This is a genomic window from Streptomyces sp. A18, from assembly GCF_059026065.1.
In genome coordinates this window covers 1-104,225 of sequence record NZ_JBWLKL010000028.1, presented here as the reverse complement: position 1 = coordinate 104,225, position 104,225 = coordinate 1, and the positions used below count along the sequence as shown (strand labels likewise).

Here is a 104,225-nt window from a genome sequence, read left to right as displayed (position 1 = left end):
GGTCGTCTTCCCTCGCGCGGTGGAGGGACGGGTGTCAAGGGTGGAGCGCAGCGGAATCGGCGCAGCCGACGCGACCGCAGGGAGCGCCCTTGACTCCCGGCCCGCAACCGCCAACCTCGGGACACCGGGCGGCCCCGGTACGGATCGCAAGCCACCGGAACAGTGGGGACCAGGCGGCACCCCGAGGCCGACACCCTGGGCCGGACGCCCAGCTAGGAGGGGGCGGGTGGGTGGGGACGAGGCGGTGACACGCGGCCGCAGGGCGCTGACACCCCGGCCCGCAGGGAGCCAGCACCCCAGCCACAGGTCAGCAGCACCCACCAGCCCCGCCCTCACGCACCCCGCGAGCCCCCCTCACCCCTCCCCCAACCCCTCAGCCAACACCTCCGCCAAATGCCTCCCCCGAACCCGAGCTCCCTCCCCCTCCCGCTCCCCCAACTGCTCCAACTGCGTCCGACAAGAGAAGCCGTCCGCCAGGACAACCGCCCCGGACGACGCCCCCCGCACCGCCGGCAGCAACCGCTCCTCCGCGCACGCCACCGACACCTCGTAATGCCCCGCCTCGAAGCCGAAGTTCCCCGCGAGCCCGCAGCAGCCCCCGCTCAACTCCCCCTCCAGGCCCGCCTTCTCCCGCAGTCGGCGCTCAGCCTCATCGCCGAGGACCGCGTGCTGATGGCAGTGCGTCTGGCCCACCACCGGCCGCCCGATCCTCGGCGGCGACCACTGCGGGGCCAGTTCCTCCAGCGCCTGCGCGAACGTCCGTACGCGGCCCGCCAGTTCGGCGGCCCGAGCGTCCTCCCCGAGCAGCTCCACCAGATCCGTCTTCAGCGCCGCCGCACAGCTCGGTTCGAGCACCACAAGCAGCGCCCCCGAGTCCAGCAGCGGCCCCATCCGCTCCAGCGTGCGCCGCATCACCGCGCGAGCCCGGTCCAACTGCCCCGTGGACACGTACGTAAGACCGCAGCACACATCCCCCGGCGGCACCACGGGCCGCAGCCCCGCGTCCTCGAGGACCCGCACCGCGGCCCGCCCCACCCCCGGCGACAAATGATCCGTGAACGTATCGGGCCACACCACCACCGCCGGCCCCTCCGAAGCCCTCGAGACCGCCCGGCTCCGGAACCACCTCCGGAACGTCTCCCCCGCCACCCGCGGAATCTCCCTCTCCGGCGCAATCCCACCCAGCCTCTTCGCCAGCGACGCCAACACCCCCACCCTCACGAGCGCATTGGCCGCCCCCGCCATCCGCGTACGCGACGCGAGCCGCAGCCACACCGGCAGCCAGCCCATCGCGTAGTGCGCCGCGGGGCGCCTGCGGCCCTCGTAGTGGTGGTGCAGGAACTCCGCCTTGTACGTGGCCATGTCCACACCCACGGGACAGTCCGAACGGCAGCCCTTGCAGGACAGGCACAGGTCGAGCGCGTCCCGCACCTCCTCCGAGCGCCACCCGTCCGTGACCACCTCCCCCGCGAGCATCTCGTGCAGGAGCCGGGCTCTGCCCCGCGTCGAGTGCGCCTCCTCGCCCGTCGCCCGGAAGGACGGGCACATGACCCCGCCGCCCGAACCAGCGGACGTAGTACGGCACTTCGCGACCCCCACACACCTCCGCACCGCCGCCGAGAAGTCCCCGCCGTCATGCGGGTAGCCGAAGGCCACGTCCACCGGCTTCCGCGGCAGCGGCGCGAACCGCAGGTTCGCGTCCAGCGGCGCGGGCCGCACCAGCATCCCCGGATTCAGCAGATCCGCCGGGTCCCACACCCCCTTCACCCGCTCGAACAGCCGGACCAGATCATCCCCGTACATCTTCGGCAGCAGTTCCGCCCGCGCCTGCCCGTCCCCGTGCTCGCCCGAGAGCGAACCCCCATGTGCGACCACGACCTCGGCCAGGTCCTCCGAGAAGCGACGGAAGCGACGTACGCCCGCCTCGCTCATCAGGTCGAAGTCGATGCGTACGTGAATGCAGCCGTCCCCGAAGTGCCCGTACGGCGTCCCGCGCAGGCCGTGCTCGGCGAGCAGCCCCCTGAAGTCCCGCAGATACGCCCCGAGCCGGGCCGGCGGCACCGCGCAGTCCTCCCAACCCGGCCACGCCTCGCTGCCGTCCGGCATCCGCGTGGCCGTCCCGCTCGCGTCCTCGCGGACCCGCCACAGGGCGCGCTGCCCCGCCGGGTCGATCACGACCAGCGAGTCCATGGCACCGTCACCCGCCGCCGCCCGCGCGATCGCTTCCGCACGCGCACGTGCCTCGGCCTCGCTCGCGCCGCCCGTCTCCACGAACAGCCAGGCGCCGCCCTTGGGCAGCCCCTCGGATCCCCGTACGAGGTCGGCCGCCATCCCCTCCACCGTCAGCGGCCCGTGCGGCAGCAGTCCGGCCGCGGCCTCCGCCGCCGCGCTCTCGTCGGCGTACCCGAGGACCGCGAGCGCACGGGCGCGCGGCGCCTCGACCAGGCGTACGACCGCCTCCGTCACCACGCCTAGCGTGCCTTCCGAGCCGCAGAAGGCGCGGGCCAGATCCACGCCGCGCTCGGGGAGCAGGGCGTCCAGGGCGTAACCGGAGATGCGGCGCGGAAGCTCCGGGAAGCCGGTCCGCAGGAGCTCCAACTCACCGTCCACCACCGGGCGCAGTCCCTCCGGCGCGCCGGACCAGCCCTGCCCGAGCGCCAGCCGCGCGCCCGCGCCGCTCACGACCGACAGCGAGGAGACGTTGTCCGCCGTCGTTCCCCAGGCCACCGAGTGGGATCCGCAGGAGTTGTTGCCGATCATGCCGCCCAGGGTGCAGCGGTTGTGGGTGGACGGGTCGGGGCCGAAGGTCAGGCCGTGGGCGGAGGCCGCGCCCCGCAGGTCGTCGCAGATCACCCCCGGCTGGACGACCGCGGTCCGCGACCCCGCGTCGAGGGACACGATCCGGTTCATGTGCCGGGTGAAGTCGAGGACAAGCCCCGTGCCGGTGGCCTGCCCGGCGATGGACGTACCGGCGCCACGGGCGACGACGGGCACCCCGCGCTCCCGGCACACGGCGAGCGCCGCCGCCACGTCGTCCGCGTCGCGCGGGGCGAGGACGCCGAGCGGCACGCGACGGTAGTTGGACGCGTCCATGGTGTTCAGGGCCCGCGCAGTGACGGAGAAGTCCACCTCCCCCCGCACGGCTGCCCGCAGTTCCGCTTCCACGCCTCCGAGATCACTCATGCCCATATCCATGCCCTCAGGATGCATCCGCGATGGCCTGGTTCTTTTCAGCCCGTCCGGCGATTGAGGACGAGCGCGGAGCGCGACAAGGGGGCTCCGGGGGCGGAGCCCCCGCGGCGTCCACCCCAGGTGGCGGGGCGATCTCACCCGACGGACACCCAGAGGCCACCGCGCCAGAAGCCGCTAGGCTCACCCCGTGGCTGAGATCCAGATTCCCGCTGACATCAAGCCCGCCGACGGACGTTTCGGCGCGGGCCCCTCCAAGGTGCGCACGGAGGCGCTGGACGCGCTCGCCGCCACCGGTACCTCTCTGCTCGGCACCTCCCATCGCCAGGCCCCGGTCAAGAACCTGGTCGGCAAGGTGCGCGAGGGTGTGCGCGACCTCTTCTCCCTCCCCGAGGGGTACGAGGTGATCCTGGGCAACGGCGGCTCCACCGCCTTCTGGGACGTCGCGACGCACGGCCTCATCGAGAACAAGTCGCAGCACCTCAGCTTCGGCGAGTTCTCCTCCAAGTTCGCCAAGGCCTCGAAGCTCGCCCCGTGGCTGGCCGAGCCCACCGTGATCACGAGTGAGCCGGGCACGCACCCGGAGCCGCAGGCCGAGGCCGGCGTGGACGTCTACGGCTTCACGCACAACGAGACCTCGACCGGTGTCGCGGCCCCCATCAAGCGGGTGGCCGGCGCGGACGACAACGCACTCGTCCTCGTGGACGCCACCTCCGGCGCGGGCGGCCTCCCGGTCGACATCGCCGAGACGGACGTCTACTACTTCGCCCCGCAGAAGTCCTTCGCGTCGGACGGCGGGCTGTGGATCGCCGCGTTCTCCCCGGCGGCGATCGAGCGCGCCGAGCGGATCCACGGCAGCGGCCGTCACGTCCCGGAGTTCTTCAGCCTTCCCACGGCGATCGACAACTCCCGCAAGAACCAGACGTACAACACCCCGGCGCTCGCCACGCTCTTCCTGCTCGCCGAGCAGCTCGAGTGGATGAACGGCCAGGGCGGCCTGGAATTCACGACCGGCCGCACGGCCGCCTCCTCGCGCACGCTGTACGGGTGGGCCGAGCAGTCCAAGTACGCGACGCCGTTCGTCACGGACCCGGCCAAGCGCTCGCAGGTCATCGGCACGATCGACTTCGCGGACGAGATCGACGCCGCCGCTGTTGCCAAGGCTCTTCGCGCCAACGGCATCGTCGACACCGAGCCGTACCGCAAGCTGGGCCGCAATCAGCTGCGCGTGGCGATGTTCCCGGCGATTGATCCCTCGGACGTCGAGGCGCTGACGAAGTGCATTGACTACGTCATCGAGAAGCTCTGACGTTTCACTGTCACCTGCGGCTGCCTTGTGGCTGGTCGCGCCCACGCGGCGGAGCCGCAGATGTCACGGCCCCGCGCCCCTTCGGGCGCGGGGCACTCTGCTTTCACCGGCTCAGCTGCTTGAACTTCCGCACCGCCAGCGGCAGGAACAGGAGCGAGATCGCCACCGGCCAGACCACGGCCATCAGCACCGCGTTCTGCTCCACCCAGCTCGCCCCGCCCGCCCCGGGATTGCCGAACAGCTCACGGGCCGCCGTGCCCGTGGACGACACCGGGTTCCACGCGGCGATCGGTGCCAGCCAGTCCGGCATCAGGGACGGCGCGACGAAGACGCTGGAGATCATGGTGAGCGGGAAGGCGACCGCGTAGAGCCCGCCCGCCGCCTCCGGCGTGGGCACCACGAGGCCCAGGAACACGCCCACCCAGATCAGGCTGAACCGCAGGAGCAGCAGCAGCCCGAAGGCGGCCAGGGTCTCCGGCAGGCCCGCGCTGGAGCGCCAGCCGATGGCGAGCGCGGTGAGCGCGAGGATGGTCAGCTCGGCGCAGGCCACGATCAGGTCGGCGAGTCCGCGCCCGGCGGCCACCGCCGAAGGCGCCATCGGCATCGAACGGAAGCGGTCGATGACGCCCTTGGTGGAGTCCGTGACGACCGCCATCGCGGTGTTCATGAAGCCGAAGGCCATGGTCATCACGAACATGCCGGGCATCAGGAACTGCTTGTAGTCGCCGTCCTCACCCCCGCCGGGCACCTTCATCGCCTCGCCGAAGACGAACCCGTACAGGAGCACGGAGATGATCGGGAAGCCCAGCTGCCAGGCGATGTTGACGGGCTGACGCTGGAATTGGGTGAGGTAGCGGCGGGTGACGTTCCAGGTGTCGGCGAGCGCCCAGTAGGCGCGGCCGTGCGCGGTGTCGGGCGTCAGCGGGTCGGAGTTCGACTTGCCGGAGGTCAGTACGGCGCTCATGCCGCGGCTCCCGTCTTCTCGTCGATACGGGCGGCGGCATCCACAGGAGCAGCGGCGTCGGAGTCCGTCCCGCACTCGGTCCGATGCCCCGTCAACCGCAGGAACACGTCGTCCAGGCTCGGACGCCGCAGCCCGATGTCCTCCACCGCGACCCCCTGGTCCTGAAGCGTCCGTGCCACGTCCGTCAGCGCGGCGACCCGGTCGGTCACGGCCGCCTGGACGCGCCGCTCCAGGTCGATGGCCTCGGGCACGCCGTCCGCCACGCGGGCGACGGCCTTCATGGCCGCGGGCAGATCGGCGCCCTCGCGCACGACGACCTCCAGATGGCTGCCGCCCACCGTGTTCTTCAGGCCGTCCGGGGTGTCGTCGGCGATGGCGCGGCCCTGGTCGATGACCGTGATCCGGGACGCCAGTTTGTCGGCCTCTTCCAGGTACTGGGTGGTGAGCAGGACGGTGGTGCCGTCCGCGACCAACTTCCTTACGGTGGCCCAGACTTCGAGGCGTCCGCGCGGGTCGAGCCCGGTGGTCGGCTCGTCCAGGAAGAGGACGGCGGGCGCGAGGATCATCGACGCGGCGAGGTCGAGCCTGCGCCGCATGCCGCCGCTGTACTGGCCCGCGCCCTTGCCGGCGGCGTCCACCAGGTCGAACTGCTCGAGCAGCTCCTGGGCGCGCCGCGCGGCCCGCTCGCCGCCCAGGTGGAACAGGCGGCCGAACATCTCCAGGTTCTGCCGCCCGGTGAGCACCTCGTCGACCGCCGCGTACTGGCCGGTGAGGCCGATGCGGCTGCGTACGACACGGGGCTGACGGACGACGTCGGCGCCCGCGACCTCGGCCCGGCCGCCGTCGAGGCGCACCAGCGTCGCGAGGATGCGGACGGCGGTGGTCTTGCCCGCGCCGTTCGGGCCGAGCAGTCCGTGCACCGTGCCGCGATCCACGTGCAGATCGAAGGCGTCCAGGGCCCGCTTCTCCCCGTAGCGCTTGTCGAGCCCCTCGGCCCGCACCGCGTATTCGTTCTCGCTCACTGCCCCTCCAGACATCGCACTCTGGGTACGCCGTACCCAATAGAGAGTACACCGTACCCAATTTCGTGGGTACACCGTACCCAATTCCGGATCCGACGATTAGGCTGAGCGCCATGACGAGCACGAACGGCGGCACGGGCAGCGGCGCAAACGGCGGCACGGGCAGCGGCACGACCGGCGCCGACATCCAGCGCACCGGCAGCGACATCACCCGCAGCCTCGAACTGCTCTGGGGCGAGGGCGAGCGCCCCACGCGGGGCCCCAAGCCGGGACTCACCCTGGAGCGAATCATCACCGAGGCGGTGCGCCTCGCGGACACAGAAGGGCTCTCGGCGGTCTCGATGCGCCGCCTGTCCACGGAGCTCGGCACCGGCACGATGTCCCTGTACCGATACGTCCCCGGCAAGGGCGAGCTGCTCGACCTGATGCTGGACCGCGTGCACATGCCGGGCGGCGAGGCCGAGCCCCCGAGCGGCGACTGGCGCGCGGCCGTGGAGGCGTACGCCCGCGAGACGCTCGTCCTCTACCGCGAACACCCCTGGCTGCTCCAGGTCAACCAGGCCCGCCCGGTGCTCGGCCCCGGCTCCGTCAGCGGCCTGGAGCGGACCCTGTCCGGGATCAAGTCCATGGGCCTGACCGACCCCGAGCTGATCGGCGTGGTCGTCATGGTCGAGGGGTACGTCACCGGGGTCGCCCGCACCCAGGTGCACGAGATCGAGGCGGTGAAGAAGAGCGGCCTGACGGACGAGGCGTTCTGGGAGGCGCAGTACCCGACCCTCGAACGGATCATGGGCAGCGGCCGTTACCCCTACCTCGCCGGTCTCTCCGATGACGCCTTCGGCTCACAGTTCGACCACTTCGAGTTCGGCCTGCAGCGCCTGCTCGACGGCCTGGACGTGCTGGTGACCGCCCGCGAGTCACAGGGAAGCGCTCAGAGAAGCGCTGAGGGAAACGCTCAGGAAAGCGGCGCCCTGGGGGCATGACAAAACGGGTGATCAGTGCCTTGATGGAGGGATGACGCCGACATCTGCGAGCAGCGCGCTCGCTCCGTTCGTGAAGCAGTACACCGTCCTCCTCACCAGCCACAAGAAGGACGGCACGGGCGTGGGCACGCCCGTCAACATCGCCGTCGAGGGCGACCACGCGTACGTCCGCACCTACGCCACGGCCTGGAAGGCCAAGCGCATGCGTCGCAACCCGGAGATCGAGCTCGCCCCGTCGACGCTGCGCGGCGCGCCGACCGGTCCCGCGATCAAGGCGCGGGTGCGGCTGCTCGACCAGGGCGGCGAGGAGAACGAGCACGCGGCGAAGCTGATGCGGCGCAAACACCCGTTCCTGCACGGGGTGTTCGTCCCGCTCGCGCACAAGGTGAAGCGGGACAAGACGCTCCACTACGAGGTGCGGGTGCTCGGCGAATAGCGCACTAGCGCACTAGCGCACTAGCGCAGTAAGTCAGTGCCGCCCCACTGGACGCGCCGCGCCCTCTACCTCCGCCGCCGGAACATCCGCTTCAGCCCGAAGAAGGCCGCGAGCACGACGGCGGCCGTCAGCGCGCCCACCTTGAGCTCACCCTCGACCCCGGAGCCCGCACCGTCCCCCGAGTCACCTGAACCGCCGCTTCCCGAAGGCGAGTTGGGCCCGCCTCCAGCACCCTCGACCTCGACGGGCTCGACGTCGCCCTGATCACCCTCGGTGCCGTACATGAGGGTCGTACCGTCCAGCGTGTACGTCACGGACTCGCCCTGCCGCTGCAACGGCACGCTCAGCCGTCCCTCGCGCTCGGGCTTCTTGCCCTCCCCCTTCCACGCGTACGAGACACCGCCGAGGTAGCCGCGCAAGGCGAGCTGCTTGCCGTCGGGCGAGAAGGCGCCGTCCGTGGTCCACAGGCCGGTGTCGCCGAGCCGCTTGAAGACATTGACCCCGGAGGCGGACATCTGCGCGGGCCCTTCGTACAGGCCGCCGCCCTCCTCCTTCTTGTCGGCGATGTAGATCCGCCCGGTCTTGGGGTGCACCATCAGGGCCTCGGCGTCGCGCGCCCCGTCCTCGTACTTCACCGTGTACTGGGTGGCGCGGACGGTCTGGTCGGCCAGCTTCTTCGGCTCGGGCAGCTTGTAGATCCATACGTGGGACCAGGTGCCGCCGAGGTTGTCGCCGATGTCGCCGACGTAGATGTTGCCGTCGCTGCCGACGGAGACGGCCTCCACGTCCCGCGGCTCCCCGACGCCGGTCATGGTCACCGTGGCGACGGTCCTGCCGGTCTTGCCGTCCACCGCGTAGAGCAGCGCGCCGTTCTTGTCCTGGTCGTTGTGCGTCCAGTAGACGCCCGGGTGGGCGCGGGACGCGGCCAGGCCGCTGGACTCGATGATGCGGGGGTCCTTGATGGTGAACCCGTCGTGGCTGTCGTCGGCGGCGGCGGGGCCGGCTCCGCCCAGCAGGCCGAGGACCAGGACCAGGCACCCGGCACCGACGGCACCCAGGGCACCAGGGGCACCCGTCGAAGAACGCAGTGAACGCATGGGCCCAGCCTGCCACCCCGGCGCAGGGGGACGGACGTGCGGCGGGTGTTCAGCCTCACATCGCAGGCCGGGGCCTTGATCCGCGATGATGAGCGGATGCTCAGGTTCATGTTCGTCGGTGACTCGATGACGATCGGCAGCGCGGGGGAACACACCTGGCGCCACCGGATGTGGCAGCACCTGCGGGCCTCGCTCGGCGAGGAGTTCGCCGTGGTGGGCCCGCGCCGCGCGCTGCACGACAAGGTCTCCGGCGAGCCGGTCTCGTACGACTACGCCTGCGCGGACCCGGACTTCCCGCGCCACCACTTCGCGGGCTGGGGCGAGGGCTGGCTGCACATGGCGCCGCGGATGGCGGACGCGGTGCGGCAGGACCGCCCCGACGTCCTGCTGGTCTCGCTCGGCCTGATCGACCTGGGCTTCTACACGGACGCGGACCAGACGGCGGAGAACGTCCGCCACTTCATCGCGCAGGCCCGCTCGGCGAACCCCCGCATACGCCTGGTCCTGCTCCCCGTGATCCCGAACATCCGGGCCCGGACGGACGCCCCGTTCGCGGCGGAGGTGGCACGCTTCAACGTGCTCCTGGCGAAGGCGGTGGCGGACCTGGACACGGGCACCTCGCCGCTGCTCCTCGCCTCACCGCCGCCGTCGTACGACATCGACACCGACACGTACGACGGGACGCATCCGGGCGAGAGCGGCGAGCACAAGCTGGCGGCGGCTTTCGCGGACGCGATGCACCAGGCGTGGGGCCTGGGCGCACCGTACGGGACGACGCACCTTCCCCCGACCCCCACGCCCCTCCCCGAGCTGTCGCCCACCGCCTGAAGTCGGCCTGCAGGGCCTTGAGCCCGGCGATGTCCTTCATGTGCCGGAGGTGAGGGCGTCACACGGCGCGCGTCAGCCGGTTCGCCAGCGTCGACATCGTGTACGTACCGATGCCCATGACGACCTCCAAGGCGTTGCGCTCCGTGTGGCCCGCCGCCAGGAACCGCTTCAGGTCCTCGTCCCCGACACCTCCCGCGGTCGCGAGCACCGTCAGCGTGAACCGCCGTACCGCCTCGAGCCGTTCATCAGCCGGTGCACGCCCCTCGCGCAACGCGGCGATCAGCTCCGCGTCCGCGCCCAGCTTCCGCAGCTTGGCGGTGTGCAGGGTCACGCAGATGTGGCAGTCGTTGCGTACGGCCACGGTCATGACGACAACTTCCCTGGCCACAGGGTCCAGCGTCGTCCGCTCGAAGGACGCACTCAACTCCAGGAATCCGTTGAGCAGTTCGGGCGATTCGGCAAGGCGCGCCACCGCGCTCGGCGTTCTTCCGAAGGCGGCGGCCGTACGTTCCATCGCGGCGCGGGACTCGGTCGGCGCGGTCTCCACGGTGTGCTCGGCGAACAAGAGGTACCCCCTACGATGGACAACGTGGTTGACGAAAAAAAGGTAAACCAGGTTGTCGATTCCCGCAAGAGCGAGCCGCCCGAGGAGCCGCCCGAGGAGAGCGACGGCCGCGGCTTCGAGCTGCCGCTGCTCCTCTTCGCCGGGTTCCGCACGCTGATCGACCGCCTCCACGCCGAGCTGGCCCGCCAAGGGCACCCGGACGTACGCCCGGCCCACGGCTTCGCGATGCAGGCGATCGGCCCGCGGGGCGCGAGCGCCAGCGACGTGGGCCGCCGCCTCGGCGTCTCCAAGCAGGCCGCGGGCAAGACCGTCGACCGCCTCATCGCCCTCGGCTACGCGGAACGCACCGACGACCCGGCCGACGCCCGCCGCAAGCTGGTCCGCCTCACCCCGCACGGCATCGACGCGCTGCGCCGCTCGGCGGCGATCTTCGAGGAACTGCACGCGGAGTGGGCCACTTCCCTCGGCACCCGCCGCCTCCGGGCCCTGGAGTCCGACCTGCGCGCGGTCGTTCCGCCGGACGCGTTCCGCCTGGACGCGGCGGGCTGGCTCGGCGGTACGTGACCGCCATGGCCGACGACGCACGACACCACGCCGACGACACACGACACCACCAAGCGCTCCGCAGGCCCGCCCCCTTGCATAGAGCGCGCTCGAAGTCGTTGGCTAAGGCCCCATGAAGTACACGCAGCTGGGACGCACAGGACTCAAGGTCAGCCGACTCGCGCTCGGGACCATGAACTTCGGGCCACTGACGAACGAACCCGACAGCCACACGATCATGGACGCCGCGCTCGACGCGGGCATCAACTACTTCGACACCGCCAATGTCTACGGGTGGGACGAGAACAAGGGCCGCACCGAGGAGATCGTCGGCACCTGGTTCGCGCAGGGCGGCGAGCGGCGCGACAAGGTCGTGCTCGCCACCAAGGTGTACGGGAACATGGCCCTCGACGGAGGGCCCGCGTGGCCCAACCACGACCTGCTCTCGGCGGTCAACATCCGCCGCTCCGTGGAAGCCTCGCTCAAGCGGCTGCAGACCGACTACATCGACATCTACCAGTTCCACCACATCGACCGCCGCACCCCCTTCGAGGAGATCTGGCAGGCGATCGACACCCTCATCACCCAGGGCAAGATCCTCTACGCGGGTTCATCGAACTTCCCGGGATACAAGATCGCCCAGGCCAACGAGACCGCCAAGCAGCGCGGCAGCTACGGCCTCGTCAGCGAGCAGTGCCTCTACAACCTCGCCGAGCGCAGCGCCGAGATGGAGGTCATCCCGGCCGCCCAGGACTACGGCCTCGGCGTCATCCCGTGGTCGCCGCTGCACAGCGGGCTGCTCGGCGGCGTGCTGAAGAAGGAGGGCGAGGGCTCGCGGCGCACCGGCGGCCGTGCCGCGTCCGAGCTCGCGAAGCCGGAGGTGCGCGCGCAGGTCCAGGCGTACGAGGACCTGCTCGACAAGCACGGCATCGCGCCGGGCGAGGCGGCGCTGGCCTGGCTGCTCACCCGGCCCGGCATCACCGGGCCGATCGTCGGGCCGCGCACCGCCGAGCAGCTGGACAGCGCCCTGCGTGCGGTCGAGCTCGAACTCTCGGGTGAGCTGCTCGACGCCCTGGACGAGATCTTCCCGGGGCCGGGGCCCTCGCCGGAGTCCTTCGCCTGGTAGTCGCAACAGCCGTCGGGCCTGCGCGGCCCGTCGGGACTGCGCGTCGGCCCTACGCGGCCGTGGTCGGCCTCACTGGCCGGCCGCGGCCGCCACCGCGACGACGACGAACATCAGCACGAGCACACCGGCCATGATCCGGTTCCTGGTTTTCGTCTTCACGTAGTCGAGGTTAACCGGCTCCGCCCAGCGGCCATCGCCCGACCACCTCATAGCGGGGCCGCTCCCCCGGCACCCCGCCCCTGGGCAGATTGCTTCGTACGAGGGTCAGCTCGGCCACGGTCCACTCGGCGCCCTCGAACTCCGCGAGGCCCTCGACGTACGGCCGCAGGGACGGCTCCCCGTGGCCGCGGGCCAGCGTCAGGTGGGGGCGGTAGTGGTGGTGCTCCTCCATGGTGATGCCGGACTTGCGGGCGGCGGCGTCAGCCCGCTGGGCGAGGAGGCGCAGGGTCTCCACGTCGCCCTTGGCCCCGGCCCAGAGGGCTCGGTCGCCGAAGTGGCCTCCGGCGTGGAGGGCGAGGGGGAAGGGGGCTGTCCGGTGCGCCGCTCGGGACAGCCGCTCGGACAGCTCCGGGACGGTGGCGTCCTCGACCTCGGACATGAAGGCGAGCGTGAAGTGCCAGCTTTGGCGCAGCGTCCAGCGGAGGTCTTCGGCGCCCGGGAGGGTCTTCAACTTGTCTGCTGCCTGGGCCAGTTCGTCCGCCGCTGCGGGGGGCGGCAGCACCGCCGCGAAGAGTCTCATGAGGTGAGTCTCGCCTCCGGCGGTTCTTTTCCCCAACGCCGCTCCTTCCCGAAAACCCGCTCTGGCGCGGGGGCCTCGGTGGGCGTCATCACCGGCTCCGCCGAGTTCGTCCTCAAACGCCGGACGGGCTGAAAGATCCAGCCCCTGTTTCGGGAAGGGGCGGGGTGGGGGAGAAAATGCCGCATGGACAGCCACATAACCATCCGCCCCGCCGGCACCGCCGACGTCCCCACGGTTCTCGCCCTCTTCGACGAAGCCGTCGCCTGGCTCGTCTCGCAGGGCCGTACCGGACAGTGGGGCGACAAGCCCTGGTCGACCAACCCGAAGACCATCGCCCTGGTCGAGAAGTACCTCACCACCGGCTCCGCCTGGATCGCGGAGATCGGTGGGGAGCCGGTCGGCACGGTCACGCTGACCGATGGACCGGGGTCGTACATCGCTCCGGTGGACGAGCCGGAGCGGTTCATCCACCTGCTGGCCTCCCGGCACGGCACAGGCGCCGGTTCCGCCCTCCTCGCGCACGCGGCGGAAGAGACCCGGAGGGAAGGGATCTCCCTCCTCCGGGTCGACTGTTACGCGGGCGACGACGGCAAGCTCGTCGCGTACTACGAGCGCAACGGCTTCAAGCGGGCCGAAGCCTTCCTCGCCCAGGAAGGCACCTGGCCGGGCCAGGTCCTGGCCCGGCGGGTGTAGCGGCCCGCAGGCTCACGCCGCCGTCGCCAGCTGCTCACGCGGCACGAACTGCACGTGCTGCTGCCCGCGCCGCAGATCCACCTTCAGCCGCAGGTTCGCGGCGCGGGCCAGCATCAGGCCGACGCCGACCGCTGCGACGGCGCAGATGAGGCCGCCGGCGGCCATGCTGAGGCGTACTCCGTACGCGTCGGCCAGCCAGCCGAAGAGCGGGCCGCCCAGAGGCGTGCCGCCCGTGAAGACCATCATGAACAGAGACATGACGCGGCCCCGCATCTCGGGGTCCGTCGCCATCTGGACCGAGGAGTTGGCGGTGACGTTCACCGTCAGGCCGAGGATGCCGATCGGCACGATCAGCGCGACGAACATCCAGAGATCAGGCGCGAAGGCCGCCACCATCTGCAGCACTCCGAAGGCGATCGCCGCCCCGGCGAGCAGCCGCAGGCGTGAGGTCCCGCGGCGGGCCGCGAGCAGCGCTCCGGCGAGCGAGCCGATGGCCATCAGGGTGTTGAACAGGCCGTACATCCCCACGCCGCCGTGGAAGATGTCGTCGGCGAAGGCGCTCAGCCAGATCGGGAAGTTGAATCCGAAGGTGCCGATGAAGCCCACGAGGACGATCGGCCAGATCAGCTCGGGGTGCTTGGAGACGTAGTTCAGGCCTTCCTTCAGCTGTCCCTTGCCGCGCGGCTTGCGCGGGGTGGGGTGCAGCTCGCGGGTGCGCATCAGCATCAGGCCGGTGAGCGGCGCGAGGAAGGACAGGCCGTTGGCGAGGAACGCCCAGCCGGGGCCGACGGCGGCGGTCAGACCACTCGCCACGGCCGGACCGATGAGGCGCGCGGACTGGAAGTTCGCCGAGTTCAGCGAGACGGCGTTGCGGACCTGGTCAGGTCCCACCATCTCGGACACGAAGGACTGCCGGGTCGGGTTGTCGACGACCGTGACGAGGCCCGTGAAGAAGGCCGCGAGGTAGACGTGCCAGACCTGGACGTTGCCGCTCAGGGTGAGCGCGGCGAGGAACAGGCCGCTGATGCTCATCGCGCCCTGGGTGCAGAAGAGCAGCTTCCGCTTGGCGAAGCGGTCGGCGATGACGCCGCCGTACAGGCCGAACAGGAGCATGGGCAGGAACTGCATCGCGGTGGTGATGCCGACCGCGGCCGAGGAGCCCGTGAGGCTCAGGACCAGCCAGTCCTGGGTGATGCGCGCCATCCATGTGCCGGTGTTGGAGACAACGGCGCCGGAGGCGAAGAGCCGGTAGTTGCGGATCTTCAGTGAGCTGAACATCGACGACTTGGCGGCGGGGGACTTGTCGAGGGCGGTTGGTGCGGGGGCGGAGTCTGCTCCGGATCCCGTACTCAAAGTGGGTTCGCCTCCTTGGCGTCGTACGGCTCACGGCGGGTGGCCCGCGGTGAGTGCTGCTTGCTGATGTGGGGCTTTGGCTGATGTGGGGGCTATAGCTGATGTGGCGGCTATAGATGCGCGAGCTTCTCCAGGACCGGGGCGGCGGCACGCAGTCGCGCCCACTCGTCCTCGTCGAGGTGCTCGGCCAGACCGGCCAGCCAGGCGTTCCGCTTGCGGCGGCTCTCCTCGAGCATGGCCTCGGCCGTCTCCGTCTGGGTCACCACCTTCTGGCGGCGGTCCTCGGGATGCGGCTCGAGCCGGACGAGACCCTTGGCTTCGAGCAGCGCGACGATGCGGGTCATCGACGGCGGCTGCACGTGTTCCTTGCGGGCCAGCTCACCGGGGGTGGCGTGGCCGCAGCGGGCGAGGGTGCCGAGCACCGACATTTCGGTGGGGCTCAGCGACTCGTCGACCCGCTGGTGCTTGAGTCGACGGGACAGGCGCATCACGGCGGAGCGCAGGGAGTTCACGGCGGCGGCGTCGTCACCATGGGAGAGGTCCGGCATGTTCGTTAGAGTAACTCATTACTCTCGCTAAAGACCACTCGGTTCCCGCATCACCGGCCACAGAACCCTTTCGTCACCCATATGAGTGAGGTGGCTTCGGAAAGTGAGACGCGGGCCGCGGGACGGCAGAGACCCTGTCACGCATGGGATCGACAGTGCTCAGCCTGCGAATAGACGGTGAGCTGCTCGACCGGCTCAAACAGCACGCCGCCAAGAGGGGAATGAGCGTCCAGGACTACGTGGTCGGGACGCTCATCCGTGACGACTTCGACGAACGTTTCAAGACGTCCATCGAGGAGACGGAGAAGTTCTACGGGGCCGCCTGACGCGCCCGCAGGGGCGCGGGGAGCTGCGCGCTCGCCCCCCCCCACGGGCCCGCGGAGAAGAGCGAGCCTACGTAAGCCCCAGCGCCGGCATCAGGTAGTAGAACGCGAACACCGCCGACACCGCGTACATGGCGACCGGCACCTCCCGGCCACGGCCCGCGGCCAGCCTCAGCACGGTGAAGCTGATGAAGCCGATGCCGATGCCGTTCGTGATCGAGTACGTGAACGGCATCATCATCATCGTCAGGAACGCCGGGATCGCGATGGTGAAGTCGCTCCAGTCGATCTGACCGATCGAACCGGACAGGATCAGGAAGCCCACCGCGAGCAGCGCGGGCGTGGCCGCCTGGGACGGGACCATCGTCGCGATGGGCGTGAGGAACAGCGCCACGGCGAAGAGAGCGCCGGTGACGATGTTGGCGAAGCCCGTACGGGCGCCTTCGCCGACGCCCGCGGTGGACTCCACGAAGCAGGTGGTGGCCGAGGAGGACGAGGCGCCGCCGGCGGCGACCGCGATGCCGTCGACGAACAGGACCTTGTTCATGCCCGGCATGTTGCCGTTGGCGTCGGTCAGCTTGGCCTCGTCGCCGATGCCCATGATCGTGCCCATGGCGTCGAAGAAGCAGGACAGCAGGACGGTGAAGACGAAGAGGATGCCGGTGAGCAGCCCGACCTTCCCGAAGCCGCCGAACAGGCTGATCTGACCGACGAGCCCGAAGTCCGGTGTGGCGACCGGGTTGCCGGGCCACTCGGGCGTCGTCAGGCCCCAGGAGGGGATCGTCGCGACCGAGTTGATGATCATCGCCACGATCGTCATGACGACGATGCTGATGAGGATCGCGCCGGGCACCTTGCGCACCAGCAGGCAGAGCGTGAGCAGCGTGCCGAGCACGAAGATCAGTACGGGCCAGCCGGTGAGGTGCCCGTCACCGCCCAGCTGCAGCGGGACCGTGGTGTGCGCGGCGTCCGGGATGCGCGAGACGAAGCCGGAGTCGACGAGGCCGATCAGCATGATGAAGAGGCCGATGCCGATCGCGATGCCCTTGCGCAGCCCCAGTGGCACGGCGCTCATCACGCGTTCCCGCAGGCCGGTCGCCACGAGGAGCATCACGACGAAGCCCGCGAGGACGACCATGCCCATCGCGTCGGGCCACGACATGCGCGGCGCGAGCTGGAGGGCGACCACGGTGTTCACGCCCAGGCCCGCGGCGAGCGCGATCGGGACGTTGCCGATGACGCCCATCAGGAGCGTGGTGAAGGCGGCGGTCAGCACGGTCGCCGTGACCAGCTGCTTGTTGTCGAGCTGGTGCCCGTACATGTCCTTCGCGCTGCCCAGGATGATCGGGTTGAGCACGATGATGTAGGCCATCGCGAAGAAGGTGGCGAAGCCGCCGCGGACTTCCCTGACCAGGGTCGAGCCCCGTTCGGTGATCTTGAAGAAACCGTCGATGCCACCCTGCGGGGGCATCGGCGGCTTGGCGTCGACCGGGGCTGTGGCCGAGGAAGGCATGCGGGACCTCATGGACTCAGAGAAGGTGGCTCAGAGAAAGGAAAGATCGCTAAGCGGGGGATTCCGGTCGCCTTGTTTGTTCTTACGAAAACAACCAGCCATTAACGAGCCGTTTCAGTATGAATACATAAGGGGGAAATCGCTATCTCCGCGCGTAGACCCATGGGGCGACGGGGCACACCGGCCCCCTCGGGGCCCGGTCACAAGAACTCGTAAGCTGTGGCCATGGAGAAGTGGACCCCCAAGCACGACGCGCCGGAGCCCCTGGAGGGCCCCGTCGTCGCCACCATCACGGGCGGCACGATCCTCTGGTTCGTCCTCTTCCTGGTGCAGCTGCCGTTCTACGGCTGGTTCGACGACCGCGACGCGACCTGGTGGGTGTGGACCTGTCTGGCCGGTGCGGGCCTCGGCCTGATCGGCATCTGGTACGTGCGGGGCCGCGACGCGGCGCTCAAGCGGGACGCCGAGCGCAAGGCGGCCGGCACGGCCGCGGAGTAGCCGCCCTTCGGCGGATCGGCCGTACAACCACGGGAGTGTCCGTGTCCTACCGTGGTCGGATCTTTCGGCCACTCAAGGGGTGAAGCCCCCGCCCCGCCCGTACCGTCGATGTCATGACGCATATCGACGCGGGCGCCGAGCTCGACCCGGTCCACCCGGTGGCACCGCCCACCGGACGCGCGACGGGTCTGACCGCCGCCGAGGTCGCCGAGCGGGTCGCACGCGGCGAGGTCAACGACGTACCCATCCGCAGTTCCCGGTCCGCCACCGAGATCGTCCGGGCGAACGTCTTCACCCGCTTCAACGCGATCATCGGCGTGCTCTGGGTGATCATGCTCTTCGTCGCGCCGATCCAGGACTCCCTCTTCGGCTTCGTCATCGTCGCCAACACCGGCATCGGCATCATCCAGGAACTGCGCGCCAAGAAGACCCTGGACGGACTCGCGGTCATCGGCGAGGCCAAACCGACCGTGCGGCGCGACGGCACGGCGGCCGAGATCTCCACCTCCGAGATCGTCCTCGGCGACCTGGTGGAACTGGGCCCGGGGGACAAGATCGTCGTGGACGGCGAGGCGGTCGAGACCGACAGCCTGGAGGTCGACGAGTCGCTCCTGACCGGTGAGGCCGACCCGGTCATCAAGAAGCCCGGCGACAAGATGATGTCGGGCTCGTTCGTGGTCGCGGGCGGGGGCGCCTTCACCGCCACGAAGGTCGGCCGCGAGGCGTACGCGGCGCAACTCGCCGAGGAGGCGAGCCGCTTCACGCTCGTCCACTCCGAGCTGCGCTCCGGCATCTCCACGATCCTCAAGTACGTGACGTGGCTGATGGTCCCGACCTCGATCGGCCTCATCATCAGCCAGCTCGTCGTCAAGGACGACAACTTCAAGGAGTCCATCGCCTACACCGTGGGCGGGATCGTCCCCATGATCCCCGAGGGTCTTGTGCTCCTCACCTCGGTCGCCTTCGCGATCGGCGTCATCCGCCTCGGCCGCCAGCAGTGCCTCGTCCAGGAACTCCCCGCGATCGAGGGCCTGGCCCGCGTCGACACGGTCTGCCTGGACAAGACCGGCACCCTCACCGAGGGCGGCATGGACGTCACCGAGCTGCGTCCGCTGAACGGCTCGGACGAGGCGTACGTACGCAAAGTGCTCGGCGCCCTGGGCGAGTCCGACCCGCGGCCGAACGCGTCGCTCCAGGCGATCATCGACTCCTACCCCGACAGCGAGGAATGGCGCTGCACCGAATCGCTGCCCTTCTCCTCGGCCCGCAAGTACAGCGGCGCCTCCTTCAGCGAGGGCGACGGCAACGACTCGACGTGGCTGCTCGGCGCCCCGGACGTGCTGCTGCCCGACGGTGACCCGTCCCTCGCCGAGATCGAGGACCTCAACCAGCAGGGCCTGCGCGTCCTGCTCCTGGCCCGCGCCGCCGGTGAACTGGACGACCCGGAGGTGGCCGCGGGGGCCCGCGCCACCGCCCTGGTCGTCCTGGAGCAGCGGCTGCGCCCGGACGCATCCGACACCCTGCGGTACTTCGAGGAGCAGGACGTCAGCGCCAAGGTCATCTCCGGCGACAACGCGGTCTCGGTGAGCGCGGTCGCCGGAAAGCTGGGCCTGCCGGGCGCTCAGAACACCGTGGACGCCCGCCGCCTGCCCACGGAACAGGGCGAGATGGCCGAGGCCCTGGACACCAACTCCGTCTTCGGGCGCGTCACCCCGCAGCAGAAGCGCGACATGGTGGGCGCCCTGCAGTCACGCGGCCACACGGTGGCGATGACGGGCGACGGCGTGAACGACGTCCTCGCCCTGAAGGACGCCGACATCGGCGTCTCCATGGGCTCGGGCTCGGAGGCGACGCGGGCCGTGGCCCAGATCGTGCTCCTGAACAACAGCTTCGCGACGCTGCCCTCGGTGGTCGCGGAGGGCCGCCGGGTCATCGGCAACATCACGCGGGTCGCGACGCTGTTCCTCGTGAAGACCGTCTACTCGGTGGTCATCGCGCTCCTGGTGGTCTGCTCGCAGGTGGAGTACTTGTTCCTGCCGCGCCACCTGACGCTGCTCTCGACCCTGACGATCGGCGTCCCGGCCTTCTTCCTGGCCCTCGCGCCCAACAAGGAGCGGGCCAAGCCCCACTTCGTACGAAGGGTCATGCGGTACGCGATCCCGGGCGGGGTCGTCGCGGGCGTGGCGACGTTCTGCACGTATCTGCTCGCCCGGAGCCACTACGCGGGCGCGGGCGCGCGGGAAGCCGAGACCAGCGCGGCCACGCTGGCGCTGTTCCTGATCGCCATGTGGGTGCTCGCCATCATCGCCCGCCCCTACACGTGGTGGCGGCTCGGCCTGATCTCCGTGATGGGTCTCGGCTTCCTGCTGGTGCTCACCGTGCCGTGGCTCCAGGACTTCTTCCAGCTGAAGCTGGTCGGCACGACGATGCCGTGGGCGGCGGTCGCGATCGCGGCGACGGCCTCACTGATCATCGAGGTCGTCTTCCGCTGGGTCGGCCGCCGCTTTCCGGCCTAGCGTCCGGTGACTAGCGGACGTCGACGAAGTCGCTCGTCGACGTGACGGCCGGGGTCGTGGACGTACCGGCGAAGACGTAGCGGAAGTAGCCGTCCGCGGAGGCCTTCACGGTCGTCTTCAGGTTGCCCTTGGTGTCGGACGTGATCGTCTTCAGGGTGGAGTAGGAGGCCGCGCCCTTCTTCTTGTACTGGAGCTTCACGGACTGCTTGGTGTAGCCCGCGTACTTGGAGGTGTCCCAGTTGGCGCGGGTGAGGGCGCCGGTGACCGTGAGGGTCTTGCCCTTCGTGATGGGCTCCGGGGAGGCGTTGGTGGTGAGGCGGGCGTTGCGCTGGATCTTGGCGTTGGACGCGTACGCCTCGTCCTCGGCCGAGTCGCCGTCGTTCGCGCCAATGGCGGCGTAGACCTTCCAGCCGGACCCGGCAAGGCCGTTGTAGAGGTCCGTCTTCGGGTCGGCGATGACCGTGACGGAGCAGGTCGAGGTGGTGGCGTTGACGACCTTGCAGGTGCCGTCGAAGTCGTCCGGGGCCAGGACGCCGTCGGCGGTGTCGACGCTGCCGCCGTGGTAGAGGAAGGCGCTGCCGGCCGCGATGCCCTCCGGGTCGGTGGCGGTGACGGAGACGGTGAACTGCACCTTGTTGGTGGTGCCGACGACGACGTTCTTGCCGCCGTTGACGGTGACCTTCGTGATCTCGGTGTCGCCGACGTTCGCACCCAGCGCGGCTATGCGAGGTGCGGTCGACGGACCGTCGACCGCCTGGGCGGCCGGGACGGCGAGTGCGGAAAGGGCCAGGGTGCCGGTCAATGCGGCCACGGTGGCACGGATGCGCATGTGTTTCCCCAGTTGGGAAGGGGCTCCGCGGTGCGTGGGGGCTGTCACGCGGGGCCCGGTGATCTAGGAGTCTGTTGACTCGGAAGATCAGACCCGCGACCCACCCCTGCGGTTGTACGAGAAGTGAAGATTTCGTGACCGGGAAATGGACTCCGAGCTCCCGGCCCTGCGACCCGGGCCCGAAGGGGCGCGGGGACCTGCGCGCCCAACCACGACTCACCCGCACCCGACGACGAACAGGCGACCCCATGGGGCGCGGCGCGGGGAACTGCGCGATCAGCCACAACCCACCCGCACCCGCGGGGACGCCTCAGTCGAACCAGCGGTCCCGCTCAAGCTCATCCGTCCGCGATGGATCTTCAAGCAACGCGGCCACCTCGAAGCGCCGCGGCCACTGCCCCGCCGCCCAGGCGAGCCCGGCGGCGACGCCCTCCAGCGTGGCCGCGTGGACGACACCATCAGGCGTCCGGCGCCAGTCCAGCTCGACGCCGCCCGCGTTCAGCTCCTCGTACTCGACGTACGTCTCCGGCGTCCCGGGGCCGAGAAGGACCCGCACAGCGTCCTGCACGGGATGCTCCACCCCCTCCCCCGAGGGGGCAACCGCCACCGTCTCGCCCAGCCTCCGTACCTGGAACAGCTCGGCCAGGTCACGCGCCTTGCGGGGCTCCACGGGCAGCAGCGCCACGCCTCCGGCCAGCGGCAACAAATCAGGCGCGTCGGCGACGACCGCGTCCGCCACGTCGACCACCACGACCTCGCCGTCCACGACGGCCCGCACCTCGTCCGGCAGCGTCACCTGCTCCGGGTCCAGATCGGCCAGTGCGCCGTACAGCGCGTGCAGTTGGGCCGCCGAAACGGTCCTCTCCGGGTCCGCGAGCCGGTCGAGCAGCTCGGCCGCGCCGCCGGGCTCCTCCAGAAGGGCGGCGACAGACGTGCGTACGCCGAGGGCACGCAACACCTGCTCGTCGTCGAACCCGGAGGCGTCGGCGGCGTCGTAGAGCCCTTCGAGCAGCGGGTCACCGTCCGCGGCCCGCAGCCCGGCGGGCCGCCGGCCGCCGAGGACCGGATTCCCGCGCAGCCACCACGCCGTGTACGAACGGACCGTCTCCGTCGTGCCGTCCGGGAGCAGGATCCGCAGCGGCTGCGTCAGCGCGTCCCGCAGCGGCGGGCGCGAAAGCATCGCGAGGGCCTGCGGCCAGCGGTCCTCGTCGACCAGATCCAGGTCCCGTACGGCGATGATCTCGGTGGCGACCGGCGGGACGGGAGTCTCCGGCAACCGGTCGAGGGTGTCCTCGCACCACACGTCGACCGCGTCGAGAAGGCCCGCGTCGTCGGGCTCCGCGAAGTCGCCCTCGCGCGGCTCCAGTTCATCGGGGTCGAGTACGACGTCGGTGGCGCGGACAAGCGCGAAGGTCGCGAGGACACCGCACGCGGCGAGGGGCTGTTCGCCCCAGCGCTCGGCGAGTTCGGCGTCCACCGTGGCGAGTTCGTCCTCTCGCATGACCTGGGCGAAAGGGCTGCCGGGAAGGACGAGTTCACCTGCGGGAGCGAGCTCACCCTCCTCATCGGGGAGGGCGAGCGCGCCGAGCCAGGGCTCGTCGCCGGGCGCCAGGTTCGCCTCGCGGACGAGCGAGAGCACGATGTCCGCGAGCTCCTCGGCGTCCACGGCGTCCTCGTCCCACGTGTCGTCGTCCAGGGACGCGGCGACGGCGGCACGGACCTGCGGGGTCGTCAGGACGGCGCGGGGCGTGGCGGGCAGGGCGCCGAGCTTCTCCAGGAGGGGATGCACGGCGGCGGGGTGCGCGACCTTCAGGCCGAGGCGGACGAGGGCGGCGGGGTCGCTGTCGTCGCCGATGGCGGGGAGCAGGACCTGGCGGGGCCCGATGGTGGTACGCCCGTCGGCCAGCGGTACGGGCAGCCCGGTGAGGCGGTCGGGATCGACACCGGCGAGGGCGTCGTACAGCCGGTGCCACCAGTCCGGCTCCCGCTCCAGACCCGCGAGACGGTCGATGGCCTCCGTCAGCGGGACCCGGGCGACACCGAGGGTGCGCAGCTCGGCCCGCCGCTCAAGTCCCGCGGGCAGCAGGCTGGGCAGGACGTCGGCGAGTACGCGTACGGTGTCGGCGCCCGCGCCCTCCACGACCTCGGCGTCACGCGGCCGCAGCGCGACGGGGACCTGCCACTCGGGTACGTCGGGGTCGTCCTGGGGGACGGCCTCCACCGCGGGCGGCAGGAAGGCGGTGCGGGGCAGCCGGTCGAGGATGGCCTGGCGCAGGGCGCCGTCGAGCTCGCTCTTGCCGAGCGGGCCGGGGACGAGGCCGATGATGCCTTCGCCGACGGGCCGCCAGTCGGCGAGGAGTTCGGCGTACGCGTCGGCCGCGCGCTGCACGAGGAAGTCGGTGAGGGGTCCGGGCGCCGCGTGCCGCCGGGTGGTGTCGAGCGGGAACGAGGCGATGAGCAGGGCGGGCACGCCGAGCGGCTCGTCGCTCGGGGTGGGCGCGTGCAGGACGGGGGCGCTGCGGGGTGCTCGCGGGGCGCCTTCGCGGTCGGTGGGCACGGCCCAGGTCACGGACCAGTGGGGACGCAACCGCTCTTCGACGGGCCGGTCGGCGAGGAGCCCCGGCTCCAGGGGCCCTTGCCGGGCGACGGTGCGCCATCGGGTGTCGCCGTCACGGGTGTCGGATACGTCCACGTAGCCGGGTTCGGCGGTGCGGCGGAGGGTGCGGGTGGCTTGGTCGCCGACTTGGACCGTCACTTCCTCGAGGCCGGGGAGGGCGAGGAGAAGAGCGTCATCGATCCCGTCGAGGAGCCGTACGACGAGATCCTCGGCGGCGGCGTCGCGCAGGGGCAGGATGACGACGGTGTCGTACCCGCCCGGGGCGGTTCCCTCGGCGGCGAAGGGCAGCCGCAGCAACGGCACATGGCCGTCGCGCCTACGGATTTCATCCCCGAGGCCGGGGCTGAACCGGGCGGTGTCGGCGGCGAGTTCACGGGCCTCGCTCAGGGACCAGCGGACGCCGCCGGTACGCCCGACGAGGGCGGGCTCGTCCGAGACGGCGAGCACGGCGGCGAAGCCGACGCCGAACCGCCCGACGGCCCCGTTGTTCTGCTCCTCGCGCTTGGCGGAGGCGCGGAGGGTGGAGAGGGACTCGACACCGGTGGCGTCGAGAGGGGCACCCTTGTTGGCTGCGGCGAGGACACCGTCCCGGAGGGTGAGGGCGAGCCGTCCCGGGGCGCCGGCACGGGCCGCGGCGTCGGCGGCGTTCTGGGCGAGCTCGACGATCAGCCGGTCGCGGTAGCCGCCGAGTGCGAGGTCCTCCTCCGCGTTGGCGTCCTCCCGGAACCGGGCCGGACTCGCCGCCCAGGCGTCGAGAACCCCCCGGCGGAGCCGTGCCGTGCCGAACGGGTCAGTGCCCTCGGCCGCCGGCCGCACGGTCTTGCTCACGGTGTCGTCTCCCTCGCTTGGTTCGCGGGGCGAACGGTATCGCGTCCGGAGGCACCCACGGCGGGCGGTCCACTCCCACGTGGCCGCTTCGCGCTGGGCGTACGCAGGCCATCTGCGGGCCGGTGGTCACCTACCCGCGCAAGGAACCCGGCGGCCCGGAGGCGGAGCCGGAGAAGGACCGTCAGCCCCACCCGCAGGGGACGCAGCCCCGCCCCGCGGGGCAACCCCCGGTCCGCCACCCCCAGCGGCAGCTCAGGAGTGGCCGAGTTCCTCCGCCGCCCCCTCCAGCGGTACCGAGCCCGAGTCGGGCGCGGGGCGCAGGGGGAGGACATCCACCCGGGTCTCGTCGAGGACGGGCGCGGCGGGCCGCGACGGTTTAGGCATCACGGCAGCCTCCGAGTGGCCCCCACAGCCGTACGCCAGGGACACCACATGACCGTCCGCAGGGCCGAACTCGTTCGCGCACACCCCGAACGCCTGGCCGAGGGATCCGCCGATCGGGGCGAGGAAGCCACAGCTGACGCAGGACGCGGGCGCCGCCTGCGCCATCGCCGTCTTCGCGCCGTGCGTCTCCTCCCAGCGGTCGGCCGCCGTGTGCAGGCCGTACCGGGAGAGGACACGGGCCCTGCGCATGCCCAACTCGTCCGCGATCGCGGCGATCGACCCGCGCGCGGGCACGGCAGGCAGCTCGGCGGGCGAACCAGCCGTGACTTCCGCGTCCTCCGCATCGACCAGCTCCGCCATCTCCTCCGAGAAGACGGAGTTCGGCGGCGGCTCCTCCTCGCCCGAGTAGCCGGGCTCCAGGCGCAAGTCCTCGGCATCGGTCGGCAGCAGGTCCCCCGGACCCATGTCACCGGGACGGAGCCGCTCGCTCCACGGCACCCACTCGGGGGCCAGCAAGGCATCAGGGCCGGGCAACAGCACCGTCTCGTCGAGCGTGACGACCTTGGCACGCGAGGCGCGGGCCACCGTCACGGCCCAGCGCCAGCCCCGGTAGCCGAAGTCCTTGCACTCGAACAGGTGAGTGACAACCCGGTCGCCCTCGACCACAGCCTCGACGTGCTCGCCGACCACTCCGGGCGCGGCGGCCTCCTCGGCCGCGTCCCGGGCCAGTCCCACCGCCTCGGCGCACAGGCGGTCGGGAGTACGCGGGGTACGCGGGGTACGGCTTCGCGTTGTCGCTGCGCTCACAGGTATCGCTTCTCTCCTACGCCGTCTCACGAGTGCGCCACCCATACGCGGGAGTGCGGACGGAGCGGACCTGAGGGCCGCGTCGACGTCCGCGCCCGAACGTCCTCGGGCGCACCTACATCATCCATTCTGCGGGATGACCGAGAGGCGCGCGGCCAAGAACAACCGCCGCAGGCGCGCTACGCACGCTACCTTCTCCTGGCCCCTGGGCCTACACCGGCGTGCCCGCCCCCTGCCGCGGGCCCGGTCTGATGCCGCTTCGCGGCGGTTTTCCCGACCGCCCACCCGATTGCCCCGCAGCACCCCGCACCGTATGCGCACTACTACGCGCCTTACGGGGCACTATGGCGAGGTGGCCTCCGCAAGGTCGTCCTCCCACGGAGTCAGCGGACGGGGCCCGGTGCTGAACCGGGCCGCCCGCTGGGTCGGCCGTGCCCTGCACCTGCCCTTCACGGGCACGGCACGCGGCATCCGCAAGGCCACGCACGCGCACGGCGCGGGCGAGTCCGGGCTCGGCAAGCTCATCGAACTGCACGCCGTGAACGGCGCCGGCGACGTCATGATCACCATCGCGCTCGCGTCGACCGTCTTCTTCTCCGTGCCGACGGACGAGGCCCGTGGCCGTGTCGCCCTCTATCTCGCCATCACGATGGCGCCCTTCACTCTCCTCGCCCCCGTCATCGGCCCCCTCCTGGACCGCCTCCCGCACGGCCGCCGCTACGCCATGGCCGCCGCGATGCTCGCCCGCGCCCTGCTTGCCCTGCTCCTGTCCGAGGCGGTGATCACGGGAAGCCTGGAGCTCTATCCCGCCGCGCTCGGCGTCCTGGTCGCGTCCAAGGCGTACGGAGTCGTCCGCAGCGCCGTGGTGCCCAGACTCCTGCCCAAGGGGTTCTCCCTGGTCAAAGCCAACTCCAGGGTCACGCTCGGCGGGCTGCTCGCGACCGGTGTCGCCGCTCCCGTCGGCGCGGGGCTGCAGGCGCTCGGGCCGCGCTGGCCGCTCTACGGCGCCTTCGTGATCTTCATCGTCGGGATGTTCCTCTCCCTCTCGCTGCCGCCGAAGGTCGACTCCGCGAAGGGCGAGCACAAGGCGCTGCTCGCGGCCGACGAGGAACATCTGCACCTGCACGCCCGCGCCGAGGCCGCTGCGGACACGTCCAAGAAGCGGCGCCTGGGGCTGCGTACGGTCGGGCCCGCCGTCACGCACGCCCTCACCGCGAACGCGACGCTGCGCTGTCTCTCCGGATTCCTCATCTTCTTCCTCGCCTTCCTGCTGCGCGAGGAGCCGCTCGGCGGCCAGAGCGCCGCGGTGTCCCTGGGGATAGTGGGTGTCGCGGCCGGTGTGGGGAACGCGCTCGGCACCGCCGTCGGTGCCGGGCTCAAATCACGGGCGCCCGAAATCATCATCGTGACCGTCGTCGCCGTCGTCCTCGGAGTGGCGATCACCGCGGCGGTGTTCTTTGGGGCGATCGGCGTCGCCTGCCTGGGCGCGGTGGCGGGCTTCGCGCAGGCCATGTCGAAGTTGTCCCTGGACGCGCTGATCCAGCGGGACGTCCCCGAAGAGGTGCGGACCTCCGCCTTCGCCCGCTCGGAGACCCTGCTCCAGGTGTCCTGGGTGGTGGGCGGCGGAATCGGCATGGCCCTGCCGCTGGTCGGGTCCCTGGGTCTTTCGGTGGCCGCGGGGATCATCGCCATCGGCTGGCTCTCGACCGCGCGGGGCCTGCTCTCGGCCGCCCGGCACGGCGGCAAGCGCCGCCCGCGGGTGGCGTGACCCAAGGCCCTGGCCGCCGCCCCCGCACCCGCGCCCATGGCCGAAAAGAGCCCGCGCCCGGCGGCTTCAGTCCGCCCCATGGCCGAACGGCCCGCACCCCATGGCGCGACGGACCGAGCCGCGCTTCCAGGACCGGGCACGCCGAGAGTTCCGGGCCCGCACGCCGCACGGCGCGTGCGGCACGCCGCGACCCCCACGTGGCGAGACGGCACGGGGTGCCCGATAGCCTTCGCCCATGACCTCCCTGCTCCGCGGCGGAGCCGCACTCGTTCACAGCTCGGCGCGCCGTCGCCGCTCCGTGGCCGCTCTTGGCGCTGTCTCCGCCGGACTCCTCGTCCTGTCGGCCTGCGACAAGCCGACGCCGCTCGCCACCGTCACGGTCGGCACCGACTCGGTGAACTCCGAGGCCTCCTGCTACAACGACGGCGAGGAGCTCAAGCAGTCCCAGCTCCAGGGCTGCCTCAAGGACACGGACGTCAAGTCCATCAAGGTCGACCCCGACGAGAAGGTCCGCTTCGGCGTCGACCCCGAGGTGGCCGAGAAGGGCTGGACGCTCCTGATGAACGGTCAGCCGCTCACCGAGGCCAGCAAGAAGACGTACGTCGTCATCCCCGGCAGCGTCTTCTTCAACCAGCAGTACGGCGGCGGCACGAACTCCACCACCGTCAGCCTGCTCGAAGGCGGCAAGGGCTCCACCGCCAAGGCGACCGGCCTGTGGTCGTTCAAGCTCAAGAAGGACGCCTGACCCCCCTGCGTGTCCTGGTGGCCACCGCCGTCCCCGCCGAACGGGACGCGGTGGCCGCATCGCTGCCTCCGTACGCCGACGCCGTCGCGGTCGGCGTCGGGCCCGCGGCGGCCGGGGCGCACACCGCGGCCGCCCTCGCGCGCGGCCCGTACGACCTGGTGATCTCCGCGGGCATCGGCGGCGGCTTCCGGCCCGACGCGCCCATCGGCTCCCTCATCCTGGCCGACGAGATCACCGCGGCCGACCTGGGCGCCGAGACGCCCGACGGCTTCCTGCCCGTCACCGAACTCGGGTTCGGCGCCGTCACCCACCGCCCGCCCCCGTCACTCGTACGGGACCTGGCAGCCGCCTGCGGCGCTCTGACCGGCACCGTCCTGACCGTCTCCACCGTGACCGGCTCCGCCGAGCGCGCCGCCGAGCTGCGGCGACGCCATCCGCGGGCCCTCGCGGAGGCGATGGAGGGATTCGGCGTGGCCGAGGCCGCCGCCGCGTACGCGCTGCCCGTCCTGGAGATACGCGCGGTCTCCAACGCCGTCGGGCCCCGCGACCGCGGAGCCTGGCGGATCGGCGAGGCGCTCGGCGCGCTGGGGGACGCGTTCGGGAAATTCGCGCCCGTACTGGAGAGTTGGAACAGGCATGACTGAATCGCCCGCGCAGGACGCCAACGCCCTGCAGATCGCTTACTCCCCCTGCCCGAACGACACGTTCGTCTTCGACGCCTGGGCCCACGGCCGGGTGCCCGGCGCGCCCGCGCTCGACGTCACGTTCGCGGACATCGACATCACCAACGGCATGGCCGAGCGCGGCGAGTTCGACGTACTGAAGGTGTCGTACGCCGTCCTGCCCTACGTCCTCGACGAGTACGCGCTGCTGCCGTGCGGCGGCGCCCTCGGGCGTGGCTGCGGGCCGCTCGTCCTCACCCGGGAGGCAGGGGTCGACCTCACGGGGAAGACGGTGGCGGTGCCGAGCGAGAAGTCGACGGCCTACCTGCTGTTCCGGCTCTGGGCCGCCGACACCCTGGCCGACGGCGTGGGCGAGATCGTGGTGCTGCCCTTCGACCAGATCATGCCCGCGGTGCGGGACGGCAAGGTCGACGCGGGGCTCGTCATCCACGAGGCGCGCTTCACCTATCAGAACTACGGGCTCCACTGCCTCGCCGACATGGGCGAGCACTGGGAGCGGACCACCGGTCTGCCCATCCCGCTGGGCGCGATCATCGCCAAGCGGTCACTGGGCGAAGAGCGTCTGCTGCAGCTCGCGGACGCGGTCCGCACCTCGGTGCGGATGGCCTGGGACGACCCGGAGGCCTCGCGCCCCTACGTCCAGGAGCACGCGCAGGAGATGGATCCGGCCGTCGCCGACCAGCACATCGGCCTGTACGTCAACGAGTTCACGGCCGATCTGGGCGAGAACGGCTACGCGGCGATCCGCGGACTCCTGACGCGCGCCGCGGCGGAGGGGCTCGTACCGCCCCTCGCGCCCACAGCGCTCACCTACGCCTGAGAACTACACGTCCAGTTGGTCGGCGACGGCCCGCAGCAGGCCCGCGATCTTGGCGCCCGACGCCCGGTCGGGGTAGCGGCCCTTCTCCAGCATCGGCGTGATGTTCTCCAGGAGCGTCGTCAAGTCCTGGACGATGGACGCCAGTTCATCGGGCTTGCGCCGCTGGGCCGCCGCGACGGACGGCGTCGGGTCGAGGATCGTCACCGAAAGGGCCTGGTCACCGCGCTGGCCCGCGACGACGCCGAACTCGACGCGCTGGCCGGGCTTGAGTGTGTCGACACCTGCGGGCAGTACGGAGGAGTGCACGAAGACGTCGCCGCCGTCATCGCGGGAGAGGAAGCCGAAGCCCTTCTCGCTGTTGAACCACTTGACCTTGCCGGTAGGCACCTGAAGTCCTCGTCCTCGTACTCGTCGTCGTACGCGTCTATGCCGCGGAAAACGGCTCTGGATAGCACTACAGCGGGTCGCCCGACCCGCCGGAACCAAGACTATTGGTCCGGGGGCCGGTGACAAGACGTCCCCGGATTCTTCCTTCGCGCTGGGAACTACCCTGGTCGGGTGCGTGACAAAACCCAAGCGAATTCCGCCGGACCGGGCGATGGCCTGGTCCGGACCGGAGCAATCGTCTTCTTCGTCGGAGCCGTGGCCACTCTGGTCACGGTGGCCCCACTGTTCCTCGGCACCGACCCCTTCCCGTCCATCGCCTACGCGGTGTGCATGCTGATGGGCGTCGGGTTCCTCATCGCCGTGGCGGGAGTGCTGCGCGGTATCGCCGTGCAGCGCCGGGAGGCCAAATCCGCGGCTACTTAGCGGCGGCGCCCGCGACGTGGGCGTCGAGCCAGGCGGGGAACTCCGTCAGGTCGGTGAGCACGACATCCGCGCCCGCCGCGCGCAGTTCCGCTGCGTCGCACGGCCCGGTCGCCACCGCCACGGAGAGCGCGTCCGCCGTACGCGCGCCGCGTACATCACCGGTGTGGTCACCGACGTACACCGCCGCGTCGTGTTCGATCAGCGCCTCGGCCTTCGCCTCGGCCCACAGCCAGCCGATCACCGCGTCCGCCTCGATGCCGAGGTGCGCCAGGTGGAGCTTCGCGTTCGGCTCGTGCTTGGCGGTCACCACGATCGCCCGGCCGCCGTGGGAGCGCACGGCGGCGACCGCCTCGGGGGCGCCGGGCATCGCGAGGGAGGGGGCGATGGCGTATGTGGGATAGATCTCACGGTAGCGGTCACCCATCTCCTGGATCCGCTCTTCGGGGAACCAGTGGCGCAGCTCCTGCTCCAGCGGCGGGCCGAGGCGGGAGATCGCGAGGTCGGCGTCTATGTACGTGCCGGTCTCGGCGGACAGGGCCAGAAAGGCCTGCTTGATGCCGGGCCGGGAGTCGATCAGGGTCATGTCGAGGTCGAAGCCGACCGTCAGAGCGCGTGAGGTCATGGGGCCATTGTGCAGAGGCCGACGCCCAGGAACGATGGCCGGATCACACCCGTAGACTTAGCCAAGCCTTACCTCTGACGTACTTCTGTCTTGCCGACTCCTCCGAAACGAGCTCAGCCGATGCGTGTGCCAGCCAGACGCGCTGTCGCGATGACGGCGGCCGTCCTGGCCCTGTTGCTCGCGGTCCTGCTCAGCCTCTCCGTCGGCGCCCGTGCGATCGCGCCGTCCGCCGTCATCGACGCCCTGCTGCACGGCGGGCACAGCAACGCCGCCGAGGTCATCCGCGAGATGCGGGTGCCGCGCACGCTCATCGGCCTGATGGTCGGCGCCGCGCTCGCGCTGGCCGGCACGGTCCTGCAGGGCATCACCCGCAACCCCATCGCCGACCCCGGCATCCTCGGCGTCAGCCAGGGCGCGTCGGTGGGCGTGGTCATGGCGATCGCCTTCGCGGGCGTGCACTCGCTGACCGGATACGTCTGGTACGCCTTCGTCGGCGCGGGCCTCGCGTCCGTCGCGGTGTACGCGATCGCGGCGAGCGGACGGGGCGGTGCCACCCCCGTGAAGCTCGCGCTCGGCGGCGCCGCGATCAACGCGCTGCTGGTCTCCGTGACCACCGGGATCCTCACCACCAAGGCCTCGGCCCTGGACGAGTTCCGCTTCTGGCAGGTGGGCTCGCTCTCCGGACGCGACTCGGAGATCGTCGGCCAGATCTGGCCGTTCCTGCTCGTCGGGCTCGTGCTCGTACTGTCCGTGGCGCGCGGGCTCGACGCGCTCGCCCTCGGCGAGGACGTGGCCAAGGGGCTCGGGCAGAGGGTCGCGACCGTGCGGATCGTCGGAGGGCTGGGGGCGACCGTGCTCACCGGCGCGGGCGTGGCGGCTGCCGGGCCCATCGCCTTCATCGGCCTCGCTGTCCCGCACATCGCTCGCGCGATCGTGGGCAGCGGGCACCGCTGGGTGCTGCCGATGGCCGCGGTCCTGGGCCCGGTGATGCTCCTCGTCTCCGACACGGTGGGACGCGTGATCTTCCCGCCGAGTGAGGTGCCTGCCGGGGTGATGACCGCGCTGATCGGGGTGCCGTTCCTTGTGACTCTGGTGCGCCGGAAGGCGGTTGCTGCGTGATGTCCGTTGCTTCTGAACCGCCGCTGCGCGGCGGATCTCTCCCGCCCACCCACCCGATTACCCGCATCCGACCCGCCGGGTACGCAGTGGTGCGGTTCGGGAATGCCGCCTTCCTGCTCCACCGGCGTGCAGCCCTGGCCGCAGTCCTCCTCACCCTGCTCCTGGCGGCGAGCTGTCTCGCGTACCTCTGCGTGGGCGAGTCCTTCGTGCACCCCACCCAGGCCCTGAAGGTCGTCTTCGGGCAGCCGTCCCCGGACGAACTGGTCGTGGGAACGCTGCGCGAACCCCGCATGGTCGTCGGCCTCCTCGTCGGCGCCGCCTTCGGCGTCGCGGGCGGGCTCATCCAGACCGTCGCCCGCAACCCCCTGGCCAGTCCCGACATCATCGGCATCAGCCAGGGCGCGAGCGCGCTGACGGTGGGAGCGATGACCCTCGGGGTCACATCGGCGACCGTCCTGCCCTACCTCTCCGTGCTCGGCGGCATCGCCGCCGCCGCTCTCGTGTACGTCTTCGCCTGGCGCGGCGGCCTGCACGCCACCCGCTTCGTGCTCATCGGCATCGGCTTCGCGATCGCCCTGCGCTCCATCACCACGCTCTTCATGACCAAGGGCGACTATCTCGTCGCCCAGCAGGCCCAGATCTGGATGACGGGCTCGCTCAACGGCCGCGGCTGGGCCGAGGCCACGCCGCTGGCCTGGACGCTGCTCGTCCTGCTGCCGTTCGTGTTCTGGGCCGCCCGCGCCCAGCGCTCGGTGACCATGGACGACGACACGGCGACCGCGCTCGGGGTGCGCCTGGGGCACGTACGCCTCGGTCTCGTCCTGCTCGGCGTCGTCCTCGCGTCCTTGGCGACCGGCGCCGCGGGGCCCGTCGACTTCGTGGCGCTGCTCGCCCCGCAGATCGCCCGCCGCCTCACCCGCACCGCGCAGATCCCGCTGCTCTGCTCGGCGCTGCTCGGCGCGGTGATCGTGGTCCTCGCGGACCTCCTCGCCAGGCGGCTCTTCTCGCCGACCGAGCTGCCGGTCGGAGTCCTCACGGCGGCCGTCGGGGCCCCGTACCTGATCTGGCTGATCATCCGCAGCCGTTCCGTCCGCAATGGAGGCACCTCGTGACCGCCGCCCGCCTCAGCGCCCGCGAGCTGACCCTCGCCTACGAGGACCGCGAAGTCGTGCACGAGCTCGAACTCGCGGTCCCCGACGGCGAGGTCACGGTCATCGTCGGCCCCAACGCCTGCGGGAAGTCGACCACGCTGCGCGCGCTCGGCCGCCTCCTCAAGCCCAGGAGCGGCTCGGTCCTGCTCGACGGCGAGGCGCTCGCCAAGCTGCCGACCAAGAAGATCGCCCAGCAGATCGGACTGCTGCCGCAGACACCGGTCGCCCCCGAGGCGATCACCGTCGCCGACCTCGTCGCGCGCGGACGCCAGCCGCATCAGCACTGGTGGCAGCAGTGGTCCGACGAGGACGAGCGTGCCGTGACGGAGGCGATGGAACGTACCGACGTCGCCGCGCTCGCCGAGCGGTCCGTGGACGAGCTGTCGGGCGGTCAGCGCCAGCGGGTGTGGATCGCGATGGCCATCGCCCAGGAGACGGACATCCTGCTCCTGGACGAGCCGACTACGTATCTCGACATCTCGCACCAGGTGGAAGTCCTCGACCTGGTACGGCAGTTGGCCGCCGACACCCGGGACGGTGAGCGCGGCCGGACCGTGGTCGTGGTGCTGCACGACCTCAACCAGGCCGCCCGGTACGCGGACCACCTCGTCGCCATGAAGACGGGCCGGATCGTCGCCGAGGGGGCGCCGGCCGATGTCGTCACCGAAGAACTCGTTCGAGAGGTCTTCGGCCTGGAGTGCGTGGTGGTGCCGGATCCGGTGACCGGATCACCCCTCGTGGTCCCCGGGGCTCCGTGGGCCCCCAAGCCGCACCCGCGATCCTCGTCCGACCGAAAGGTGGCCCAGAAGCCATGACCGCCAAGTCCATCTCCCCCGCGAACCGCCGCCGCGTCCTCACCGCCGGGGCCCTCGCCCTCAGCGGCGCGCTCGCGCTCTCCGCCTGCGGCTCGTCGGACTCCGACGACGACTCCGCCGCCTCGGGCAAGACGCACGTGGTCAAGACCGCCATGGGCGACGTGCAGGTCCCCGTCTCTCCCGAGCGGGTCGTCGTCCTCGACACGGCCGAGCTGGACTCCGCGATCACGCTGGGCGTGAAGCCGGTCGGTTCCACGCACGTCGACGCGTCGTCGGGCTTCCCGAGCTACCTGCCCAAGGCCGAGGTCAGCGGCATCAAGGACGTCGGCGAGATGCTGAACCCGAACATGGAGGCCATCGCGGCCCTCGACCCGGACGTCATCCTCACCAGCAAGATCCGGCACGGCGCGAAGTACGACCAGCTCAAGAAGATCGCGCCGACGGTGATGACGGAGAACACGGGACATCCCTGGAAGGAGAACTTCCAGGTGCACGCGGACGCCCTCGGCAAGAAGCCCGAGGCGAAGAAGATCGTCTCCGACTACGACGCCCACGCCGAGAAGGTCACGACTGCCATCGGCGGCCCGGAGAAGGCCAAGGCGACGGAGGTCAACATCGTCCGCTTCGTGGAGGGTGCGGACATTCGCATCTACGGCGAGCAGACGTACATCGCCACGCTCCTCAAGGACGTGGGTCTGGGCCGCCCCGCCATCGCAGCCAAGGCCAAGGACGGCTTCTCGTACGACGTGTCGCCCGAGAAGATCGACCTCGCGGACGCGGACGTGATCTTCCGGTCCACGTACGGCGATCCGAAGAAGGCCAAGCAGTCGCAGACCGTCGGCAGCAGCCTGTGGAAGAACATGGACGCGGTGAAGAAGGGCAACGTTCACACCGTCGACGACGAGCTGTGGATCCAGGGAATCGGCTACACGGCGGCGAACAAGATCCTGGACGAGATGCAGAGGTCGCTGACGGCGAAGTAGCGGTTCGCGGGCCGTTCAAAGCCGTTGCCGCTGCGATCTCCACAGGAGGTAGAGCGCGGAGGCGACGGCTGCGCCGCGCACCACCCACGGCCAGGTCTCGGCCATCGCGTCGCTCATGTGGCCGTCGACGATGTGATCGCCCCAGCGGCCTTCGCTGCGCCCCCACAGCCAGGTGACCCCGCCCGCCACGGAAAGCCCCGGCAGCCCGATGACGGCCCACTTCGCCTCGGCACGGCTGAGCCTGCGCGAGGCGTACGCGAGAAGCCAGCCGCCGCCCAGGGCAAGCCAGTTGCCGAGGATGGCGCCGACGGTGAGGAGGGCGGCGGCGAGCAGGAGGAGAGGGTTGGTGAAGCGGGGGGCGGTGGCTGCGGGCCGCAGGAAGCGGCGGCGGCGCGGGGAGGTGGCCTCCTCGTCTTCAAGCCCACCAAAGTCGCCCTCGTCGCCCTCCTCTTCGTCCTCCTCTCCCTCCTCCTCTTCCTCTTCGTCCACCGGGCGCTTCTTGGGCGGGGGCTTGAGGATTTCGGGGATCTCTACGCCGCCGGTGAAGCCCGGCACGGTGTCGGCGAGGCCGAAGGGGCTGCTGTCCACGCGCCACCAGTCGGGCTCTGAGCCGCTGGGGCCGAGCTCGTCCGTGCCGGCGAGGTGCGGCGGGGAGGGCCGGTCGTCCTGGGGCGGCTCTGGTTCCTCCGCCGGGGGCCGGGGCCGCGGAACGACGCGGCGCAGCCGCTTGGGCCGTTCCTTCGGCTCGGAGGTGCGCTGGGTGGGAACGGCGGGGCGGGGTGTGGCTGTTGTCTCCGGTGCGTCGCCGGAGGCGGCGGCTTCGACGAGCTCCTCGGGGGTGCCGAGGCGATCCAGGATGCGGCGTATCGCGGCCGGGTTGTCGGCCGCGGACTTCGCCCTGCTCCGGTCGATCTGGTTCCGCAGCTCGGAGACGAGGCGCATGCGGGTGCCTGAGGGCAGTTGGCGCTGCTGAGCCAGGTCGCCGACGCGGCTCAGATAGTCGAAGACGAGCTGATCGCTCTCGATCCCCACGAAGTCCCCTCCGGGGCGGCCCCCTTGACGACCCGCCCGTTGTACCCGGTGGGTCGACGGTACCTTCTCCTGGCGGGGGCGCCCCACGCCTGTACCTCGATCCCCCCACAGTGTCCTGCCGAACAAGCTTTCCCACCCACCCACCCGATTGCCCCGCGGTGACAAGGGATGGGCAGGAGAACAGACGAGCAGGGGTGCGCGCTTCGTGTACTGGCGCCCTCATGGACCCGCAGACGCAGACGGGAGCGCACGCGAGGGGACGTGCCGGTATGTCCGCCCGGAGCACGGCTCGCGGAGGCTCCGGGGCTCCGGAGTCGAAGCAACCCCGTGGCCGCCGCGGCGCGGCCCCGCACCCGCAGACGGCAGGAACGCCCAGCCTCGCGCCCCAACCCGCTACCGTGGCCCTGATGAGCACCGACGAGCAGCCCCAGCGCCCAGCGGACACGCCCCGGTCCCTCGCCGAGGCACTCCGGTCCCGTGACGACGCGTCCCTCGGCGCGCTGCTCCGTGCCCGCCCCGACCTCCTCACGCCGGTCCCGAACGACCTCACCCAGCTCGCCACCCGCGCCGCCACCCGCGCCTCCGTCGTCCGCGCCCTGGAGCGGCTCGACCGGTTCGCCCAGCAGGTCGCCGAGGCGCTCGCCGTGGCCCCCGAACCGTCCACGTACGAAGAACTGCACTCCCTCGTCGCCGGGGACGAGGGAGGCACAGCAGGCACAGAAGGCGCAGCGAGCGCAGAAGGCACAGGGAGCGGCGCCGTCGAGACGGCGCTGACCCACGCTCTCGCCACCCTCCGCTCCCAAGCCCTCATCTGGGGCCCCGACAACCGCCTCCGCCTGGTCCGCACCGCACGCGAACTCCTCGCCCCCGCCCCCCAGTACCCCTCACCCACCGGCCTCGGCCCCACCGTCGCCGAGGCCACCGCGGGCATGTCGCCCAACCGGATGCAGGACATCGTGGCGGCGGCCGGGCTGCCCTCGACGCACGATGCCGTTTCCGCCGTCCGCTCGCTCACCGAGCTCTTCACGGACCGCACCCGCATGTCCGCCCTCCTCGACGAAGCCCCCGCCGAGTCCGTCGAGGTGCTCTCGCGGCTCGTCTGGGGGCCGCCCTACGGCCAGGTGACCGCCGATCCGGCACGCCACCTGCGCTGGCTCCTCGACCGGGGGCTCCTGCTCCCCACGTCACCGGGCACCGTCGTACTCCCCCGCGAGGCCGCCCTCCACCTCCGCGCGGGCCGCGCCCACCGCGTGCTGGAGCCCGCACCTCCAGCCATCGAGCCGCTGCGCGAACACCGTCCACAGGCTGTGGACGCGGCGGCGGCGAGCCAGGCGTACATGGCGCTCGACACCGTCGAGGAGCTCATGAAGGACTGGGACGAGGGCGGCCCCACCGTGCTGCGCGCGGGCGGCCTCAGCGTGCGCGACCTGAAACGGACCGCGGTGGCCCTGGACGTCCCGGAGCCGGTCGCGGCCTTCTGGGTCGAACTGGCCTACGCGGCAGGCCTCGTGGCCGCGGACGGCGAGGCGGACGAGCGGTACGCGGCGACGCCCGCGTACGACGACTGGCAGGAACTGCCCGCCGCCGAGCGCTGGTCGGTCCTCGCCACGGCCTGGCTGACGGCGACCCGCACGGCGGGCCTGATCGGCGGCCGTGACGGCAAGGACCGCACGCTGTCGGCGCTCGGCCCGCACCTGGACCGCTCATCGGCGCCGGAGATCCGCCGCCGGGTGCTCACGCTCCTCACCACCCTGCCGGACGGCGCGAGCCCGACCCCGGAGTCGATGCTGGCGCGCCTGCGGTGGGAGCGACCGCCGCGGGGCTCGGCAGGGGGCGGCGCCTCCGCGGGCGGTGTCTCGTCCGGCGCTCCGTCCGGCAGCAACGCACCCATGGAACTGCGGGCCCGGATCGCCCAATGGACCCTGAACGAGGCCGAGTTGCTCGGCGTCACCGGGCGCGGCGCCCTGTCCGCGCACGGACGGGCCCTGCTCGGCTCCGAGAGCGAGGAGGCGGCGAGCGGCCCCGCGGGATCAGCAGCGGGCGCCGCCCACCCCACCCCCGCCGAACTCGCCGCATCCGGCGCACGAGCCGCCAGACTCCTCGCACCCCTGCTCCCCGAGCCGCTCGACCACGTCCTGCTGCAGGCCGACCTCACGGCCGTGGCCCCCGGCCCGCTGGATCGTCCGCTGGCCGAGACCCTCTCCGTGCTCGCCGACGTCGAGTCGAAGGGCGGTGCGACGGTGTACCGGTTCACGCCCGGCTCCGTACGCCGCGCGCTCGACGCCGGGAAGTCCGCCTCCGACCTGCACGCCTTCCTGGCCGCGCACTCCCGTACGCCGGTGCCGCAGCCGCTGGCGTACCTCATCGACGACGTCGCCCGTAAACACGGCCACCTGCGGATCGGCGCCGCATCCGCGTACGTGCGCTGCGACGACGAGGCCCTCCTGAACGAGATCCTCGCCGACAAGCGCTCCCAGGGCCTGCGCCTGCGCCGCCTCGCGCCGACCGTGCTCGCCGCGCAGGCGGACCCCGGGGCGCTCCTCGAAGGCCTGCGCCAGATGGGCTTCGCGCCCGCCGCGGAGAGCGCCGAGGGCGACGTACTGATCACGCGGGCGCACGCCCACCGCTCGCCGCCCCGCACCGCGCCCGAGCCGGTGCACGACGGCCCGCCGCTGGCCGACAGCACCCTGATCGGCGCGGCCGTACGCGCCATCCGCGCAGGCGACCTGGCCTCGACCGCGCCCCGCAAGGCGACCCCGGACGCGGGCGACGCGCTGCCGCGCACGACGGCTTCGGAGACCCTGGCCACGATGCAGGCCGCGGTCCTGACCGGCGAGGCGCTGTGGATCGGCTACGTCAACGCGGAGGGCTCCGCGAGCCAGCGCGTGATCGCCCCGATCCGGGTGGAGGGCGGTTTCGTCACGGCGTACGACCACACGGCGGACGAGGTGAAGACGTACCCCCTGCACCGGGTGACGGGGGTAGCGGAACTGGCGGAGTGAGAGGGCTCCTCCCGACGGGCTGAACTGCAGGAAAGTCCCGCAGCCACGCCGTGTCACGTGGCGACAGCCTGGGAAACACCCCTGCCGGAGCGAAACCGAGTCCTCATCGGGGCCGGCCGGCACCTGAGTGCCGGTAGACGTCCGGCACCTGAGTGCCGGTAGCCGCCTGGCGCCCGAAGCCCCTGTATCCGACGTCACCCCTCTCACCCGGCCCGATGCGGCACACTGGACGTTTGGCCTATTGAAAGGGCGTCGCGTGAACGGTCCCCTCATCGTCCAGTCTGACAAGACTCTCCTGCTCGAGGTCGACCACGAGCAGGCCGAGGCCTGCCGCCGCGTCATCGCGCCCTTCGCGGAGCTGGAGCGTGCTCCCGAGCACATCCACACCTACCGCGTGACGCCGCTCGGCCTGTGGAACGCCCGTGCCGCGGGGCATGACGCCGAGCAGGTCGTGGACGCGCTTGTGGAGTTCTCGCGCTACCCCGTGCCGCACGCGCTCCTCGTGGACATCGCCGAGACGATGGCGCGCTACGGACGGCTCACCCTCTCGAAGCACCCCACGCACGGCCTGATCCTGACGACCACCGACCGGCCGGTCCTGGAAGAGATCCTCCGTTCGAAGAAGGTGCAGCCGCTCGTCGGGGAGCGGGTGGACGCGGACACCGTCGCCGTCCATCCCTCCGAGCGCGGGCAGATCAAGCAGACCCTCCTCAAGCTGGGCTGGCCCGCCGAGGACCTCGCCGGGTACGTCGACGGCGAGGCGCACCGGATCGAGCTCGCGGAGGACGGGTGGGCGCTGCGGCCGTATCAGAAGCAGGCGGTCGAGGGGTTCTGGCACGGCGGCAGCGGTGTGGTCGTGCTGCCCTGTGGTGCGGGCAAGACGCTGGTCGGGGCCGGCGCCATGGCCGAGGCCAAGGCGACGACGCTGATCCTGGTGACCAACACGGTCTCCGCGCGGCAGTGGAAGAGCGAGCTGATCAAGCGGACCTCGTTGACCGAGGAGGAGATCGGTGAGTACAGCGGGACCCGCAAGGAGATCCGTCCGGTCACGATCGCGACGTACCAAGTCCTGACGACGAAGCGGAAGGGTGTGTACCCGCACCTCGAGCTGTTCGACTCCCGTGACTGGGGTCTGGTGATCTACGACGAGGTGCACCTGCTGCCCGCACCCGTCTTCAAGTTCACCGCCGACCTCCAGGCGCGGCGGCGCCTGGGCCTGACGGCCACGCTGGTCCGTGAGGACGGCCGCGAGTCGGACGTCTTCTCGCTGATCGGGCCCAAGCGGTTCGACGCTCCGTGGAAGGAGATCGAGGCGCAGGGGTACATCGCGCCCGCGGACTGTGTCGAGGTGCGGGTCAATCTGACGGACTCGGAGCGCCTCGCGTACGCGACGGCCGAGGCCGAGGAGAAGTACCGCTTCTGCGCCACCACCGCCACGAAGCGGAAGGTGACGGAGGCGCTGGTGCGCAAGCACGCGGGCGAGCAGACTCTCGTCATCGGCCAGTACATCGACCAACTGGACGAGCTGGGCGAGCACTTGGACGCGCCGGTCATCAAGGGCGAGACGACGAACGCGCAGCGCGAGAAGCTGTTCGGGGCGTTCCGGGAGGGTGAGATCTCCGTTCTCGTCGTCTCGAAGGTCGCGAACTTCTCGATCGACCTGCCCGAGGCTACGGTCGCGATCCAGGTGTCGGGGACGTTCGGCTCCCGGCAGGAGGAGGCTCAGCGGCTCGGTCGTGTGCTGCGTCCGAAGGCCGACGGCCATGAGGCCCGCTTCTACTCCGTCGTGGCCCGGGACACCATCGACCAGGACTTCGCGGCGCACCGGCAGCGGTTCCTCGCGGAGCAGGGGTACGCGTATCGGATCGTGGATGCGGACGAGTTGCTGACGGACAGCTGAGGGCGGCGGCCAGGGCCAGCGCCAGGGCCAGCAGGGGGTAGGGCGCGGCCAGCGGCTGTTGCCAGTGAGGTAGTCGAAGGTCCAGGTCGCCCTGGTGCGGGATCAGCCACAGGGTGCGGGCCGTGAAGAGGGTCGCCACCGCCACGGTCAGGCGGGGGCGGCCCTCCGCCATGAGCAGGGCCAGGAGCGGGACGCACCAGATCCAGTGGTGGGACCAGCTGATGGGCGAGACCAGGAGCGCGGTGGCGGCGGTGAGGAGGACGCCACGGGGTTCGCTGGTGGTGCGGCGGCTCGCCAGCCATAGGCCGGCGGCGGCGACGAGGGCTGCGGGGACGGCCCAGAGGGGCCCCGGGTGCGGGTCGTGGGCCAGGCGGGCGACGAGCCCCTGGAGCGACTGGTTGTCGACGATCCACGCCTTGCCGACGCGGCCCGTCTCGAAGATCCGTTGCGTCCAGAAGTCGACGCTGGCGGCGGGGAGGGTCAGCGCGCCGAGCGCGAGGGTGCCGGTGAGGGCGGCGGTGGCGGTGAGCCCTTCGCGTACGCGCCTGGTGAGGAAGAGGTACGCGATGAAGACCGCGGGGGTGAGCTTGATCCCGGCGGCGATACCGATCGCGAAGCCCTTGCCGACGGCGCCGGGGGGTCTGGTGAGGTCCCAGAGGATGAGGCAGGCGAGGGCGAGATTGATCTGCCCGAAGAGGAGGGTCTGAAAGACGGGCTCCAGCCAGAGCGCTGCCGCTGTGCCGGCAAGGAGGGCCGCAGGGCGGGTGGGAGTGCCGGCGAGACGGCAGGAGAGATGGACGAGAAGCCCGAGGAGGGCGACGTTGCCGGCGACGAAGGCGAGCTTGAGGGCGGGGAGGGGGAGCCAGGTGGTGGGTACGAAGAGGATGGCGGCGAAGGGTGGGTACGTGGCCGGGAGCTCCCACTCGGTGACGGTGAACCCGTAGAGATCGCTGCCGTTGACGACGGCGGCGCCTTCGGCCCGGTAGACGAGGGTGTCGGCCATGGGGATGCGTTGGGCTACGCAGAGGGTGGCCAGGGCGGCGAGGGAGAACAGCAGCAGCGCGAGGGCGAGTTTGACGCGGGGTGACGAAGTGCTGACGCTGAGTTCCTTCACGCGGCGACCCTAGTGGATCTCCGGGGTGAGCTCTGGGGGCCGCCGCTCCGGCCCCCGCGGTAGATCCTCCACCCACCCCCTGACACCGCCGGTCAATCGGGCGGGCGGGAGAGGCCTGTTCGGCAAGGGGCGGATACGGGGTGCCGGGCGGGTGGGAAAGGCCCGCCCCCGGGAGGAAATCAGTGGCCGCGCCACGCAGCAGTGCATAAACTGCTCCGTCTGCCCGCGTGGAACGCGGCCGCTGACCGGTCGGCAACCGGCCAGCCCCAGATCCCGCACCCCCGCCGGAGGCACCCCGTGCAGGCCCACCAAGACCCCCTCTCCCGCGAACGCACCCACCTCGCCGCATCCCGCTCGGCCCTCCGAGCCATGCGCGAGGACGCCGAAGCGCTCGACATCCGCGACGTCACCGCGAACTGGGTCAACGCCGCCGTCCTCCAGAGCCAGATCGACGACCGCATCAAGTCCCTCGCCGATCTCTCGCACACACCCCTCTTCTTCGGGCGCCTCGACTACCTCCACGCCCCCGGCGCCGACCAGGCGGAAGGCGCCGAGGGCGAGCGGTTCTACATCGGGCGGCGGCACGTCCACGACGCCGACGGCGACCCCATGGTCATCGACTGGCGCGCTCCCGTCTCGCAGCCCTTCTACCGCGCCTCCAAGAAGACGCCGATGGACATCGCCCTGCGGCGGCGGTTCGGATACACCGGCGGCGACCTCACCGCGTACGAGGACGAGCACCTCAGCGACGCCGACGAGGTCGAGCGGACCAGCAAGCTGCTCCAGCAGGAGATCGAGCGGCCCCGCGTCGGCCCCATGCGCGACATCGTCGCCACCATCCAGCCCGAGCAGGACGAGATCGTCAGGAGTGATCTCGGGGGGTCCGTCTGCGTGCAGGGCGGGCCGGGCACCGGGAAGACCGCCGTCGGTCTGCACCGCGTCGCCTATCTCCTCTACGCCCACCGCGAGCGCCTCGCCCGGACCGGGACGCTTGTCATCGGGCCCAACAAGTCCTTCCTCCACTACATCGAGCAAGTCCTGCCCGCCCTCGGCGAGTTGGAGGTCAAGCAGGCCACCGTCGGCGACCTCGTCGCCCATGTGGAGGTGCGGGGCACGGACGACGCCGCCGCTGCCGTCGTCAAGGGCGATGCCCGCATGGCCGAAGTGTTGAGGAAAGCCCTGCGGTCGCATGTGCGCATGCCCGAGGAGCCCGTCGTCGTGGTGCGCGGGTCCCGCCGCTGGCGCGTTCCCGCGTACGAACTGGAGGAGATCGTCGGAGAGTTGCTCGCCCGCGACATTCGGTACGGTGCTGCCCGCGCCGCCCTGCCTCAGCGCATCGCGCACGCTGTGCTCGTCCGGATGGAGCAGGCCGGTGAAGCCCCCGACGACCGCGTACAGGACGCCGTCGCCCGTAATTCCGCCGTGAAGGCAGCCGTCAAGGCCGTGTGGCCGCCCGTCGATCCCGCCAAGCTCGTGCTGCGGCTCCTCTCCGACCCCGAGTTCCTCGCCGTGCATGCCGACGGGATTCTCGATCCCGATGAGCAGAAGCTGATCCTCTGGGCCAAGCCCGCCCGGAGCCTCAAGGCCGCCAAGTGGTCTGCCGCCGATGCCGTGTTGATCGATGAGGCGAGCGATCTCGTTGCCCGGACTCATTCACTCGGGCATGTCGTTCTTGACGAGGCGCAGGACCTCTCCCCCATGCAGTACCGCGCCGTCGGGAGGCGCTGCACCACCGGGTCCGCCACGGTCCTCGGCGACCTCGCCCAGGGCACCACCCCCTGGGCCACCCGGAGTTGGGAGCAGGCCCTGCACCACCTGGGGAAGGGCCACGCCATCGTGGAGGAGCTCACCGCGGGGTTCCGTGTGCCCAGGGAGGTCATCGCGTTCGCCTCCCGGCTGCTTCCCTCCATCGCGCCAGGCCTCGCCGAGGTGAAGTCCGTTCGTGAGTCGGCCGGTTCGCTCGTGGTGCGGCATGTACAGGACCTCGACACCGCATCCCTGGAAGCCTGCGTCGAGTCGCTGCGGCAGGAGGGTTCCATCGGGCTCATCGCCGCCGACGCCCGCGTCCCCGCGCTCGCCGAAGCACTCGGCGCCGCCGGGATGACGTACCTCTCGCCCGGCGAGGAGACCACCCCCGACACCCGGCTCACGCTCGTGCCCGCCTCCCTCGCCAAGGGACTCGAGTACGACTACGTGGTCCTCGACGAGCCCGCCGCCGTCGTCGACGGCGAGCCCGACGAGCGGACCGGTCTGCGGCGGCTGTACGTCGCCCTGACCCGTGCCGTCTCGGGGCTCACCGTCGTGCATGCCGCAGAGCTGCCGGAGCAACTCGCCGCCTAGGCAGGCTCCTTGGAGCCGGACGGCAGGTGCGTGACCACGAGCACGATGCCCGCGAGCGTCACGACGCGGGTGGCCGCGTCCAGGCCGTTCCAGTCCTCCGACTGCCACATGGCGAACCATTCGCCGCCGATCCCGATGAAGCCCGCCCCGAACAGGACGAGGACCATCGACAGGCCGATCGTGCCCGCGCGTCGGGCCCTGCGCAGCCCCTGGGGGCGGCGCAGGGCCCCGGCCCACAGGGCTGTGGCCGCGAGGAGAATCAGCGCGGCCAGGGTCTCCCAGACGATGATCCCGACGTACGCGGTGTCCTGCAGCGCGGTGGATCCCACCGCGCGCCACATCAGGTCGTCGTCCTTGAAGGTGGTGTCCATCGCCAGGACATGGCGTACGAACTGCTGGTTGGTGTCGAAGTCGGTGATGTTCCCGAACGCGACGAGTGTGATGTAGAGCGCCACCGTCCCGGTGAGCAGCGTCGCGGCGACGGGCAGTGCCCCGGCCGCGAGTACCCGCTCCGCGGGACGCTTCTGATCTTCTGGTGTCGGCATGAAGTCCCCTCCTTGTCCGCCCAGTTGTATCGCGTCCCGCGCGCGGAACGATCAGGCGTCCACCGCTGCCCGCCACCGGGCGACGGCCGCGGCGGACACCGGCGCCGACCAGCCGTCCGGGCGCGACGCCCCGCCGATGTGGAACGCGTCGACGCCCGCCGCCTTGAGCCGCGGGAGGTGGTCGAGGCGCAGGCCGCCGCCCACCAGGATCTGCTGCTCGTAACCCTGTTCACCGGACCGTGCCGCCTCGGCGAGCAGCGTGGCGAGGCCGTCGTCGACGCCCGTCGCCGCGCCCGCGGTGAGGTAGGTGTCGAGGCCGGGCAGGTCCGCGAGCTGCTTGCGCAGGGCGTCGCGGTCAGGGGTCCGGTCGATGGCCCGGTGGAACGTCCAGCGGCAGCCGTCGAGCGCGCCGACCACGGCCTCCACCGCGGCGAGATCGGGGCCGCCCGTCTCGTCGAGGAAGCCCAGGACGAATGCGTCGGCGCCCGCGCTCCTGAGCTCGCCCGCATGGCGTACGAGGGCGTCGACGTCACCTGCGGCGAAGCCGTCCGCGAGGCGCAGCATCACGCGCAGGGAGATGTCCACGGCGGCGCGGATCTCGGCAAAGGTCGCGCGGGACGGGGTCAGGCCGTCCGCGGCCATGTCGGTGACCAGCTCGAGGCGGTCCGCGCCTCCGGCCTGGGCGGCGACGGCGTCCTCGGCGTCGAGGGCGATCACCTCCAGGACTGCACGCTTGCTCATGGATGTCTTCCTTCGGGTCCGGGGCCGCGGGGCGGGCGACGAAGCGGGCTGCGAAGCCGCTACATATAGGTCTAGTCCAATTACCCAGCCTACGCGCAGATCACCCCGGCGCGACCCAACCGCACCGGGGTGATCGTAGAGACATGTACACGTCGACCTTGCCGAAGGTTAAGGCCCGCGGCCCCTCGCCGTTCAGCTCAGCGGCTTGAAGCCCCTCAGGCGCAGGCTGTTGCCGACCACGAAGACCGAGGAGAACGCCATCGCGGCACCCGCGATCATCGGGTTCAGGAGCCCGGCCGCGGCCAGCGGCAGCGCGCCCACGTTGTAGGCGAAGGCCCAGAACAGGTTCGACTTGATCGTGCCGAGCGTCCGGCGGGAGAGCCGGATCGCGTCCGCCGCCGCGCGCAGGTCTCCTCGTACGAGCGTCAGGTCGCCCGCCTCGATCGCGGCATCCGTGCCCGTGCCCATCGCCAGGCCCAGGTCGGCCTGGGCGAGCGCCGCCGCGTCGTTCACGCCGTCGCCGACCATCGCCACGCTCCGGCCCTCCGCCTGGAGGCGCTTGACGACATCGACCTTGTCCTGCGGCATGACCTCCGCGATCACGTCCTCGGGTGCGATGCCCACCTCGGCGGCCACCGATGCCGCGACCGCCTTGTTGTCGCCGGTCAGGAGGATGGGGGTGAGGCCGAGGGCACGCAGGCGGCGGATCGCCTCCGGGCTCGTCTCCTTCACCGCGTCGGCCACCTCCAGGACCGCCCGCGCCTCGCCGTCCCAGGCCACCGCGATGGCCGTACGCCCGGCCGCCTCGGCCTCGGCCCTCGCCCGCTCAAGCTCCACGGGGAGCCCGATGGCCCACTCCTTGAGCAGCGCCTCACGGCCGACCAGGACCGCGTGGCCCTCGACGATGCCCTGGACACCCAGGCCCGCGACGTTCGCGAAGTCCTCGGGGGCGGGCAGCGTGCCGACCCGCTCGGCGGCGCCCGTGGCTACGGCCTGGGCGATGGGGTGCTCCGAGGAGTGCTCCAACGCCCCTGCCAGGCGCAGGACTTCGTCCTCGTTCATCCCGGATGCGACATGCGTGGCGAGCAGGGTCATCTTGCCGGTGGTGACGGTGCCGGTCTTGTCCAGGACGATCGTGTCGACCTTGCGGGTGCTCTCCAGGACCTCTGGGCCCTTGATCAGGATGCCGAGCTGGGCGCCGCGACCGGTGCCGACCATGAGGGCGGTCGGCGTCGCGAGCCCCAGGGCGCAGGGGCAGGCGATGATCAGTACGGCGACCGCGGCGGTGAAGGCCGCCGTCAGGCCGGAGCCGTTGCCGAGCCAGAAGCCGAGGGTGGCGACGGCCAGGGCGATGACGACCGGAACGAAGACCGCGGAGATCTTGTCCGCGAGGCGCTGGGCCGCCGCCTTGCCGTTCTGCGCGTCCTCGACGAGCTTGGCCATGCGGGCGAGTTGGGTGTCGGCGCCGACGCGGGTGGCCTCGACGACCAGGCGCCCGCCGACGTTCAGCGTGGCACCGGTGACCGCGTCGCCCTTCGCGACCTCGACCGGCACGGACTCGCCGGTGAGCATGGAGGCGTCCACCGCGGACGCGCCCTCGACGACCTTGCCGTCGGTGGCGATCTTCTCGCCGGGGCGTACGAGGAAGCGGTCGCCGGTCTTCAAGTCGCTTACGGGGATGGTCTCTTCGCGCCCGCCATCCCTCAGCACCGTGACGTCCTTGGCGCCCAGCTGGAGCAGCGCCTTGAGGGCGGCTCCCGCCTTGCGCTTGGAGCGGGCCTCGAAATAGCGGCCGGCCAGGATGAAGGCGGTGACGCCCGCCGCGGCCTCCAGGTAGATGTTCCCCGCGCCGTCCGTGCGGGAGATGGTCAGCTCGAAGGGGTGCGTCATGCCGGGCGTACCGGCCGTACCGAAGAACAGCGCCCACAGCGACCAGATGAAGGCCGCCGACGTGCCGACCGAGATCAGGGTGTCCATCGTCGCCGCGCCGTGCCGCGCGTTCGTGTACGCGGCCTTGTGGAAGGGCCAGGCCGCGTACGTCACGACCGGCGCCGCGAGGGTCAGGGACAACCACTGCCAGTACTCGAACTGCAGGGCCGGGATCATCGCCATCGCCACGACGGGCAGGGAGAGCACGACCGCCGTGATCAACCGCTCGCGCAGGGGCCGCAGTCCGTCGTCGGCGGCTTCCTGCTCGTCGGCGGGGGCCGCGTCGGTGGCGGGCGGTGCGGGCTCCTGGGCGGTGTAGCCGGTGGCCTCGACGGTCGCGATCAGGTCGGTGACGGCGACGTCCTCGCCGCGGTAGCTGACCTTGGCCTTCTCGGTGGCGTAGTTGACGGTCGCCTCGACGCCGTCCATGCGGTTGAGCTTCTTCTCGATCCGGGCGGCGCACGAGGCGCAGGTCATGCCACCGATGGCGAGCTCTACTTCGGCGGTGGACGCCACCTCTGGGGTGCCGGGTGTGGTGGACATGTCTGCGGGCTCCTCGGGACGGGGTCCCCCCTGCTCCTCAAGAGCTTCGGGAGGGCGGGCTTACGGGGCGGGGCGGGGGCGGGTCAGACGCGGCCGACGAAGTCGTATCCGGCGTCCTCGACGACCTCCGCGATCCGCGCGTCGTCGGGCTCGGCGGTGCTGGTGACGGTGACGTGGCCGGTGCCGTCCGCGGGGATGCGGACGCCGCTGACTCCGTCGAGCGCGCCGAGGACGTCACTGACGACTCCCCTGCAGTGCGCGCTGTGGACGCCGTCGACCTTGTAGGTGGTGGTGTACGCGGACATGAACGCCTCCTGGGGCTTCGCGGGCCGGTCGGCCGTTTGGTCGACCCATCCGTCCGGGTACCCGGGGCGGGTACCTCCGACTGAGACCATTTATACCCCTGGGGGGTACCTAACGCAAGAGACCCCCGGGACTTGACTTCATACCCCTAGGGGGTATCTTCGAGGCATGGAGGGATCCGACGGCCACTCGCCTCGCCCCCTCACTCCACCCGTCTCTTGGGAGCCGTCATGAACACCGGAATGAAGATCACCGCCTTCGCCGCGGCGGTCGCCGCGACCTTCGGCACCGCGTACGGAGTGGGCCAGGGCGTCGACCCCGTGACCGCGGAGAAGAAGCCCGCGAGCGAGCACGGAGGGCACGCGGACGAGCAGGAGGGGGAGAAGGCGAAGCCAGGGGACACGGCAGGCGCAGAGGCCGAGACCGTGGTGCCCGGCGGTCTGCAGATCTCCGAGCGGGGCTACACGCTCGACCTGAAGACCTCCCGCATCGGCGCCGAGAAGCGCGAGGAGCTGCGGTTCACGGTGGTCGAGGACGGCGCGGGCAAGGACGGCAAGGGCAAGAACGTCACGGCGTACGAGACGGAGCACGACAAGGAACTGCACCTCATCGTCGCGTCGAACGACCTGACGACCTACCGCCACCTGCATCCGACCCGCGCGGCGGACGGCACGTGGTCGACGCCGGTCGAGCTACCGGAGGCGGGCGGTTACCGCGTCTTCGCCGACTTCAAGCCGGAGGGCGCGAAGGAGGGTCTTACGCTGGGGGCGGACCTCGCGGTGGCGGGGAAGTACGAGCCTCGGACGTTGCCCGAGCCCAACACGAAGGCCTCCGTCGGCGATGGCTACGAGGTCAGCCTCAAGGGCGAGTTGAAGCCGGGGAAGGCCAGTGACGTGACCCTGGACGTCGAGAAGAACGGCAAGCCGGTCACCGACCTCCAGCCCTACCTCGGCTCCTACGGCCACCTGGTCGCGCTGCGCTCCGGCGACCTCGCGTACCTCCACGTACACCCCACCGGCGAACCGGGCGACGGCAGGACGAAGCCGGGCCCCGGCGTCTCCTTCGAGGCGACGGCGCCGAGCGCGGGGTCGTACCGCCTGTTCCTCGACTTCAAGCATGAGGGAGAGGTGCGGACGGCGGCGTTCACGGTCCGGGCGGGGGCGGTCCCGCCGGGGGCGGGCGAGCATGAGGGCGCCTCGGAGCCGGGCGGGCACGGTCACTGACGCCGCCGGGGGGCGGGTTGCGGGTTGCGCTTCGCGCGGCCCCTCAGTCGAGGATCGACGACAGGTCCCTCTCCCTCAAGCCCGCCAGCTCATACCGCGTGCCCGTCAGCGGGCGTCCCATATAGAGGCGGATCAGGGTCGGGGCGTCGCCGATGTAGCGGGCAGGTGGGGCTGTGCCGTCGGGTGTGCCCAGGAGCAGTGGCTCGTCCCTGCCGTCGATGTCCGCGTGCAGCGGCACCGCGCCGACCGCCTTGCTGCGCGCGGCGAGCAGCAGCAGCGCGTCCAGGAGACCGGGCCCGCCGTACACCCCGGGCTTGCCCCACGCCTCGCGCACATCGCCCGCGTGCACCCACTCGCCGAGCGCGACCCCGTCCAGCAGCCCCTTGGACTTCGCGATGAACGGTCCCGCCTCCGTCATCCCCCGCTCCAGCTCGTCCACCACACGGGAGTTGGACCAGTCGGCGCGCTCGGCGATGTCACGGTCGTTGCTCTCCGGCGAGTACACGCCCTTCTCGAAGCGGCTCTCCACCACCCGCATCAGCGCCGAGCTGCAGTGCGCGAGCACATGGCGCACGGTCCAGCCCGGACAACACGTCCGGACCGCGTACGCGTCATCCGGCGCCGCCCGCAACAGCGGGATCAGCTCGTCGCGTTCGGTCTGGAGCAGCCGTCCGGGGCGCTCGGGGTCGTACATCTCGTCGGTCGTCCTCGTCGCATCGCTCATGGACGCAAGCCAACCGTCGTCACCCTCACATGGCAACGGCCCAATCCACCTTCCCCATACCCCCGGCGGGTATGCGGCGGTTAAAGTCACCCTATGGCCGACGACCACAAGAACGACGACGAGACCCACGAGCTCCTACGCACCCGCTGGCGCACCACGGTGCTGAGGGCACTGGACACGGACGAGTGCGTCGACCCGGATCGCTACGCCGGCAACCTGCTCACGCGCTGGGCCGAACCGCAGCGGCGGTACCACACCACCGCCCATCTGGTGGCGGTCCTCGACCACATCGACGTACTGGAAGGACACGCGGACGACCCCGATCTTGTCCGGCTCGCGGTCTGGTTCCACGACGCGGTGTACGCGCCCGAGCGCTCGACCAACGAGGAACGCAGCGCACGCCTCGCCGAACGCGCCCTGCCCGAGGTCGGTTTGACCGACGCGCAGACCGCCGAGGTGGCCCGCCTGGTCCGCCTCACCGTCACCCACGACCCCGCCGAGGGCGACCACAACGGCGAGGCGCTGTGCGACGCCGACCTGGCGATCCTGGCCGCCGCCCCGGACGCGTACGCGGCGTACGCCGCAGCCGTCCGCGAGGAGTACGCCTTCGTGCCGGACGAGGACTTCCGCGCGGGCCGGGCCGCCGTCCTGCGTCAACTCCTCGCCCTGCCGAGGCTGTTCCGCACCCCGTACGGTGCGGCCGAGTGGGAGGGCCCGGCGCGGGCGAACCTGGCGACAGAAATGGAGCTGCTGAGCGCCTGAGGCTCCCGTACGCTCGGCGCATGCTTTCCATGGGTGGGGACCAGGTCGAGGAAGCCGTGGCGTACGCGGCGAAGGTGCTGCGTACGGCGGTGGGGGGCGACTGGAGCGTCAAGGCGGGCGGGCTCGACTGGAGCTGCCTGCAGACGGCCGAACACATCGCGGGCGATCTCGTCGCGTACGCCGGGCAGTTGACGGGCCGGGCGACCGACGGGTGGGTCCCCTTCGAGATCGCCTTCGACGAGGGCTCGGGCCCCGAGGACGCGATCCGCGTGCTCGAATCGACAGGCGGCCTGCTCTCGGCGGTGGTCCGGACCACGCCACCGGGGGTCCGCGCCTACCACCCCTACCCGTCCGGGAGGGCGGACGCGGTGGGCTTCGCGGCGATGGGCGTGGCGGAGGTGCTGCTCCATACGTACGACATCACGCAGGCCCTTGGCGTGGAGACCGACCCTCCGGCCGGGCTGTGCGAGGCGGTACTCGGCTGGCTCTTCCCGCAGGTCATGCCCGCGGGGGCGCCCGCGGAGCAGTGGGCGACGCTGCTCTGGGCCACGGGCCGAGGCTCGCTGCCGGGGCGCGCGAAGCTGGAGGGGTGGCGCTGGCACAACGCCCTGGAGATCCCCGCCGGGCGAGTGGCCCTGCGGGAGGTCTCCCCGGCGGCTGCGGCCGACCTCGCCGCGGGCGGCACGGGGGGTCTGACGTGGATCGAGGGCGGGCCGTTCGACGGGACGCGGACGGCGGCGGAGATGGTGACGAAGGCTTATGCGTCCGGGGTGCATCGGCCCGAGTGGGGGATGTTCGCGCTGGTCCGCACGGAGGATGAGGTGGCCGTAGGCGGGATGGGGTTCCACGGGGCGCCGGACGAGGAGGGCGTGGCGGAGGTCGGCTATGACCTGGCGGTCGGCGCGCGGGGCCGAGGCTACGCCTCGGAAGCCCTGGCCTCCCTCTCCACCTGGGCCCTGGCCCGCCCCGGGGTCTCATCGCTCCTGGCCCTGATCGAACCCGAGAACACCGCTTCGCAACGGGTGGTCTCCCGAGCGGGTTACGTCCGCGCCCCGGACCGGGACGACCTGCGGGCCTACGTCCGCCACGGGGCCCCCTAAGGCCGCCGACACCACCCCCGCGGCCCCACCTGCGCGAACAGGCCTTTCCCCGCACCCCGCACCCCGCACCCGCCCCGCAGGGACCCCGCACCAGGAATGCCCCACCTCCCCCCAACGTTCACCACTGTTATGCCGACCCCCGTCCCAAAGGCCCCCCAGGCCAGCCAGCCCCCCAGGCCGGCCACCCGCATGCCCATAGCCGTCTACATCCTCGGCCTGGCCGTCTTCGCGCTCGGTACCAGTGAGTTCATGCTCTCGGGGCTCCTGCCCCCCATCGCGGACGACATGGACGTCTCCATCCCCCGCGCCGGCCTCCTCATCTCCGCCTTCGCCATCGGCATGGTCATCGGCGCGCCCCTCCTCGCCGTGGCGACACTCCGCCTCCCCCGCCGTACCACCCTCATCACGCTCATCACCGTCTTCGGACTCGGCCAGGTCGCCGGCGCCCTCGCGCCCACCTACGAGATCCTCTTCGCGTCCCGCGTCATCAGCGCCTTCGCCTGCGCCGGGTTCTGGGCCGTCGGCGCGGCCGTCGCCATCGCGATGGTGCCGGTCAACCAGCGTGCCCGCGCCATGGCCGTGATGATCGGCGGACTCTCCATCGCCAACGTCCTCGGCGTGCCCGCCGGTGCCTTCCTCGGGGACAACTTCGGCTGGCGGTCCGCCTTCTGGGCCGTCGGCGTCGCCTCCGCCATCGCCCTCGTCGGCGTACTGACCCTCATCCCGCGCATCCCGCTCCCCGCCGAGAAGCCGCGGCTCAAGCAGGAAATCGCCATCTACCGCGACCGGCAGGTCTGGCTCTCCATCGCGATCACCGCGCTCGCCGCGGGCGGCGTCTTCTGCGCGTTCTCGTATCTCTCCCCGCTCCTCACCGACGTCGCCGGTCTCGACAAGGGCTGGGTGCCCACCGTCCTCGGCCTCTTCGGAGCGGGCGCCCTGCTCGGCACCGCGATCGGCGGCCGCTTCGCGGACGCGCACCTCTTCGGCGTCATGCTCAGCGGCGCCGCGGCCTCGACCCTCTTCCTCGTGGCCCTCGCCCTCTTCTCCGACACGGCGGCCGTGGCGATCGCGCTCTCGTTCCTCCTCGGCGTCTCCGCCTTCTACACCGCCCCGGCCCTCAACGCCCGCATGTTCAACGTCGCGGGCGCGGCCCCCACCCTCGCGGGCGCGACCACGACGGCCGCGTTCAACCTGGGCAACACCGGCGGCCCCTGGCTCGGCGGCACGGTGATCGACCTCGACCTGGGCTACGCCGCGACGGCCTGGGCGGGCGCCGCGATGACGGCGGTCGCGATCCTCGCGGTCACGGCATCCCTGCGGCTGCACCGGAGGACACCCAGCCGCGTCGTCGCCACGGCCGCTCCCGGACCCGGCCCCGGACCCGACTCCCTTACGCCGGTGCCGGACGCCCCTTCGGCCTCCGCAACCCCGCACCCGTAAGCCTGCGCACCAGTTCCTTGGAGCCGACCTCCACCGCTCCCGCCCGCACCGCGTCCTCGTACCGGTGCGACGGCAGGTCGTAGTGGTCGCGCTCGAAGGCGCGCCACGGGGCGCCGATGCCCGCGGCGAACGCGTGCAGTTCCTCGTACGAGACGTCGCTGACCAGGTGCGACCACATGCGGCCGTGTCCCGGCCAGGTCGGCGGGTCGATGTAGACCGTCATGCCGGGTCGCCCTTCGCCCTGCGAGGAACCCTCACGTCAGGCCGCCCACCGGCGCCACGACCACGCCCGCCTTCCCGCACACCCAGTGCGGGTCGGGGCCCAACTCCGGCTCCACGTCGAGCGCGTGCGGGTCGCCCGCGCCGCAGACCGGGCAGAGCGGCCAGCGGCCGTAGCGCTCCAGGAGCGCGTCCTGGACGTCCTGGGCGACGAGGCCCGCGACGTACTCGACGCCCTCGGGCCACTGCTCCACCCACCAGCGGCGGTGCGCCACCGACGCCTCGACGAGCGAGACCACCTCGGCCTGGGCGACCTCGCGCGCCACGAGGTCGGCCAGCACAAGTGCGCGCGCGGCGTGCAGCGCCTGCTCCAGGGGGTCGATCTCGTCCATGCAGCCATTGTCCACCCCACGCGCAACCCGCCGAAGATCCATCCGAGATCGGGACCAAAGGGGTCTTGACCCATCCGGGGTCCGAAAATATCTTTCAAGCGTGACCAATGACGTGAAGGAAATTTTCGCGGGCGCCGCGCCCCCCGCCCCGGCCGCCCTGGCGGCCAAGGTGCGGACCCTCGCGCCGTCCATGACCCGCTCCATGCAGCTGGTCGCCGAAGCCGTCGCCGGCGACCCCGCGGGATGCGCCGCCCTCACGGTCACCGGCCTCGCCGAGCTCACCGGCACCAGCGAGGCCACGGTGGTCCGCACCGCCCGCCTCCTCGGCTACCCCGGCTACCGCGACCTGCGGCTCGCGCTCGCCGGACTTGCCGCCCAGCAGCAGTCGGGCCGCGCCCCCGCCGTCACCGCGGACATCGCCGTCGACGACCCGATAGCGGACGTCGTGGCGAAGCTGGCGTACGACGAGCAGCAGACCCTGGCCGACACCGCGGGCGGCCTCGACACCGTCCAGCTCGGCGCCGCCGTCGCCGCGCTCGCCGTCGCGCCCCGCGCCGAGATCTACGGCGTCGCCGCCTCCGGCCTCGTCGCCCAGGACCTCGCGCAGAAGCTGCTGCGCATCGGCCACATCGCCCACGCGCATTCCGACCCGCACCTCGCCGTCACGAACGCGGTGACGCTGCGTTCCAAGGACGTGGCGATCGCGATCACGCACTCCGGATCGACCGGCGACGTCATCGAGCCGCTGCGGGTCGCCTTCGAGCGCGGCGCGACGACCATCGCGATCACCGGGCGCCCCGGCAGCCCCGTCTCGCAGTACGCGGATCACATCCTGACCACATCCACCGCGCGCGAGAGCGAGCTGAGGCCCGCCGCGATGTCGTCCCGCACGAGCCAACTGCTCGTCGTGGACTGCCTGTTCGTGGGCGTCGCCCAGCGGACGTACGAGACCGCGGCCCCCGCACTGGCCGCCTCGTACGAAGCGCTCGCGCACCGGCACAGCCCGCGCGGCGGCAGCCGCTGATCTCCCGCACGCCGAGCCACCACCACCCCCGCCGCACACGAAAGAGCCGCACCTCATGACCTCCACGACCGACGCCACCCCCTCCCCCGCCCCCGGAAACGAATCCGGAAGCGGACCCGGAAACGAATCCGGGGCCGGGGACACGTACGGCGAACTCCGCGCCCAGCTGGACACCCTCACCACCGAGGCGTTCCGGCCCGAGCTCTCCGAGATCGACCGGCAGCCCACGCTGGAGATCGCGCGGATCATGAACGGCGAGGACGCCACGGTGGCCGCGGCCGTCGCCGAGCAGCTCCCGGCGATCGCCGCCGCCATCGACGGCACCGCCGAGCGCATGGCCCGCGGCGGGCGGCTCATCTACGCGGGAGCGGGGACGGCGGGACGCCTCGGAGTGCTCGACGCGTCCGAGTGCCCGCCCACCTTCAACACCGACCCGGCCGAGGTCGTCGGCCTCATCGCGGGCGGCCCCAGCGCCATGGTCACGGCGGTCGAGGGCGCGGAGGACAGCAAGGAGTTCGCGGCCGAGGACCTGGACGGGCTCGGCCTCACCGCGGACGACGTGGTCGTCGGCGTCTCGGCGTCCGGCCGCACCCCGTACGCGATCGGCGCGGTCGAACACGCACGGAGTCGAGGGGCCCTGACCATCGGTCTCTCCTGCAACGCGGACAGCGGGCTCGCGGCAGCCGCCGACCACGGCATCGAGGTCGTCGTCGGCCCGGAGCTGCTCACCGGCTCCACCCGTCTGAAGGCGGGCACGGCCCAGAAGCTCGTCCTGAACATGCTCTCGACGATCACGATGATCCGCCTCGGCAAGACCTACGGAAACCTGATGGTGGACGTACGCGCGTCGAACGAGAAGCTGCGCGCCCGCTCGCGCCGGATCGTCGCCCTGGCCACCGGCGCCTCCGACGAGGAGATCGAGACGGCCCTCGCCGCGACCGACGGGGAGGTGAAGAACGCCATCCTCACCATCCTCGGCTCAGTCGACGGCCCCACGGCCGCCGACCTGCTCGCTTCCTCGGACGGCCACCTCAGGGCCGCCCTCGACTCCGCGCGTACCACCCGCACGACCCGCACCACCTGACTTCACCTCCCCCAGCCGCTGAAGAACAGCGCCACCCTGCACACAGCAAGGCACCCCGCACCATGGCAACTGACAAGAACCGCGCCACAGCCGCCGCGATCCTTCCCCTCGTCGGCGGAGCCCAGAACGTCACATCCGTCGCCCACTGCATGACGCGCCTGCGTCTGAGCCTCGCCGACCGCTCGCTGGTCGACGACGAGGCCCTGAAGGCGCTGCCCGCCGTGATGGGCGTGGTCGAGGACGACACGTACCAGATCGTGCTCGGACCGGGCACGGTCGCCCGTGTCACGCCGGAGTTCGAGGCGCTGGTGGCGGAGGGGCACACCGGCGCCCCCACCGAACACACCCTCACCGCCGAGGAGTTGGCGGCGCAGGGAGCGGAGATCAGGGCGGCGAGGAAGGCGAAGAACGCAACCCCCTTCAAGCTCTTCCTGCGCCGCATCGCGAACATCTTCGTGCCGCTGATCCCTGCCCTCATCGGCTGCGGCATCATCGCGGGCATCAACGGCCTGTTGATCAACCTGGAGTGGCTGCCGGGCATCACCCCTGCGCTCGCGGCGATCGCCTCCGGGTTCATGGCGCTGATCGCGGTGTTCGTGGGCTTCAACACGGCGAAGGAGTTCGGCGGTACGCCGATCCTGGGCGGCGCGGTAGCGGCGATCATCGTGTACGCGGGCGTGGCGAACATCGAGGCATTCGGTCAGAAGCTGTCGCCGGGCCAGGGCGGTGTCCTGGGCGCACTGGGCGCGGCGGTCCTCGCCACGTACATCGAGAAGTGGTGCAGGCGTTGGGTCCCCGAGGCCCTGGACGTCCTCGTCACCCCCACCATCACGGTCCTGCTCTCCGGCCTGGTCACGATCTTCGGCCTGATGTTCCTGGCCGGTGAGGTGTCGACAGGCATCGGCACGGCGGCGAACTGGCTCCTGGACAACACGGGCGCGTTCGCGGGTCTGGTCCTGGGCGGCCTGTTCCTCCCCCTGGTGATGCTGGGCCTGCACCAGGCGCTCATCCCCATCCACACCACCCTGATCGAGCAGCAGGGCTTCACGGTCCTGCTGCCCATCCTGGCGATGGCGGGCGCGGGCCAGGTGGGCTGCGCGATCGCGGTCTACAAGCGCCTGCGCCACAACACCTCCATCCGTACGACGATCAAGTCGGCGCTCCCCGCAGGCTTCCTGGGAGTAGGCGAACCCCTCATCTACGGCGTCTCGCTCCCGCTCGGCCGCCCCTTCATCACGGCGTGCGTGGGCGGCGCGGCCGGCGGCGCGTTCATCGGCTTCTTCTCGATGATCGGCGAGAAGGTCGGCTCCACGGCGATCGGCCCGTCGGGCTGGGCCCTGTTCCCGCTCCTCGACGGCAACAAGGGCCTCGGCCTGACGGTCGCGATCTACGGCGGCGGCCTGCTGGTCGGCTACGTGGTGGGCTTCTTCGCCACGTACTTCTTCGGGTTCAGCAAGCAGATGCTGGTGGACTTGAACGTCGACGCGACGCCCCACGAGCAGGTCGTCGCGGGCTCCCCGGCCCCGTCCGCGGACCCGGCCAAGGCACCTGCGTCGGTCTGACCTCCGGCATCCGAAGGCGGCACCAGAAGGCGGCACCCCGCCCCGGCGGGGTGCCGCCTCACGCCTTCGCCTGTACCGGCCGCCGCAGCAGATAGACCCCCGCGGTCGAGACCAGGACCGCCATGCAAGCGATGAACACGAGCCCCGCGCCCTCCAGGCCCAGCGGACCCGTCAGCAGGCCCACCCCGATCACCGGCAGCGAGATGCCCGTGTAGGCGACCACGAACAGCGTCGAGATCACCGACGCGCGCCGGTCCGCGGGAGACGCCTCGGCCACCGCGGACAGCGCCCCGCGGAAAGCGAGCCCCTGACCGCACCCGCCGACCAGTGCGCTGAGTACCACCAACGCCAGCAGATCCCAGTGCAGCGCACCCGCGAGCAGCGCGAGACCGGCGAGGAGTCCGGCGCACCCCAGTGGCAGTGACCGCCCCACCCCGACCCGGCCGGTCGCCAACTGCCCGGCGGTCGAGGCGAAGAAGGCCAGCGCGACGACAAGACCGCTGACCGCGTGGTTCTCCACGTCCAGGGACTCCGCGAGGAACGCCGGGCTGACCGAGGTGAACACCCCGAACAGCGCGAACCCCACGAACGAGGCGATCCCCGCGGGCACGAACACCGCCCGCACCTGCGGCGGCACACCGGGCCGCTGCGGCCGTACGGTGCTCAGCGGCCGCCGCTCCCGCACGGTCTCCGGAAGCCGCAGCAGGACCGCGGCCGAGGCGGCGACCAGCGCGAGGTGCACGACGAACGGCAGGTACAGCGGCCAGGCCGCGTACTGCGCGAGCACACCGGCGAGCAGCGGACCGCAGCCGAGGCCGCCCATGTTGGCGGCCGTCGCCACGAACGTGGCCCGGGAGGCGCCGACGTGCGGTGCCGTGTCCATCACGTACGCGGTGGCGGCCCCGGTGAAAAGACCGGCGGACAGGCCCGAGAGCAGCCGCCCCGCGTACAGCCAGCCCATCCCGACGGCGCACAGGAAGCAGACGGCGCTCGCCGCGGCGAACCCCAGGCCCCACAGCAGCACCGGGCGCCTGCCCACGACGTCCGAGACGTTGCCCGCGAGCAGCAGCACGCCGATGACCGCGAAGGCGTACACGGCGTACACGACGGTGACCGTCAGCTCGGAGAAGCCGAACTTGTCCTGGTAGAAGCTGTAGAGGGGAGTCGGCAGGGTGGTGCCGGCCATGCACACGGCGAACACCGCCCCGCTGAGGAGGCACTGGCGCCAACGTCGTTGATCAACGTCCATGCCGCCGACGCTAACCCCGCACACCGCGCGCCGCGCGCGCAGGGATGTCCGCGGGGTCCCCCGGAATTGTCCTTGATCGGTAACGGACTGGCCCCCGGTGCATCCCCTGACCCCCATTCCTCGTCCTGCCAGGTGGCCGCGCGGGACCGGGGCGCGGCGAGGGACGGGACGCAAAGGGGCGGACATGGCACGGCACAGCGGTGGGCGTGGCTGGTACGGCAAGATCATCGGAGCTGCGCTCGGGGTGACGCTGCTCGCCACCGGCGCGGGGGTGTGGAGCGCACAGGCCGGCACGGCGAGCGACTCCTCGGCGGCGGCGAAGAAGCCCAGCGCCGTGCAGCCGGTCTCGACGAGCATCGCGCACGCCTCGGATGCGGGGAAGCGCGGCGTCAACCTCACCATCGACGACGGCCCCGACCCCAAGTGGACGCCCCAAGTCCTCGCCGTGCTGCGGGAGTACGACGTGAAGGCCACCTTCTGCATGGTCGGGACGCAGGCCGAGGCCCACCCGGACCTGGTGAAGAAGGTCGTCGCCGCCGGGCACCGCCTGTGTGACCACTCGGTGTCGCACAACACCGGCATGGACAAGGACTCCAAGACCTACCAGTCGGAGCAGATCCTCGACGCCGAACGCATGATCACCAAGGCGTCCGGCGGCGTACGGCCGATGTACTACCGCGCGCCCGGCGGGGCCTTCACCCCCTACAGCCGCAAGCTCGCCGCCGACCGGGGCATGCGCCCGCTGGGCTGGAACGTCGACACCAAGGACTTCGAGCGCCCCGGCACGGACGCCATCGTCGCCACGGTCGAGCGCGAACTCCCCAACGGGCCGACGCTCCTCTTCCACGACGCGGGCGGCGACCGCACCCAGACCGTCGAGGCCCTGCGCACGCTCCTCCCCCAACTCAAGCAGCAGGGCTATACCTTCGGCTTCCCGGTGCGCTGAGCCGCGCCGCGCCCGCCCCGGCCGGGTCAGACCGTCAGGGGGCCTTCGCGTACGTTGCGCCGACGACCTTCCGCAGCGAACCTCTCAGCTTCGATGTGTGTCAGCGACATCTCGATCTCCCGCCATGTACTTACAGGGCCCACTTCTACCTACATAGCTCGGCCCCGCCCTGCCGGTGCGATCCGCTCACGGCAACCGCCTCTCCCGGTTGAGCCTGCGCACCCGCTCCCGCAGCACGTCCCCCGGCGGGGCCTGCCCCACGGACTCCGGCGGGCAGTCCCACTCCCGGCCGCCGCCGAGTGGCCGCAGCTGTACGAGGCCGCCCTCGCAGCCCATGACCTGACCGACGCTGCCGTCCCGGAAATCGACGGCGTACGTACCTGCCTCCGGCACTCCGGGGCCGTCGTCGTTCACCGCGGGCCCTCCAGTACGGCGGCGAGCCGCAGCGCGGTGTCGAGGTTGCAGCGCCCCAACTCCACCAGCGGCAGCGCGTTCTCCGCCGCCGCCGTCAGCGGGTCCATCCGCAGGGACGGCAACGTGACGCCGACGTCTTCGAGCCCCGCTCTCAACTGCCGCACCGCCTCCTCCGCCGCCCGCACCCGTTCCTCCGCCGTCAGCGCCATGGCCCCTGCCTCTCACACCGGGTGTTGCCGTTTCCTCACTAAGCGTGTCCGGCGATGCGTAGCCTGAGAAGCGGCCACATCCCAACAACCCGCCTTGTTGGACGAGGAGTTGCCCATGACACGCCGCAAGGACCTGGACCCCTCATCGAACCCCCGCGCCCTCCTCGGCTGCGAGCTCCGTCACGCACGGGAGCGGAAGGGGATCAGCCAGGAGGCCCTGGGCGCGCCGCTGTTCGTCAGCGGTTCGTTCATCGGGCAGTTGGAGGCGGGTACGCGGCGGATGCACCTGGAGTACGCCCAGCACTTCGACGAGGTACTCAACACGGGGGGCTTCTTCGCCCGCAATTGCCGGGCGGTCGCCCAGTCGAAGTACCCGGATCACTTCGCTGAGGCGGCGGAGGCGGAGGCCGCCGCTACGGCCATCAAGCAGTACGCGACCTTGCTGATCCCGGGGCTGCTCCAGACGAGGGCGTACGCGACGGAGATCTTCCGCGCCTATCACCCGACGGCGACGGACGACACGATCAGCAACCAAGTGGAGGCGCGACTCGAACGCGCCCACCTCCTCGACAATCCAACAACGCCGTTGTTGTGGTGCATCGTTGACGAGGCGGCCCTCAGGCGAGTGGTCGGCGGCGGCGCGGTGATGGCGGAGGCACTGCGCCACGTGGCGGGACTTGCGCGGCAGCACCGGATCATTCTTCAGGTGCTGCCGTTCGGCGCAGGGGCGCATGCGGCAATGGACGGACCCCTAAAACTGATGCAATGCGAGGACGCGCCCCCGCTCTCCTTCGTCGAGGCACCGAACATGGGCAAGCTCCTGGACGACCCGGCAACCGTCGCCCGCCACACCCTGATGTTCGACCTTCTCCAGGCTGCGTCCCTCCCCCCACGTGAATCCCTGGCCCTGATCGAGTCAGTGGCGCAGGATTACGGGCATGGAGAACAGCACCCGTGAGTACGAGTACGACCTGAGCACGGCCATCTGGCACAAGTCGAGTTACAGCGGAGGCCAGGGCGGCGACTGCCTGGAGGTAGCCACTTGGCGCAAGTCCACGTACAGCGGCGGCAGCGGCAGCGACTGCCTCGAAGTAGCCGACGGGCACCCGGACCTCGCCCCCGTCCGCGACTCCAAGAACCCCACCGGCCCGAAGCTCGTGTTCCGGGCCACGGCCTGGTCCGCATTCCTCGCGGATCTCAAGGACAACTGACCCCGAGGCTCAAGCCACAAGCGCCGAGCCCTCTTTTCAAGGAACGGGAGGCGGGCCCCAACCCGCCCTCCCTCCCTTCGAGTTGGCGAACTCGATCACTTTCGGAAGGCGACTTGCCACGCAGCGTGACAACGCTCTAGCGTGCCCGAATAACGAACAACCCCCGCCCGGTGCGACAACACCTGCGGGGGTTTAACCATCACGATCGAAAGCGAAGTTCGATCCATGGCTGACGCCAAGCTTAGTACCGCCCTCCGCTCTGCGCACGCAGACCCGCACCCCATGGCCAGCCCTGGCTACGGAAAGCGTTCGGCGCCCGAACAACTTCGCCCCACGAACGCCGACTTCACCCACCTCCCGCCCCGCGAAGGCGCCATCGCCGCGTACCTCGACCGCCTCCCCGACGGCACGGACATCTCCGTGAAGACCCTGGCCAAGCACCTCCCGTACGGCCAGTGCGCCCTCCGCACCGCCCTCAACAGGCTCCAGGCGGCCGGTCACTTGAGGCGAGGCAGGGAACACGTATACGGAAGCGGCAGCGCTCGCTGGATCACCCGAACGTGGTTCTCGCGGACGGCGCGGGACGACGCCTGGTGGGCGGCCTTCACGCGCGGCGACGTACCGGAACCGGGCCCGGACCCGAACAGACCCCAACGCCCCACCCGCAGCCGCGCGTTCATCCTCCTCGCGGCGCTCGGCCGGACGGCCCCCGCGCTGTCCCTCTCGTACGCGGACTGCGTTGCCCTGGAACCCCAGCTCACCGAGTGGTTCACGCGCGGCGCCACGGAGCCGGACGTACTCCGCGCCCTGACCGCAGGGCTCCCCACCCCGGTCCACAGCCCGGCGGCCCTCATCCGCAGCCGCCTCACGACCAAGCTCCCGCCAGAACCAGTCCCCCGCCCCGCGCTCCGCGTCCTGGAGTGCGGAAGGTGCGGCGCCCCCGGCCGGCCCGAGGCCCTGCCCGGCGGCGTATGCGGCCCCTGCCGGGGCGAGGTCGGCCCCGGTCGGGGAATCCCGGCCCCCCTGCCACCCGAATCCGTCCGCGCCCACGCGGCAGCGGTACGGGCCACAGCGCACAGCCCACAGGAACGGACACACGCATGACCGCTCCCACGGTCCGACGGCACGGGGTCGGGTCACGATGGAGGGAAGGAGGCACCGCTCTTGCCCCTCTGGACCACTTCATCGGCCAGGACAGCGAGTGGGCCTCCCCCGAAGGCGTCCTCATGGTCGTCGAGGTCACCTCACACGACGGCGACACAGACCGCCGCGACCGCCAGGAGAAGGGCCGCGCCTACCACTACGGCTCCACCATCCGCATTCCCTCCCCGGTCGCCTCTCCGGTCGCCTTCGCGACATACTTCCCCGGCCCCAGCAGGCCCCGTCACGCCCCGCTGACCGAGTTGCGCCGCTGACACGTCCGACGCCCGGCCGTCGACCACAGGGTCCTGAATCCGCCACGGCCGACGCAGTGCAAATGCGGCCATTTCCCCTCTGTCCGAAAGGGCCCCGCTCCCCGCGCGGAAACCTGAGACCACCTTCCGGCGCCTACGTGACGTACCGAGGATGGCACCGAACGTCATCGAAGCGGCACAACCGGAGGGGACCCTTCATGACCGACCTCAGCGGGCCCAGCGGGCCCAACGACCCCAACGCGCCCAGCGAAGAGCAGATCATCGAGGCCTGGCGGTCCGCCGCGCACATCACCCTGGCGCCCGGCCCCCAGGAAGTCTCCGAGGCCGCCCCCGCCCCGGACCAGGAGTGGACGCTGCCGGGCGGCAGGGCCTGGGTGTACCTCGCCGATCCCCAGCAGGGCCTGACCCGGCCGGTGATCCTCGCCGACGGCTTCAGTACGGGACCGAGCGACCTGGACTTCCTCTACGAGGGCCTGGAGCGGGGCGAGTACGCGCTCATCAGCGAGCTGCGGACGCGCGGCAGGGACGTCGTCATCCTCGGCTTCGACGAGCGCAGCGCCTCCATCCTGGACAACGCCGTGGCCGCACGCTCGGCGATCCAGGAGGCGATCGCGCGGCGCACCGGCGACCACCCGCTGACCGTCGGCGGCTTCAGCATGGGCGGCCTGGTCACGCGGTACGCGCTCACCAAGATGGAGCACGAGAGCGTCGACCACCAGACCGCGCTGTACCTCTCCTTCGACAGCCCGCACCGCGGCGCCTGGATCCCCATCGCGCTGCAGTCGTTCGCGCACTACATCCGGCGGCTCAACGCGGCCTTCTCGAACCAGATGAACAGCCCGGCCGCGCGCCAGCTCCTGTGGCAGCACATCTCCGAGTGGGACGACACCCCGGAGACCGACAAGGAGCGCGTCGAGTTCCTCGCCGAGCTGGAGCGGGTCGGCGGCTGGCCGATGCGCCCGAAGAAGATCGGCGTCGCCAACGGCGTGCGCACGGGCGTGGCCAATGGCATCGCTCCGGGCCGGCGGGCGTTCCGCGGCAAGGGCCTCGCCATCACCGGCACCCACCTCTACACGCAGCCCGCGGGCGAGGACCAACTCGTCGCCCAGCTACGGGTGGTGACCCTGCGCAAGCCGCAGATCCGCACCTCGGGCATGCCCGAGATCGACGGCGCGCCCGGCGGCACCCTGGAGGGCTTCGGCATCCTCGCCGACGAGCTGAACAAGATCCCGGCCATCATCGGCCTCGGCTCCGAGGCCGAGATCCGCGAGCACTGCTTCGTCCCCTCCGTCAGCGCGGTGGCCCTGCGCGACATCGACACCCACGAGAAGCTGCACGATCCGTTCCCGGAGCAGTCCGAGGACACCGAGCTCGACGAGTACCTCTGCGCCACCCACAACGAGGGCCACACCCTGATCACGGAAGAACTCTGCACCTGGCTGCTCGACCGGCTGCCGTAGTCACACACGGCTCCGGAAACGCCCGAGGGCGGCACCCCTTCGTGAGAAGGAGTGCCGCCCTCGGTACGTACGGGACGTAGATCAACCAGAGGTCGATCAGAAGTCCATGTCACCGCCCGGCATGCCGCCGCCGGCCGGGGCAGCGCCCGCCTTCTCCGGCTTGTCGGCGATGACGGCCTCGGTGGTGAGGAACAGCGCGGCGATGGACGCGGCGTTCTGCAGGGCAGAGCGCGTGACCTTCGCCGGGTCGAGGATGCCCTCGGCGATCATGTCGACGTACTCACCGGTCGCGGCGTTCAGGCCGTGGCCGACGGTCAGGTTGCGCACCTTCTCGACGACGACGCCACCCTCAAGGCCGGCGTTGACCGCGATCTGCTTCAGCGGGGCCTCGAGGGCCAGCTTCACAGCGGCGGCACCGGTGGCCTCGTCGCCCTCGAGCTCAAGCTTCTCGAAGACGGCGGCGGCCTGGATGAGGGCCACGCCACCACCGGCGACGATGCCCTCTTCGACGGCGGCCTTCGCGTTGCGAACGGCGTCCTCGATGCGGTGCTTGCGCTCCTTGAGCTCGACCTCGGTCGCGGCACCGGCCTTGATGACCGCAACACCGCCGGCGAGCTTCGCCAGGCGCTCCTGCAGCTTCTCGCGGTCGTAGTCGCTGTCCGAGTTCTCGATCTCGGCGCGGATCTGGTTGACGCGACCCTGGACCTGGTCGCTCTCACCGGAGCCGTCGACGATCGTGGTCTCGTCCTTGGTGATGACGACCTTGCGGGCGCGGCCGAGCAGGTCGAGACCGGCGTTCTCCAGCTTGAGGCCGACCTCCTCGGAGATGACGGTGCCACCGGTGAGGATGGCGATGTCGCCGAGCATGGCCTTACGGCGGTCACCGAAGCCCGGGGCCTTGACGGCGACGGACTTGAAGGTGCCACGGATCTTGTTGACGACCAGGGTCGACAGGGCCTCGCCCTCGACGTCCTCGGCGATGATCAGCAGCGGCTTGCCGGACTGCATGACCTTCTCGAGGAGCGGAAGGAGGTCCTTCACGTTCGAGATCTTGGAGTTGACGATCAGGATGTACGGGTCGTCGAGCGACGCCTCCATACGCTCCATGTCGGTGGCGAAGTACGCCGAGATGTAGCCCTTGTCGAAGCGCATGCCCTCGGTGAGCTCGAGCTCGAGACCGAAGGTCTGCGACTCCTCGACGGTGATGACGCCTTCCTTGCCGACCTTGTCCATCGCCTCGGCGATGAGCTCGCCGATCTGGGTGTCGGCGGCGGAGATGGAGGCGGTCGAAGCGATCTGCTCCTTGGTCTCCACGTCCTTGGCCTGCTCGAGCAGGGCGCCCGAGACGGCCTCGACGGCCTTCTCGATGCCACGCTTGAGGGCCATCGGGTTGGCACCGGCGGCTACGTTGCGAAGGCCCTCGCGGACCAGCGCCTGGGCCAGGACGGTCGCGGTCGTCGTGCCGTCACCGGCGACGTCGTCCGTCTTCTTCGCGACCTCCTTGACCAGCTCGGCGCCGATCTTCTCGTACGGGTCCTCGAGCTCGATCTCCTTGGCGATGGAAACACCATCGTTGGTGATCGTGGGGGCACCCCACTTCTTCTCGAGGACGACGTTGCGACCCTTGGGGCCCAGGGTCACCTTGACGGCGTCGGCGAGCTGGTTCATGCCGCGCTCGAGGCCGCGCCGTGCCTCCTCGTCGAACGCGATGATCTTGGCCATGTGAAGTGGTCCTCCCGGACAGGGGTGGCATGCTCCGGATCGCGCCAGTGCCCGCGACGGACGGCCTGCAAACCTTGTGGTTCCTTGCCCCACCCGGCCTGCGGGCCTCACCGACCCGATCCAAGTTCTGTCACTCTCACTCGGAGAGTGCTAAGCCCAATGATTAGCACTCGACCCCTACGAGTGCAAGCGCCTCTTACGGATCCCAGACGTACGAGGGGGCGCGCGCACGGGGGTGCGCCACGGGACGCACGAGAGACCCGCACCCCTGTCGGGATGCGGGCCCCTCGTCACTCGCTAAGTCACTGGCCGATCGCGCCGAGATCAAACGGCGAGCTTGACCATGTCCGCCTGCGGACCCTTCTGGCCCTGCGAGATCTCGAACTCCACTCGCTGACCTTCTTCAAGGGTGCGGTAGCCGTCCATCTGAATCGCGCTGTAGTGGACGAAAACATCCGCACCACCGTCGACCGCGATGAAGCCGTACCCCTTCTCCGCGTTGAACCACTTGACGGTGCCCTGAGCCATGCCTAACTCCCCTATTACTGGCCCTTGCACGGACCCGCACTTCGCGGACCCGGGTCAGACCTCACCCCCCCAATGGGTTGTGGAGGCGTGCGCCGGAACGCGTCGACCGCGGCTGAATGTATCTGCCCAACTGCCCTCTGCAACAGGTCAATCGGACGAGAATTCTGGGCACGCCTGATCGGAGATTTGCGGAGAATTCGCCGGAGTTCAGGGCAAGTCGGGCCAGACAAATGCCACGGGAAGGGCAAATGGGCAGTGCACTTTGGCTACTTCTTGTCGCCCTCGGGGCGACTTCGTATATGCGCTCGGCACAAACAGGAAGCTCGCTTCCCAACTGTACCGCGCTCAACCGCATGGAATTGCCCCCTCCGCTTCTCTCGCGGAGGGGGCAATGGAGATTACGCAGGGTGTTTCTTTAAAGGATCAACCACCCGCGACGGCGGGAATGATGGACACTCCGGCACCGTCCGGCGTCGCCGTCTCCAGGCCCTGCTCGAAGCGGACGTCGTCGTCGTTCACGTAGACGTTCACGAAGCGCCGCAGCTTGCCCTGGTCGTCCAGGACACGGGCAGCGATGCCCGTGTGGTTCTTCTCCAGGTCGGCGATGACCTCGGAGAGGGTCGCCCCCTCAGCGGCGACCTCGGACTGACCGCCGGTGTAGGTGCGGAGGATGGTGGGGATACGAACGTTCACGCTCATGGGGTTCACCTCGATGATTCAGGGGGCGGAGGCGCCCCGTCAGGGGCGCGGGGAACTGCGCGAGGACGGACCACGACCGCCCGTCGGCGACGGGCGGTCAGGCCCTACGGCGGTTAACCGGCCAGCCCGGCGGAGCGAAACGCGTCAAGGCTGGGCTTGATCGTCGCCGTCGCCTGAGAGGTCTCGGCAACAGCGTCCAGGGTCTTGAGGCCGTCACCGGTGTTCAGGACCACCGTGGTCAGGGAGGGATCGATGAGGCCCGCCTCGATCAGCTTCTTGGTGACCCCCACGGTCACCCCCCCGGCGGTCTCCGCGAAGATGCCCTCGGTCCGGGCGAGCAGCTTGATCGCGTCGACGACCTGCTCGTCGTTCACGTCCTCGACGGCCCCGCCCGTGCGACGCGCGATGTCCAGGACGTACGGCCCGTCGGCGGGGTTGCCGATGGCGAGGGACTTGGCGATGGTGTCCGGCTTCTGCGGGCGCACGACGTCGTGGCCCGCCTTGAAGGCGGTCGACACCGGCGAGCAGCCCTCGGCCTGAGCGCCGAAGATCTTGTAGGGCTTGTCCTCGACGAGACCCAGCTTGATGAGCTCCTTCAGGCCCTTGTCGATCTTCGTGAGCTGCGAGCCCGACGCGATCGGGATCACCAGCTGGTCGGGAAGGACCCACCCCAGCTGCTCGCAGATCTCGTACGCGAGCGTCTTGGAGCCCTCGCCATAGTACGGCCGCAGGTTCACGTTCACGAAGCCCCAGCCCTCGCCCAGCGGGTCACCGATGAGCTCGGAGCAGAAGCGGTTCACGTCGTCGTAGTTGCCCTCGATACCGACGAGCTCGCCGCCGTAGACCGCGGCCATGACGACCTTGCCCTGCTCCAGGTCGTGCGGGATGAACACGCAGGAGCGGAAGCCGGCGCGGGCCGCCGCGGCGCCGACGGCGCCGGCGAGGTTGCCGGTGGAGGAGCAGGAGAGGGTGGTGAAGCCGAAGGCGCGCGCGGCCTCGATGGCCTGCGCGACGACGCGGTCCTTGAAGGAGTGCGTCGGGTTGCCGGAGTCGTCCTTGACGAACAACTTGCCCTGCTCGACGCCGAGTTCACGGGCGAGGTTGTCGGCCTTGACCAGCTTGGTCCAGCCGGGGTTGATGTTCGGCTTGGACGCCACGTCCGCCGGGACGGGCAGCAGCGGGGCGTAGCGCCAGATGTTGTCGGGGCCGGACTCGATCTGCTTCCGGAGCGCTTCGGGGTCACCGGTCGGCAGGTCGTACGCGACTTCGAGCGGGCCGAAACAGGCCTGGCAGGCGAAGATCGGACCGAGCGCGTAGAGCTCACCGCATTCGCGGCACGAGAGGCCGGACGCGGGGCCGAGGTCCACGGAATCCGTGGTGGTGGAGGGGGTGGTGTCGAACGTTTCGACAGTCTGCGCAGCCATGGAGGCGAGGCCCTTTCTCCTCATCTTCCCCGTGACGCATCTCGCCACGAGACGGAATTGGCACCTTCCCCACCGAGACCTCGCGTGCGCGGTCGGCGGGATGGTTGCCGGGGCTTCAACGGGCCGTATCCCTCTGCCCCTCTGGATGAGCGGTATGGCGCCTGGGCTTTCATGGGCCCAGGGCATTTGTTACGCGATGACCCCCGACATGCGATGGTCATCCGCGTTGTTCAAGACTGTAACCGACGGCCTGGACCCTTGAGATAGTCGTCCGAACCGCGAGATGGATCACATGTAGGCCACACACAGGAGGAACCCGCCGTGCTGGAAGAGGCCGAGCGCTGGCTGACCAGGCGTTCCTGGTCCGTTGCCGACCGTCCGCTCAGCGCGCTCGTCGCCGCCAAACGGGCGTCGGGAGCCTCGGTGAGTGTCGTCCTGCCCGCGCTCGACGAGGAGGAGACGGTCGGGGAGATCGTCGCCGAGATCCGCCGTGAGCTGATCGAGAGGGCCTCCCTCGTCGACGAGCTCGTGGTGATCGACTCCGGCTCGAAGGACCGCACGGCCGAGGTCGCGCGGGAGGCGGGCGCGCGGGTCGTGCACCGGGACGAGATCCTGCCGCGCATACCGGCCGTGCCCGGCAAGGGCGAGGTCATGTGGCGCTCACTCCTGGTGACCGGCGGCGACATCGTCGCGTTCGTCGACGCGGACCTGAAGGAGTTCTCGGCGGACTTCGTCACCGGCATCGTGGGCCCGCTCCTGACCGAGCCCGACGTGGACTTCGTGAAGGCGATGTACGACCGCCCCCTGGCCGGGACCGCAGGTCAGGGCGGCCGGGTCACCGAGTTGATGGCGCGCCCGCTGCTCAACATGCACTGGCCCCAACTGGCGGGGTTCGTCCAGCCGTTGGGCGGCGAGTACGCGGCGCGCAGGTCCCTCCTTGAGCGGCTGCCGTTCCCCGTCGGTTACGGAGTGGAGCTGGGTCTGCTCGTCGACGCCCTGCACACCGTGGGCCTGGACGCGCTCGCGCAGGTCGACGTGGGCGTGCGCAAGCACCGGCACCAGGACGGGCAGGCGCTGGGCCGCATGGCGGCGGCGATCTACCGGACGGCGCAGCTGCGGCTCGCGCGCGGCCATCTCGTGCGCCCCGAGCTCACCCAGTTCGAACGGGGCGAGCAGGGGTTCGAGCCGCGCACCCATTCGGTGGACACGGAGGAACGGCCGCCGATGGCCGACATCGCCGAATACACGGCCCGCCGCGTGGCGTAACCCCCGATATTGGGCATTTTGTCTACATTCCCCACTTATGTGGGTCAGACGAGTAATGGGAAGCGCGCGACGCATCGGCGGCGTGGCCATCGCCACGGCCGGCCTCGCGGCGGGAGCACTCGGCTCGGCGGCCGTGCCCGCCGCCGCGGATGTGGCCGAGCCCTTCGCCAAGCGTTACGACGAATCGCTGTACGGCGACTTCAAGACCATCGGCAACACGGTCATGGGCTGCCCGACGACGCCCGCGGACATGGCGGCGCGCTGCGCCACCGCCGCGGACGGCGAAGGCCGCGACAACAACAACACCTTCGTCATGGAGCGGATCAACACCGCGGGCATGGACCTCGCGCTCTCCGTCCCGGTCCCCGACCTGGAGGTGACGAAGACGGCGAGCCCCAAGACGGTCGAGGCGAAGAACATCAGCAAGCCGCCCGCCCCGCAGGAGCCGCAGAACGGCCCCGTGGAGCAGGTGGACCGCCCCGGTCAGCTGGCCGACACCGGCAGCGACTCCGACACGATGCTGTACGCGGGTCTCGCGATCGCCCTGTGCGCGATTGGCGCGCTTGCGGTGGCGGCGGCGAGGAGCAGGCGGCACTAGCGAGGAGCGGACGGGACCAAGCGCACCCCACCAGAGGTGATGGACGTATACGGCCGGGCCCGCCACGGGTCCGGCCGTACGTTTGAGCGCAGCCGGGAAGGGCTAGGTTCGGCACATGGTCTCCGAGCACGCCGCCGCCCAGGTTCTCGTCGCGTCCAACCGCGGCCCCGTCACGTACACCCTGGAGGAGAACGGGGAACTGACGGCCAAGCGGGGCGGCGGCGGACTCGTCTCCGGGCTCAGCGCGATCGGCGAATCGGACGGGGAATCGGCCCTGTGGGTCTGCGCGGCGCTGGGGGACGGCGACCGGGAGGCGGTGCGGCGCGGGGTAGGTGAACCGGGCGTGCGGATGCTGGACATCGATCCCCAGGTGCACGCGGACGCGTACAACGGGATCGCGAACTCGGTGCTGTGGTTCGTCCACCACATGCTGTACCAGACGCCGCTCGAACCGGCCTTCGGACCGGAGTTCCGTGCCCAGTGGGCGTCGTACGAGACCTACAACCGGGCCTTCGCCGAAGCGCTCGCGGAAAGCGCGGGCGACGGCGCTTCCGTCCTCGTCCAGGACTACCACCTGGCCCTGGTGCCGGGGATGCTGCGCGAACTACGCCCCGACCTGCGCATCGGCCACTTCTCGCACACGCCGTGGGCGCCGGTGGACTACTTCCGGATGCTGCCGGACGACGTCGCGGAGCAGCTGCTGCGGGGCATCCTGGGGGCCGACCGGGCGGCGTTCCTGACGGGGCGTTGGGCAGACGCGTTCACGGAGTGCTGCGTGGCGGTCCTCGGCGGTACGTCGGGCACGCGGATCGGGGTGCACGGGCTCGGGGCGGACGCGGATTTCCTGCGGGAGCGGTCGCGGCGGGCGGATGTGGAGGAGCGGCTCGCGGCGCTGCGGGAGCAGGTGGGCGGCGGGGGCGACGAGGGCGACCGGAAGGTGATCGTCCGGGTGGACCGGACGGAGCTGTCGAAGAACATCGTGCGGGGGCTGCTGGCGTACCGGGAGCTGCTCACGTCCCGGCCGGAGTGGCGGGAGCGGGTGGTGCACGTCGCGTTCGCGTATCCATCCCGGCAGGATCTCGCGGTGTACCGCGAGTACACCGCAGAGGTGCAGCGGGTGGCCGACTCGATCAACTCCGAGTACGGGGTGGAGGGTTGGACCCCGGTGGTGCTGCACGTGAAGGACGACTTCGCCCGCTCGCTCGCGGCGTACCGCCTGGCGGACGTGGCTCTGGTGAACCCCATCCGGGACGGGATGAACCTCGTGGCCAAGGAGGTGCCTGTCGTCTCCGACGAGGGGTGTGCGCTGGTCCTTTCGCGGGAGGCGGGGGCGTGGGAGGAGCTGGGGGAGGATGCGCTCGTCGTGAACCCGTATGACGTGACGGGGACGGCTGAGGCGTTGCACGCCGGGCTGACGATGCCGGTGGAGGAGCGGGCGGAACGTACCAAGCGGCTCGCGGCGGCGGGGACGGCGTTGCCGCCGGCGCAGTGGTTCCTGGATCAACTGCGGGCGCTGAGGGCCTGATTCCTGTTCCCCGACCTCGCCCCTTCCCGAAAACCCGCTCCGGCGCGGGTGCCTTGGTTGCCGTCATCACCGGCTCCGCCGAGTTCGTCCTCAAACGCCGGCGGGCTGAATCTTCAGCCCGTCCGGAAGGGGCGGAGTCGGTCGGGGACTCGAAGATTCGCCCGCCCTCACCCCAGCTGAGCGGCTACCGCGACGAGTAGCTCCACCACTCCCGACGGCCCGTCCACCACCAAGTCGGCCCGTTCCGCCAGCTCCGCCACCTCCGCGTTGCCGCTGCACACAAGCAGCCCCCGCACCTGGTCCGAACGGAGCTTCTCCACCGCCGCGTACGCGGGCAGGTCGCCCAGATCGTCGCCCGCGTACAGGACCGTCTCCGCGCCGACCTCCCGTACGTAGTCGGCGAGCGCGACCCCCTTGTCCATGCCCGGAGGGCGCAACTCCAGGACCAGGCGGCCCGGTTCGACGATCAGGCCGTGGCGGGACGCCAGTTCGGCGAGAGGGTCGCGCAAAGCCTCGAACGCCGCCTGCGGGTCACTCGCGCGGCGCGTGTGGACCGCCACCGCGCGGCCCTTCTCCTCGATCCAGGTCCCGTTCCAGGCGCCGATCGCGTCGAGGAAACCCGGCAGTTCGGCGCGCACGGACGCCACCCCCGGGTGCGGCTCGGCCGCGTGCACGGTGGAGGAGACGGCGTCCCACCGCTCGGCGCCGTAGTGCCCGAGCACGACGAGGTGTTCGAGACCCGGGATGCCCGCGAGCCCGCCGTACCGCACCGCCACGCCGGCCGGGCGGCCGGTGACGACCGCGACGGAGAGCACCTTCGGCGCGAGCGCGGCGAGGGCGGGCACGGCGTCGGGGTGGGCGCGGGCCTGCTCCGGGTCGGGCACGATCGGCGCGAGCGTGCCGTCGAAGTCGAGCGCGATCACGGCCTTTTCGGGCCGCGCGAGGAGCGCTGCGAGGCCCTCGCGCCCGGCCGGGGTCGCGGGTTCGGGCAGCTCGGGAGAGTACGGCGCGTACACAGGGTCACCCATGGGGCCGACCCTAACCTCAACGCTCCCCGCGCCGGGACTCCCTTATCCGCCGAAGGCGGTTGACGGTCACCGGATCGTGCGCGAGGGCGCGGGGGTCGTCGAGCAGGGCGTTCAGGAGCTGGTAGTAGCGGACCGGCACCAGGCCGAGCTGCTCGCGCACGGCCCGCTCCTTGGCGCCGGGCCCGGCGACCCAGTCCCGGCGCTCCAGGGCGAGGATCGCGCGATCGCGCTCGGAGAGGCCGGTGTCGTCCGGGGTTCCAGCGTCCGTCATGCCCGCCACGCTATTCCGCGTTCTCCTCCGTCGCCGCCTTGGTCTGGATCTGACCGAGGATCGACGCCGGATTGCCGTTCTCACCGACGGCCTTGCCGATGTACTTCTTCACGTCGACGGAGACCTGCGCCCAGGACGTCTTGCCCACCGGGTACAGCTGCGAGGTGGGCAGCTCGTCCAGGAACTCGGCGAGCGCCTTGTCGTTCTTGTTGCCCGTCATCTGCTGCGCCGCGGAGGTCGTGACGGGCAGCAGGTCGTACTCGCGCGAGAAGTCCAGGACGTTCTTCGTGCTGTAGGCGAAGTCGAGGAACTTGCCGACCTCCTCGCCGTTGCCGCGCTTCTTGAAGGCCATCATCCAGTCGGCGACGCCCATCGTGGCCTGGGCCTTGCCGTTCACACCGGGCATCGGCACCATGCCGTACTTCACGCCCTTCTTCGCGGCCATCTGCATCAGCGTGGGATGGCCGTTCAGCATGCCGACGTCGCCGCGCGTGAAGGCGGCGAAGGCCTCGGCGCGGTCGAGCTTGGCCGGGGGCGTGGGGCCCGTGAGGCCCTTGCCGACGAGTTCGTCCTTCAGCCAGGAGAAGGTCTTCACGTTCTGGATGGAGTCGATGTCATACGTGCCGACGTTGTCGGTGTAGCCGCCGCCACCGCTGAGCAGCCACTGCATCGTCTCGGCCTGCGCCTCTTCCGCGCCGAGCGGCAGGGCGTAGGGGATCTTCACGCCGCGCGCCTTGAGCACCTTGGCGGCGGCGGCCAGGTCGGTCCAGCTCTGCGGCGGGGTGAGGCCGGCGTCCTTGAAGATCTTCTCGTTGTAGAAGAGAAGGCGCGTGGAGGAGGCGAACGGCATGCCGTACTGGACGCGCTTGACCTCGCCCGCCTCGGAGAGGGGGGCCATGAAGTCGGCCTGGGTGGAGATGGAGACCAGGTCCTCGGTGCGGTACAGCTTGTCCTGCGCGGCGTAGTCGGCGTACGCGCCGATCTGGGCCATGTCGGGGGCGTCGCCCGCGTCGACCATTTCCTTGACCTTGCGGTCGACGTCGGTCCAGGAGTAGACGCTGACGTCGACCTTGATGCCGGGGTTCTTCGCCTCGAACTTCTCGACCAGCTCGTCCCAGTACTTCTGGGAGCTGTTGGCCTTGGAGTCTCCATAGTCGGCGGCCACCAGCTTGAGGGTGACGTCGCCTGAGTCGCCGGGACCGCCGCAGCCAGCGAGTACCGCCGCCGTGCCCAGTGCGGCTATCGCCGCGGTCAGTCCTGTCGCGCGCCGCTGCACAGCTGTTCCCACCCTCGATGATCTACGTGAACTGCGATTTTCCCTCGCGTCTGGACACGAGGTCTACACCACCTCAGTATCGCTTGTGCAACGGCGTACCAATGACGTCCCACCGGCAAGGAGCCTTGACGCATGTCGCGTACCGCAGCAGAGATCGCAACCCAGCCCGCCTGCTGGCACCGGGCGGCCGAGACAGCTCTCACCTTCGACGGTCTGCCGAAGCCGGGCGAGCGGGTGGCCGTCACCGGGTGCGGGACGTCGTGGTTCATGGCCCTCGCGTACGCGGCGCTGCGCGAGGCCGCCGGTCAGGGCGAGACGGACGCGTTCGCGTCGTCGGAGTTTCCCGTGGGGCGGAAGTACGACCGTGTGGTCGCGATCACCCGCTCCGGTACGACGACGGAGGTGCTCGAGCTCCTCGGCGAGCTGAAGGGCACGGTCCCGACCACGGCCCTGACCGCCGACCCGAAGACTCCGGTCATGGAGGCGGCGGACTCGGTGGCGGTCCTGGACTGGGCGGACGAGGAGTCGGTCGTCCAGACCCGGTTCGCGACGACCGCGCTGGCCTTCCTGCGGGCCGGGCTCGGTGACATCCCCGGCGTGAAGTCGGTCGCCGACGCAGCGGTGGACGCGGAGCTCGCCGTGACCGAGCCGCTCCCGGCGTCCGTGGTGGCCGCCGAGCAGTGGACGTTCCTGGGGCGTGGCTGGACGTACGGTCTCGCCCTCGAGGCGGCGCTGAAGATGCGGGAGGCGGCCGGGGCGTGGACGGAGTCGTACCCGGCGATGGAGTACCGCCACGGGCCGATCTCCATCACCGGCCCCGGCCGGGTGGCGTGGATGTTCGGGGTTCTGCCGGAGGGGCTGGCCGGTGATGTGGCCCGCGTCGGCGGTGAACTGGTCGCCCACGAGGAGGCGGACCCCTTGGCGGACCTGATCCGCGCCCAGCGCCTCGCGGTGGCCCTGGCCGAATCCCGGGGCTTCGACCCGGACCACCCTCGCAACCTGACGCGAAGCGTCATCCTGAGCTAGTCCCCTCCCGGGGCGGGCAGCAGATCTTGAACCGCCGCTTGTCCCATCCGGGGGCGCGGCTGGTCCTGAACCGCCGCTTGCCCCTTCCGGGGGGGCGGCAGATCCTGAACCGCCGCTTGCCCCTTCCGGGGGGGGCGGCTGGTCCTGAACCGCCGCTTGCCCCATCCGGGGGGGTGCGGCCGGCCCTGAACCGCCGCCTGCCCCTTCCGGGGGCGCGGCAGATCCTGAACCGCCGCTTCGCGGCGGATGTCTCCCACCCACCCACCCGATTGCCCCGCAGCGTCCCCCTCACGAACAAGGCTCCCCCACCCACCCGGACCCTCCGGGGCAATCGGGTTGGCGGGCGGGAAAGATCCGCCGCGAAGCGGCGGGCCTGTGGGGGCGGCGAACCCAACAGATCCGTCCCGCAGGGGCGGGCCGGCCGGGGGCGGACCCCCGGCAGATCCGTCCCGCAGGGGTGGGCCGGCGGGGGCGGACCCCCGGCAGATCCGCCCCGGAGCGGCCGACCGGAGCGGCCGACCGGCGGGGCGGAGCACGGCAGGCCCACCCCGGGACGGCCGACCGGCGGGGCGGGCCACGGCGGGGAGTGCGGGCAGGGGCCAGAGCAGGTCCCGGCGCAAAGGGGCACTGTGCCGCGAAAGGGACCTTTGACGGGGCGTAAGCCCCGGAAGTGGACTAGACCTCTCGCGGTCGACGCGCGAGACTGTCCCCCGTGAGACATGTCATCGCCCTCGATGTGGGCGGCACCGGAATGAAGGCCGCCCTGGTCGGGGCGGACGGCGCGCTCCTGTATGAGGCGCGGCGGGCCACCGGCCGGGAGCGGGGGCCCGACGCCGTGGTCGAGTCCATCCTCGACTTCGCCGCCGACCTCCGCGCCCACGGGATCAAGGAGTTCGGGGAGCCCGCCGCCGCGGCCGGCGTCGCGATCCCCGGGATCGTCGACACCGGGCGCGGCATCGCCGTCTACGCCTCGAACCTCGGTTGGCGCGACGTCCCCATGCGCGAGCTGCTCAGCCGCAGGCTGGAAGGCGTACCCGTGGCCCTCGGCCACGACGTACGCACCGGCGGCCTCGCCGAGGGCCGGATCGGCGCGGGCAAGGGCGCCGACCGGTTTCTCTTCGTGCCCCTGGGGACCGGCATCGCCGGAGCCATCGGGATCGGCGGCGGCATCGAACCCGGCGCCCACGGTTCCGCGGGCGAGATCGGGCACATCGTCGTACGGCCCGGCGGCCCGCCCTGCGGCTGCGGCCAGCGCGGCTGTCTGGAGCGGCTCGCGTCCGCCTCCGCGGTGAGCGAGGCCTGGGCCGCGGCCAGCGGTGACCCGGAGGCGGACGCCGCGGACTGCGCGAAGGCCGTGGAGTCGGGCGACCCGCGGGCCCAGCGGGTCTGGCAGAACGCCGTCGACGCCCTCGCCGACGGCCTCATCACCGCCCTCACCCTCCTGGACCCGCACACCCTGATCATCGGTGGCGGTCTCGCCGAGGCCGGGGAAACCTTGTTCACACCGCTGCGGGCGGCCATGACGGCACGCATCGTCACGTTCCAGACCCAGCCCCTCATCGTCCCCGCCGCCCTGGGGGACACCGCCGGGTGCCTGGGCGCGGGCCTGCTCGCCTGGGATCTGCTCAGCGAACCCGAGCCCCCCACCGACCCCGACTCCACGGAGGTAACCGCCTGATGGCCACGAGCAAGGTAAGCAAGGTCCTCGCCGGTGCTCAGGTGGTCCTGCCCACCGGGACCATTTCCAACGGCCGTGTGATCGTCGACGGCACGCGCATCGCCGGGAGCCCTCCCGCCGACGCCGAGGTCGTCGATCTCGCCCCCGGCCACTGGGTGGTCCCGGGCTTCGTCGACATCCACAACCACGGCGGCGGCGGTGCCTCCTTCACCTCCGGCACGGTCGAGGACGTACTCAAGGGCGTCCACACGCACCGCCTGCACGGCACGACCACCGTCGTCGCCTCCACCGTCACCGGCGAGATGGACTTCCTCGCCCAGCGCGCGGGCCTGCTCAGCGAGCTGGCCGAGCAGGGCGACATCGCGGGCATCCACTTCGAGGGCCCCTTCATCTCGCCGTGCCGCAAGGGCGCGCACAGCGAGGGCCTCCTGCGCGACCCGGACCCGGCCGAGGTCCGCAAGCTGATCGACGCGGCCCGCGGCCGGGCGAAGATGGTCACGCTCGCCACCGAGCTGCCGGGCGGCATCGACTCCGTACGCCTGCTGGCCGAGCACGGCGTGATCGCGGCCATCGGGCACACGGACGCGACGTACGAGCAGACGGTGGAGGCCATCGACGCGGGCGCCACCGTCGCCACGCACCTCTACAACGCGATGCCCGGCCTCGGGCACCGCGAGCCGGGCCCGATCGCCGCGCTCCTGGAGGACGAGCGGATCACGGTCGAGCTGATCAACGACGGCACGCATCTGCACCCCGCCTCGTTCGAGCTCGCCTTCCACCACGCGGGCGCCGACCGCACCGCGCTCATCACGGACGCGATGGACGCGGCGGGCTTCGGCGACGGGCGGTACATGCTCGGCCCGCTGGAGGTCGAGGTGAAGGACAGCGTCGCCCGCCTCGTCGAGGGCGGCTCGATCGCGGGCTCGACCCTCACCCTGGACCGCGCGTTCAAGCGCTCGGCGACCGTCGACGGGCTTCCGGTCGAGGACGTCGTGCGGGCCGTCTCCGCCAACCCGGCCAGGCTCCTCGGGATGTACGACACGGTCGGCTCGCTGGAGCCGGGCAAGGACGCCGACCTCGTGGTCCTGGACGCGGCGTTCGACCTGGTGGGCGTCATGCGCAAGGGTGACTGGGTGGTTGCGCCCAATTAGGCCCAACTCGGGTGATTTCACCACCCGTTGAAGAGGCAACGAAGAGAAGGCGGTTGGCCCGTACCCCTGGGCCAACCGCCTTCTCTTTGGCATGATCGGCCCCGAAAGAGACCGGCGGCAAGCGCGTTCTCCACTGATTCCGGGGGTGAGTGACGAGTGATCCTCACAGTGACGCTGAACGCCGCCCTGGACATCACGTACAAGGTCCCCGCCCTCACCCCGCACGCCTCGCACCGCGTCACCGAGGTCATCGAACGTCCCGGCGGCAAGGGCCTGAACGTCGCCCGCGTCCTCGCGGCCCTCGGCCATGACGTGACGGTGACCGGCTTCGCGGGCGGGGACACGGGCCGCGTCCTGCACGACCGCCTCACGAGCGAGCCCCGCCTCACGGACGCGCTCGTACCCGTCGAGGGCGCGACGCGCCGCACGCTCGCCGTCGTCGACGCGGCGAGCGGCGACACCACGCAGCTGAACGAGCCGGGCCCGGCGGTCTCACCCGCGGAGTGGTCCGCGTTCCAGGAGTCGTACGAGGAACTGCTGCGCGAGGGCACCACGGCGGTCGCGCTGTGCGGGAGCCTGCCGCCGGGGGTCCCGGTGGGCGCGTACGCGACGCTCGTACGAGCCGCGCGCGCCGCCCACGTCCCCGTGCTCCTGGACACCAGCGGCGAGGCGCTGCGCCGTGGCGTCGCCGCCCGCCCCGACATCGTCAAGCCGAACGCCGACGAACTGGCCGAGCTGACCGGCTCCCACGAGCCCGCCCAGGCGACCCGTGACGCCCGCCGCAGGGGCGCGCATGCGGTGGTGGCGTCCCTCGGCGCGGCGGGCCTGCGCGCCGTCACGCCGGAGGGCACCTGGCAGGCGGCCCCGCCGACCCGTGTGCGCGGCAATCCGACGGGCGCCGGTGACTCGGCGGTCGCGGGGCTGCTCTCCGCCCTGGTGGAGGGCCTCCCGTGGCCGGAGCGCCTCGCACGGGCCGTGGCCCTCTCGGCGGCGACCGTCGCGGCCCCGGTGGCGGGCGAGTTCGCGGTGACGACGTACGAAGACCTGCTCGCGCGGGTTTCGGTGACCGGGGAGGCCACCGCGGCGTGAGAACACGCGTCACCGCGTGGGCGACACACGACGTGACGCACAACGGGCCACTGCGGCCCAGGAATTGGGGACATTCATCGTGCCACTCGTATCCACCGGCGACCTGGTCGCCGACGCGCGCGCGGCGGGGCGCGGGATCGCCGCGTTCAACGTGATCACGCTGGAGCACGCGGAGGCGATCGCCGCGGGTGCCGAGCAGGCGGGCACCCCCGCGATCCTCCAGGTCTCCGAGAACGCGGTGAAGTTCCACGGCGGCAACCTGTCCGCGATCGCGGCGGCGGCAGCGGCGGTGGCGAAGTCGTCGTCGGCCGCGCTCTCCCTGCACCTGGACCACGTCATGGACCCGGAACTGCTGCGGGCCGCGCACCCCGAAGGCTTCAGCTCGGTGATGTTCGACGCGTCGAAGCTGCCGTACGAGGAGAACGTCAAGGCGACGGCGGATGCCGTGCGTTGGGGCCACGAGCGGGGTATCTGGGTCGAGGCGGAGCTGGGCAAGGTGGGCGGCAAGGAGGGCGAGGCCCCCCTGGACGCGCACGCGCCGGGAGTCCGCACGGACCCCGCGGAGGCGGCGGCGTACGTCGCCGGCACGGGCGTCGACGCCCTCGCGGTGGCGGTCGGCTCCTCCCACGCGATGACGTCCCGCACGGCGTCCCTGGACCACGAGTTGATCGCGGCGCTGACGAAGGCCGTCCCTGTGCCGCTGGTGCTGCACGGCTCAAGTGGCGTGCCGGACGCGGAGATTCGCGCGGCGGTGGCGTCCGGCATGGTGAAGATAAACGTGGGCACGGCGCTGAACACGGCGTTCACGGGAGCGGTCCGGGAGTACCTCGGCACCCACGAGCAGGGCGTGGACCCCCGGAAATACCTCGCCCCGGCTCGCGAGGCGATGGCCGGGACGGTGGCGGGGTTCCTGGGGCTGCTGAAGCACCCCCAGGAGTAGGCCAGGAAGGCCAGGAGTAGCCCCAGGAGAGTGGGTGGGGAGGGGTCAGCCGTTGCTGCCCTCCACGAGCCGCATCTGGTCGATGTTCGCCCCGGTCGTCCCGCACAGGTCGCTCTGGGCGCAGGTGAGCGTGACCGAGTTGGTGCCCTTGGTGAGCTGGACCACCGCCCAGGTGTTGGTCCAGCCCTTCTCCCAGTCGCCCTCCTTAGCGTGGGCGAAGTTCTTCATGTTCAGGGGGCGGGTCTGCTTCTTGCCGTTGACGAGGATCGTGGCGTTGGAGTCCTTGCCGGGGACGCCGTACTTCACGTGGAGGCTGTACGAGCCGGCCTTGGGGATGCCGTTCACGGTCCACGTCACCTGGGCCCCGACCTTGTCGAACCCGGATACGTAGACACCGCCCTCGGACTCGGCGCCCTCGTAGTCCGAGGCCGTCGTCGTGCCGCCCTCGAGCTTCAGTGCCTTCGCGTCCGTCTTCGGGAGGTCGACCGGCTTCTCCGGGTCCTTGGACGGCTTCTCGCTGGGCTTGACCGTCTCGCCCTGCGTCGCCTGACCACCCGCGTCGTTGTTCTTGCCCTTGTCGTCGTCGCCGCCGAACATCATCGCGGCGCCGATCCCGATGGCGACGACCGCGACGACCGCGATCGCGGCGATCAGCAGACCCTTGGTGTTGGGGCCGCCGCCGCGGCTGCCGGAGCCACGGGACGCCGGGGTGTACTGCGGTGCCGTGGGGCCCCCGCCGGACTGTGCCTCCGGGGCGGCGTAGTGCGCGTTCGGCTGGCCGTAGGCCTGCTGCTGCGGCGGTACCTGCTGGCCGTACGTGGGCGCGGCCTGCGTTCCGTACGTATTGGGGCGGCGGTCACCAACCGCGCGCACCTGGTTGTACGAGGACCGGGGACCCGGGTACCCGTAGCCGCCCCCGCCGCTGGGCGGGGTGGCGCCGGCCGCCTGTCCGTCTTCGTACAGATAGCCGAACGGATCGTCGTCGCCCTCTGGCGCGTTCGGCGTGTGTTCGCCGTTATTGCCGGGCGTCATTCCCAGGTCACTCCCTCATATCGCTGACCGGGGGAGCCTACCCGCTCCGAGTGAGGTCACGGGGTGGCGTTGACCTCATCCGGACGCTCAGCCCGCCCGCCTGTGCTGCTTGGCACGGGACCGTTTCTCCACGTACATCCGCTGGTCAGCGGAGTGCAACACCTCGTCTGCCGACATCCCGCAGTGCGCCCACCCGATGCCGAAACTGGCCCCCACGCGGACCGCACGCCCGTCCACCCGGATCGGCGGGATGATCGCGTTCCGCAGCCGCACCGCGAGGTCCTGCGCGTCGGCACGGCCGAGCCCGTCGGCGAGGACGACGAATTCGTCACCCCCGAGCCGCGCGACCGTGTCCCCGTCGCGTACGCCGCTGGTGAGCCGCCTGGCCACCTCGATGAGAACCGCGTCACCCGTGTGGTGCCCGAAGCGGTCGTTGATGGACTTGAAGCCGTCGAGGTCGCAGAAGAGCACGGCCAGGCCCTTCGTGCCGTCGTCCGTGTCCCCGTGGCCCTCGGGCGGCGCGACGGTGTGCACGTGGTGGTCGAAGCCCTCGGCGCCCTGCTGAAGGGCGTGCGCGTTGTTCGAGCCGTAGTCGAAGCTGTGCTGCCCGTCCGCGTCGTACACGCCGTCGTACGCCGCGTCCAACGAGTCCACCGCGCTCGGCTGGCCCGCGTGCGGCCTGCGGCAGAGGCGGGAGCTGAGGCGGGAGCGGAGCTCGGCGGAGTTGGGCAGGCCGGTCAGGGAGTCGTGCGAGGCGCGGTGCGCGAGCTGCAGCTCGCGGCGCTTGCGCTCCTCTATGTCCTCGACGTGCGTGAGCAGGAAGCGCGGGCCGTCGGCGGCGTCCGCGACGACGGAGTTGCGCAGGGACACCCAGACGTACGTCCCGTCGCGCCGCGCCAGGCGCAGCTCGGCCCGGCCGCCCTCGGCGGAGGTCCGCAGGAGCGTGCCGATGTCCTCGGGGTGGACCAGGTCGGAGAACGAATAGCGGCGCATCGCGGACGCGGGGCGGCCGAGCAGGCGGCACAGCGCGTCGTTCGTGCGCAGGATGCGGCCGTGCTGGTCGCCGCCCATCTCGGCGATGGCCATGCCGGACGGGGCGTACTCGAAGGCCTGGCGGAAGGACTCCTCGCTGGCCCGCAGCGCCTGCTGCTCGCGCTCCAGGCGGACCAGGGCGCGCTGCATGTTGGCGCGGAGCCGGGCGTTGCTGATCGCGATGGCGGCCTGGAAGGCGTACATCTGGAGGGCCTCGCGGCCCCAGGCGCCGGGCCTGCGGCCGTTGCGGGGGCGGTCCACGGAGATCACGCCGAGCAGTTCGCCGCCGGCCGCGCCCGTCGCGTACATCGGGGCGAAGAGACGGTCCGCCGGGTGCCACTCGTCCTCGAAGCGGGGCTCGGGGCCGTCCGTGTACCACTGCGGGACGTCGTCCTCGTCCAGGACCCAGCCCTCGGTGTACGAGATGAAGCGCAGGGCGCCCCAGGCCTCGCCCATGGAGAGCCGCTTCTCCCAGGCGTCGCGGGAGCCGACCCGGCCGGTGATGAGGGCCTCGGCGGCGGTGTTGCCCGCGAAGGCGGCGACCACGAGGTCGCCGTCAGGGCGCACGAGATTGACGCACGCCAGCTCATAGCCAAGGCCGTTCACCACGCCGTCGGCGACGGTCTGCAGCGTGTCCGCCAGGCTCCGGGCCGTGTTGAGATCCGCCACCACCTGATGCAGCTGCCGCAGGGTCGCAAGACGGACGTACGGCTCCGACTCGGTCTCCATTGCTCGCTCTCCCCGAGACCTCGACAGCAACTCCAGGATTCGCAGCGCCCTTAGTGTTCTTCAGTACTGAGCAGTACCTGAGTTCTCTCAGTGTCTGATTGCCACCGTCACTGAATCACAGCGAGCAGCTCACCCGGTACACAGGGTCAACAAAATATGGGTCCTGTGACTCAAGTCACAGATGGGAAGCCTTCGTTGGTCCAGTCCACTTGTCCTGCGCATGCCTCATGACGGGCATCGCGGACCCCATCGGCCATCGGTCCTAGGCCCGGTCTCGGCCCTCGGCCCGATGTGGCGACCGGGGTGGCGGGGCTAGCGTCACTCCCGTGGTTCCCGTACTGAAGACATCCCTGGAGAGCGCTCCCGCGACTCCCCCCGCCCCTCCCTCCCCCCGAGTCCCGCCCCTTGACGGGCATCCTGTGGGGGTGAGCAACGAAGAGTTCCGCGCCGCCATGTCCCGGCTCGCCGCGGGTGTGGTCCTGGTGACCGCCCGCGAGCCCTCACTCGACGCGGACGACCCGCAGGCGCCGGTCGGCGAGGACGTCGGCATGACCGCGACGGCCTTCCTCTCCGTGTCCCTCGACCCGCCGCTCGTGCTGGTCAGCCTGCGTGAGGGGTCCCGGATGGACGACCTTCTCGCCGAGCAGCCGCTGTGGGGCGTCTCGGTGCTCTCCGAGAGCCAGCGCCACATCGCGGGCCGGTTCGCGATGAAGGGCAGGATCAGCGACCGGCTGCTCTTCGAGGACATCCCCTACGTACGGGGAGAGACGTCCGGGGCGCCGTTGATCGGCGGGGCGCTGGCGACGCTGGAGTGCAGGACCGAACAGACGGTGACAGCGGGTGACCACACCCTTGTCATCGGGCGAGTACTTTCGGCTGATCTGCCGAGCGCGGACGGTGGCCCGCTGATGTATTTCAAGGGGAAGTACCGGCAGCTGGGTTGATGGTTTCGGGTTGAACGGTCTTTGCTGCCGGGACTGTTTGCTGCTCAGCCCCAGCCCTCCCCCGAGCGGCCGCGCTTGGTCTGGCTGCGCTGCTTCTTCTCGCGGAGCCGCCGCTCGTTGATCCCCCGGGGGATCTTCGTGGCGCGGCGGGGCCGCGGCGGCGGCGCGGTGGCCTCGGCGAGCAGTGCGGCGAGGCGGGTGGCCGCCATCTCGCGGTTGCGCCACTGCGAACGGTGCTCGGAGGCGCGCACGCTGACGACACCGCCGACGAGCCGGCTCGCGAGCCGCTCCAGGGCGCGCTCCTTCCACACCGGAGGCAGCGCTTCCGTGTTGGCCAGGTCGAATCTCAGCTCCACCTGCGAATCGCTGGTGTTGACGTGCTGACCGCCCGGCCCGGACGACCTGGAGAAGCGCCACATGAGCTCGGCCTCGGGCAGGGAGACGGAGCCGCGGATGACATAGGGACCGGACATGGGTCCTATCGTCCCGCGTCTGTCCGGTCCACGTCACCCGTATTTACGGCGCGTCCCGCTTGTGACGGGTGGGGCGCCAGAGACGAGTAAAGAAAGTAAAAGGACCAGGAACCTCTGGGACCCTGGTCGACGTTCATAGGGGTGACGGTAGCTTCGTCCCCAGTACGAAGCCCGTTCGTACGCAACGAGGGAAGGGACTCCCAACAATGGCAGTAAGCCTGTCCAAGGGTGGCAACGTCTCGCTCACCAAGGAGGCTCCGGGCCTGACCGCCGTCACCGTGGGCCTCGGCTGGGACGTCCGTACCACCACTGGCACCGACTTCGACCTGGACGCCTCGGCCATCGCGGTGAACCCGCAGGGCAAGGTCTACTCGGACGGCCACTTCGTCTTCTTCAACAACAAGGCGACGCCGGACCAGACCATCGTGCACACCGGTGACAACGTCACGGGTGAGGGCGAGGGCGACGACGAGCAGATCAACGTGAACCTGGCCGGTCTCCCGGCCGACGTGGACAAGATCGTCTTCCCGGTCTCGATCTACGACGCGGAGAACCGCTCGCAGAACTTCGGCCAGGTGCGGAACGCCTTCATCCGCATCCTCAACCAGGCCGGTGGCACGGAGATCGCCCGCTATGACCTGAGCGAGGACGCCGCCACCGAGACCGCCATGGTCTTCGGCGAGCTGTACCGCAGCGGCGCGGAGTGGAAGTTCCGCGCGGTGGGCCAGGGCTACGCGTCCGGCCTCGTCGGCATCGCGCAGGACTTCGGCGTCAACGTCTGAGGTTCATGGGCGAGTTCATCTGAGGCTCAGAGCCCAGCTCACGAGGGCCCCCGGCGGAATCTCTGCCGGGGGCCCTCGTCGTCGCCGTGGCGCACCGGTCGTTGCCTCCACGGGGCGTGGGCAGCAGGATCGGCGGCACCACCCACCACTTGAAGGAGTGTGAGGGCCATGGCGACCGTGGTGCTGGTCGGGACGCTCGACACCAAGGGCGCGGAGTACGCCTGGCTGCGCGAGCGGCTCAGGGAGTACGGCAGCGACACCCTGCTCATCGACACCGGCATACTGCCTCCACCCCCGCAGACCCCCGCCCCCGACGTGCCCGCCGACGCCGTGGCCCGCGCGGCGGGACACGACCTGTCGAAGCTGCGCGGCGCGGGCGAGCGGGGCGCGGCCGTGGCGGCGATGGCGGACGGCGTGACCGAGGTGGTGCTCGACCTGCACCGGCGGGGCAAGTTGCACGCGGTGCTCGCCGCTGGGGGCAGCGGCGGCTCGTCGATCGCCGCGCAGGCGATGCGCGCGCTGCCGATCGGGGTACCGAAGGTGCTCGTCAGCACGATGGCGGGCGGGGACGTGTCGCCGTACGTGGGCAGCAGCGACATCACCCTGATGTACAGCGTCGTGGACATCTCCGGCATCAACGCGGTCTCCCGGCAGGTTCTGGGCAACGCGGCGGCGGCAGCGGCGGGCATGGCGCGCCGATTCGAGCGCAACCACGACGAACTGGCGGGCCGCGGGCGCAAGGTCGTCGCGGCGACGATGTTCGGCGTGACGACGCCCGCGATCGACGCGGCCCGCGCCCGCCTGGACGCGCTCGGGTACGAGGTCCTGGTCTTCCACGCGACGGGCGCGGGCGGCCGGGCGGTGGAGAAGCTGGCGTCCGACGGCCTCCTGGACGGCGTACTGGACCTGACGACCACCGAACTCGCCGACGAGTTGGTCGGCGGCGTCCTCTCCGCGGGCCCCGACCGCCTCACCGCGGCAGGCCGCGCGGGCATCCCCCAGGTGGTAGCTCCCGGCGCCCTCGACATGGTCAACTTCGGCCCCGCTTCGACGGTCCCGCCGCAGTTCGCGGACCGCACGCTCCTCGTGCACAACCCCACGGTCACGCTGATGCGCACGACGGCCGAGGAGATGGCCGCGCTCGGCACCACCCTCGGCCACAAGCTCGCCGCGGCGCGCGGCCCCGTCGAGTTCTTCTGGCCGCTGCGCGGGGTCTCGGCGGTGGACACCGAGGGCGGCCCGTTCGAGGACACCGCGGCGGACGAGGCCGGTCTCGGCGCGCTGCGGACGACGGTGCGGGGCAGCGGCGTTCGGCTCCACGAGGTGGACGCGCACATCAACGACGCGGAGTTCGCGGTGGCGATGGCGGACCGCCTGGACGAGCTGATCGGCGCACGCGCGCTGAAGCAGACGCCGTGACGCACGACTTCACCCCGAGGAGAAGCTCATGACACACATCACCCGCAAGGAAGCCCTGGCACGCCTCAACTCCCAGGTGGTGAAGGGGAATCCGGTGATCGGAGCGGGGGCCGGCACGGGCCTGTCCGCCAAGTGCGCGGAGGAGGGCGGCGTGGACCTCCTGATCATCTACAACTCGGGCCGCTACCGCATGGCGGGCCGCGGCTCCCTGGCGGGCCTGCTCCCGTACGGCGACGCGAACGCGATCGTGGTGGACATGGCCAGGGAGGTGCTCCCGGTGGTGAAGGACACCCCGGTACTCGCCGGGGTGTGCGGCACCGACCCGTTCCGGGACATGGGCCGCTTCCTGGACGAGCTGAAGGGGATGGGCTTCACCGGCGTACAGAACTTCCCGACGGTCGGTCTGTACGACGGCACGTTCCGCACCCACCTCGAAGAGACCGGCATGGGTTACGGCCTGGAGGTGGACATGATCCGCGAGGCCCACGCCCGCGACCTCCTGACGACCCCGTACGTCTTCGACCCCGATCAGGCGGCGGACATGGCCCGAGCGGGCGCGGACGTCCTGGTCCCCCACATGGGCCTGACGACGAAGGGCGCGATCGGCGCGGGCACGGCGCTGACCCTGGACCAGGCGGCGAGCGCGGTCCAGGAAATGCACGACGCGGCCAAGCGCGTGAACCCCGACATCCTGGTCCTGTGCCACGGCGGCCCCATCGCGGAACCGGAGGACGCGGCACACGTCCTGTCCCACACCACGGGAATCGCCGGCTTCTTCGGCGCATCATCGATCGAACGCCTCCCCACGGAACGAGCGATCGTGGCCCAGACACGCGCGTTCAAGTCCCTGAAGCCGCACGCCTGAACAGGGCCGACGGCTAACCTCCGCCGCATGATCCTCGAACCGCTCACCCCCGCGGAGGACGGCGCGCTCCCCGGAGAACTGCTCACCGAACTCACCGCCCTGTACGCGTCGAACCGCGCGTTCCACGCCCTCTCCGGGGACTTCCCCGACCCCGACGACATCCGCCCCGAGCAGGTCGCCGCCGCGCTCGCGGATGAGCTTGCCGAGCCGGCGGCGCGGGTGCTGCTCGCGCGGTCCGAGGGGCGGGTCGTCGGGATCTGCGTCACGCTGGACCGGCATCCCGACCCCACCGACCCGGATCCGTGGATCGGGCTGCTGATGGTGGATGCCGGGCAGCAACGGCGTGGGTACGGGCGGGAGTTCGCGGGGCGCGTCGAGGAGCGGTTCCGGCGCGGCGGGCGGACCGGGGTGCGGCTTGCCGTGCTCGAAGGGAACGAAGCCGGGCTCGCCTTCTGGGGTGCGCTCGGGTACGAGGTCATCGACCGGCGGCGCGATCGCGGGGCGGGTCGGCCCTGCATCGTGTTGCGCAAGGCGGTGGCGTGAGGGCCGTCTTACGGGTGTTCAGGCTTGCCGTCGCCGTACAGCCATGGGCCCCAGATCGCGCGGACCTTCTTGCGCGCCTTCTCGCTGCCCGCGTGTTTCTCGACGTACCGCGTGAAGTCCTCGGTGTTCGCGTTGCCGTGGCGGTGGGTCTTCGTCCAGCCCTGCACGATGTCGTAGAAGGTGTCGTCGCCGACCGCCTGGCGGATCTTGTGGATGACCATGCCGCCCCGCTCGTACACCGGGCTGTCCGAGATGTTCGCGGCGGACGGCGGCTTCGCGGGCGGGAAGGCCCAGATCGCGTCGTTGTCCTCCTTGTCCTCGTAGTAGTCGCCCGCGTAGATCTGCTCGAAGATCTCCTGCACGCTGTCGCCGTCGTTGTCCTCCTGCCACAGCCACTCGGCGTACGTCGCGAAGCCTTCGTTCAGCCACATGTCCCGCCAGGACTTGGGCGTCACCGAGTTCCCGAACCACTGGTGGGCCAGCTCGTGGACGATGAGCCCGGTCTCGGGGGCACCGGGGAAGGTGGGGCGGGTCTGCGTCTCCAGGGCGTACCCCGCGTCCCCTTCCTGGGCGACGATCGCGCCGGTCGACGAGAAGGGGTAGGGGCCGAAGTTCAGCTCCTGCCACTCCATGATCTCGGGGATGCGGGCCAGCTCCTTGGCGCTGTCCTTGGCCTCGGAGGGTTCCACCGCCGTCAGCACCGGGATGCCGGACTTCGTCGTCGACTTCTTCACCTCGTACGGCCCGACCGCCACCGTCGCCAGATAGCTCGCCATCGGCTCCGCGCTGTGCCAGGCGAAGGTGGTGCGGCCGTTCTTGGTCGACTCGCGGGTCAACTCGCCGTTGGAGATGGCCTTCAGGCCCTGGGGGACGGTGACGCGTATGTCGTACGAGGCCTTGTCCGAAGGGTGGTTGTTGGAGGGGAACCAGGCCATCGAGCCCGTCGGCTCGCCGAGCGCCAGAGAACCCTCCTCCGTGCGCAGCCAGCCCTCCTCGGATTCGTCCGGGTCGGTGATGGTCTCCGGGTTGCCGGAGTAGCGGACGATCGTGCGGAACGTCTCGCCCTCGTCGAGGTCGTCCGCGGGCCGGATCGTCAGCTCCTGCCCGTCGCGGTGGAAGGAGGCGTCCTTCCCCTCGACGGTCACGTCCTTCACCTCCAGACCCTTGAGGTCGAGGTTGAAGGCGCTGAGGTCCTGGGTGGCGCGCGCCGTGACCTCGGCGGTGCCCGTGAGGCGGCGCGCGTCGGGGTCGTACCCGAGGGTCAGGTCGTAGTGCGCGACGTCGTAACCGCCGTTGCCCAGCTTCGGGAAGTACGGGTCACGCACGCCGTCGGCCCCGGGCGTGCCATGCACTCCGGAGCCGCTGCAGGCGGTGAGGGCGAGGGCGGTGAGGACGGCGGCCGAAGTGCCGCGCAGCGCCGTGGATCGTGGGTACACACCTGTGATCTTATGCGGCATATGTTCGGTGGGCCGTCACGGGCTTCACCGGGGCTTCATCGCGGGCTTCACCGGGAGGTCCGCCCCGGCAGGGCGGCGGGCCGGCAGTGCTCGGTGAACAGCCGGGGCGACCGGCTCGCCCCGGCTGGAGAGGCCGTCGAGGAACCGCCGGAAGCGGGCACTGCGGGCGGGAGGACCTGCACCAGCATCGGCGCCGCTCCACGAGGGCACTCCCCGCCGGGCCCTAGAGCACGGCGACGCCCAACGGCCGCTCCCCTGCCGGGAGTCGGCGCGTGTCCCCGCTTGCCAGATCGATGACGGTGACCCCGTTCCAGAACCCGTCGCGGGTGAAACCGCCGGTGACGTAGGCGGTGGCGCCGTCCTCGGAGACGGCGACGTCCTCGTGCGGGCCTTCGAGCGGGAAGACCTTCTCCTTGCCGCCCTTCGTACGCATGGTCAGCGAGGGTCCCTCGTCCGCCGAGGGGTCGATGGGGCCCGTGCCGACCGCGAACAGCGTGCCGTCGTCGGTGATCTGCGCGCCGTGCTGGTGGGTGTTGGCCGTCATCTTCTCGATGTCGTACTCACCGGTGCGCGGGTCGAGCACGACGAGCTTCTCGCCCTCGAAGGGCAGCAGGAGCCTGCCGTCCGATGGCCGTACGGCGGCGTAGTGCGGCTTGAGCCAGGAGCCCAGGCCGCCTTCGGTGCCGTAGGGGGCGACTTCCATGCGGCGCGGCTTCAGGGAGTCGGCGCGTACGGCCGTCACGTCGAAGGAGTCGTGGTTGGTCGCGTAGACCTCGCGGCCGTCCTTCGACACGTCCACGTCGAAGGGCCGCCTGCCCACCGGGACGGTGTCGGTGACCTCGCGGTCGTCGGTGTCGATGACCTCCAACATCCCCTTTCCGTCGGGCACGTTGACGCCCACGTAGACGTGCTCGCCGTCCGGGGCGACGGCGATGCCCATGCCGCCGCCGCGGTACTCGCCGGTCGTCGCGGGGCCGCTGTCCGTCTCGTACGGGATGCGGTCGACGCGCTCGCGGGTGCCGGTGTCGACGACAGCCACCGCGTCCGCGGTGGCGACCCAGGCGCGGCCGTCCTCTCCCACGGTGAGCCCGTAGGGCGCGGTGCCGACCTTCACGGAGTCGATGGGGCCACGCTCGGGGTCGACGAACGTGACGGTGTCGGAGCCGAAGTCGGCCACCAGGAGGGTGCCGTCCGGGGTGCGCTGTTCCGTGGGCAGCGTGGCCGTGGGGGTCGCGGGCTCGGCGGCGGAGGCGGCCGGGTCGTCGCTGCCGGTGGCGCAGCCCGCGAGGGCGGCGACGGCCAGGAGGGCGATGACCGCCGCCTTGGGAGCCTTCACGAGGCGGCACCCCTCAACAGCGCGGCGATCTCCGCGAATCCGCGGCGTTCCGCGTGTGCGAGGGGCGTGACGCCGTCCCGGTCGGCGAGACCGGGCGTCGCACCCGCGGCGAGCAGCAGCTCCACGATCTCCTGGTGCGGACGGCCGCCGTCACCAAGGATCACGGCCTCCAACAGGGCGGTCCAGCCAAGGCCGTTGACATGGTCGACGTCGATGTCCGTGACGCACAGGACCTCCCGTACGTACGCGACATGACCGCGCTCCGATGCCGGGATCACCGAGATGCCGCCGAAGCGGTTGCGGAGCTTCAGGTCGGGTCCTGCCGGGAGCAGGACGTGCAGCATGGCGACGCTGCCCGTCACGCCGGTGACCAGCCAGGGGCTGTCGGCGCGGTGGTCCTGCGCGTCCACGTCGGCGCCCGCGGCCACCAGGACCCGGGCCGCCTCGACGTGGTCGCCGATGGCGGCGAGCAGCAGCGGCGTGCGCAGCTCGCTGTCGCGGGCCTCGACGCGGGCGCCCGCGTCGAGGGCGGCTCTCACCTCGGCGGCGTTCCCGGCCCGTGCGGCGTCGAGCAGCCGCTGGTCGTCAGCGGGCCTTGTCATGATCGTTCTCCTCGTCGTCGTACGGACCGGGAACAGCCTCAGCATGATGAGATCCGGCGGCTTCGGCAGCTGCGTTGCTTACGCGGCTTCAGCGATTCAGCGGCTCAGCGGCCGAGCGCCGCGACGCCCGCCTTCGCGAACTTCTCGTCCAGGTCGCCGCTCGGGGCGCCCGCGACACCGACGCCCGCGATGGGCGCGTCCTTGGCGGTCACCGGCACACCGCCCGCGAGGAACAGGGTGCCGGGGATGTCCTTCAGGTTCGGGGCCTGCTCCAGGCGCTTGGTCAGCTCGGAGGTGGGCGCGTTCCAGGAGACGGCGGTGTACGCCTTCTTCTCGGCGGACTCGTACGACTGCGGGCCCGCACCGTCGCCGCGCAGGGTGACGATCGTGTCGCCGTTGCGGTCGACGACGGCGACCGTGACGCGCTGGTTCTCCTTCTCGGCGGCGTCCAGGGCGGCCTTCGCGGCCTTGGTGGCGGCGTCGATGTTGAGGTGCGTCGACTGCGTGAGGTTCTTGCTGCCCGCGTCGGCCGTCACGGCGGCCTTGGCGGCGGCGGCCGGGGCCTCGGCGCTGGCGGAGACGGCGCCGAAGGTGCCGGCGCCGAGGACGGCGGCGGTCGCGGCGACGGTCAGGACACGGGTGCGGCGCGAGATCTTCTTCATCGGGGGCTCCTCGGGGTGAAGGCGGGGATCGGGTGATCAGGTGATCGGGGGAGGTTGTTTCCTCTGCGATCAATCCTCCGGCCGCATCCGGGGCCCACCCCTCGACGTACCGGCTGGGACCGGCGCGCGACTCGGCCGACACCAGGGTCAACCGATCGGTTGACCCCGCCGTGGCCCCACCGGGTCACAATGAGGGTGTTTGCCCAGTTCAGCGACACCGGGCGGCAGCAGGGGGCGTCCGTACGAGGCGTCCATACGAGGCGTCCATACGAGGCGTTCGTACGAGGCGTTCGTACGTGACGTCCATACGAGAGGGAGAGGCCAAGTGACCCCCATGGGACAGCTGAGACTGCGACAGCGCACGCAGCCGGCCGGCCTCGACCGCCGGGGGCCGGACCCGGACGCCCGCTGGCTCGCGGCCGTCATGCACGCGGCGTTCTACCTGCTGCTCGCCACCTCGCTGGCCCGCTTCCTGCTGCGCCACCCTGACGGCGCGCGCGTCCCGTGGATCATCGCGCTCTCGGTGGTCCTGGCCGTCCTGTACGCCCTGCCGCCCCTCACCGCCGCCCTGCGGGGACAGCTCCCCGCGCCCTACACGTCCGGCCCGGTGCCCGGCGCCCGCCCGACCCCCCGACGGCTCACCTGGCTGGCCCTGGTCGTCGCGGTCTGGCTGGTCCTCGTCATCCTCGCGCCGAGCTTCGGGTGGTGCGCGGTGCCGCTCTTCTTCACCGGGCTCCGTACGCTGCCGCCGGCCGCGGCCCTGGCCCTGGTGGCCGTCCTGACCACCTGCGTCATCGCGTCGCAGCTGCGGCTCGCGGGCCGCTACGACCCCGACCTGATCCTCGGGCCGCCCGCCGTGTCGGCGATCGCGACGGCCGTCTTCGCCTACATGCAGCGTCAGGCGGCCCGCCAGCGCGAGCTCATCGACGACCTCATCCGCACCCGCCGCGAACTGGCCGCCACCGGGCGACGCGAAGGCACCCTCGCCGAGCGCCAGCGCATCGCGATGGAGATCCACGACACCCTGGCCCAGGGCCTGTCCAGCCAGCAGATGCTGCTCCAGGCAGCCGACCGCGTCTGGGACACGGACCCGGCCAAGGCCCGCACCCATGTCCGTACGGCCGAGTCGATCACCGAACGCGGCCTCACCGAGGCCCGCCGCTTCGTGCACGACCTGGCGCCCGCCGACCTGGCCGACGGCGGAGGCCTGGACGCGGCGCTTCGGACGCTGGCCGAGCGGACCGCTCGGGACGCGGGCCTGACGGTCCGCTTCCACTCCGAAGGCACGCCGACCCCGCTCCCCGACCAGACGCAGTCCGCGCTCCTGCGCATCGCGCAGGGCGCCCTGGCCAACGTGACGGAGCACGCCGACGCCACGACGGCGGCGCTGACGCTCACACACCTGGACGACCAGGTCGTACTCGACGTCGCGGACGACGGCCGCGGCTTCACACCCACCGAACAGCCGCCCGCCTCCGACCGTCGCGGCCACGGACTGCCCGCGATCCGCGCCCGCGCACGGCAACTGGGCGGCACACTGACGATCGAGTCGTCACCGGGCGAAGGCACGGTGCTCTCGGTCTCGATCCCCCTCTCCCCCCAAAGGACCACCTGATGTCAGAGCCCTCGGTCCCGGTCCGCCTGCTGGTCTGCGACGACCACATCGTCGTACGCGCCGGACTGCTCGCCCTGCTGGGCAGCGCGCCGGACATCGAGGTGGTCGGCGAGGCGGGCACCGGCGAGGAAGCGATCGCGCTCGCCGCGAAGCTGGCCCCGGACGTGGTCCTGATGGACCTGCAGCTGGGCGAGGGAATGGACGGCGTAGAGGCAACACGCCACATCACGTCACCACCACCCACCCCCACACCCCACGTCCTGGTCCTGACGACATACGACACGGACGCCGACATCACCCGCGCCATCGAGGCGGGCGCGACGGGCTACCTCCTGAAGGCCGAACGCCCCGAGGAGCTTTTCGCCGCGATCCACGCCGCCGCACAGGGCCGCACCGCGCTCTCACCGCCGGTCGCGTCCCGCGTGATGGCCCGCATGCGCAAGCCGCAGCCGACGCTGACCGAGCGCGAGCTCGACATCCTCGCGCAGCTCTCCCACGGTCTTGGCAACCGTGAGATCGCCCGCGCGCTGTTCATCAGCGAGGCCACGGTGAAGACGCACCTGGGCCGTATCTACGACAAGCTCGGGGTGGACACGAGGGCGGGAGCGGTGGCGGTGGCGAAGGAACAGCGCCTGCTCCCCTGAACGGGTCCGACCACGCCCAGGCCCCGGGGGCCATGGGACCATCACCTACGTGCTCGACATCGGCTACGCCCTCTCCCACCGCTTTCCCGACCCCCCGCAGTACGACTACCGCCGCGCGGACGTCCACGCGCTGCGGCACGACCTGTTCTGCGGGGACGTGTATCTCGCGGACACGAAGGCGGACCGGGAGCTTTCCACGGCCTGGGGATGGGTTCCCGTCCTCGACTTCGCGTGGGCGCTGTGCGACATCGTCGAGCTCGTGGACCAGGATCCGCGGGGGAGCAGGGCATCCCGCCCTCAGTACGCGGAGCTCGACTTCACGGAGTCGACGGACCGCATGCTGTTCACGCGGCGCTTCGGATGGGTGGACATCGAGGCGGACTGGATGCGGGACGAGGACCCCCCACTGACGTTCTCCCACTCCGAACTGCGCCGCGAGGCAAGGGATTTCCTCCAGGACCTCCTGGCGGACCTCATCGACCTCCACGAGCCCCTGGCGGACAACCCAGCGATCTGGACCCTCCAGTCCCGCTTTCCCCGGGCGTAGAGGCCTCCGCCTCCGTCCGACCGGGCCTCGCCCACCCACCCGCCCGTCACCCCTCATGCATCCACCCCCTGCACGAACAAGCCTTCCCGCCGACCCGCCCGATTGCCCCGCGGCGCCAAGGGATGGGTGGGGCGTTTGCGTGCAACAGCGGGGGTGGGTGGGGTGTGCGTGCAGCCGGATGGGTCAGCAGGCGTCGGCAGGGTGCGACGTAGCCCGTGAGAGATCAGCCCCCACGCGTCCGCAGCCGGCAGCGCACCCGAGGGGACGTGCTGGTATGTCCGCCCGGAGCACCGCTCGCGGGACCCGCCCGCCGAAGCAGCAACACGGCCACCGGACGACAGCGAGGACGGACATACCGGCACGGCCCCGCCCCCACAGCCGAACCAGCCCCGCACCGCCCAGCCGGACGCTAGGCCACCCGCACCCCCACCTCCGCAGCAAACGCCGGTGCCAGATCCATCAGCTGTGACGCGCTGATCACCGCCCCAGCCAAGCTGTCGATCCCCCGCAGAATGTCCACCTCCGCCGCACCCCGCAGGTCGACGTCCTTCAACCGGACCCCGCTGAAATCCGCCCCCTTCAGCACGCAGCCCACGAACTCCACCCGCTCAAGCACCGCCTGCCCGAAGTCCGGCTCCACCAGCACGCACCCCTCGAAGACGACGTCCTTCAACCGCGCCTTCCGCAGGTTCAGATAGTCGATCTTGCCGCCCCGCACGACGACCCGCTCCAGCACACTCCCGTGCAGCTGAACGCCCCCCAGCCGCGCGTCCACCACCTCCACGTCCCGCAGCGAAGCCTCCGCCAGCTCCGTGCCGACCCCCCGCAGCTCCGTCAGCACGGAGTCCACGAACCGTGCCCTGCTGAGCCGTGTCTCCGTCACCCCGCAGCCCGTCACCGCGCAGTCCAGGAACAGCGCTCCCCCACCGTCCTGCCCCGCCAGGTCAAGGTCACGGAACTCGACCCCGTCATAGTCCCCGTCGGGCTCCAACTCCCCCTTCCCGAACGCCCGCAGCGCGGGCAACCGCACCTCCGGCCGCCGAGCCTTCTTCACCACTGCCGCGCCACTCTGCCGATCCCGATCCCGATCCCTCTGTCCCATACGCCCATCGTGCACCCACCCACTGACAACGCCGCCGCACCCCGATGTCACATCCAGGGCACCCCCACCCGTCGTACCGAGTGAGCACAACCGCAAAGCACCCGGCCACGACAGGAGCCCACCCCCATGCCGCACAACCGCAACAACAACGCCACCCCCACCCCCCTCACCATCATCGGCGGCGGCTTCGCCGGCCTCACCGCCGCCATCACCGCCGCGGAAGCCGGCGCCCGGGTGACCCTCCACGAGTCCCACCACACCATCGGCGGCCGAGCCCGCACCGCCGAAGGCGCGTACCGCACGAACGAAGGCCCCCACGCCCTCTACAACGGCGGCCCCCACTGGGCCTGGCTCAAGCAGCGCGACCTCATCGGCCCCCTCGCCCCCCTCCCGCCCATCGAAGGCACCCGTCTCCGCCTCCACCACCAGGGCAGGCTCCGCCGTACCCCACCCCTCGCGATGCTGAAGCTCCTGCGCCGCAAGCCCGAACAGGCACCGGTGGACAAGGACTTCATGTCCTGGGCCAGCGGCGAGGTCGGCGAGGAAGGCGCACGCGCCGCCGCGCACTACGTCGCCGTGGCGACGTTCCACCACGACCCCGGCTCCCTCTCCGCCAGGTTCGTGCAGGAGCGCCTGCGCCGCGCCACGAAGCTGCCCCCGGAAGCGCACTACCCGCGCGGCGGCTGGGGCTCCGTCATCGACCGCATGGCGACACTCGCCTGGAACCTCGGCGTACGCGTGGAGACGCTGTCCCGCGTCGACAGCATCGCCTCGCTCCCCGCCACCGCCGCAGGCCCCGTCACCGCGGGCCCCCTCGCCGCAGGCCCCGTCATCGTCGCCACATCCCTCCCCGCGGCCCGCCACCTCCTCCAGGACGACTCCCTCCAGTGGGACAGCGCCCGCACCACCCTCGTCGACCTGGCCCTCAGGTCCCGCAAGGGCGACCCCTTCGCGATCTCCGACCTGGACGGGACCGGCTGGATCGAGCGGTTCACCACCCAGGACCGCACCCTCGCCCCCGCCGGACAGGAACTCGTCCAGGGCCAGATCCCGCTCTCCCCCGAGGAGTCCAAGGCGGACGGCGTGGCCCGCGCCGACCACCTGCTCGACCTCGGCTTCCCCGGCTGGCGCGACCGCCTGGTCTGGCGCCGCGACTCCGTGTCCAACGGCCGCACCGGCGCCGTGGACCTGCCCGGCACCACCTGGCGCGACCGCCCCGCGATCGACCGCGGCAACGGCGTCTACCTGGCCGGCGACCAGGTCGCGGCGCCCGGCCTGCTCTCCGAGGTCTCCTTCAACAGCGCGCTGGAGGCGGTGACGCTCGCACTGACCTCCACGAGGCTTGACCTCAAGTCCGCTTGAGGCAACAGGGTCGACAGCACCAACACCGCGACAGAAGACCAAGACCAAGACCACAGCCCAAGGAGCGAGCCCCCATGCACGCCATCCGCCTGCACACCTTCGGCCCCGCCGAACACCTCACGTACGAGGCAACCCCGGACCCCGCCCCGGCCTCCGGCCAGGTCCGCATCGCGGTGACCGCGGCCGGCGTGCACCTCCTGGACACCGCGATCCGCGCCGGCATCAAGGGCCCGCTCCCCGAACTCCCCGAGCTGCCCACGATCCCGGGCCGCGAAGTGGCCGGCACCGTCGACTCCCTCGGCGACGGAGTCGACGGCGGCTGGCTCGGCAAGCGCGTGGTCGCCCACATCGGCTTCGCCCCCGGGGGCTACGCCGAGCTCGCCGTCACGGAAGCCTCCCGCCTGCACGAGATCCCCGAAGGCCTGGACGACGCGCAGGCCGTGGCCCTGATCGGCACGGGCCGTACGACGATGGGAATCCTGCAGTTCGCCGAGCTGACCCCCGACTCCGTGGCCGTCGTCCCGGCGGCCGCGGGCGGCATCGGCACGCTCCTGGTCCAGTACGCCAAGCACGCGGGCGCCACGGTGATCGGCCTGGCGGGCGGCCCGGAGAAGACGGCCCGGGTCAGCGCGAACGGCGCGGACCTCGCCGTCGACTACACGAACCCGGACTGGCCGGACGAGGCGCACGCGTACCTGACGAAGATCGGCGTCCCCGGCGCCACCGTCGTCTTCGACGGCGTGGGCGGCGAACCGGGCCTGGCCGCCGTGGACCTCCTCGCCTCCGGTGGCCGGCACCTCGTCTTCGGCTGGTCGGGCAAGGGCCCCCACGACGGCGCACCCCTCACCTTCACCGACGAGCAGCTGGCGACCCGCGGCATCACCCAGACCGGCGTACTGGGCCCGGCGATGATGCAGAAGGCGGGCGGCGAGAACCCGATCCGCACCCTGGAGCTCGCGGCACTGGCCGAGGCGTCGAAGGGCCACTTCACCCCGGCGATCCAGCGCTACCCCCTGTCGGAGGCGGCAAGGGCCCACGCCGACCTGGAGAACCGCCGCACGACGGGCAAGGTGGTACTCGTCCCCTGACCCTCATCCCCTGACCCTCAGCCCCTGACGCCCAACCCACGGCCTCCCCACGGCCTCCCCACTAACTGGCAGCAGACCCCAACCCGGCCAACGCCCCATCGGTCAACCGATAGACGGTCCATTCGTCCTGCGGCAACGCACCGAGCGACTTGTAGAAGTTGATCGACGGCTCGTTCCAGTCGAGCACGGACCACTCGAGCCGCTCATAACCCCGCTCCACACAGATCCGCGCGAGCTCGGCGAGCAGAGCCTTGCCGTGACCGCCACCGCGCGCCTCGGGCCGTACGTACAGGTCCTCCAGGTAGATCCCGTGCACTCCGCGCCACGTGGAGAAGTTCAGGAACCACAGCGAGAACCCGACGACCTCCCGCGTCGCGTCGTCCTCCGCGATGTGCGCGAACGCGGCGGGCCGCTCCCCGAAGAGCGCTTCACGCAGCTGCTCCTCGGTGGCCCTGGCCTCGTCGAGAGCCTTCTCGTAATCGGCGAGTTCACGGACCATGGCATGGATGACGGGAACGTCGGCGGACGTGGCGTTACGAATCATGGCCGCAGGCTAACCAGAGCGCCCACCGGCACCAACCTGCGTCTCACGACCCGAGCAGCCGCCGCGCGACCTCCAGGTCGTCCTCGTCGGGCTCCCGCTCGTCCTCGATGTCCCACAGCGCGTTCTGCAGCACCCGGGCCAGGGTCCAGGCGCGCGCCCGCTCCCTGTCGAGGCCCAGCACCTCGCTCATCGCGTCGAAGCGCCACAGCACGTCGTCCACGTCGAAACGGTTGTTGAGCGCGGGCCAGAGGTCGAACCCGGGATCCCCGGCCAGCGGCTTCGGGTCGATGGCGAGCCACGGCTCGCGCTCGGCGGCCAGTACGTTCTCGAAGTGCAGGTCCCAGTGCAGCAGCCGGTCACCGGGCTCCCCCATGACCTCGCGCATCGCGCCCCCGCACCGCTCCACGATCGAGCGCTGGACGGGATCGGGGATCGCCTTCAGGGCGTCGGGCAGGTCGTCGAGCATCTCCCCCGCGATGTCCCCGAGCCGCCGCATCCCCTGGGGCGCGGGCACCGAGGTGAGCCGGGCGAGCAGTTCGGCGATGACGAGCACCGCCTTGTGCGTGTCCTCCGTCGTCGACAACATCCGCCCGGAGTCGAGGCGTTCGAGCAGCATCGTGCCCGTGCGGTCGTCGTGGTCGAGCAGCCGCACCGCCCCGTCGCCGTCCCACACCCGGAGCCCGACCGGCTCCCCCTCGGTCTCCTCGTCGAGCAGCTGGAACTTGACCGCGGCGGGGGTGCCGTCCCGCCGCACCACGGGCAGTACGAGCGCGGCCATGCCGTGCATCGATGGCCCGTCGACCCTCAGGTCCCACCGCTCGACGAACTCCGCCACGCGCGCGGGCAGCGCCGCGATGAAGGCACGGCCCGGCTCCCCCGCGTACTCGTACTGCGACTCGATCAGCTCGTCCGGAATACGAATGTCGATCACGGCCGCGACGCTACCGGCGCGGGTGAATCGCCGCATGGGGATTTTTCGGGCCACCGCCGTGTACGTCGCTGCGACCCGCTGCCCCAAAGTGCCGTACGTCCACGGCCCTGAATACCGGCCTCAAATCCCGGACGCCTTGAGCTCCTCGGCGAACGCGTCCTGGTCGAACAGCGAGTTGCTCTCCGCCTTCTTGCCGTCGATCACGACGGTCGGGGTGCCCTGCATGCCGTCGTCGGTGAAGGCCTGCATGGCCTCACCGACCCACTTCTTGTACGTCCCCTTCTGCACCGCCTTGTCGAACTCGGCACCCCGAAGACCGTCCACCTTGTCCGCGATCTTCAACAGGAAGGCGGGCGTGTAGGCGTCCTCGGTCTCGCTCTCCGGCTGGTTGGCGAAGACCGCCGCGTGGAACTGCGGGAACTTGCCCGCCTCGACCGAGGCACGCATCGCGTTCGCCGCGTTGACCGAGCCGCTGCCGCCGAGGTTCTTGTCGAGGAACGAGGCGAGCGTGTACTCGACCTTCACCTTGCCCTCGGCCACCGGCTTCACCAGGGCCTGCGCGCCGCTCTCCTCGAACTTCTTGCAGATCGGGCAGCGCGCGTCCTCGTACAGCCGCACGGTGTGCGCCGCCTTCGGGTCGCCGACCGTGATCACGCCGCCCTGCACCGTGGCGGGCGCCTTAGCGAGCGCGTCGGTGCCGGCCGGCGGCTCCTTCGCCTCGGGACCACCGGCGGGCTCCGAGGCCGACGCCGACCCCTTGTCGCTGCCCCCGCCCGTGATGTCCTCGGGCCCGCAGGCGGCTGCGCCCCCGGCGACGAGTGCGGTGGCGGCCACCGCGGCGACGATGCGCCCGGCCTTGCGTACGGCCATCTGAACAGTCCTCCAGGATCTCGGCACATGACGCTCCGCCACGTGCCGGATCAAGGTATCGGAACGCTCTCCCCTGCCCCCTCCCCAAAGCCCTCAACAGCGCAGTAACGTCCCGCGCATGAGCAGCACGATCAACGGCGGCATCTCCTTCTGGTACGCGGACCACGGCACCCCGGCCCCCCGTGAACCCCTCCCGGGCGACGAGAGTGCCGATGTCTGCATCGTCGGCGGCGGCTACACGGGCCTGTGGACCGCGTACTACCTGAAGAAGGCCGCCCCCTTCCTCCGCATCACCGTCCTGGAACAGAAGTTCTGCGGCTACGGAGCCTCCGGCCGCAACGGCGGCTGGCTCTACAACGGCATCGCGGGCCGCGACCGCTACGCCCGCCTGCACGGCAGGGAGGCGGCGGTCCGCCTCCAGGAGGCGATGAACGAGACGGTCGACGAGGTGATCCGCGCCGCGGCCGAAGAGCAGATCGACGCGGACATCCACCACGGCGGCGTACTCGAAGTGGCGTACACCCCGGCCCAGTTGGCGCGCCTGAAGGAGTTCCACGCCACCGAACTCGCGTACGGCGAAAAGGACCGCACGCTGCACGGCGCCCGCGAGACGGCCGACCGGATCCGCGTCGCGGGCGCAGTCGGCTCCACCTGGACCCCGCACGGCGCGCGCCTGCACCCGGTGAAGCTGGTGAAAGGCCTGGCGAGGGCGGTGGAGGCACTGGGAGTGACGATCCACGAATCAACCCCGGTGACGGAGATCAAGCCCAAGCACGCCAGCACTCCATACGGCACGGTCCGCGCCCCGTACATCCTGCGCTGCACGGAGGGCTTCACGGCGTCCCTCAAGGGCCAACGCCGCACCTGGCTCCCCATGAACTCCTCGATGATCGCGACGGAACCCCTCACGCCCGCCCAATGGGAGTCGATCGGCTGGGAGGGCCGCGAGACGCTCGGCGACATGGCGCACGCGTACATGTACGCCCAGCGCACCGCCGACGGCCGCATCGCACTGGGCGGCAGAGGAGTCCCGTACCGCTACGGCTCGCGCACGGACAACGACGGCCGCACCCAACCGGCCACGATCGAGGCCCTGCACGAGATCCTCACCCGCTTCTTCCCGCAGTTGTCCGGAGTGCGGGTGGCCCACGCCTGGTCCGGCGTGCTCGGCGTCCCCCGCGACTGGTGCGCCACGGTCACCCTGGACCGCGCGACGGGCCTGGGCTGGGCGGGCGGCTACGTCGGCTCGGGCGTGGCCACGGCCAACCTCGCGGCCCGCACCCTGCGCGACCTGGTCCAACAGGACTCGGGCCAGGCAGGCAACACGGACCTCACGACCCTCCCCTGGGTCAACCACAAGGTCCGCAAGTGGGAGCCGGAGCCACTGCGCTGGATCGCCGTCCAGGGCATGTACGCGACGTACCGCAACGCGGACCGCCGAGAACTGACGACCCCGACGACCGGGTCCCCCCGCCTGGCCCGCATCGCGGACCGCCTGTCGGGACGGCACTAGGAAAGAACGGGACCCCCCCCCCGTCGGATTCGAACCGACGACCTACGCATCACAAGTTGTCCGATCTTGTTCCGGAGCCGTCCGCCGAACCCCCGAAAGTCGAGGTCAACCGGCTTGCTGGATGCCCCCGGACGGCCCTGAATCGCTGCGGATGCCGAGCCAGCCGAGATCGCAACTGAGCCCACGTGGTTGCGGATCAGAGTTGATCCGCAGACGAGCCGGTACACCCGGGCATCGCCGCCAATGCGAGCGATGGCCCCCAAGGGCTTCGAGGCGCTTCAGTGCCTGTGCGAGAACCCGATTCAAACTCGCCAGAGCGACATGAACGGCCCGAATCACGCAGGAAATCGAAAGAGGAGAATTCGTCCCTCAAGGTCACCGTTGAATGCAGTGACGCTGCCCACAGTGGCCGAATTTGAGCAAGGTCAATAAGTCGGGATATGTTCGTGATCACTCGCCGGAACGGTCCAGACCAGACCCAACTGGCGGGTGAATGCAATCAGTTCGCACGGGGGGATGGAGCCGGGTAGCGGCGCGGGGCCTAAAGTGTCCAAGCCGTCGGCTCCGCGAACGCATGCCCTAATGCTCCATACCCCCCCTTGTGCATGTACACAAGGGAGGAATACGTGAACCGCAAGACGATACGCATCGCGGGCGCTACCGCGATTGCCGCTCTCGCCATCGGCGTCGGTGGTGGTGTGGCCCAGGCCCACACCGAGGCCCCCGCCCCCCCCATTACCGTTTTCGTAGCCCCGCAACGGGGCTTCCGGCCTTCGGAGTTGGCATGACTACCTCCCCTTGTC

Annotated in this window: 96 protein-coding genes, 2 pseudogenes and 1 riboswitch; of the genes and pseudogenes, 54 read left to right on the top strand and 44 right to left on the bottom strand. The window is 71.1% G+C overall.

Annotation, left to right across the window (positions count from 1 at the left end):
• Window positions 1-354: 354 nt before the first annotated feature.
• Window positions 355-3,183 carry an FAD-binding and (Fe-S)-binding domain-containing protein gene (locus AC5P1C_RS31905; protein WP_493869429.1) on the bottom strand — a complete coding sequence of 943 codons (2,829 nt, stop codon included), beginning with the start codon at window positions 3,181-3,183 and terminating at the stop codon, window positions 355-357.
• 196 nt (window positions 3,184-3,379) lie between these two features.
• Between AC5P1C_RS31905 and serC the strand changes: the two genes are divergently transcribed.
• Window positions 3,380-4,498 carry a phosphoserine transaminase gene (gene serC / locus AC5P1C_RS31900; protein WP_493869428.1) on the top strand — a complete coding sequence of 373 codons (1,119 nt, stop codon included), beginning with the start codon at window positions 3,380-3,382 and terminating at the stop codon, window positions 4,496-4,498.
• 103 nt (window positions 4,499-4,601) lie between these two features.
• Here serC and AC5P1C_RS31895 read toward each other — a convergent pair whose 3' ends face one another.
• Both AC5P1C_RS31895 and AC5P1C_RS31890 read right to left on the bottom strand, forming a co-directional pair.
• On the bottom strand, window positions 4,602-5,462 hold the full coding sequence (locus tag AC5P1C_RS31895; protein ID WP_493869427.1) for an ABC transporter permease: 861 nt from the start codon (window positions 5,460-5,462) through the stop codon (window positions 4,602-4,604).
• Window positions 5,459-6,499, bottom strand: coding sequence for an ATP-binding cassette domain-containing protein (locus tag AC5P1C_RS31890; RefSeq protein WP_493869426.1), 1,041 nt, complete (start codon window positions 6,497-6,499; stop codon window positions 5,459-5,461). Before AC5P1C_RS31890 ends, AC5P1C_RS31895 begins: the two co-directional genes overlap by 4 nt.
• Window positions 6,500-6,597: 98 nt before the next feature.
• Between AC5P1C_RS31890 and AC5P1C_RS31885 the strand changes: the two genes are divergently transcribed.
• Together AC5P1C_RS31885 and AC5P1C_RS31880 are read left to right on the top strand one after the other, a co-directional pair.
• On the top strand, window positions 6,598-7,467 hold the full coding sequence (locus AC5P1C_RS31885) for a TetR/AcrR family transcriptional regulator (protein ID WP_493869425.1): 870 nt from the start codon (window positions 6,598-6,600) through the stop codon (window positions 7,465-7,467).
• A 31-nt stretch (window positions 7,468-7,498) separates the two neighbouring features.
• On the top strand, window positions 7,499-7,903 hold the full coding sequence (locus AC5P1C_RS31880) for a PPOX class F420-dependent oxidoreductase (protein WP_493869424.1): 405 nt from the start codon (window positions 7,499-7,501) through the stop codon (window positions 7,901-7,903).
• 65 nt (window positions 7,904-7,968) lie between these two features.
• On the opposite strand, the gene AC5P1C_RS31875 is transcribed toward AC5P1C_RS31880, so the two are convergent.
• The gene (locus tag AC5P1C_RS31875) at window positions 7,969-9,000 is read right to left on the bottom strand and encodes a WD40 repeat domain-containing protein (RefSeq protein ID WP_493869423.1); all 1,032 of its coding nucleotides are present in this window, start codon (window positions 8,998-9,000) and stop codon (window positions 7,969-7,971) included.
• Window positions 9,001-9,096: 96 nt separating this feature from the next.
• Between AC5P1C_RS31875 and AC5P1C_RS31870 the strand changes: the two genes are divergently transcribed.
• On the top strand, window positions 9,097-9,828 hold the full coding sequence (locus AC5P1C_RS31870) for an SGNH/GDSL hydrolase family protein (RefSeq protein ID WP_493869422.1): 732 nt from the start codon (window positions 9,097-9,099) through the stop codon (window positions 9,826-9,828).
• Window positions 9,829-9,886: 58 nt separating this feature from the next.
• Here AC5P1C_RS31870 and AC5P1C_RS31865 read toward each other — a convergent pair whose 3' ends face one another.
• Window positions 9,887-10,393, bottom strand: coding sequence for a carboxymuconolactone decarboxylase family protein (locus AC5P1C_RS31865; RefSeq protein ID WP_493869421.1), 507 nt, complete (start codon window positions 10,391-10,393; stop codon window positions 9,887-9,889).
• Between the two features lie 15 nt (window positions 10,394-10,408).
• Here AC5P1C_RS31865 and AC5P1C_RS31860 point away from each other — a divergent pair, with 15 nt between their 5' ends.
• On the top strand, window positions 10,409-10,957 hold the full coding sequence (locus AC5P1C_RS31860; RefSeq protein WP_493869420.1) for a MarR family winged helix-turn-helix transcriptional regulator: 549 nt from the start codon (window positions 10,409-10,411) through the stop codon (window positions 10,955-10,957).
• A 112-nt stretch (window positions 10,958-11,069) separates the two neighbouring features.
• Window positions 11,070-12,062, top strand: a complete 993-nt coding sequence (locus AC5P1C_RS31855; RefSeq protein ID WP_493869419.1) for an aldo/keto reductase — start codon at window positions 11,070-11,072, stop codon at window positions 12,060-12,062.
• A gap of 169 nt (window positions 12,063-12,231) precedes the next feature.
• Here the strand turns inward: AC5P1C_RS31855 and thpR are convergent, their stop codons facing one another.
• The gene (gene thpR / locus AC5P1C_RS31850) at window positions 12,232-12,801 is read right to left on the bottom strand and encodes an RNA 2',3'-cyclic phosphodiesterase (RefSeq protein ID WP_493869418.1); all 570 of its coding nucleotides are present in this window, start codon (window positions 12,799-12,801) and stop codon (window positions 12,232-12,234) included.
• Between the two features lie 183 nt (window positions 12,802-12,984).
• Here thpR and AC5P1C_RS31845 point away from each other — a divergent pair, with 183 nt between their 5' ends.
• Window positions 12,985-13,494, top strand: a complete 510-nt coding sequence (locus tag AC5P1C_RS31845; RefSeq protein WP_493869417.1) for a GNAT family N-acetyltransferase — start codon at window positions 12,985-12,987, stop codon at window positions 13,492-13,494.
• Between the two features lie 12 nt (window positions 13,495-13,506).
• Here AC5P1C_RS31845 and AC5P1C_RS31840 read toward each other — a convergent pair whose 3' ends face one another.
• Together AC5P1C_RS31840 and AC5P1C_RS31835 are read right to left on the bottom strand one after the other, a co-directional pair.
• Window positions 13,507-14,847, bottom strand: a complete 1,341-nt coding sequence (locus AC5P1C_RS31840) for an MFS transporter (RefSeq protein WP_493869416.1) — start codon at window positions 14,845-14,847, stop codon at window positions 13,507-13,509.
• Window positions 14,848-14,957: 110 nt separating this feature from the next.
• On the bottom strand, window positions 14,958-15,395 hold the full coding sequence (locus AC5P1C_RS31835) for a MarR family winged helix-turn-helix transcriptional regulator (RefSeq protein ID WP_249589249.1): 438 nt from the start codon (window positions 15,393-15,395) through the stop codon (window positions 14,958-14,960).
• 143 nt (window positions 15,396-15,538) lie between these two features.
• On the opposite strand from AC5P1C_RS31835, the gene AC5P1C_RS31830 reads away from it, so the two are divergent.
• Window positions 15,539-15,721: a ribbon-helix-helix protein, CopG family gene (locus AC5P1C_RS31830; protein WP_493869415.1), complete on the top strand. Its 183-nt coding sequence runs from the start codon at window positions 15,539-15,541 to the stop codon at window positions 15,719-15,721.
• 67 nt (window positions 15,722-15,788) lie between these two features.
• Here AC5P1C_RS31830 and AC5P1C_RS31825 read toward each other — a convergent pair whose 3' ends face one another.
• Entirely contained in the window at window positions 15,789-17,231 is a 1,443-nt protein-coding gene (locus AC5P1C_RS31825) for an NCS2 family permease (RefSeq protein WP_493869414.1), read from the bottom strand.
• 225 nt (window positions 17,232-17,456) lie between these two features.
• On the opposite strand from AC5P1C_RS31825, the gene AC5P1C_RS31820 reads away from it, so the two are divergent.
• Window positions 17,457-17,729, top strand: coding sequence for a DUF2530 domain-containing protein (locus AC5P1C_RS31820; RefSeq protein ID WP_493869413.1), 273 nt, complete (start codon window positions 17,457-17,459; stop codon window positions 17,727-17,729).
• A 113-nt stretch (window positions 17,730-17,842) separates the two neighbouring features.
• Window positions 17,843-20,245 (top strand): HAD-IC family P-type ATPase, encoded by a 2,403-nt coding sequence (locus tag AC5P1C_RS31815; protein ID WP_493869412.1) that lies wholly within the window; start codon window positions 17,843-17,845, stop codon window positions 20,243-20,245.
• A 10-nt stretch (window positions 20,246-20,255) separates the two neighbouring features.
• Here the strand turns inward: AC5P1C_RS31815 and AC5P1C_RS31810 are convergent, their stop codons facing one another.
• The 3 genes from AC5P1C_RS31810 to AC5P1C_RS31800 all read right to left on the bottom strand — a co-directional run bounded on the left by AC5P1C_RS31810 (window position 20,256) and on the right by AC5P1C_RS31800 (window position 25,710).
• The gene (locus AC5P1C_RS31810) at window positions 20,256-21,074 is read right to left on the bottom strand and encodes a calcium-binding protein (protein ID WP_493869411.1); all 819 of its coding nucleotides are present in this window, start codon (window positions 21,072-21,074) and stop codon (window positions 20,256-20,258) included.
• 310 nt (window positions 21,075-21,384) lie between these two features.
• Window positions 21,385-24,519: a sacsin N-terminal ATP-binding-like domain-containing protein gene (locus tag AC5P1C_RS31805; RefSeq protein WP_493869410.1), complete on the bottom strand. Its 3,135-nt coding sequence runs from the start codon at window positions 24,517-24,519 to the stop codon at window positions 21,385-21,387.
• Between the two features lie 252 nt (window positions 24,520-24,771).
• Window positions 24,772-25,710: a DUF3027 domain-containing protein gene (locus AC5P1C_RS31800; protein ID WP_493869409.1), complete on the bottom strand. Its 939-nt coding sequence runs from the start codon at window positions 25,708-25,710 to the stop codon at window positions 24,772-24,774.
• Between the two features lie 313 nt (window positions 25,711-26,023).
• Between AC5P1C_RS31800 and AC5P1C_RS31795 the strand changes: the two genes are divergently transcribed.
• From AC5P1C_RS31795 to AC5P1C_RS31780, 4 genes are all read left to right on the top strand, one after another.
• Window positions 26,024-27,478, top strand: a complete 1,455-nt coding sequence (locus AC5P1C_RS31795; protein ID WP_493869408.1) for an MFS transporter — start codon at window positions 26,024-26,026, stop codon at window positions 27,476-27,478.
• Window positions 27,479-27,713: 235 nt separating this feature from the next.
• Window positions 27,714-28,223, top strand: a complete 510-nt coding sequence (locus tag AC5P1C_RS31790) for a DUF2771 domain-containing protein (RefSeq protein ID WP_493869407.1) — start codon at window positions 27,714-27,716, stop codon at window positions 28,221-28,223.
• Window positions 28,193-28,867 carry a futalosine hydrolase gene (locus AC5P1C_RS31785; RefSeq protein WP_493869406.1) on the top strand — a complete coding sequence of 225 codons (675 nt, stop codon included), beginning with the start codon at window positions 28,193-28,195 and terminating at the stop codon, window positions 28,865-28,867. The genes AC5P1C_RS31790 and AC5P1C_RS31785 overlap by 31 nt, the downstream gene beginning before the upstream one ends.
• Entirely contained in the window at window positions 28,860-29,726 is an 867-nt protein-coding gene (locus AC5P1C_RS31780; protein ID WP_493869405.1) for a 1,4-dihydroxy-6-naphtoate synthase, read from the top strand. The genes AC5P1C_RS31785 and AC5P1C_RS31780 overlap by 8 nt, the downstream gene beginning before the upstream one ends.
• Before the next feature lie 3 nt (window positions 29,727-29,729).
• Here the strand turns inward: AC5P1C_RS31780 and AC5P1C_RS31775 are convergent, their stop codons facing one another.
• A complete protein-coding gene (locus AC5P1C_RS31775; RefSeq protein ID WP_493869404.1) occupies window positions 29,730-30,113 on the bottom strand; it encodes a cold-shock protein in 384 nt (127 codons plus the stop codon).
• A gap of 171 nt (window positions 30,114-30,284) precedes the next feature.
• Between AC5P1C_RS31775 and AC5P1C_RS31770 the strand changes: the two genes are divergently transcribed.
• Window positions 30,285-30,536 carry a hypothetical protein gene (locus AC5P1C_RS31770; RefSeq protein WP_493869403.1) on the top strand — a complete coding sequence of 84 codons (252 nt, stop codon included), beginning with the start codon at window positions 30,285-30,287 and terminating at the stop codon, window positions 30,534-30,536.
• Here AC5P1C_RS31770 and AC5P1C_RS31765 read toward each other — a convergent pair.
• A complete protein-coding gene (locus tag AC5P1C_RS31765; RefSeq protein ID WP_493869402.1) occupies window positions 30,529-31,158 on the bottom strand; it encodes an HAD family hydrolase in 630 nt (209 codons plus the stop codon). The two genes, AC5P1C_RS31770 and AC5P1C_RS31765, sit on opposite strands and share 8 nt — an antisense overlap.
• Before the next feature lie 150 nt (window positions 31,159-31,308).
• Here AC5P1C_RS31765 and AC5P1C_RS31760 point away from each other — a divergent pair, with 150 nt between their 5' ends.
• Genes AC5P1C_RS31760 through AC5P1C_RS31745 form a run of 4 tightly spaced genes read left to right on the top strand, consistent with a single transcriptional unit; the run spans window position 31,309 to window position 35,226 of the window.
• Entirely contained in the window at window positions 31,309-32,277 is a 969-nt protein-coding gene (locus tag AC5P1C_RS31760) for a FecCD family ABC transporter permease (protein ID WP_493869401.1), read from the top strand.
• The gene (locus AC5P1C_RS31755) at window positions 32,277-33,389 is read left to right on the top strand and encodes a FecCD family ABC transporter permease (protein WP_493869400.1); all 1,113 of its coding nucleotides are present in this window, start codon (window positions 32,277-32,279) and stop codon (window positions 33,387-33,389) included. Before AC5P1C_RS31760 ends, AC5P1C_RS31755 begins: the two co-directional genes overlap by 1 nt.
• Window positions 33,386-34,243, top strand: coding sequence for an ABC transporter ATP-binding protein (locus tag AC5P1C_RS31750; RefSeq protein ID WP_493869399.1), 858 nt, complete (start codon window positions 33,386-33,388; stop codon window positions 34,241-34,243). The genes AC5P1C_RS31755 and AC5P1C_RS31750 overlap by 4 nt, the downstream gene beginning before the upstream one ends.
• The gene (locus tag AC5P1C_RS31745) at window positions 34,240-35,226 is read left to right on the top strand and encodes an ABC transporter substrate-binding protein (protein WP_493869398.1); all 987 of its coding nucleotides are present in this window, start codon (window positions 34,240-34,242) and stop codon (window positions 35,224-35,226) included. Before AC5P1C_RS31750 ends, AC5P1C_RS31745 begins: the two co-directional genes overlap by 4 nt.
• Before the next feature lie 15 nt (window positions 35,227-35,241).
• Here the strand turns inward: AC5P1C_RS31745 and AC5P1C_RS31740 are convergent, their stop codons facing one another.
• Window positions 35,242-36,258: a hypothetical protein gene (locus AC5P1C_RS31740; protein ID WP_493869397.1), complete on the bottom strand. Its 1,017-nt coding sequence runs from the start codon at window positions 36,256-36,258 to the stop codon at window positions 35,242-35,244.
• A gap of 407 nt (window positions 36,259-36,665) precedes the next feature.
• On the opposite strand from AC5P1C_RS31740, the gene AC5P1C_RS31735 reads away from it, so the two are divergent.
• Window positions 36,666-39,260 (top strand): helicase-associated domain-containing protein, encoded by a 2,595-nt coding sequence (locus tag AC5P1C_RS31735; protein WP_493869396.1) that lies wholly within the window; start codon window positions 36,666-36,668, stop codon window positions 39,258-39,260.
• Between the two features lie 256 nt (window positions 39,261-39,516).
• Complete coding sequence (locus AC5P1C_RS31730) at window positions 39,517-41,160, top strand: DNA repair helicase XPB (RefSeq protein ID WP_493869395.1); 1,644 nt, start codon at window positions 39,517-39,519, stop codon at window positions 41,158-41,160.
• On the opposite strand, the pseudogene AC5P1C_RS31725 reads toward AC5P1C_RS31730, so the two are convergent.
• Window positions 41,066-42,220: pseudogene (locus AC5P1C_RS31725) on the bottom strand (glycosyltransferase 87 family protein); the annotation flags it as partial. The gene AC5P1C_RS31730 and the pseudogene AC5P1C_RS31725 overlap by 95 nt on opposite strands.
• A gap of 351 nt (window positions 42,221-42,571) precedes the next feature.
• Between AC5P1C_RS31725 and AC5P1C_RS31720 the strand changes: the two are divergent.
• Window positions 42,572-44,614: a HelD family protein gene (locus tag AC5P1C_RS31720; protein ID WP_493869394.1), complete on the top strand. Its 2,043-nt coding sequence runs from the start codon at window positions 42,572-42,574 to the stop codon at window positions 44,612-44,614.
• Here AC5P1C_RS31720 and AC5P1C_RS31715 read toward each other — a convergent pair.
• From AC5P1C_RS31715 to AC5P1C_RS31700, 4 genes are all read right to left on the bottom strand, one after another.
• The gene (locus tag AC5P1C_RS31715) at window positions 44,611-45,159 is read right to left on the bottom strand and encodes a DUF2165 domain-containing protein (protein ID WP_493869393.1); all 549 of its coding nucleotides are present in this window, start codon (window positions 45,157-45,159) and stop codon (window positions 44,611-44,613) included. The two genes, AC5P1C_RS31720 and AC5P1C_RS31715, sit on opposite strands and share 4 nt — an antisense overlap.
• Before the next feature lie 51 nt (window positions 45,160-45,210).
• A complete protein-coding gene (locus AC5P1C_RS31710; protein WP_493869392.1) occupies window positions 45,211-45,900 on the bottom strand; it encodes a copper homeostasis protein CutC in 690 nt (229 codons plus the stop codon).
• A 192-nt stretch (window positions 45,901-46,092) separates the two neighbouring features.
• On the bottom strand, window positions 46,093-48,372 hold the full coding sequence (locus AC5P1C_RS31705; RefSeq protein ID WP_493869391.1) for a heavy metal translocating P-type ATPase: 2,280 nt from the start codon (window positions 48,370-48,372) through the stop codon (window positions 46,093-46,095).
• An 83-nt stretch (window positions 48,373-48,455) separates the two neighbouring features.
• Entirely contained in the window at window positions 48,456-48,677 is a 222-nt protein-coding gene (locus AC5P1C_RS31700; protein ID WP_493869390.1) for a heavy-metal-associated domain-containing protein, read from the bottom strand.
• Between the two features lie 228 nt (window positions 48,678-48,905).
• On the opposite strand from AC5P1C_RS31700, the gene AC5P1C_RS31695 reads away from it, so the two are divergent.
• Window positions 48,906-49,898, top strand: coding sequence for a DUF8832 domain-containing protein (locus AC5P1C_RS31695; protein WP_493869389.1), 993 nt, complete (start codon window positions 48,906-48,908; stop codon window positions 49,896-49,898).
• A gap of 43 nt (window positions 49,899-49,941) precedes the next feature.
• On the opposite strand, the gene AC5P1C_RS31690 is transcribed toward AC5P1C_RS31695, so the two are convergent.
• Window positions 49,942-50,622: a maleylpyruvate isomerase family mycothiol-dependent enzyme gene (locus tag AC5P1C_RS31690; protein WP_493869388.1), complete on the bottom strand. Its 681-nt coding sequence runs from the start codon at window positions 50,620-50,622 to the stop codon at window positions 49,942-49,944.
• 93 nt (window positions 50,623-50,715) lie between these two features.
• Here AC5P1C_RS31690 and AC5P1C_RS31685 point away from each other — a divergent pair, with 93 nt between their 5' ends.
• From AC5P1C_RS31685 to AC5P1C_RS31675, 3 genes are all read left to right on the top strand, one after another.
• Window positions 50,716-51,384 carry an HD domain-containing protein gene (locus AC5P1C_RS31685; protein ID WP_493869387.1) on the top strand — a complete coding sequence of 223 codons (669 nt, stop codon included), beginning with the start codon at window positions 50,716-50,718 and terminating at the stop codon, window positions 51,382-51,384.
• A gap of 20 nt (window positions 51,385-51,404) precedes the next feature.
• Entirely contained in the window at window positions 51,405-52,484 is a 1,080-nt protein-coding gene (locus tag AC5P1C_RS31680; RefSeq protein WP_493869386.1) for a GNAT family N-acetyltransferase, read from the top strand.
• 189 nt (window positions 52,485-52,673) lie between these two features.
• Entirely contained in the window at window positions 52,674-53,924 is a 1,251-nt protein-coding gene (locus tag AC5P1C_RS31675) for a Cmx/CmrA family chloramphenicol efflux MFS transporter (protein WP_493869385.1), read from the top strand.
• On the opposite strand, the gene AC5P1C_RS31670 is transcribed toward AC5P1C_RS31675, so the two are convergent.
• A complete protein-coding gene (locus tag AC5P1C_RS31670) occupies window positions 53,875-54,147 on the bottom strand; it encodes a DUF4031 domain-containing protein (protein ID WP_493869384.1) in 273 nt (90 codons plus the stop codon). The genes AC5P1C_RS31675 and AC5P1C_RS31670 overlap by 50 nt on opposite strands.
• A gap of 31 nt (window positions 54,148-54,178) precedes the next feature.
• Entirely contained in the window at window positions 54,179-54,535 is a 357-nt protein-coding gene (locus tag AC5P1C_RS31665) for a DUF8819 family protein (protein WP_493869383.1), read from the bottom strand.
• Window positions 54,536-54,635: 100 nt separating this feature from the next.
• Here AC5P1C_RS31665 and AC5P1C_RS31660 point away from each other — a divergent pair, with 100 nt between their 5' ends.
• From AC5P1C_RS31660 to AC5P1C_RS31650, 3 genes are all read left to right on the top strand, one after another.
• On the top strand, window positions 54,636-55,559 hold the full coding sequence (locus tag AC5P1C_RS31660) for a MurR/RpiR family transcriptional regulator (protein WP_469024599.1): 924 nt from the start codon (window positions 54,636-54,638) through the stop codon (window positions 55,557-55,559).
• Between the two features lie 55 nt (window positions 55,560-55,614).
• On the top strand, window positions 55,615-56,643 hold the full coding sequence (murQ, locus tag AC5P1C_RS31655) for an N-acetylmuramic acid 6-phosphate etherase (RefSeq protein WP_493869382.1): 1,029 nt from the start codon (window positions 55,615-55,617) through the stop codon (window positions 56,641-56,643).
• A gap of 62 nt (window positions 56,644-56,705) precedes the next feature.
• Window positions 56,706-58,205 carry a PTS transporter subunit EIIC gene (locus AC5P1C_RS31650; protein WP_493869381.1) on the top strand — a complete coding sequence of 500 codons (1,500 nt, stop codon included), beginning with the start codon at window positions 56,706-56,708 and terminating at the stop codon, window positions 58,203-58,205.
• A 58-nt stretch (window positions 58,206-58,263) separates the two neighbouring features.
• On the opposite strand, the gene AC5P1C_RS31645 is transcribed toward AC5P1C_RS31650, so the two are convergent.
• On the bottom strand, window positions 58,264-59,454 hold the full coding sequence (locus tag AC5P1C_RS31645) for an MFS transporter (RefSeq protein WP_493869380.1): 1,191 nt from the start codon (window positions 59,452-59,454) through the stop codon (window positions 58,264-58,266).
• A 184-nt stretch (window positions 59,455-59,638) separates the two neighbouring features.
• On the opposite strand from AC5P1C_RS31645, the gene AC5P1C_RS31640 reads away from it, so the two are divergent.
• Window positions 59,639-60,400, top strand: a complete 762-nt coding sequence (locus tag AC5P1C_RS31640) for a polysaccharide deacetylase family protein (protein ID WP_493869379.1) — start codon at window positions 59,639-59,641, stop codon at window positions 60,398-60,400.
• A gap of 186 nt (window positions 60,401-60,586) precedes the next feature.
• On the opposite strand, the gene AC5P1C_RS31635 is transcribed toward AC5P1C_RS31640, so the two are convergent.
• Entirely contained in the window at window positions 60,587-60,814 is a 228-nt protein-coding gene (locus AC5P1C_RS31635) for a hypothetical protein (protein ID WP_493869378.1), read from the bottom strand.
• A complete protein-coding gene (locus tag AC5P1C_RS31630; RefSeq protein WP_493869377.1) occupies window positions 60,811-61,023 on the bottom strand; it encodes a hypothetical protein in 213 nt (70 codons plus the stop codon). The genes AC5P1C_RS31635 and AC5P1C_RS31630 overlap by 4 nt, the downstream gene beginning before the upstream one ends.
• A 115-nt stretch (window positions 61,024-61,138) precedes the next feature.
• On the opposite strand from AC5P1C_RS31630, the gene AC5P1C_RS31625 reads away from it, so the two are divergent.
• The 5 genes and pseudogenes from AC5P1C_RS31625 to AC5P1C_RS31605 all read left to right on the top strand — a co-directional run bounded on the left by AC5P1C_RS31625 (window position 61,139) and on the right by AC5P1C_RS31605 (window position 65,109).
• The gene (locus tag AC5P1C_RS31625; protein WP_493869376.1) at window positions 61,139-61,981 is read left to right on the top strand and encodes a helix-turn-helix domain-containing protein; all 843 of its coding nucleotides are present in this window, start codon (window positions 61,139-61,141) and stop codon (window positions 61,979-61,981) included.
• The gene (locus AC5P1C_RS31620; protein WP_493869375.1) at window positions 61,962-62,234 is read left to right on the top strand and encodes a DUF397 domain-containing protein; all 273 of its coding nucleotides are present in this window, start codon (window positions 61,962-61,964) and stop codon (window positions 62,232-62,234) included. Before AC5P1C_RS31625 ends, AC5P1C_RS31620 begins: the two co-directional genes overlap by 20 nt.
• Before the next feature lie 282 nt (window positions 62,235-62,516).
• Window positions 62,517-63,338, top strand: a complete 822-nt coding sequence (locus AC5P1C_RS31615; RefSeq protein ID WP_493869374.1) for a hypothetical protein — start codon at window positions 62,517-62,519, stop codon at window positions 63,336-63,338.
• Window positions 63,339-63,394: 56 nt separating this feature from the next.
• Window positions 63,395-63,532: pseudogene (locus AC5P1C_RS31610) on the top strand (Uma2 family endonuclease); the annotation flags it as partial.
• 314 nt (window positions 63,533-63,846) lie between these two features.
• Complete coding sequence (locus AC5P1C_RS31605) at window positions 63,847-65,109, top strand: esterase/lipase family protein (protein ID WP_493869373.1); 1,263 nt, start codon at window positions 63,847-63,849, stop codon at window positions 65,107-65,109.
• Between the two features lie 96 nt (window positions 65,110-65,205).
• Here AC5P1C_RS31605 and groL read toward each other — a convergent pair whose 3' ends face one another.
• From groL to thrC, 4 genes are all read right to left on the bottom strand, one after another.
• Window positions 65,206-66,831 (bottom strand): chaperonin GroEL, encoded by a 1,626-nt coding sequence (groL, locus tag AC5P1C_RS31600; protein WP_055551550.1) that lies wholly within the window; start codon window positions 66,829-66,831, stop codon window positions 65,206-65,208.
• Between the two features lie 324 nt (window positions 66,832-67,155).
• On the bottom strand, window positions 67,156-67,359 hold the full coding sequence (locus AC5P1C_RS31595) for a cold-shock protein (RefSeq protein WP_005315736.1): 204 nt from the start codon (window positions 67,357-67,359) through the stop codon (window positions 67,156-67,158).
• Window positions 67,360-67,782: 423 nt separating this feature from the next.
• The gene (locus tag AC5P1C_RS31590; RefSeq protein ID WP_453636630.1) at window positions 67,783-68,058 is read right to left on the bottom strand and encodes a MoaD/ThiS family protein; all 276 of its coding nucleotides are present in this window, start codon (window positions 68,056-68,058) and stop codon (window positions 67,783-67,785) included.
• 113 nt (window positions 68,059-68,171) lie between these two features.
• Window positions 68,172-69,482: a threonine synthase gene (gene thrC / locus AC5P1C_RS31585; RefSeq protein WP_493869372.1), complete on the bottom strand. Its 1,311-nt coding sequence runs from the start codon at window positions 69,480-69,482 to the stop codon at window positions 68,172-68,174.
• Window positions 69,483-69,499: 17 nt separating this feature from the next.
• Window positions 69,500-69,634: riboswitch (SAM riboswitch) on the bottom strand.
• Window positions 69,635-69,803: 169 nt separating this feature from the next.
• On the opposite strand from thrC, the gene AC5P1C_RS31580 reads away from it, so the two are divergent.
• From AC5P1C_RS31580 to AC5P1C_RS31570, 3 genes are all read left to right on the top strand, one after another.
• Window positions 69,804-70,748, top strand: a complete 945-nt coding sequence (locus AC5P1C_RS31580; RefSeq protein ID WP_493869371.1) for a glucosyl-3-phosphoglycerate synthase — start codon at window positions 69,804-69,806, stop codon at window positions 70,746-70,748.
• 55 nt (window positions 70,749-70,803) lie between these two features.
• Entirely contained in the window at window positions 70,804-71,346 is a 543-nt protein-coding gene (locus AC5P1C_RS31575) for an LAETG motif-containing sortase-dependent surface protein (RefSeq protein WP_493869370.1), read from the top strand.
• A 115-nt stretch (window positions 71,347-71,461) separates the two neighbouring features.
• The gene (locus tag AC5P1C_RS31570; protein ID WP_493869369.1) at window positions 71,462-72,871 is read left to right on the top strand and encodes an alpha,alpha-trehalose-phosphate synthase (UDP-forming); all 1,410 of its coding nucleotides are present in this window, start codon (window positions 71,462-71,464) and stop codon (window positions 72,869-72,871) included.
• A 167-nt stretch (window positions 72,872-73,038) separates the two neighbouring features.
• On the opposite strand, the gene otsB is transcribed toward AC5P1C_RS31570, so the two are convergent.
• The 3 genes from otsB to AC5P1C_RS31555 are packed head-to-tail and all read right to left on the bottom strand — an operon-like array spanning window position 73,039 to window position 75,446.
• Window positions 73,039-73,899 (bottom strand): trehalose-phosphatase, encoded by an 861-nt coding sequence (gene otsB / locus AC5P1C_RS31565; RefSeq protein ID WP_493869368.1) that lies wholly within the window; start codon window positions 73,897-73,899, stop codon window positions 73,039-73,041.
• A 16-nt stretch (window positions 73,900-73,915) separates the two neighbouring features.
• Complete coding sequence (locus AC5P1C_RS31560) at window positions 73,916-74,170, bottom strand: DUF3263 domain-containing protein (protein WP_493869367.1); 255 nt, start codon at window positions 74,168-74,170, stop codon at window positions 73,916-73,918.
• Between the two features lie 10 nt (window positions 74,171-74,180).
• Window positions 74,181-75,446: an extracellular solute-binding protein gene (locus tag AC5P1C_RS31555; protein ID WP_493869432.1), complete on the bottom strand. Its 1,266-nt coding sequence runs from the start codon at window positions 75,444-75,446 to the stop codon at window positions 74,181-74,183.
• A gap of 132 nt (window positions 75,447-75,578) precedes the next feature.
• On the opposite strand from AC5P1C_RS31555, the gene AC5P1C_RS31550 reads away from it, so the two are divergent.
• The 5 genes from AC5P1C_RS31550 (at window position 75,579) to AC5P1C_RS31530 (ending at window position 81,330) form a co-directional block, all read left to right on the top strand.
• Complete coding sequence (locus AC5P1C_RS31550) at window positions 75,579-76,472, top strand: SIS domain-containing protein (protein ID WP_493869366.1); 894 nt, start codon at window positions 75,579-75,581, stop codon at window positions 76,470-76,472.
• Window positions 76,473-77,184: 712 nt separating this feature from the next.
• The gene (locus tag AC5P1C_RS31545) at window positions 77,185-78,150 is read left to right on the top strand and encodes an ROK family protein (protein ID WP_493869365.1); all 966 of its coding nucleotides are present in this window, start codon (window positions 77,185-77,187) and stop codon (window positions 78,148-78,150) included.
• Window positions 78,150-79,301 (top strand): N-acetylglucosamine-6-phosphate deacetylase, encoded by a 1,152-nt coding sequence (gene nagA / locus AC5P1C_RS31540; protein ID WP_493869364.1) that lies wholly within the window; start codon window positions 78,150-78,152, stop codon window positions 79,299-79,301. Before AC5P1C_RS31545 ends, nagA begins: the two co-directional genes overlap by 1 nt.
• Before the next feature lie 156 nt (window positions 79,302-79,457).
• Window positions 79,458-80,390 (top strand): 1-phosphofructokinase family hexose kinase, encoded by a 933-nt coding sequence (locus AC5P1C_RS31535; protein WP_493869363.1) that lies wholly within the window; start codon window positions 79,458-79,460, stop codon window positions 80,388-80,390.
• A 79-nt stretch (window positions 80,391-80,469) separates the two neighbouring features.
• Window positions 80,470-81,330 (top strand): class II fructose-bisphosphate aldolase, encoded by an 861-nt coding sequence (locus tag AC5P1C_RS31530; protein ID WP_493869362.1) that lies wholly within the window; start codon window positions 80,470-80,472, stop codon window positions 81,328-81,330.
• A gap of 45 nt (window positions 81,331-81,375) precedes the next feature.
• Here the strand turns inward: AC5P1C_RS31530 and AC5P1C_RS31525 are convergent, their stop codons facing one another.
• Window positions 81,376-82,362 (bottom strand): carbohydrate-binding protein, encoded by a 987-nt coding sequence (locus tag AC5P1C_RS31525; protein WP_493869361.1) that lies wholly within the window; start codon window positions 82,360-82,362, stop codon window positions 81,376-81,378.
• Between the two features lie 87 nt (window positions 82,363-82,449).
• The gene (gene cdgB / locus AC5P1C_RS31520) at window positions 82,450-84,123 is read right to left on the bottom strand and encodes a diguanylate cyclase CdgB (RefSeq protein ID WP_493869360.1); all 1,674 of its coding nucleotides are present in this window, start codon (window positions 84,121-84,123) and stop codon (window positions 82,450-82,452) included.
• Window positions 84,124-84,575: 452 nt separating this feature from the next.
• Between cdgB and AC5P1C_RS31515 the strand changes: the two genes are divergently transcribed.
• Window positions 84,576-85,067, top strand: a complete 492-nt coding sequence (locus AC5P1C_RS31515; RefSeq protein ID WP_493869431.1) for a flavin reductase family protein — start codon at window positions 84,576-84,578, stop codon at window positions 85,065-85,067.
• Between the two features lie 44 nt (window positions 85,068-85,111).
• Here the strand turns inward: AC5P1C_RS31515 and arfB are convergent, their stop codons facing one another.
• The gene (gene arfB, locus AC5P1C_RS31510; protein WP_493869430.1) at window positions 85,112-85,549 is read right to left on the bottom strand and encodes an alternative ribosome rescue aminoacyl-tRNA hydrolase ArfB; all 438 of its coding nucleotides are present in this window, start codon (window positions 85,547-85,549) and stop codon (window positions 85,112-85,114) included.
• A gap of 197 nt (window positions 85,550-85,746) precedes the next feature.
• Between arfB and AC5P1C_RS31505 the strand changes: the two genes are divergently transcribed.
• The 4 genes from AC5P1C_RS31505 to AC5P1C_RS31490 all read left to right on the top strand — a co-directional run bounded on the left by AC5P1C_RS31505 (window position 85,747) and on the right by AC5P1C_RS31490 (window position 89,149).
• Window positions 85,747-86,322 carry a TerD family protein gene (locus AC5P1C_RS31505; RefSeq protein WP_160505777.1) on the top strand — a complete coding sequence of 192 codons (576 nt, stop codon included), beginning with the start codon at window positions 85,747-85,749 and terminating at the stop codon, window positions 86,320-86,322.
• A gap of 168 nt (window positions 86,323-86,490) precedes the next feature.
• Entirely contained in the window at window positions 86,491-87,741 is a 1,251-nt protein-coding gene (locus tag AC5P1C_RS31500; protein ID WP_493869359.1) for a Tm-1-like ATP-binding domain-containing protein, read from the top strand.
• Window positions 87,742-87,769: 28 nt separating this feature from the next.
• On the top strand, window positions 87,770-88,606 hold the full coding sequence (locus AC5P1C_RS31495) for a phosphoenolpyruvate hydrolase family protein (protein WP_493869358.1): 837 nt from the start codon (window positions 87,770-87,772) through the stop codon (window positions 88,604-88,606).
• 27 nt (window positions 88,607-88,633) lie between these two features.
• Window positions 88,634-89,149 (top strand): GNAT family N-acetyltransferase, encoded by a 516-nt coding sequence (locus tag AC5P1C_RS31490; RefSeq protein ID WP_493869357.1) that lies wholly within the window; start codon window positions 88,634-88,636, stop codon window positions 89,147-89,149.
• Window positions 89,150-89,157: 8 nt separating this feature from the next.
• On the opposite strand, the gene AC5P1C_RS31485 is transcribed toward AC5P1C_RS31490, so the two are convergent.
• From AC5P1C_RS31485 to AC5P1C_RS31470, 4 genes are all read right to left on the bottom strand, one after another.
• Window positions 89,158-90,606, bottom strand: a complete 1,449-nt coding sequence (locus AC5P1C_RS31485) for a M1 family metallopeptidase (RefSeq protein ID WP_493869356.1) — start codon at window positions 90,604-90,606, stop codon at window positions 89,158-89,160.
• A gap of 223 nt (window positions 90,607-90,829) precedes the next feature.
• Window positions 90,830-91,942 (bottom strand): YncE family protein, encoded by a 1,113-nt coding sequence (locus tag AC5P1C_RS31480; RefSeq protein ID WP_493869355.1) that lies wholly within the window; start codon window positions 91,940-91,942, stop codon window positions 90,830-90,832.
• Window positions 91,939-92,544 carry an ankyrin repeat domain-containing protein gene (locus AC5P1C_RS31475; protein ID WP_493869354.1) on the bottom strand — a complete coding sequence of 202 codons (606 nt, stop codon included), beginning with the start codon at window positions 92,542-92,544 and terminating at the stop codon, window positions 91,939-91,941. The genes AC5P1C_RS31480 and AC5P1C_RS31475 overlap by 4 nt, the downstream gene beginning before the upstream one ends.
• A 104-nt stretch (window positions 92,545-92,648) precedes the next feature.
• Window positions 92,649-93,206 carry a GlcG/HbpS family heme-binding protein gene (locus tag AC5P1C_RS31470; protein ID WP_493869353.1) on the bottom strand — a complete coding sequence of 186 codons (558 nt, stop codon included), beginning with the start codon at window positions 93,204-93,206 and terminating at the stop codon, window positions 92,649-92,651.
• 334 nt (window positions 93,207-93,540) lie between these two features.
• On the opposite strand from AC5P1C_RS31470, the gene AC5P1C_RS31465 reads away from it, so the two are divergent.
• The 3 genes from AC5P1C_RS31465 to AC5P1C_RS31455 are packed head-to-tail and all read left to right on the top strand — an operon-like array spanning window position 93,541 to window position 96,012.
• The gene (locus tag AC5P1C_RS31465) at window positions 93,541-94,821 is read left to right on the top strand and encodes a sensor histidine kinase (RefSeq protein WP_493869352.1); all 1,281 of its coding nucleotides are present in this window, start codon (window positions 93,541-93,543) and stop codon (window positions 94,819-94,821) included.
• The gene (locus tag AC5P1C_RS31460; protein ID WP_493869351.1) at window positions 94,821-95,465 is read left to right on the top strand and encodes a response regulator; all 645 of its coding nucleotides are present in this window, start codon (window positions 94,821-94,823) and stop codon (window positions 95,463-95,465) included. The genes AC5P1C_RS31465 and AC5P1C_RS31460 overlap by 1 nt, the downstream gene beginning before the upstream one ends.
• Window positions 95,466-95,514: 49 nt before the next feature.
• Window positions 95,515-96,012 (top strand): hypothetical protein, encoded by a 498-nt coding sequence (locus tag AC5P1C_RS31455; protein WP_493869350.1) that lies wholly within the window; start codon window positions 95,515-95,517, stop codon window positions 96,010-96,012.
• Window positions 96,013-96,421: 409 nt separating this feature from the next.
• Here AC5P1C_RS31455 and AC5P1C_RS31450 read toward each other — a convergent pair whose 3' ends face one another.
• Window positions 96,422-97,114, bottom strand: coding sequence for a pentapeptide repeat-containing protein (locus tag AC5P1C_RS31450; RefSeq protein ID WP_493869349.1), 693 nt, complete (start codon window positions 97,112-97,114; stop codon window positions 96,422-96,424).
• A 126-nt stretch (window positions 97,115-97,240) separates the two neighbouring features.
• Here AC5P1C_RS31450 and AC5P1C_RS31445 point away from each other — a divergent pair, with 126 nt between their 5' ends.
• The gene (locus tag AC5P1C_RS31445) at window positions 97,241-98,476 is read left to right on the top strand and encodes an FAD-dependent oxidoreductase (RefSeq protein WP_493869348.1); all 1,236 of its coding nucleotides are present in this window, start codon (window positions 97,241-97,243) and stop codon (window positions 98,474-98,476) included.
• A 74-nt stretch (window positions 98,477-98,550) separates the two neighbouring features.
• A complete protein-coding gene (locus AC5P1C_RS31440) occupies window positions 98,551-99,564 on the top strand; it encodes a zinc-binding dehydrogenase (RefSeq protein ID WP_493869347.1) in 1,014 nt (337 codons plus the stop codon).
• Window positions 99,565-99,625: 61 nt separating this feature from the next.
• On the opposite strand, the gene AC5P1C_RS31435 is transcribed toward AC5P1C_RS31440, so the two are convergent.
• The 3 genes from AC5P1C_RS31435 to AC5P1C_RS31425 form a co-directional block, all read right to left on the bottom strand.
• Entirely contained in the window at window positions 99,626-100,108 is a 483-nt protein-coding gene (locus tag AC5P1C_RS31435; RefSeq protein ID WP_493869346.1) for a GNAT family N-acetyltransferase, read from the bottom strand.
• A 43-nt stretch (window positions 100,109-100,151) separates the two neighbouring features.
• Entirely contained in the window at window positions 100,152-101,075 is a 924-nt protein-coding gene (locus tag AC5P1C_RS31430) for an aminoglycoside phosphotransferase family protein (protein WP_493869345.1), read from the bottom strand.
• An 84-nt stretch (window positions 101,076-101,159) separates the two neighbouring features.
• On the bottom strand, window positions 101,160-101,909 hold the full coding sequence (locus AC5P1C_RS31425; protein ID WP_493869344.1) for a DsbA family protein: 750 nt from the start codon (window positions 101,907-101,909) through the stop codon (window positions 101,160-101,162).
• A gap of 118 nt (window positions 101,910-102,027) precedes the next feature.
• Here AC5P1C_RS31425 and AC5P1C_RS31420 point away from each other — a divergent pair, with 118 nt between their 5' ends.
• Window positions 102,028-103,422, top strand: a complete 1,395-nt coding sequence (locus AC5P1C_RS31420; protein ID WP_493869343.1) for an NAD(P)/FAD-dependent oxidoreductase — start codon at window positions 102,028-102,030, stop codon at window positions 103,420-103,422.
• Window positions 103,423-104,225: the final 803 nt, after the last annotated feature.

What these genes read in the sequence shown, in the direction of transcription:
- AC5P1C_RS31905 (WP_493869429.1), bottom strand. Translation starts at nt 3,183, where the DNA reads ATGAGTGATCTCGGAGGCGTGGAAGCGGAACTGCGGGCAGCCGTGCGG.
- AC5P1C_RS31895 (WP_493869427.1), bottom strand. Translation starts at nt 5,462, where the DNA reads ATGAGCGCCGTACTGACCTCCGGCAAGTCGAACTCCGACCCGCTGACG.
- AC5P1C_RS31890 (WP_493869426.1), bottom strand. Translation starts at nt 6,499, where the DNA reads ATGTCTGGAGGGGCAGTGAGCGAGAACGAATACGCGGTGCGGGCCGAG.
- AC5P1C_RS31885 (WP_493869425.1), top strand. Translation starts at nt 6,598, where the DNA reads ATGACGAGCACGAACGGCGGCACGGGCAGCGGCGCAAACGGCGGCACG.
- AC5P1C_RS31880 (WP_493869424.1), top strand. Translation starts at nt 7,499, where the DNA reads ATGACGCCGACATCTGCGAGCAGCGCGCTCGCTCCGTTCGTGAAGCAG.
- AC5P1C_RS31875 (WP_493869423.1), bottom strand. Translation starts at nt 9,000, where the DNA reads ATGCGTTCACTGCGTTCTTCGACGGGTGCCCCTGGTGCCCTGGGTGCC.
- AC5P1C_RS31870 (WP_493869422.1), top strand. Translation starts at nt 9,097, where the DNA reads ATGCTCAGGTTCATGTTCGTCGGTGACTCGATGACGATCGGCAGCGCG.
- AC5P1C_RS31860 (WP_493869420.1), top strand. Translation starts at nt 10,409, where the DNA reads ATGGACAACGTGGTTGACGAAAAAAAGGTAAACCAGGTTGTCGATTCC.
- AC5P1C_RS31855 (WP_493869419.1), top strand. Translation starts at nt 11,070, where the DNA reads ATGAAGTACACGCAGCTGGGACGCACAGGACTCAAGGTCAGCCGACTC.
- thpR (WP_493869418.1), bottom strand. Translation starts at nt 12,801, where the DNA reads ATGAGACTCTTCGCGGCGGTGCTGCCGCCCCCCGCAGCGGCGGACGAA.
- AC5P1C_RS31845 (WP_493869417.1), top strand. Translation starts at nt 12,985, where the DNA reads ATGGACAGCCACATAACCATCCGCCCCGCCGGCACCGCCGACGTCCCC.
- AC5P1C_RS31835 (WP_249589249.1), bottom strand. Translation starts at nt 15,395, where the DNA reads ATGCCGGACCTCTCCCATGGTGACGACGCCGCCGCCGTGAACTCCCTG.
- AC5P1C_RS31830 (WP_493869415.1), top strand. Translation starts at nt 15,539, where the DNA reads ATGGGATCGACAGTGCTCAGCCTGCGAATAGACGGTGAGCTGCTCGAC.
- AC5P1C_RS31825 (WP_493869414.1), bottom strand. Translation starts at nt 17,231, where the DNA reads ATGCCTTCCTCGGCCACAGCCCCGGTCGACGCCAAGCCGCCGATGCCC.
- AC5P1C_RS31820 (WP_493869413.1), top strand. Translation starts at nt 17,457, where the DNA reads ATGGAGAAGTGGACCCCCAAGCACGACGCGCCGGAGCCCCTGGAGGGC.
- AC5P1C_RS31815 (WP_493869412.1), top strand. Translation starts at nt 17,843, where the DNA reads ATGACGCATATCGACGCGGGCGCCGAGCTCGACCCGGTCCACCCGGTG.
- AC5P1C_RS31810 (WP_493869411.1), bottom strand. Translation starts at nt 21,074, where the DNA reads ATGCGCATCCGTGCCACCGTGGCCGCATTGACCGGCACCCTGGCCCTT.
- AC5P1C_RS31795 (WP_493869408.1), top strand. Translation starts at nt 26,024, where the DNA reads ATGCGCACTACTACGCGCCTTACGGGGCACTATGGCGAGGTGGCCTCC.
- AC5P1C_RS31790 (WP_493869407.1), top strand. Translation starts at nt 27,714, where the DNA reads ATGACCTCCCTGCTCCGCGGCGGAGCCGCACTCGTTCACAGCTCGGCG.
- AC5P1C_RS31780 (WP_493869405.1), top strand. Translation starts at nt 28,860, where the DNA reads ATGACTGAATCGCCCGCGCAGGACGCCAACGCCCTGCAGATCGCTTAC.
- AC5P1C_RS31765 (WP_493869402.1), bottom strand. Translation starts at nt 31,158, where the DNA reads ATGACCTCACGCGCTCTGACGGTCGGCTTCGACCTCGACATGACCCTG.
- AC5P1C_RS31760 (WP_493869401.1), top strand. Translation starts at nt 31,309, where the DNA reads ATGACGGCGGCCGTCCTGGCCCTGTTGCTCGCGGTCCTGCTCAGCCTC.
- AC5P1C_RS31755 (WP_493869400.1), top strand. Translation starts at nt 32,277, where the DNA reads ATGTCCGTTGCTTCTGAACCGCCGCTGCGCGGCGGATCTCTCCCGCCC.
- AC5P1C_RS31745 (WP_493869398.1), top strand. Translation starts at nt 34,240, where the DNA reads ATGACCGCCAAGTCCATCTCCCCCGCGAACCGCCGCCGCGTCCTCACC.
- AC5P1C_RS31735 (WP_493869396.1), top strand. Translation starts at nt 36,666, where the DNA reads ATGAGCACCGACGAGCAGCCCCAGCGCCCAGCGGACACGCCCCGGTCC.
- AC5P1C_RS31715 (WP_493869393.1), bottom strand. Translation starts at nt 45,159, where the DNA reads ATGCCGACACCAGAAGATCAGAAGCGTCCCGCGGAGCGGGTACTCGCG.
- AC5P1C_RS31710 (WP_493869392.1), bottom strand. Translation starts at nt 45,900, where the DNA reads ATGAGCAAGCGTGCAGTCCTGGAGGTGATCGCCCTCGACGCCGAGGAC.
- AC5P1C_RS31705 (WP_493869391.1), bottom strand. Translation starts at nt 48,372, where the DNA reads ATGTCCACCACACCCGGCACCCCAGAGGTGGCGTCCACCGCCGAAGTA.
- AC5P1C_RS31700 (WP_493869390.1), bottom strand. Translation starts at nt 48,677, where the DNA reads ATGTCCGCGTACACCACCACCTACAAGGTCGACGGCGTCCACAGCGCG.
- AC5P1C_RS31695 (WP_493869389.1), top strand. Translation starts at nt 48,906, where the DNA reads ATGAACACCGGAATGAAGATCACCGCCTTCGCCGCGGCGGTCGCCGCG.
- AC5P1C_RS31690 (WP_493869388.1), bottom strand. Translation starts at nt 50,622, where the DNA reads ATGAGCGATGCGACGAGGACGACCGACGAGATGTACGACCCCGAGCGC.
- AC5P1C_RS31685 (WP_493869387.1), top strand. Translation starts at nt 50,716, where the DNA reads ATGGCCGACGACCACAAGAACGACGACGAGACCCACGAGCTCCTACGC.
- AC5P1C_RS31680 (WP_493869386.1), top strand. Translation starts at nt 51,405, where the DNA reads ATGCTTTCCATGGGTGGGGACCAGGTCGAGGAAGCCGTGGCGTACGCG.
- AC5P1C_RS31675 (WP_493869385.1), top strand. Translation starts at nt 52,674, where the DNA reads ATGCCCATAGCCGTCTACATCCTCGGCCTGGCCGTCTTCGCGCTCGGT.
- AC5P1C_RS31670 (WP_493869384.1), bottom strand. Translation starts at nt 54,147, where the DNA reads ATGACGGTCTACATCGACCCGCCGACCTGGCCGGGACACGGCCGCATG.
- AC5P1C_RS31665 (WP_493869383.1), bottom strand. Translation starts at nt 54,535, where the DNA reads ATGGACGAGATCGACCCCCTGGAGCAGGCGCTGCACGCCGCGCGCGCA.
- murQ (WP_493869382.1), top strand. Translation starts at nt 55,615, where the DNA reads ATGACCTCCACGACCGACGCCACCCCCTCCCCCGCCCCCGGAAACGAA.
- AC5P1C_RS31650 (WP_493869381.1), top strand. Translation starts at nt 56,706, where the DNA reads ATGGCAACTGACAAGAACCGCGCCACAGCCGCCGCGATCCTTCCCCTC.
- AC5P1C_RS31645 (WP_493869380.1), bottom strand. Translation starts at nt 59,454, where the DNA reads ATGGACGTTGATCAACGACGTTGGCGCCAGTGCCTCCTCAGCGGGGCG.
- AC5P1C_RS31640 (WP_493869379.1), top strand. Translation starts at nt 59,639, where the DNA reads ATGGCACGGCACAGCGGTGGGCGTGGCTGGTACGGCAAGATCATCGGA.
- AC5P1C_RS31630 (WP_493869377.1), bottom strand. Translation starts at nt 61,023, where the DNA reads ATGGCGCTGACGGCGGAGGAACGGGTGCGGGCGGCGGAGGAGGCGGTG.
- AC5P1C_RS31625 (WP_493869376.1), top strand. Translation starts at nt 61,139, where the DNA reads ATGACACGCCGCAAGGACCTGGACCCCTCATCGAACCCCCGCGCCCTC.
- AC5P1C_RS31620 (WP_493869375.1), top strand. Translation starts at nt 61,962, where the DNA reads ATGGAGAACAGCACCCGTGAGTACGAGTACGACCTGAGCACGGCCATC.
- AC5P1C_RS31615 (WP_493869374.1), top strand. Translation starts at nt 62,517, where the DNA reads ATGGCCAGCCCTGGCTACGGAAAGCGTTCGGCGCCCGAACAACTTCGC.
- AC5P1C_RS31605 (WP_493869373.1), top strand. Translation starts at nt 63,847, where the DNA reads ATGACCGACCTCAGCGGGCCCAGCGGGCCCAACGACCCCAACGCGCCC.
- groL (WP_055551550.1), bottom strand. Translation starts at nt 66,831, where the DNA reads ATGGCCAAGATCATCGCGTTCGACGAGGAGGCACGGCGCGGCCTCGAG.
- AC5P1C_RS31595 (WP_005315736.1), bottom strand. Translation starts at nt 67,359, where the DNA reads ATGGCTCAGGGCACCGTCAAGTGGTTCAACGCGGAGAAGGGGTACGGC.
- AC5P1C_RS31590 (WP_453636630.1), bottom strand. Translation starts at nt 68,058, where the DNA reads ATGAGCGTGAACGTTCGTATCCCCACCATCCTCCGCACCTACACCGGC.
- thrC (WP_493869372.1), bottom strand. Translation starts at nt 69,482, where the DNA reads ATGGCTGCGCAGACTGTCGAAACGTTCGACACCACCCCCTCCACCACC.
- AC5P1C_RS31575 (WP_493869370.1), top strand. Translation starts at nt 70,804, where the DNA reads ATGGGAAGCGCGCGACGCATCGGCGGCGTGGCCATCGCCACGGCCGGC.
- AC5P1C_RS31570 (WP_493869369.1), top strand. Translation starts at nt 71,462, where the DNA reads ATGGTCTCCGAGCACGCCGCCGCCCAGGTTCTCGTCGCGTCCAACCGC.
- otsB (WP_493869368.1), bottom strand. Translation starts at nt 73,899, where the DNA reads ATGGGTGACCCTGTGTACGCGCCGTACTCTCCCGAGCTGCCCGAACCC.
- AC5P1C_RS31560 (WP_493869367.1), bottom strand. Translation starts at nt 74,170, where the DNA reads ATGACGGACGCTGGAACCCCGGACGACACCGGCCTCTCCGAGCGCGAT.
- AC5P1C_RS31550 (WP_493869366.1), top strand. Translation starts at nt 75,579, where the DNA reads ATGTCGCGTACCGCAGCAGAGATCGCAACCCAGCCCGCCTGCTGGCAC.
- nagA (WP_493869364.1), top strand. Translation starts at nt 78,150, where the DNA reads ATGGCCACGAGCAAGGTAAGCAAGGTCCTCGCCGGTGCTCAGGTGGTC.
- AC5P1C_RS31525 (WP_493869361.1), bottom strand. Translation starts at nt 82,362, where the DNA reads ATGACGCCCGGCAATAACGGCGAACACACGCCGAACGCGCCAGAGGGC.
- cdgB (WP_493869360.1), bottom strand. Translation starts at nt 84,123, where the DNA reads ATGGAGACCGAGTCGGAGCCGTACGTCCGTCTTGCGACCCTGCGGCAG.
- AC5P1C_RS31515 (WP_493869431.1), top strand. Translation starts at nt 84,576, where the DNA reads ATGTCCCGGCTCGCCGCGGGTGTGGTCCTGGTGACCGCCCGCGAGCCC.
- AC5P1C_RS31505 (WP_160505777.1), top strand. Translation starts at nt 85,747, where the DNA reads ATGGCAGTAAGCCTGTCCAAGGGTGGCAACGTCTCGCTCACCAAGGAG.
- AC5P1C_RS31500 (WP_493869359.1), top strand. Translation starts at nt 86,491, where the DNA reads ATGGCGACCGTGGTGCTGGTCGGGACGCTCGACACCAAGGGCGCGGAG.
- AC5P1C_RS31495 (WP_493869358.1), top strand. Translation starts at nt 87,770, where the DNA reads ATGACACACATCACCCGCAAGGAAGCCCTGGCACGCCTCAACTCCCAG.
- AC5P1C_RS31490 (WP_493869357.1), top strand. Translation starts at nt 88,634, where the DNA reads ATGATCCTCGAACCGCTCACCCCCGCGGAGGACGGCGCGCTCCCCGGA.
- AC5P1C_RS31485 (WP_493869356.1), bottom strand. Translation starts at nt 90,606, where the DNA reads ATGCCGCATAAGATCACAGGTGTGTACCCACGATCCACGGCGCTGCGC.
- AC5P1C_RS31475 (WP_493869354.1), bottom strand. Translation starts at nt 92,544, where the DNA reads ATGACAAGGCCCGCTGACGACCAGCGGCTGCTCGACGCCGCACGGGCC.
- AC5P1C_RS31470 (WP_493869353.1), bottom strand. Translation starts at nt 93,206, where the DNA reads ATGAAGAAGATCTCGCGCCGCACCCGTGTCCTGACCGTCGCCGCGACC.
- AC5P1C_RS31465 (WP_493869352.1), top strand. Translation starts at nt 93,541, where the DNA reads ATGGGACAGCTGAGACTGCGACAGCGCACGCAGCCGGCCGGCCTCGAC.
- AC5P1C_RS31460 (WP_493869351.1), top strand. Translation starts at nt 94,821, where the DNA reads ATGTCAGAGCCCTCGGTCCCGGTCCGCCTGCTGGTCTGCGACGACCAC.
- AC5P1C_RS31450 (WP_493869349.1), bottom strand. Translation starts at nt 97,114, where the DNA reads ATGGGACAGAGGGATCGGGATCGGGATCGGCAGAGTGGCGCGGCAGTG.
- AC5P1C_RS31445 (WP_493869348.1), top strand. Translation starts at nt 97,241, where the DNA reads ATGCCGCACAACCGCAACAACAACGCCACCCCCACCCCCCTCACCATC.
- AC5P1C_RS31440 (WP_493869347.1), top strand. Translation starts at nt 98,551, where the DNA reads ATGCACGCCATCCGCCTGCACACCTTCGGCCCCGCCGAACACCTCACG.
- AC5P1C_RS31435 (WP_493869346.1), bottom strand. Translation starts at nt 100,108, where the DNA reads ATGATTCGTAACGCCACGTCCGCCGACGTTCCCGTCATCCATGCCATG.
- AC5P1C_RS31430 (WP_493869345.1), bottom strand. Translation starts at nt 101,075, where the DNA reads ATGCGGCGATTCACCCGCGCCGGTAGCGTCGCGGCCGTGATCGACATT.
- AC5P1C_RS31425 (WP_493869344.1), bottom strand. Translation starts at nt 101,909, where the DNA reads ATGGCCGTACGCAAGGCCGGGCGCATCGTCGCCGCGGTGGCCGCCACC.
- AC5P1C_RS31420 (WP_493869343.1), top strand. Translation starts at nt 102,028, where the DNA reads ATGAGCAGCACGATCAACGGCGGCATCTCCTTCTGGTACGCGGACCAC.